Source organism: Flavobacterium sp. KS-LB2 (assembly GCF_036895565.1).
In the GTDB taxonomy this organism is placed as follows: Bacteria; Bacteroidota; Bacteroidia; order Flavobacteriales; family Flavobacteriaceae; genus Flavobacterium.
This window is the reverse complement of record NZ_CP145904.1, coordinates 230,686-346,028: the sequence shown is the minus strand read 5'-3', so window position 1 is coordinate 346,028 and position 115,343 is coordinate 230,686. Positions and strand designations below refer to the sequence as shown.

At 34.7% G+C, this 115,343-nt stretch carries 106 protein-coding genes and 2 tRNA genes (2 of these 108 only partly in view); 56 read left to right on the top strand and 52 right to left on the bottom strand.

Annotated features, from left to right (window positions below; genetic code table 11):
• The 4 genes in view from V5J73_RS01580 to V5J73_RS01565 are tightly spaced (at most 36 nt apart) and all read right to left on the bottom strand, a layout consistent with a single transcriptional unit that may run on beyond the window.
• On the bottom strand, window positions 1-341 hold the 5' portion of the coding sequence (locus tag V5J73_RS01580) for a DUF4301 family protein (RefSeq protein WP_338647145.1). Its footprint begins 1,783 nt before the window's first position; the window shows 341 of its 2,124 coding nt (coding positions 1-341); the start codon lies at window positions 339-341; its stop codon lies beyond the left edge, outside the window.
• Window positions 296-925 (bottom strand): nicotinamide riboside transporter PnuC, encoded by a 630-nt coding sequence (pnuC, locus tag V5J73_RS01575; RefSeq protein WP_338647143.1) that lies wholly within the window; start codon window positions 923-925, stop codon window positions 296-298. Before pnuC ends, V5J73_RS01580 begins: the two co-directional genes overlap by 46 nt.
• A 6-nt stretch (window positions 926-931) precedes the next feature.
• Entirely contained in the window at window positions 932-1,675 is a 744-nt protein-coding gene (locus V5J73_RS01570) for a geranylgeranylglyceryl/heptaprenylglyceryl phosphate synthase (RefSeq protein ID WP_338647142.1), read from the bottom strand.
• A 36-nt stretch (window positions 1,676-1,711) separates the two neighbouring features.
• A complete protein-coding gene (locus V5J73_RS01565) occupies window positions 1,712-2,353 on the bottom strand; it encodes a 4'-phosphopantetheinyl transferase family protein (RefSeq protein WP_338647140.1) in 642 nt (213 codons plus the stop codon).
• Between the two features lie 248 nt (window positions 2,354-2,601).
• On the opposite strand from V5J73_RS01565, the gene ahcY reads away from it, so the two are divergent.
• The 3 genes from ahcY to V5J73_RS01550 all read left to right on the top strand — a co-directional run bounded on the left by ahcY (window position 2,602) and on the right by V5J73_RS01550 (window position 5,484).
• The gene (gene ahcY, locus V5J73_RS01560; RefSeq protein WP_338647139.1) at window positions 2,602-3,918 is read left to right on the top strand and encodes an adenosylhomocysteinase; all 1,317 of its coding nucleotides are present in this window, start codon (window positions 2,602-2,604) and stop codon (window positions 3,916-3,918) included.
• A 290-nt stretch (window positions 3,919-4,208) separates the two neighbouring features.
• Window positions 4,209-4,856 carry a hypothetical protein gene (locus tag V5J73_RS01555; RefSeq protein WP_338647138.1) on the top strand — a complete coding sequence of 216 codons (648 nt, stop codon included), beginning with the start codon at window positions 4,209-4,211 and terminating at the stop codon, window positions 4,854-4,856.
• Window positions 4,857-4,875: 19 nt separating this feature from the next.
• A complete protein-coding gene (locus V5J73_RS01550; RefSeq protein WP_338647137.1) occupies window positions 4,876-5,484 on the top strand; it encodes a hypothetical protein in 609 nt (202 codons plus the stop codon).
• 150 nt (window positions 5,485-5,634) lie between these two features.
• On the opposite strand, the gene rpmA is transcribed toward V5J73_RS01550, so the two are convergent.
• Together rpmA and rplU are read right to left on the bottom strand one after the other, a co-directional pair.
• Window positions 5,635-5,901 (bottom strand): 50S ribosomal protein L27, encoded by a 267-nt coding sequence (gene rpmA / locus V5J73_RS01545; protein ID WP_086453627.1) that lies wholly within the window; start codon window positions 5,899-5,901, stop codon window positions 5,635-5,637.
• A gap of 22 nt (window positions 5,902-5,923) precedes the next feature.
• Complete coding sequence (rplU, locus tag V5J73_RS01540; protein WP_338647135.1) at window positions 5,924-6,346, bottom strand: 50S ribosomal protein L21; 423 nt, start codon at window positions 6,344-6,346, stop codon at window positions 5,924-5,926.
• A 234-nt stretch (window positions 6,347-6,580) separates the two neighbouring features.
• Between rplU and V5J73_RS01535 the strand changes: the two genes are divergently transcribed.
• Window positions 6,581-7,906 carry a M16 family metallopeptidase gene (locus V5J73_RS01535; protein ID WP_338647134.1) on the top strand — a complete coding sequence of 442 codons (1,326 nt, stop codon included), beginning with the start codon at window positions 6,581-6,583 and terminating at the stop codon, window positions 7,904-7,906.
• 13 nt (window positions 7,907-7,919) lie between these two features.
• On the top strand, window positions 7,920-9,968 hold the full coding sequence (locus tag V5J73_RS01530; RefSeq protein WP_338647133.1) for an insulinase family protein: 2,049 nt from the start codon (window positions 7,920-7,922) through the stop codon (window positions 9,966-9,968).
• Window positions 9,969-10,041: 73 nt separating this feature from the next.
• Here the strand turns inward: V5J73_RS01530 and V5J73_RS01525 are convergent, their stop codons facing one another.
• Complete coding sequence (locus V5J73_RS01525; RefSeq protein ID WP_338647132.1) at window positions 10,042-10,908, bottom strand: DMT family transporter; 867 nt, start codon at window positions 10,906-10,908, stop codon at window positions 10,042-10,044.
• A 106-nt stretch (window positions 10,909-11,014) separates the two neighbouring features.
• Between V5J73_RS01525 and V5J73_RS01520 the strand changes: the two genes are divergently transcribed.
• The gene (locus tag V5J73_RS01520; protein WP_338647130.1) at window positions 11,015-11,395 is read left to right on the top strand and encodes a heavy-metal-associated domain-containing protein; all 381 of its coding nucleotides are present in this window, start codon (window positions 11,015-11,017) and stop codon (window positions 11,393-11,395) included.
• Window positions 11,396-11,458: 63 nt separating this feature from the next.
• Here V5J73_RS01520 and gldD read toward each other — a convergent pair whose 3' ends face one another.
• The 4 genes from gldD to mutY are packed head-to-tail and all read right to left on the bottom strand — an operon-like array spanning window position 11,459 to window position 14,871.
• Window positions 11,459-12,022 (bottom strand): gliding motility lipoprotein GldD, encoded by a 564-nt coding sequence (gldD, locus tag V5J73_RS01515; protein ID WP_338647128.1) that lies wholly within the window; start codon window positions 12,020-12,022, stop codon window positions 11,459-11,461.
• A 6-nt stretch (window positions 12,023-12,028) separates the two neighbouring features.
• The gene (locus V5J73_RS01510; protein ID WP_338647126.1) at window positions 12,029-13,324 is read right to left on the bottom strand and encodes a gliding motility-associated protein GldE; all 1,296 of its coding nucleotides are present in this window, start codon (window positions 13,322-13,324) and stop codon (window positions 12,029-12,031) included.
• A 23-nt stretch (window positions 13,325-13,347) separates the two neighbouring features.
• On the bottom strand, window positions 13,348-13,788 hold the full coding sequence (locus tag V5J73_RS01505; protein WP_338648640.1) for a single-stranded DNA-binding protein: 441 nt from the start codon (window positions 13,786-13,788) through the stop codon (window positions 13,348-13,350).
• A gap of 45 nt (window positions 13,789-13,833) precedes the next feature.
• Window positions 13,834-14,871: an A/G-specific adenine glycosylase gene (mutY, locus tag V5J73_RS01500; protein WP_338647124.1), complete on the bottom strand. Its 1,038-nt coding sequence runs from the start codon at window positions 14,869-14,871 to the stop codon at window positions 13,834-13,836.
• Between the two features lie 133 nt (window positions 14,872-15,004).
• Between mutY and V5J73_RS01495 the strand changes: the two genes are divergently transcribed.
• Both V5J73_RS01495 and V5J73_RS01490 read left to right on the top strand, forming a co-directional pair.
• The gene (locus V5J73_RS01495; RefSeq protein WP_066080765.1) at window positions 15,005-15,295 is read left to right on the top strand and encodes an HU family DNA-binding protein; all 291 of its coding nucleotides are present in this window, start codon (window positions 15,005-15,007) and stop codon (window positions 15,293-15,295) included.
• 316 nt (window positions 15,296-15,611) lie between these two features.
• Complete coding sequence (locus V5J73_RS01490) at window positions 15,612-17,156, top strand: Rne/Rng family ribonuclease (protein ID WP_131914904.1); 1,545 nt, start codon at window positions 15,612-15,614, stop codon at window positions 17,154-17,156.
• A 150-nt stretch (window positions 17,157-17,306) separates the two neighbouring features.
• Here V5J73_RS01490 and V5J73_RS01485 read toward each other — a convergent pair whose 3' ends face one another.
• Window positions 17,307-17,750: a nucleoside deaminase gene (locus V5J73_RS01485; protein ID WP_338647121.1), complete on the bottom strand. Its 444-nt coding sequence runs from the start codon at window positions 17,748-17,750 to the stop codon at window positions 17,307-17,309.
• Between the two features lie 38 nt (window positions 17,751-17,788).
• Here V5J73_RS01485 and V5J73_RS01480 point away from each other — a divergent pair, with 38 nt between their 5' ends.
• Window positions 17,789-19,570, top strand: a complete 1,782-nt coding sequence (locus V5J73_RS01480) for a 1-deoxy-D-xylulose-5-phosphate synthase (RefSeq protein ID WP_338647120.1) — start codon at window positions 17,789-17,791, stop codon at window positions 19,568-19,570.
• Between the two features lie 38 nt (window positions 19,571-19,608).
• Entirely contained in the window at window positions 19,609-20,643 is a 1,035-nt protein-coding gene (locus V5J73_RS01475) for a DUF3078 domain-containing protein (protein WP_338647119.1), read from the top strand.
• A gap of 3 nt (window positions 20,644-20,646) precedes the next feature.
• Here V5J73_RS01475 and V5J73_RS01470 read toward each other — a convergent pair whose 3' ends face one another.
• The 5 genes from V5J73_RS01470 to V5J73_RS01450 form a co-directional block, all read right to left on the bottom strand.
• Window positions 20,647-21,993 (bottom strand): deoxyguanosinetriphosphate triphosphohydrolase, encoded by a 1,347-nt coding sequence (locus tag V5J73_RS01470; protein ID WP_338648639.1) that lies wholly within the window; start codon window positions 21,991-21,993, stop codon window positions 20,647-20,649.
• Window positions 21,994-22,097: 104 nt separating this feature from the next.
• On the bottom strand, window positions 22,098-22,574 hold the full coding sequence (locus tag V5J73_RS01465) for an RDD family protein (RefSeq protein ID WP_338647118.1): 477 nt from the start codon (window positions 22,572-22,574) through the stop codon (window positions 22,098-22,100).
• Between the two features lie 693 nt (window positions 22,575-23,267).
• Entirely contained in the window at window positions 23,268-25,697 is a 2,430-nt protein-coding gene (locus tag V5J73_RS01460) for a ribonucleoside-diphosphate reductase subunit alpha (RefSeq protein ID WP_338647117.1), read from the bottom strand.
• 199 nt (window positions 25,698-25,896) lie between these two features.
• Entirely contained in the window at window positions 25,897-26,874 is a 978-nt protein-coding gene (locus tag V5J73_RS01455; protein ID WP_338647116.1) for a ribonucleotide-diphosphate reductase subunit beta, read from the bottom strand.
• Window positions 26,875-27,137: 263 nt separating this feature from the next.
• Window positions 27,138-27,704 (bottom strand): DUF3109 family protein, encoded by a 567-nt coding sequence (locus V5J73_RS01450; protein WP_338647114.1) that lies wholly within the window; start codon window positions 27,702-27,704, stop codon window positions 27,138-27,140.
• A gap of 269 nt (window positions 27,705-27,973) precedes the next feature.
• Between V5J73_RS01450 and V5J73_RS01445 the strand changes: the two genes are divergently transcribed.
• From V5J73_RS01445 to V5J73_RS01430, 4 genes are all read left to right on the top strand, one after another.
• Complete coding sequence (locus tag V5J73_RS01445; protein ID WP_338647111.1) at window positions 27,974-28,552, top strand: MarC family protein; 579 nt, start codon at window positions 27,974-27,976, stop codon at window positions 28,550-28,552.
• Window positions 28,553-28,671: 119 nt separating this feature from the next.
• The gene (locus tag V5J73_RS01440; RefSeq protein ID WP_099714232.1) at window positions 28,672-28,875 is read left to right on the top strand and encodes a hypothetical protein; all 204 of its coding nucleotides are present in this window, start codon (window positions 28,672-28,674) and stop codon (window positions 28,873-28,875) included.
• A 2-nt stretch (window positions 28,876-28,877) separates the two neighbouring features.
• Window positions 28,878-29,483, top strand: a complete 606-nt coding sequence (locus V5J73_RS01435; protein ID WP_338647109.1) for an FAD-dependent oxidoreductase — start codon at window positions 28,878-28,880, stop codon at window positions 29,481-29,483.
• A 66-nt stretch (window positions 29,484-29,549) separates the two neighbouring features.
• Entirely contained in the window at window positions 29,550-30,299 is a 750-nt protein-coding gene (locus V5J73_RS01430) for a lysophospholipid acyltransferase family protein (RefSeq protein ID WP_338647107.1), read from the top strand.
• A 21-nt stretch (window positions 30,300-30,320) separates the two neighbouring features.
• Here V5J73_RS01430 and V5J73_RS01425 read toward each other — a convergent pair whose 3' ends face one another.
• The 3 genes from V5J73_RS01425 to V5J73_RS01415 are packed head-to-tail and all read right to left on the bottom strand — an operon-like array spanning window position 30,321 to window position 32,937.
• Window positions 30,321-31,895 carry a S41 family peptidase gene (locus V5J73_RS01425; protein WP_338647105.1) on the bottom strand — a complete coding sequence of 525 codons (1,575 nt, stop codon included), beginning with the start codon at window positions 31,893-31,895 and terminating at the stop codon, window positions 30,321-30,323.
• A gap of 14 nt (window positions 31,896-31,909) precedes the next feature.
• The gene (locus V5J73_RS01420) at window positions 31,910-32,341 is read right to left on the bottom strand and encodes a deoxycytidylate deaminase (RefSeq protein ID WP_338647103.1); all 432 of its coding nucleotides are present in this window, start codon (window positions 32,339-32,341) and stop codon (window positions 31,910-31,912) included.
• 2 nt (window positions 32,342-32,343) lie between these two features.
• Entirely contained in the window at window positions 32,344-32,937 is a 594-nt protein-coding gene (locus tag V5J73_RS01415) for a HupE/UreJ family protein (RefSeq protein ID WP_338647101.1), read from the bottom strand.
• 178 nt (window positions 32,938-33,115) lie between these two features.
• Here V5J73_RS01415 and V5J73_RS01410 point away from each other — a divergent pair, with 178 nt between their 5' ends.
• Entirely contained in the window at window positions 33,116-33,547 is a 432-nt protein-coding gene (locus V5J73_RS01410; protein ID WP_338647099.1) for a tellurite resistance TerB family protein, read from the top strand.
• Window positions 33,548-33,606: 59 nt separating this feature from the next.
• On the opposite strand, the gene fbp is transcribed toward V5J73_RS01410, so the two are convergent.
• Window positions 33,607-34,626 (bottom strand): class 1 fructose-bisphosphatase, encoded by a 1,020-nt coding sequence (fbp, locus tag V5J73_RS01405; RefSeq protein WP_338647098.1) that lies wholly within the window; start codon window positions 34,624-34,626, stop codon window positions 33,607-33,609.
• A 170-nt stretch (window positions 34,627-34,796) separates the two neighbouring features.
• Here fbp and V5J73_RS01400 point away from each other — a divergent pair, with 170 nt between their 5' ends.
• The 5 genes from V5J73_RS01400 (at window position 34,797) to V5J73_RS01380 (ending at window position 41,986) form a co-directional block, all read left to right on the top strand.
• On the top strand, window positions 34,797-35,303 hold the full coding sequence (locus V5J73_RS01400) for a GNAT family N-acetyltransferase (protein WP_338647097.1): 507 nt from the start codon (window positions 34,797-34,799) through the stop codon (window positions 35,301-35,303).
• Window positions 35,304-35,331: 28 nt separating this feature from the next.
• Window positions 35,332-36,588 carry an aspartate kinase gene (locus tag V5J73_RS01395; RefSeq protein ID WP_338647096.1) on the top strand — a complete coding sequence of 419 codons (1,257 nt, stop codon included), beginning with the start codon at window positions 35,332-35,334 and terminating at the stop codon, window positions 36,586-36,588.
• Window positions 36,589-36,772: 184 nt separating this feature from the next.
• The gene (locus tag V5J73_RS01390; RefSeq protein WP_338647094.1) at window positions 36,773-40,204 is read left to right on the top strand and encodes a hypothetical protein; all 3,432 of its coding nucleotides are present in this window, start codon (window positions 36,773-36,775) and stop codon (window positions 40,202-40,204) included.
• An 84-nt stretch (window positions 40,205-40,288) separates the two neighbouring features.
• Window positions 40,289-40,744 carry a hypothetical protein gene (locus V5J73_RS01385; protein ID WP_338647093.1) on the top strand — a complete coding sequence of 152 codons (456 nt, stop codon included), beginning with the start codon at window positions 40,289-40,291 and terminating at the stop codon, window positions 40,742-40,744.
• 174 nt (window positions 40,745-40,918) lie between these two features.
• Entirely contained in the window at window positions 40,919-41,986 is a 1,068-nt protein-coding gene (locus tag V5J73_RS01380; RefSeq protein ID WP_338647092.1) for a glycosyltransferase, read from the top strand.
• A gap of 70 nt (window positions 41,987-42,056) precedes the next feature.
• Here the strand turns inward: V5J73_RS01380 and V5J73_RS01375 are convergent, their stop codons facing one another.
• Both V5J73_RS01375 and V5J73_RS01370 read right to left on the bottom strand, forming a co-directional pair.
• Window positions 42,057-43,118 (bottom strand): sensor histidine kinase, encoded by a 1,062-nt coding sequence (locus tag V5J73_RS01375; RefSeq protein WP_338647090.1) that lies wholly within the window; start codon window positions 43,116-43,118, stop codon window positions 42,057-42,059.
• On the bottom strand, window positions 43,119-43,802 hold the full coding sequence (locus V5J73_RS01370; protein WP_338647089.1) for a response regulator transcription factor: 684 nt from the start codon (window positions 43,800-43,802) through the stop codon (window positions 43,119-43,121).
• 177 nt (window positions 43,803-43,979) lie between these two features.
• Between V5J73_RS01370 and V5J73_RS01365 the strand changes: the two genes are divergently transcribed.
• The 4 genes from V5J73_RS01365 (at window position 43,980) to V5J73_RS01350 (ending at window position 49,696) form a co-directional block, all read left to right on the top strand.
• Window positions 43,980-46,760: a TonB-dependent receptor gene (locus V5J73_RS01365; RefSeq protein ID WP_338647086.1), complete on the top strand. Its 2,781-nt coding sequence runs from the start codon at window positions 43,980-43,982 to the stop codon at window positions 46,758-46,760.
• 184 nt (window positions 46,761-46,944) lie between these two features.
• Complete coding sequence (locus V5J73_RS01360) at window positions 46,945-48,132, top strand: hypothetical protein (protein ID WP_338647083.1); 1,188 nt, start codon at window positions 46,945-46,947, stop codon at window positions 48,130-48,132.
• Between the two features lie 102 nt (window positions 48,133-48,234).
• On the top strand, window positions 48,235-48,570 hold the full coding sequence (locus tag V5J73_RS01355) for a T9SS type A sorting domain-containing protein (protein ID WP_338647081.1): 336 nt from the start codon (window positions 48,235-48,237) through the stop codon (window positions 48,568-48,570).
• A 145-nt stretch (window positions 48,571-48,715) separates the two neighbouring features.
• Window positions 48,716-49,696, top strand: coding sequence for a LuxE/PaaK family acyltransferase (locus V5J73_RS01350; RefSeq protein ID WP_338648638.1), 981 nt, complete (start codon window positions 48,716-48,718; stop codon window positions 49,694-49,696).
• On the opposite strand, the gene tyrS is transcribed toward V5J73_RS01350, so the two are convergent.
• Entirely contained in the window at window positions 49,693-50,985 is a 1,293-nt protein-coding gene (tyrS, locus tag V5J73_RS01345; protein ID WP_338647078.1) for a tyrosine--tRNA ligase, read from the bottom strand. The genes V5J73_RS01350 and tyrS overlap by 4 nt on opposite strands.
• Before the next feature lie 127 nt (window positions 50,986-51,112).
• Between tyrS and V5J73_RS01340 the strand changes: the two genes are divergently transcribed.
• On the top strand, window positions 51,113-52,114 hold the full coding sequence (locus V5J73_RS01340; RefSeq protein WP_338647075.1) for an NAD-dependent epimerase/dehydratase family protein: 1,002 nt from the start codon (window positions 51,113-51,115) through the stop codon (window positions 52,112-52,114).
• An 11-nt stretch (window positions 52,115-52,125) separates the two neighbouring features.
• Here the strand turns inward: V5J73_RS01340 and V5J73_RS01335 are convergent, their stop codons facing one another.
• Genes V5J73_RS01335 through V5J73_RS01325 form a run of 3 tightly spaced genes read right to left on the bottom strand, consistent with a single transcriptional unit; the run spans window position 52,126 to window position 54,640 of the window.
• Window positions 52,126-52,551, bottom strand: coding sequence for a DUF4296 domain-containing protein (locus V5J73_RS01335; protein WP_338647072.1), 426 nt, complete (start codon window positions 52,549-52,551; stop codon window positions 52,126-52,128).
• A 10-nt stretch (window positions 52,552-52,561) separates the two neighbouring features.
• Window positions 52,562-53,902 carry a dihydroorotase gene (locus tag V5J73_RS01330; protein WP_338647070.1) on the bottom strand — a complete coding sequence of 447 codons (1,341 nt, stop codon included), beginning with the start codon at window positions 53,900-53,902 and terminating at the stop codon, window positions 52,562-52,564.
• A gap of 12 nt (window positions 53,903-53,914) precedes the next feature.
• A complete protein-coding gene (locus tag V5J73_RS01325; RefSeq protein WP_338647069.1) occupies window positions 53,915-54,640 on the bottom strand; it encodes a polyprenol monophosphomannose synthase in 726 nt (241 codons plus the stop codon).
• Between the two features lie 104 nt (window positions 54,641-54,744).
• Between V5J73_RS01325 and V5J73_RS01320 the strand changes: the two genes are divergently transcribed.
• The 3 genes from V5J73_RS01320 to V5J73_RS01310 all read left to right on the top strand — a co-directional run bounded on the left by V5J73_RS01320 (window position 54,745) and on the right by V5J73_RS01310 (window position 56,816).
• On the top strand, window positions 54,745-55,416 hold the full coding sequence (locus tag V5J73_RS01320; protein ID WP_338647067.1) for a DUF4271 domain-containing protein: 672 nt from the start codon (window positions 54,745-54,747) through the stop codon (window positions 55,414-55,416).
• Window positions 55,417-55,428: 12 nt separating this feature from the next.
• Window positions 55,429-56,178, top strand: a complete 750-nt coding sequence (locus V5J73_RS01315; protein ID WP_338647065.1) for a uroporphyrinogen-III synthase — start codon at window positions 55,429-55,431, stop codon at window positions 56,176-56,178.
• Window positions 56,179-56,345: 167 nt separating this feature from the next.
• Window positions 56,346-56,816, top strand: a complete 471-nt coding sequence (locus V5J73_RS01310; protein WP_073352582.1) for an Lrp/AsnC ligand binding domain-containing protein — start codon at window positions 56,346-56,348, stop codon at window positions 56,814-56,816.
• Between the two features lie 111 nt (window positions 56,817-56,927).
• On the opposite strand, the gene V5J73_RS01305 is transcribed toward V5J73_RS01310, so the two are convergent.
• Both V5J73_RS01305 and V5J73_RS01300 read right to left on the bottom strand, forming a co-directional pair.
• The gene (locus V5J73_RS01305; protein ID WP_338647064.1) at window positions 56,928-57,617 is read right to left on the bottom strand and encodes a zinc metallopeptidase; all 690 of its coding nucleotides are present in this window, start codon (window positions 57,615-57,617) and stop codon (window positions 56,928-56,930) included.
• A 196-nt stretch (window positions 57,618-57,813) separates the two neighbouring features.
• Window positions 57,814-60,882: a leucine--tRNA ligase gene (locus V5J73_RS01300; RefSeq protein WP_338647062.1), complete on the bottom strand. Its 3,069-nt coding sequence runs from the start codon at window positions 60,880-60,882 to the stop codon at window positions 57,814-57,816.
• A gap of 217 nt (window positions 60,883-61,099) precedes the next feature.
• Between V5J73_RS01300 and V5J73_RS01295 the strand changes: the two genes are divergently transcribed.
• From V5J73_RS01295 to truB, 4 genes are all read left to right on the top strand, one after another.
• The gene (locus tag V5J73_RS01295; RefSeq protein ID WP_338647060.1) at window positions 61,100-61,975 is read left to right on the top strand and encodes a cell division protein FtsX; all 876 of its coding nucleotides are present in this window, start codon (window positions 61,100-61,102) and stop codon (window positions 61,973-61,975) included.
• Between the two features lie 71 nt (window positions 61,976-62,046).
• The gene (locus tag V5J73_RS01290; RefSeq protein ID WP_338647059.1) at window positions 62,047-62,289 is read left to right on the top strand and encodes a DUF3098 domain-containing protein; all 243 of its coding nucleotides are present in this window, start codon (window positions 62,047-62,049) and stop codon (window positions 62,287-62,289) included.
• Window positions 62,290-63,111, top strand: coding sequence for an undecaprenyl-diphosphate phosphatase (locus V5J73_RS01285; protein ID WP_338647057.1), 822 nt, complete (start codon window positions 62,290-62,292; stop codon window positions 63,109-63,111).
• A gap of 6 nt (window positions 63,112-63,117) precedes the next feature.
• Entirely contained in the window at window positions 63,118-63,819 is a 702-nt protein-coding gene (gene truB, locus V5J73_RS01280; RefSeq protein ID WP_338647056.1) for a tRNA pseudouridine(55) synthase TruB, read from the top strand.
• Between the two features lie 466 nt (window positions 63,820-64,285).
• On the opposite strand, the gene V5J73_RS01275 is transcribed toward truB, so the two are convergent.
• Window positions 64,286-64,891, bottom strand: a complete 606-nt coding sequence (locus tag V5J73_RS01275) for a thioredoxin family protein (protein ID WP_338647055.1) — start codon at window positions 64,889-64,891, stop codon at window positions 64,286-64,288.
• 105 nt (window positions 64,892-64,996) lie between these two features.
• On the opposite strand from V5J73_RS01275, the gene V5J73_RS01270 reads away from it, so the two are divergent.
• The 6 genes from V5J73_RS01270 (at window position 64,997) to V5J73_RS01245 (ending at window position 72,460) form a co-directional block, all read left to right on the top strand.
• A complete protein-coding gene (locus tag V5J73_RS01270) occupies window positions 64,997-65,776 on the top strand; it encodes a patatin-like phospholipase family protein (RefSeq protein WP_338647053.1) in 780 nt (259 codons plus the stop codon).
• Window positions 65,777-65,843: 67 nt separating this feature from the next.
• Entirely contained in the window at window positions 65,844-66,551 is a 708-nt protein-coding gene (gene pyrH, locus V5J73_RS01265; RefSeq protein WP_338647052.1) for a UMP kinase, read from the top strand.
• Window positions 66,552-66,627: 76 nt separating this feature from the next.
• Complete coding sequence (gene frr / locus V5J73_RS01260; RefSeq protein ID WP_338647051.1) at window positions 66,628-67,191, top strand: ribosome recycling factor; 564 nt, start codon at window positions 66,628-66,630, stop codon at window positions 67,189-67,191.
• 282 nt (window positions 67,192-67,473) lie between these two features.
• Window positions 67,474-69,081: a hypothetical protein gene (locus V5J73_RS01255; protein ID WP_338647049.1), complete on the top strand. Its 1,608-nt coding sequence runs from the start codon at window positions 67,474-67,476 to the stop codon at window positions 69,079-69,081.
• Between the two features lie 7 nt (window positions 69,082-69,088).
• Complete coding sequence (locus V5J73_RS01250) at window positions 69,089-69,733, top strand: hypothetical protein (RefSeq protein WP_338647047.1); 645 nt, start codon at window positions 69,089-69,091, stop codon at window positions 69,731-69,733.
• Between the two features lie 228 nt (window positions 69,734-69,961).
• Window positions 69,962-72,460: a DUF5686 family protein gene (locus tag V5J73_RS01245; RefSeq protein WP_338647045.1), complete on the top strand. Its 2,499-nt coding sequence runs from the start codon at window positions 69,962-69,964 to the stop codon at window positions 72,458-72,460.
• Here V5J73_RS01245 and V5J73_RS01240 read toward each other — a convergent pair.
• Complete coding sequence (locus V5J73_RS01240; RefSeq protein WP_338647043.1) at window positions 72,457-72,786, bottom strand: DMT family transporter; 330 nt, start codon at window positions 72,784-72,786, stop codon at window positions 72,457-72,459. The genes V5J73_RS01245 and V5J73_RS01240 overlap by 4 nt on opposite strands.
• Before the next feature lies 1 nt (window position 72,787).
• On the bottom strand, window positions 72,788-75,058 hold the full coding sequence (locus V5J73_RS01235) for a cation:proton antiporter (RefSeq protein WP_338647041.1): 2,271 nt from the start codon (window positions 75,056-75,058) through the stop codon (window positions 72,788-72,790).
• A gap of 197 nt (window positions 75,059-75,255) precedes the next feature.
• On the opposite strand from V5J73_RS01235, the gene V5J73_RS01230 reads away from it, so the two are divergent.
• Both V5J73_RS01230 and V5J73_RS01225 read left to right on the top strand, forming a co-directional pair.
• Complete coding sequence (locus V5J73_RS01230; RefSeq protein ID WP_338647040.1) at window positions 75,256-77,673, top strand: efflux RND transporter permease subunit; 2,418 nt, start codon at window positions 75,256-75,258, stop codon at window positions 77,671-77,673.
• 508 nt (window positions 77,674-78,181) lie between these two features.
• Window positions 78,182-80,806 carry an MGH1-like glycoside hydrolase domain-containing protein gene (locus V5J73_RS01225; protein WP_338647038.1) on the top strand — a complete coding sequence of 875 codons (2,625 nt, stop codon included), beginning with the start codon at window positions 78,182-78,184 and terminating at the stop codon, window positions 80,804-80,806.
• Between the two features lie 51 nt (window positions 80,807-80,857).
• On the opposite strand, the gene V5J73_RS01220 is transcribed toward V5J73_RS01225, so the two are convergent.
• Window positions 80,858-81,316: an RNA methyltransferase gene (locus tag V5J73_RS01220; protein ID WP_338647037.1), complete on the bottom strand. Its 459-nt coding sequence runs from the start codon at window positions 81,314-81,316 to the stop codon at window positions 80,858-80,860.
• 467 nt (window positions 81,317-81,783) lie between these two features.
• On the opposite strand from V5J73_RS01220, the gene asnS reads away from it, so the two are divergent.
• Window positions 81,784-83,220: an asparagine--tRNA ligase gene (gene asnS / locus V5J73_RS01215; RefSeq protein ID WP_113634125.1), complete on the top strand. Its 1,437-nt coding sequence runs from the start codon at window positions 81,784-81,786 to the stop codon at window positions 83,218-83,220.
• A gap of 83 nt (window positions 83,221-83,303) precedes the next feature.
• Window positions 83,304-84,770 carry an RNA polymerase factor sigma-54 gene (rpoN, locus tag V5J73_RS01210; protein WP_338647036.1) on the top strand — a complete coding sequence of 489 codons (1,467 nt, stop codon included), beginning with the start codon at window positions 83,304-83,306 and terminating at the stop codon, window positions 84,768-84,770.
• A gap of 81 nt (window positions 84,771-84,851) precedes the next feature.
• On the opposite strand, the gene V5J73_RS01205 is transcribed toward rpoN, so the two are convergent.
• The gene (locus tag V5J73_RS01205) at window positions 84,852-85,445 is read right to left on the bottom strand and encodes a thymidine kinase (RefSeq protein ID WP_091166173.1); all 594 of its coding nucleotides are present in this window, start codon (window positions 85,443-85,445) and stop codon (window positions 84,852-84,854) included.
• A gap of 244 nt (window positions 85,446-85,689) precedes the next feature.
• Between V5J73_RS01205 and V5J73_RS01200 the strand changes: the two genes are divergently transcribed.
• From V5J73_RS01200 to V5J73_RS01170, 7 genes are all read left to right on the top strand, one after another.
• The gene (locus V5J73_RS01200) at window positions 85,690-86,634 is read left to right on the top strand and encodes a hypothetical protein (RefSeq protein ID WP_338647034.1); all 945 of its coding nucleotides are present in this window, start codon (window positions 85,690-85,692) and stop codon (window positions 86,632-86,634) included.
• A 76-nt stretch (window positions 86,635-86,710) separates the two neighbouring features.
• Window positions 86,711-87,424: a 16S rRNA (cytidine(1402)-2'-O)-methyltransferase gene (gene rsmI, locus V5J73_RS01195; protein ID WP_338647031.1), complete on the top strand. Its 714-nt coding sequence runs from the start codon at window positions 86,711-86,713 to the stop codon at window positions 87,422-87,424.
• A gap of 2 nt (window positions 87,425-87,426) precedes the next feature.
• On the top strand, window positions 87,427-88,479 hold the full coding sequence (locus V5J73_RS01190; RefSeq protein WP_338647029.1) for a flavin monoamine oxidase family protein: 1,053 nt from the start codon (window positions 87,427-87,429) through the stop codon (window positions 88,477-88,479).
• A gap of 14 nt (window positions 88,480-88,493) precedes the next feature.
• Window positions 88,494-88,841: a HopJ type III effector protein gene (locus V5J73_RS01185; RefSeq protein WP_338647028.1), complete on the top strand. Its 348-nt coding sequence runs from the start codon at window positions 88,494-88,496 to the stop codon at window positions 88,839-88,841.
• Window positions 88,842-88,940: 99 nt separating this feature from the next.
• Entirely contained in the window at window positions 88,941-90,632 is a 1,692-nt protein-coding gene (recJ, locus tag V5J73_RS01180; RefSeq protein ID WP_338647025.1) for a single-stranded-DNA-specific exonuclease RecJ, read from the top strand.
• A gap of 10 nt (window positions 90,633-90,642) precedes the next feature.
• The gene (locus V5J73_RS01175) at window positions 90,643-91,911 is read left to right on the top strand and encodes an MFS transporter (protein ID WP_338647022.1); all 1,269 of its coding nucleotides are present in this window, start codon (window positions 90,643-90,645) and stop codon (window positions 91,909-91,911) included.
• Between the two features lie 148 nt (window positions 91,912-92,059).
• Window positions 92,060-92,416, top strand: a complete 357-nt coding sequence (locus tag V5J73_RS01170; RefSeq protein WP_338647020.1) for a hypothetical protein — start codon at window positions 92,060-92,062, stop codon at window positions 92,414-92,416.
• A gap of 3 nt (window positions 92,417-92,419) precedes the next feature.
• Here V5J73_RS01170 and V5J73_RS01165 read toward each other — a convergent pair whose 3' ends face one another.
• The 3 genes from V5J73_RS01165 to V5J73_RS01155 all read right to left on the bottom strand — a co-directional run bounded on the left by V5J73_RS01165 (window position 92,420) and on the right by V5J73_RS01155 (window position 94,585).
• Window positions 92,420-93,172 carry a UDP-2,3-diacylglucosamine diphosphatase gene (locus V5J73_RS01165; RefSeq protein ID WP_338647018.1) on the bottom strand — a complete coding sequence of 251 codons (753 nt, stop codon included), beginning with the start codon at window positions 93,170-93,172 and terminating at the stop codon, window positions 92,420-92,422.
• Window positions 93,173-93,176: 4 nt separating this feature from the next.
• Window positions 93,177-93,641, bottom strand: coding sequence for a 6-pyruvoyl trahydropterin synthase family protein (locus tag V5J73_RS01160; RefSeq protein ID WP_338647016.1), 465 nt, complete (start codon window positions 93,639-93,641; stop codon window positions 93,177-93,179).
• A 176-nt stretch (window positions 93,642-93,817) separates the two neighbouring features.
• Window positions 93,818-94,585: an enoyl-CoA hydratase/isomerase family protein gene (locus V5J73_RS01155; RefSeq protein WP_338647014.1), complete on the bottom strand. Its 768-nt coding sequence runs from the start codon at window positions 94,583-94,585 to the stop codon at window positions 93,818-93,820.
• Window positions 94,586-94,710: 125 nt separating this feature from the next.
• Between V5J73_RS01155 and V5J73_RS01150 the strand changes: the two genes are divergently transcribed.
• A tRNA-Ala gene (locus tag V5J73_RS01150) sits at window positions 94,711-94,784 on the top strand.
• Window positions 94,785-94,859: 75 nt separating this feature from the next.
• Here the strand turns inward: V5J73_RS01150 and mtgA are convergent.
• Both mtgA and V5J73_RS01140 read right to left on the bottom strand, forming a co-directional pair.
• Window positions 94,860-95,606: a monofunctional biosynthetic peptidoglycan transglycosylase gene (gene mtgA, locus V5J73_RS01145; protein WP_338647012.1), complete on the bottom strand. Its 747-nt coding sequence runs from the start codon at window positions 95,604-95,606 to the stop codon at window positions 94,860-94,862.
• Window positions 95,606-96,718 (bottom strand): NAD(P)/FAD-dependent oxidoreductase, encoded by a 1,113-nt coding sequence (locus V5J73_RS01140; RefSeq protein ID WP_338647010.1) that lies wholly within the window; start codon window positions 96,716-96,718, stop codon window positions 95,606-95,608. Before V5J73_RS01140 ends, mtgA begins: the two co-directional genes overlap by 1 nt.
• A 201-nt stretch (window positions 96,719-96,919) precedes the next feature.
• On the opposite strand from V5J73_RS01140, the gene V5J73_RS01135 reads away from it, so the two are divergent.
• On the top strand, window positions 96,920-98,821 hold the full coding sequence (locus V5J73_RS01135; protein ID WP_338647008.1) for a S9 family peptidase: 1,902 nt from the start codon (window positions 96,920-96,922) through the stop codon (window positions 98,819-98,821).
• 50 nt (window positions 98,822-98,871) lie between these two features.
• Here V5J73_RS01135 and accC read toward each other — a convergent pair whose 3' ends face one another.
• From accC to pdxA, 6 genes are all read right to left on the bottom strand, one after another.
• Window positions 98,872-100,218, bottom strand: coding sequence for an acetyl-CoA carboxylase biotin carboxylase subunit (gene accC / locus V5J73_RS01130; protein WP_338647007.1), 1,347 nt, complete (start codon window positions 100,216-100,218; stop codon window positions 98,872-98,874).
• A 93-nt stretch (window positions 100,219-100,311) separates the two neighbouring features.
• Window positions 100,312-100,791 (bottom strand): acetyl-CoA carboxylase biotin carboxyl carrier protein, encoded by a 480-nt coding sequence (gene accB / locus V5J73_RS01125; RefSeq protein WP_338647005.1) that lies wholly within the window; start codon window positions 100,789-100,791, stop codon window positions 100,312-100,314.
• A 23-nt stretch (window positions 100,792-100,814) separates the two neighbouring features.
• Entirely contained in the window at window positions 100,815-101,813 is a 999-nt protein-coding gene (locus V5J73_RS01120) for a beta-ketoacyl-ACP synthase III (protein ID WP_338647004.1), read from the bottom strand.
• Window positions 101,814-101,985: 172 nt separating this feature from the next.
• Window positions 101,986-102,180, bottom strand: a complete 195-nt coding sequence (gene rpmF, locus V5J73_RS01115) for a 50S ribosomal protein L32 (protein WP_007137315.1) — start codon at window positions 102,178-102,180, stop codon at window positions 101,986-101,988.
• Between the two features lie 9 nt (window positions 102,181-102,189).
• Window positions 102,190-102,732, bottom strand: a complete 543-nt coding sequence (locus V5J73_RS01110; protein WP_338647003.1) for a YceD family protein — start codon at window positions 102,730-102,732, stop codon at window positions 102,190-102,192.
• A gap of 96 nt (window positions 102,733-102,828) precedes the next feature.
• Complete coding sequence (pdxA, locus tag V5J73_RS01105) at window positions 102,829-103,878, bottom strand: 4-hydroxythreonine-4-phosphate dehydrogenase PdxA (RefSeq protein WP_338647002.1); 1,050 nt, start codon at window positions 103,876-103,878, stop codon at window positions 102,829-102,831.
• A gap of 58 nt (window positions 103,879-103,936) precedes the next feature.
• On the opposite strand from pdxA, the gene V5J73_RS01100 reads away from it, so the two are divergent.
• Complete coding sequence (locus V5J73_RS01100; protein ID WP_338647001.1) at window positions 103,937-104,524, top strand: riboflavin synthase; 588 nt, start codon at window positions 103,937-103,939, stop codon at window positions 104,522-104,524.
• 105 nt (window positions 104,525-104,629) lie between these two features.
• Window positions 104,630-104,839 (top strand): hypothetical protein, encoded by a 210-nt coding sequence (locus tag V5J73_RS01095; protein WP_338647000.1) that lies wholly within the window; start codon window positions 104,630-104,632, stop codon window positions 104,837-104,839.
• Window positions 104,840-104,944: 105 nt separating this feature from the next.
• Here V5J73_RS01095 and V5J73_RS01090 read toward each other — a convergent pair.
• Together V5J73_RS01090 and mce are read right to left on the bottom strand one after the other, a co-directional pair.
• A tRNA-Ile gene (locus tag V5J73_RS01090) sits at window positions 104,945-105,018 on the bottom strand.
• 142 nt (window positions 105,019-105,160) lie between these two features.
• Window positions 105,161-105,562, bottom strand: coding sequence for a methylmalonyl-CoA epimerase (gene mce / locus V5J73_RS01085; protein ID WP_338646999.1), 402 nt, complete (start codon window positions 105,560-105,562; stop codon window positions 105,161-105,163).
• Between the two features lie 209 nt (window positions 105,563-105,771).
• Between mce and V5J73_RS01080 the strand changes: the two genes are divergently transcribed.
• On the top strand, window positions 105,772-107,427 hold the full coding sequence (locus tag V5J73_RS01080) for an Ig-like domain-containing protein (protein WP_338646998.1): 1,656 nt from the start codon (window positions 105,772-105,774) through the stop codon (window positions 107,425-107,427).
• 7 nt (window positions 107,428-107,434) lie between these two features.
• Here V5J73_RS01080 and V5J73_RS01075 read toward each other — a convergent pair whose 3' ends face one another.
• On the bottom strand, window positions 107,435-108,199 hold the full coding sequence (locus V5J73_RS01075; protein WP_338646997.1) for a nitrilase family protein: 765 nt from the start codon (window positions 108,197-108,199) through the stop codon (window positions 107,435-107,437).
• A 71-nt stretch (window positions 108,200-108,270) separates the two neighbouring features.
• On the opposite strand from V5J73_RS01075, the gene V5J73_RS01070 reads away from it, so the two are divergent.
• On the top strand, window positions 108,271-108,834 hold the full coding sequence (locus V5J73_RS01070) for a hypothetical protein (protein WP_338646996.1): 564 nt from the start codon (window positions 108,271-108,273) through the stop codon (window positions 108,832-108,834).
• A gap of 80 nt (window positions 108,835-108,914) precedes the next feature.
• Here V5J73_RS01070 and V5J73_RS01065 read toward each other — a convergent pair whose 3' ends face one another.
• The 3 genes from V5J73_RS01065 to V5J73_RS01055 form a co-directional block, all read right to left on the bottom strand.
• Window positions 108,915-109,661: a succinate dehydrogenase/fumarate reductase iron-sulfur subunit gene (locus V5J73_RS01065; RefSeq protein WP_338646995.1), complete on the bottom strand. Its 747-nt coding sequence runs from the start codon at window positions 109,659-109,661 to the stop codon at window positions 108,915-108,917.
• A gap of 69 nt (window positions 109,662-109,730) precedes the next feature.
• Window positions 109,731-111,731, bottom strand: coding sequence for a fumarate reductase/succinate dehydrogenase flavoprotein subunit (locus V5J73_RS01060; protein WP_338646993.1), 2,001 nt, complete (start codon window positions 111,729-111,731; stop codon window positions 109,731-109,733).
• 13 nt (window positions 111,732-111,744) lie between these two features.
• Window positions 111,745-112,410, bottom strand: a complete 666-nt coding sequence (locus V5J73_RS01055) for a succinate dehydrogenase cytochrome b subunit (protein WP_338646991.1) — start codon at window positions 112,408-112,410, stop codon at window positions 111,745-111,747.
• A gap of 369 nt (window positions 112,411-112,779) precedes the next feature.
• Here V5J73_RS01055 and V5J73_RS01050 point away from each other — a divergent pair, with 369 nt between their 5' ends.
• The gene (locus V5J73_RS01050; protein ID WP_338646988.1) at window positions 112,780-114,141 is read left to right on the top strand and encodes a hydroxymethylglutaryl-CoA synthase family protein; all 1,362 of its coding nucleotides are present in this window, start codon (window positions 112,780-112,782) and stop codon (window positions 114,139-114,141) included.
• A gap of 78 nt (window positions 114,142-114,219) precedes the next feature.
• Here V5J73_RS01050 and V5J73_RS01045 read toward each other — a convergent pair whose 3' ends face one another.
• Window positions 114,220-115,343, bottom strand: partial view of a helix-turn-helix domain-containing protein gene (locus tag V5J73_RS01045; protein WP_338646986.1) — the 3' portion only. 358 nt of this gene lie beyond the right edge of the window; the window shows 1,124 of its 1,482 coding nt (coding positions 359-1,482); the start codon falls outside the window, past its right edge; its stop codon occupies window positions 114,220-114,222.

Sequence of the window (115,343 nt, the reverse complement as noted above, 5' to 3'; positions counted from 1 at the left end):
AATAATGGATCACAAAAATCATAATACACTTCCGAAAAAACTTTGGTCACCAATAGATTAGTATCACAAAAAAGATATTTATTAGCCCTTAAAGCGCTTTCATTTTCTAATTTAGTTTGACCATAAGCAATGGGTAGCATATCTTCAACATCGCATATTTGCTGATTTTTATCCCATTTTTCTTGAAGGTATTCGCGTGCGTATTCAGGAACCCATTCTGTTTTATAATATTCAGCGAGTTGTTTTGCTAATGTGGTTTTTCCAGTACTTTCTGGGCCAAATAGCGCTATTTTAATTATTTTTGTAGCTCCGTTTGAGAGCTGTCTGAGATTTTCTTCCATTCTAAATAGCCAAAAATGGCAACAATTGTAAATACTATGTATTGAAAACTTGTAAAGGTAAACCCTTTTGAAAAATATAATGGAATTGAAATTACATCTCCAATAATCCAAAATACCCAATTTTCTACTTTCCTTTTGGCCATGAGCCACATTCCTACGAAGAAAATTCCTGTAATAAATGTATCAACATATGCATACCAAGTGGTGAATTTTCCGAAATAATGATACACCGAAACCACAAAAGCGACGGTAAATATAAAAAGAATTATCGCAATTCGTTTTTCAGAGCTTGAAATTTTTGAAATTGGAAACTCTACCGTATCTTCTTTTTTTCGGGTCCAATGATACCAGCCATAAATACTCATCACAAAATAGTACCCATTGATCATCATATCGCCCCATAAAGTCCATTTCCAAAGCAAATAAACATAAATAGAAGTACTTATTAATCCCGTTGGAAAAACCAAAATATTATCTTTCTTAGCATACCAAACGCTTAACAAACCAAAAATGACAGCCACAATTTCTAAAACTATATCTAAAGTTGGGTAATCCTTATATTGCGAAAAAAAGTATTCTATCATTTGATTTTAGATTGTTGATTGACGATTGTTGATTTCAGAATTAAAAAAATTTGTGTCGTTTTCAAAAGCGGTTCCTATAATCACTAAATCGGCTCCGGCTTGATACGCATTTTGAATGCCTTGTAAATCTACAATTCCGCCTCCAACTAGTAACGGAATCTCAATATTTTGAGCTACTTTTTTAATCATTTCCATAGAAACAGCTTGTTTTGCTCCACTTCCCGCTTCTAGATAAATCAATTTATTCCCTAACATTTCGCCAGCTTGTGCCGTTGCTAATGCTAAATCCAGATTATTTCTATCTAAAGGTTTGGTTTTACTAACGCGTTCCACGGCAGTTTCATTGCCACTTTCAATTAAAATATAACCAGTAGAAATGATTTCGAGTTGCGTTTTCTTTAAAATAGGTGCTGCTTTTACTTGGTGTTCGATTAGAAAATCCGGATTGCGACCAGAGATTAAAGTCAAAAACAAAATAGCATCTGCTTTATCTGAAATTTGAGACGGATTGCCTGGGAAAAGAACAATAGGTAAGTTACCCCTTTTTTTAATTTTTAAAATCAATTCGTCAAGAATATTTGTTGTAACCAAACTTCCTCCAATAAAAATGTGTGTCGCTGGAGATTGATATATTTTTGAAATTAGTACTTCAATAGTGTTCAAATCAATTTTATCAGGATCAAGAAGAATGGCGAGTAATTTTGCATTCTCGCTTTTTGCTTTTAAAATGTCTTTATAAATATTTGTCATACGTTTTACCGCGAATTTGCGAATTTGCAGTTGGTTTTAATTTTCAAATGCATAAACTAAAGTGAAGCCTTCCATTTCTTCAAAATGAATATTGAAATCCTTAACTAAAGCATTAAAATGAAGTTCTGAAGTGACTTTATTATTTTGCAATTCAAAAGACTCAACTTTAATGTGGTCTTTGAAACTGATTCCTTTTTCGTTTCTAATTTTAAAAATAGCTTCTTTGGCACCCCAGATAACGGTAAGTTTCCGAATATAATCAGCATTCTCTGGTTCTAGAAATTGAAATTCGGAGTCACAAAATTTATCGGCAATTCGAGTGATTTTATCTCTTTGTAATTCGATATCGATTCCTACGGTTTCGTCACTGATGATTATGGCCGAAAAATTATGCGAATGCGTTATCGAAATGTGCTTCTCTCCATGAAGATGTGGTTTCCCGAATTCGTCATAATACAAATCTAAATCCGTGTGACCCGTTTCTTGTAATAACATGCGAACACTAAGAAAAGCGCGTTGGTGTATTTCTGATTTCATTCCGTTCAGGCGAATGCGGTTGCTGTCATTTAAAACCACCTGTTCTAGTAACTCTGCATAGGTTTCGGTTACTTTCCAAATTAGAATTTGGGTAATAGCTCCGATGCTTCGGGAAAATTGTATGGTTTTGAATAATGGCATAGTCGTATCCTGATTTTTAGCCCCGGTAGCAGCGGCATCCTTTTTTCACGCTTTTTTGCGTGTAAAAAGATATAGCGAATAACGGGAAATAGCTCCTAAAACCAAAACAAGTTCAGCTTCAAGAAATTATTTAGTTAATGTTCAAAAGATTAGCGAATTAAACAATTCATAAATCTTCTAGAAAATAGTTAAATTCTAAAGTTATTCCGTAAATTTGCAAAAATTTTTACAATACAAATATACTATAAATGAGTACATCGACTATGCCTTTTGTGGCTTTCAAAGTTAAAGACATTTCTCTAGCAGCTTGGGGAAGAAAAGAAATTGAACTAGCAGAAGCTGAAATGCCAGGTTTAATGGCGCTTCGTGCAGAATATAAAAACGAACAACCACTTGCTGGTGCTCGTATTGCAGGATGTTTGCACATGACAATCCAGACTGCGGTTTTGATTGAAACTTTAATTGCTCTTGGTGCTGAGGTGACTTGGAGTTCTTGTAACATTTTCTCTACTCAAGATCAGGCTGCTGCTGCTATCGCTGCTGCAGGAATTCAGGTTTATGCTTGGAAAGGTTTGAACGAGGAAGATTTTGACTGGTGTATTGAACAAACTTTATTCTTTGGCGAAGACAGAAAACCATTGAACATGATTCTTGATGACGGTGGAGATTTGACTAATATGGTTATTGATCGTTACCCAGAATTAGTAGCTGGAATCAAAGGATTGTCTGAAGAAACTACAACTGGAGTACACAGATTGTACGAAAGAGTAAAAGCGGGAACATTGCCAATGCCTGCAATCAACGTGAATGACTCGGTTACTAAATCGAAATTTGACAATAAATACGGTTGTAAAGAATCTGCAGTTGATGCAGTACGTCGTGCAACTGATGTTATGCTTGCTGCAAAAAGAGTAATCGTTTGTGGTTATGGTGACGTAGGTAAAGGTACAGCTGCTTCTTTTAGAGGTGCTGGTTCTATTGTTACGGTTACTGAAATTGATCCAATTTGTGCGCTTCAAGCTGCAATGGACGGTTTTGAAGTAAAAAAATTAGATACCGTTATCGCTACTGCTGATATTATAATTACAACAACAGGTAACAAAGACATCGTTTTAGGTTCTCATTTCGAGAAAATGAAAGACAAAACTATCGTTTGTAACATCGGACATTTTGATAACGAAATTGATATGGCTTGGTTGAACACCAACCACGGCGCATCTAAAGTAGAGATCAAACCACAAGTAGACAAATATACTATCGCTGGAAATGACATCATTGTTCTTGCTGAAGGTCGTTTGGTAAACCTTGGTTGTGCTACAGGTCACCCAAGTTTTGTAATGAGTAACTCATTTACAAACCAAACTTTAGCTCAAATCGAATTATGGAAAAACAGCGCGGCATACAACAATGACGTGTACATGTTACCAAAACACCTTGACGAGAAAGTAGCAATGTTGCACTTAGCTAAATTAGGTGTTGAATTAGAGACTTTACGTGTTGATCAAGCAGAATATATTGGTGTTGAAGTAGCTGGACCGTTCAAACCAGAATACTACAGATACTAGAAATTAGTAATTAGTCCTTAGTGACTAGCTAAATAAAAATAGATAAGCCCTTGCATTAATGCAAGGGTTTTTTGTTTTTGGGCATGACTCTTCAGTTTGCAGCGTCGTTCCTCCTCGCAACTACGGGTCGGGCTATTCGCTGTATCTTTTATTGCGCTGCGCTCCATAAAAGAATGCCGCTGCTATCCCTCATGCAAATAAGTAGAATAGTGTAAAAAAATGGGGTATTACAACTGCAGCAGTTATTTAATTTAATACTTTAGCTAAGACTTTAAATACAAAAGACAGTTATGAAGAAACTTTGGGTCCTTACAGTACTTATTTCTACAATTTGTTATTCCCAGAACATATATTACTTTGACAGTAAAACAGATTATGAATTTACAAATCATTTAGACACAACTAAAAACTGTATTAAGACCTACTACACTAATTCAAAAGACAACTCTTATTCTATCTACAGGATTATGTTAGATAGTACAACTTCAAATATTGAATTTATTGACTCAAATGGAGTTTATGTCAAGAAGAAAGTTAGCAATAGTATTTTCAATAATAAAAATATTTATATAGCAAGAAATGAGATTCGGAATTACACTTATCTATTTCTATACCAACTAAATAACTATCATTTTTCAGAAGTTAATGACACCATTATAAGTAATAAAGCGTACAAGCATATCACCTTTTTGAGTAATGATTTAAAAAGAGCAAAAAGGAAAAAATTAGGAACTTTACAATATATTTTTGATACTGATTTGGATCATCAACCACTATTGACATTTTCAACAGCTTTTGAGGTTTGGAGAGTGACAAGGAAAATGCCAAATGGGCTAGTTGTACAATCGCACTTAAGGGATATTCAAAATAAATTAGTGTTTAGCGAAAAATTAAGACAAATAAACTCCATAACTTTGTATTTGATTATACAAGAATAAATCATAAGAAAAAAACATTATGACTCTAATCAAGCCTTACTTAGTTATACTGTTGATAACTGTTTTCCAAAACTTACTAGCACAAGATAACGACCGCAGCGAATACCAAAAGCAACTGTATAAACTAGCAATACAAACGAGTGAGAGTGGGGATTATTTAGAAGCAATAAGAACCTTTAATACAAGTACCAATATTAATCCAAAAGCAGAAATTGCAATGCTTGCACTTAAAAAAGCAGATTCATTAAAACTTATCTTAAGAGAAAATAAAATCAATAAAGTAATAGGAAAATGGAAATGGATCCCCAAAGAAGGTAATTGGGCAATACGAGAAGATAATTTAGTTGGAAAAATGATTCATATTACTGCAGAAGAAATACATTTTTTTGAATTATATAAGAATTCCAGAGAATGGAAATTAGTACAAACCGAAAAGAACAGATTTTCAGAAAATCCAGAGTCATATTCCTTTACTGAATTTTTAAATTCCAATAATGAAATTTGGGATTATAAAATTGATTCAACTACCGGCGAATTAAAAGCATATTATGTAGGCGAAAAAATAGACGATAATTATACTGAATTAGTGTGCGGCAATAGAGAATTATTTTATTTCAAATTACAATAGTTAAAAACTTCATTTCAAGTAATGAAACTAACAAATCACAACATCTAATTCTATTACATCTTCCATGTTAAAATCATTAGAACTGATTCAAGATAAAAACAAAAAACCCATTTCTTTCGAAATGGGTTTTTAAATAATTGAGAAAATCAATTATGCTTCAACTTCAAATGGAAGGATAGAAACATACGATTTGTTATCTCTTTTCTTTTGGAAGAAAACAACTCCATCTACTCTTGCGTGTAGTGTGTGATCTTTACTAATGTAAACGTTTGCACCTGGATTATGTTTTGAACCTCTTTGTCTTACGATGATGTTCCCAGCAATAGCAGCTTGACCACCAAATATCTTAACGCCTAAACGTTTTGATTCTGATTCTCTACCATTCTTAGAACTACCGACACCTTTCTTGTGAGCCATGACGTATTAGTTTATTTTGTTATTATTCTTTTGTGTCTTCTTTTTTAGCTTTAGCTACCTTTTTCTTTGGAGCTTCAACTTCTTCTGTAGTTGCTTCAACTGCTGCTTTTTTAGGAGCTGCTTTCTTTGCACCAACACCAGTAATACCTTCAATTACAATTTGAGTAAGATATTGTCTGTGACCGTTTCTCTTTTTGTATCCTTTTCTTCTTTTCTTTTTGAAAACGATAACTTTATCTCCTTTTAAGTGTTGTAACACTTTAGCTTCTACTGAAGCACCTTCTATAGCTGGGGCGCCTATTGTGATTGTACCGTTATCATCTAACAAATAAACTTTGTCGAAAGAAACTTTCGAACCTTCTTCATTTGTCAAACGGTTAACGTAAACCTTTAGGTCTTTGCTTACTTTAAACTGTTGCCCTGCTATCTCTACGATTGCATACATACTGAATTGTTTTAATAATTTTTAAGGTTGCAAATATACAATTAAATATTTAACGTGCAATTAGTAAAACAAAAAAAATTAAACACATCTAACACCCTGATTTATCATACTTTTAATGCTGTTTGATAAAAAAAACAAAATGAACAATTGTTAAAGTTTGAATCCATTGTGTTTTTGATGTAACAATCCTTTTTTTTTTGTTACTTATATAAAATAAAAAATTATTAATCCAATATGAAAAAATCAATAATGGCCTTAAGTACAGCACTCATGCTTGGTGGAGTAGCTTCGGCTCAAAAAGTAGTTTTCGAAGAATATAATTTAGACAATGGCATGCATGTCATTCTGCATAACGATCCTTCTGCGCCAGTAGTGGTGACTTCTGTAATGTACCATGTAGGTTCCAAAGATGAAAAACCAGACCGCACTGGTTTTGCTCATTTCTTTGAACATTTATTATTTGAAGGAACTGAAAACATTAAACGAGGCGAATGGATGAAAATTGTAACCGGAAATGGAGGTACTAACAATGCCAACACTTCGGATGACAGAACCTATTACTATGAAGTATTCCCTTCTAATAATTTAGAATTAGCCCTTTGGATGGAATCCGAAAGATTAATGCATCCTGTAATCAATCAAATTGGGGTTGATACTCAAAATGAAGTTGTAAAGGAAGAGAAAAGAACCAGTTTTGACAATAGACCTTACGGAAACTTTTTAGCAGAAGTAAAAAAGAATATCTTCACAAAACACCCGTATCGCTGGTCAACAATTGGCTCCATGAGCCATTTAGACGCCGCAACCTTAGAGGAATTCCAAGCGTTCAATAAAAAATTCTACATACCAAACAATGCTGTTTTAGTAGTTGCAGGTGATTTCGAAAAAAATCAGGCCAAAGAATGGATTCAGAAATATTTTGGACCTATAAAAAAAGGAGCTGCTATTCAACGAGAGACATTTGTTGAAGAACCGATTACTCAAACCATAAAAGCAAAATTTGAAGATGCAAACATTCAAATTCCTGCAATCGTAGCCGCCTACAGAACACCATCTATGAAAACCAGAGACGCCAGAGTATTAGATATGATTTCTTCTATTCTAAGTGATGGCAAAAGCTCTAGATTATATAAAAAAATAGTAGACGATAAGAAAATGGCTTTACAAATTGGGGCTTTTAGTAACAGTCAAGAAGACTACGGAAGCTACATTATCTATGGCTTACCTCAAGCTCCAAACACAGCAGAAAGTATTCTTGCTGAAATTGACGAAGAAATTGTAAAAATTCAAACCGAATTGATTTCTGAAAAAGATTTCCAAAAACTACAAAACAAGTTTGACAATAATTTTGTGAATGCCAATTCAAATGTAGAAGGAATTGCTGAAAATTTAGCGACTTATTATATGCTTTACGGCGATATCAATCTAATCAACACCGAGATTGAGCTTTTACATTCTATCACTCGCGAAGAAATTAGAGACGTAGCAAAAAAATACTTGAATCCAAACCAAAGATTGCTTTTGGACTACATCCCTTCAACCGAACAGGCTAAAAACTAAGACATTCTCAATCATGAAAAAAACAAATATATTATTATTCATTTTGTTGGTAACAGGAATTATGCAGGCACAAGAGCGCACACAACCTAAACCTGGAGCTTCACCAGTAGTAAACATTAAAAAACCACAAACTTTTGTTCTCACAAATGGCTTGAAGGTTATGATTGTTGAAAATCACAAACTCCCAAAAGTTAGTTTCAGTCTTTCATTAGACAACGCCCCTTATGCGGAAGGCAATAAAAAAGGAGTTGACGAATTGACGAGCAGCATGATAGGAAACGGAAGCAAAAAATTAGCAAAAGATGCTTTCAATGAAGAAATTGATTTCCTAGGAGCCGATATTAATTTTAATTCTCAAGGAGCCTACGCTAGCACTCTTTCTAAATATTCTAAACGAATATTGGAATTGATGGCCGAAGGAGCTTTACACCCAAATTTCACTCAAGAAGAATTTGAGAAAGAAAAAGCAAAATTACTAGAAGGACTTAAATCTCAGGAAAAAAGTGTTCCCGCAATTGCAAACAGGGTAGTTGATGCACTTGCTTTTGGAAAAAACCACCCATCTGGAGAATACATGACCGAAGAAACGATTAAAAACGTAACTCTTGCAGACGTTCAAGCTAATTATACTAATTATTTTGTTCCTGAAAATGCGTATTTGGTGATTATTGGAGACATCAAATACAAAGAAGCAAAACCAATTATAGAGAAACTATTTGGGGCATGGCAAAAAAGAAGCACACCAAAATTGACCTATGCCGCGCCAGAAAATGTGCCGTTTACCCAAATCAATTTTGTTGACGTGCCTAATGCAGTACAGTCGGAGATTTCATTAGTGAATACACTAAATTTAAAAATGAGTGATCCTGATTTCTTCCCAGCCGTAATCGCAACTTCTATTCTTGGTGGCGACTTCAACAGTTACCTTAATATGAATTTAAGAGAACAACACGCATGGACTTATGGCGCTAGCTCTGTAATAGGAAGCGGAAAATATGTAACTAAGTTAAGATCAACTTCGGCGGTAAGAAATGTAGTTACTGATAGTGCTGTAGTGGAATTCATCAAAGAAATAAAAAAAATACGAACTGAGAAAGTAAGCGAAGAACTACTCCGCAATACAAAAGCTGGTTATATAGGACGATTTGTGATGCAGGTAGAAAAACCACAATCAATTGCACGATACGCCTTGAATATTGAGACTGAAGATCTTCCAAAAGATTTTTATGAGAACTACATCAAAACAATCAATGCAGTAACTGCCGATGATGTACTTCGTGCAGCCAACAAATATTTCCTTTTAGACAACAAACGAATCATTATTGCCGGAAAAGGATCAGAAGTGATTCCAGCTTTGGAAAAATTAAAAATTCCAATGTTTTATTTTGACAAATACGGGAACCCAATGGAAAAACCGGTTTTCAAAAAAGATGTTCCTGCAGGTGTAACAGCAAAAAGTGTTATTGATAATTACATCAAAGCTATTGGTGGAGAAAAAGCGGCTACTGCAGTAAAAACGATTGTGATGAACGGAACTACAACTATTCCTCAAGCACCATCGCCTTTAACCTTTACTTCAAAAATTGATGTTAAAGGCAAAATAATGGTCGAATTAGCAATGGGAACCATGAGCCTGATGAAACAAGTAGTAAATGAAAAAGGCGCTTATGTAATGCAACAAGGGCAACGCCAGAACATTGAAGGAACGACGCTTACCGAGATGAAAGCTAGCGCAACGACTTTTGAAGAATTATTGCTTTCTAAAAAAGAAGGGCTACTCTTGAACGGCATTGAGACAATAAATGGAAAAGACGCGTATGCTGTAAAAAATGGAAAAACAACCTTGTATTATGATGTGACCTCAGGACTAAAACTAGCCGAATCGAAAGTAATGGAACAAGGCGGACAAACCATTACACAAACTACCAATTATGGAGATTATAAAGAAGTAAAAGGAGTTAAAGTTCCGTTTAATATCATCCAAAATGTAGGTTTTGAATTGGATATAAAAATGTCTGATGTAAAAATCAACGAAGGTGTTACTGATGCTGATTTTCAGTAATCAAATCTTCTAAATAGTACAAAGGCTGTCTAGAAATAGGCAGCCTTTGTTGTTTTTTATGCTATTTCTAAATCTATTTTTTCGCTGACAAATACACTCCGATTAAAATAATAAAAGCACCAAAAAACTGCACTGGCGTAAGCATTTCATGGTCTAATAATCCCCAACAAAAAGCAACAACAGGAATCAAATAAGTAACAGAAGTAGCAAAAACGGGCGAAGACATTTGGATGAGTTTAAAGAACAGAATATTCGCAATTCCAGTTCCTACAACCCCAAGAATCATTATAAACAAAACCGATTCCTGTACTTTCACATCATGAACCACTTCAAAGAAACCGGATAAAAACAAGATTATGAATGCCGGAAAAAACAACACCATAAAATTACCGGTAGTAATACTCAACGGACTCAAATCATGTAAATATTTCTTGATTAAATTCACATTGACGGCATAACATATTGAAGCTATTAAAACCAAAATAGCATAATAATAGTTTTGTTCTGGATGATGAATTGCACCGTTCAAAATCAACAATGCACTTCCTATTAAACCAATTAGAATTCCAAAAATCTGATTTCTTTTGAATTGCAATCCAAAAACCAAAGCTCCTAAAATTAATGTATTCAAAGGAGTCAGAGAATTCAAAATAGAACTTACAGAGCTATCAATTTCGGTTTGGGCAATAGCAAATAAATAAGCAGGAATAAACGTTCCAAACATTGAGGTCAAGGCAATATACTTCCATTTAAACTTTGGAATCTTTGACAAACTTTTAAACCCTATCAGCACTAAAAAAATAGCTGCAAAAATAATTCGCAACGATCCTAATTGCAAAGCTGTCAAACCTATTAGTCCTTTTTTAATTAATATAAATGAACTCCCCCAAACTAAGGCAAGAACCATCAAGTACACCCATTTTAACTGCTTTGATTCCATAAAGATAATTTTGCCCCAAAATTGTAATTATTTTATGAATTAGTGCTTCTTTTTTTAATTAATTTTGCCATTCATAAATATGCTTTTAATCTTTTAAATTTTCAATATGATGAATTTCAAAAAATCAATCGTAACACTAGTGCTTGCAAGTGTTTTATTTGTAGGCTGCAAAGAAAAAGAATCGGAAACTGTTTCAAAAGAAACTACTGAAACAGCAGCTCCAAAAGTTAAAAAGGAAATTGCAGCTGCCAATCTTCAAACAGCGAGTTTCTCTGTAGAGGGAATGACTTGCGCTGTGGGTTGTGCCAAAACAATTCAAGAAGATTTGACCGGACTAGATGGCGTTCAAAAAGCAACGGTAGATTTTGACACAAAATTAGCCACCGTAACCTTTGACAAAACAGTTCAAACTCCAGCTAAATTGACCAAAGTTGTCGAAGCCGCTGCTGATGGAAAAACATACAAAGTTTCGAATATGAAGTCGTAATCCAGACTTTCAAATTCTACAAAAAAAGCATTCGTTACTGGCGAATGCTTTTTTTATGAAATATTATTTCCATTTCAGGGTTTCCATCAGTCGCTGCATGTCATTTTTGATGTAACTGGCTGCTGGCATAATAGAATCGTAATTGGGTTTTGCATAGAAATAAACTGAGCCTGTTACAAAATGTTTAGTACTATCAGTAACATAAAACTGTGAATTTGTTGCCGCATTTCCTTCTACCTGATAAAACATTCCATAGACTTTTTTATCGGAATTCAAATACGGTTGCTCTAGAATATCATCTGCTTTAATCACATGCTCATAGGTCAATTTTTGTGCATCACCCAACAGTTGATTGATGTTTTTCGCAACGGGTTTATAGGTGAGATAAATAGTCGCTTTCATTTTTGGATATGTAATCGTAAAGCCACAATCGGTCTCTTTTTTGATAATAGCATCCGCATTCATTTCGAAAGCAAAAGGGCATTCGTTCTCAAAATTTACATATTTGGCTTCCGGGTAATCCAATCGCAAATAGCTTGATGGTTTTGGTAAGACATCATCTTTACAACTAAAACTCAAGAATGAGACTGCAATTATTGCCGAAAAAGCGATTCTTTTTTTTACCATTTTTACTTATTCAATCGTTACTTTTATTTGCTTTACTCTTTTTTGATCTACCGATTCTATGGTAAAGAGATAATTTTCGAAGGTAATTTTTTGATTTTTTTTGGGGAAATTACCTAAAATTTCAAGAATAAAACCAGCTAGTGTCTCCGCTTCTCCTTTTTTGATTTCGAATAACTCTTCATCAACATCAATTATTCTGTAGAAATCCTTGAGATTTACTTTTCCTTCAAAAAGATAATTATTATCATCAATTTGTGAAAAATTAATATTTTCATCATCAAATTCATCACTAATATCGCCTACAATTTCTTCAATAACATCTTCCAAAGAAACTAACCCAGAAGTTCCTCCATATTCATCAACTACTATAGCCAAATGACTTTTCATACTTTGAAAATCTTTCAGCAAATTGTCCAGTTTTTTGTTTTCTGGAACAAAGAAAGGCTCTCGCAACAACGATTTCCAGTCAAATTCATTGGTATTAATATGTGGCAATAAATCTTTGACATACAAAACGCCTTCTATCTGGTCTATATTGTCCCGATAAACCGGAATTCTGGAATATCCTTTTTCTATGATTTTGGGACAAATTGCGGTAAAAGACTCGTCTATTTCTAAAGCAAAAATATCAATTCGCGGACTCATCACTTGTCTGGTATCGGTATTTCCAAAGCTTACAATTCCTTCTAAAATTTTTTGTTCTTCGGTAGAAGTCTCATCCGAAGAGGTTAATTCCAACGCTTGAGACAATTGATCGACAGAGAAATTTGTTTTTTGCTTTCCTAATTTGTTATGCAAATAAATTGTGGCAGCGCGCATGGGCAAACTTATTGGCGAAAGCAATGTGTCCAAAAAAGCAATTGGATAGACAATCAGTTTAGCAAACTTTATATTGTTTCTGCTGGCATACACTTTCGGCAAGACCTGACCGAATAATAAAATTAAAAAAGCAGCGATTAATACTTCTAGAATAAATTTTAAAAGTGGTACTGTTACTGCCGAAAAAATCGTTTTTCCAACTACCGAAAACAAAAGTATTATGGAGATATTGATGAAATTATTCGCAACCAGAAGCGTTGCAACCAATTTTTTGGGTTTTGCTAAAAGTTCCGAAATAATTTTCCCTTTAGAGTTATTTTCCTGTACTATTTCGTCGATGTCTTTTTGTGACAACGAAAACAAGGCTACTTCAGCTCCTGAAATTAATGCGGAACAAAACAGCAAAATGGCAATTCCTACAAAACCAAACACTACATTAGCATCAATAGCGTATGAGAAAAATAAACTGGGCTCTGGGTCCAAATTAGTTAAGATTAATTAAACAATCAAAATGGCAAGTCATTAATAGGCAAGACATTATTTTCTGGGTCAAAATTAGTATTTTTTGGAACATCAGGTACAGGAATTTGTTTGTTACTTTCACTATCTTTCTTTGTAGAAAGAAAAGTAAATTCAGTTACCTGAATTTCAGTGGTGTGTTTCGTACTTCCGTCTTCTGATTGCCATTGACGTGACTTAATGCGACCTTCCACGTAGATTTTATCTCCTTTAGAAAGGTATTTTTCACAAAGTTCAGCCGCTTTATTGCGTACTACCAAATTATGCCACTCCGTAGAAGTGATTTTTTCATTGGTGGTTTTATTGATATACACTTCGTTTGTTGCCAACTGAAATCTTCCGATACAATTGCCTCCGTCGAAATAATGCATTTTGATATCATCACCAAGAAATCCAATTAGCATAACCTTATTTAATGTTCCGTTCATTGTAGGATTTTGTATTTCTATCAAAGATACATTTTTTTAGAAACTCTATAAATCCTTTTCAATAAAATTATGAATCACAATTGGGAAAGGAAAAGTTCTCAAAGTTCCCCCATCAATTCCGTTTTCAATTGTTCCTTCAATTTTCACTTTCCAAAACTTGATATGCAAATGCTGGTGTGACAATTTATGAATGATGCTTTTTTCGTTGTATTCTAATATACTTATAATTTCATATTGGTCGCTAAAATCCTTTTGTATAAAAGCAGCAACAGTTTCAAAATCTTCTTCTTTTTCTGTTTCTATCAAAGGGAATTCATATAAGTTGTGCCAAATCCCTTTGTCCGTTCGTTTCTGGATAACTGTATTTCCCGTTTCATCTTCAAGAACCAAATAATTAAAGTATCGGTTCCTAACTTTAAGTTTTTTGGACTTTACCGGCAATTGGTCAACTTTATTTTTTTGTAAAGCAGCACAACTTTCGTTGAAAACACAAATACCGCAATTCGGACTTTTAGGAACGCATTGCAACGCGCCAAACTCCATAATGGCTTGATTGAACGTTGCAGGATTATCCTTTGGCATGAGTTCGAAAGCCAAAGCAGCGAATTCTTTTTTGGCAGAAGCCTGAGCAATATCCGTATCCATATCAAAATAACGAGACAAAACCCGGAACACGTTCCCATCAACCACCGGAACGGCTTCATTATAGGAGAAAGAAGCAATCGCCGCTGCAGTATATTCTCCTACTCCTTTTAATTTCAATAAGTCATTATATGTGTCCGGAAAAATTCCCGACAAATTAAAAGCGATATGCTGTGCAGTTTGATGCAAGTTTCGAGCTCTAGAATAATATCCTAATCCTTGCCAAAGTTTCAAAACTTGTTCTTCATTGGCTTTCGCCAAATCAAAAACAGTAGGAAAAGCGGTTGTAAAAGATAAAAAATAAGGCATTCCTTGTGCAACACGAGTTTGTTGTAACATGATTTCAGAGAGCCAAATAGGGTATGGATTGGTAGTATTTCGCCAAGGTAAATCACGTTTATTTTGTAAATACCATTGTATTAGCAAGTTAGAAAAAATCATGTTTTAATTATTTGTTAGCAAAAGTAAAAGTTTAGTTGATTAAAATTTAATGAATTAGCTTGAATAATTGTTTTTTAAATTCCTATATTTGCAAACTCAAAAAAATAGTACAACATTATAAATAGGAAAGAAAATGACGAAAGCAGATATCGTAGCGAAAATTTCAGAAAAATTAGGTCTTGAAAAAGGAGATGTTCAGGCAACTGTAGAGACTTTTATGAATGAAGTAAAAAATTCATTAGAAACTGGAGACAATGTATATTTAAGAGGTTTTGGAAGTTTTATAGTGAAGACTAGAGCGGAGAAAACAGGAAGAAATATTTCTAAGAATACGACAATAAAAATTCCTGCACACAACATTCCTGCATTCAAACCTGCAAAAGTTTTTGTAGAAGGAGTGAAAACAAATAACGAAGCAAAATAATAATATTAATTAATCATAAAATCTACAAGATATGCCAAGTGGTAAAAAAAGAAAGAGACATAAGGTAGCAACGCACAAACGTAAGAAAAGAGCGAGAGCTAACCGTCACAAAAAGAAAAAGTAGTTTTAAACTACTTTTTTCTTTTTAAACGTTCATTGAAATTGAGAATTAGTAATCAGTATCCAGTTTTTAGTATTCAGTTAACTGCGTACTTACCACTGCAAACTGCCAGCTAATTTTCCCCGGGTTCAATACCTGTTAAAATATTGTTTAATCCATTTGTTCGCCTTGGCGAATAGATAAAAAATTTACAGTGTGAATAAAGAATTAATCATTAGATCTAGTTCTGAAGCCGTAGATTTTGCCTTATTAAAAGATGGAAAACTAATTGAATTACACAAAGAAGAAGAAAAAAGCAACTTCCAGGTTGGTGATATTTTTATTGCCAAAATCAGGAAACCAGTTGCCGGATTGAACGCTGCTTTTGTAAATGTAGGCTTCGAAAAAGATGCTTTTTTACATTATCACGATTTAGGTCCTAACTTATCTTCCCAACTGAAATTCATAAAACTTGTAAGCGCAGGTAAATTAAAAGATTTCTCCCTAAAAACCTTTCAGTTTGAAAAAGAAATAGATAAAGATGGTACTATTACGGATGTATTAAGTGCCAATCAATCTGTTTTAGTACAAGTCGTCAAAGAACCTATATCTACAAAAGGACCAAGAATTAGCGCTGAGCTTTCTCTTGCCGGAAGATTTATAGTTTTGGTTCCGTTTTCTGACCGCGTTTCTATTTCACAAAAAATAGAAGACAAAAAAGAAAAAGAACGCTTGAAACGATTAGTGCAATCCATCAAACCAAAAGGATTTGGTGTTATTGTTCGCACAGTAGCCGAAGGCAAAAATACAGCCGAATTAGAAAAAGATTTGCAGAACCTGCTTAGCAGATGGACTGCAATGTGTAAAAAATTACCAACTGCTCATCATCCATCAAAAGTATTAGGAGAACTCAACAGAGCCTCTTCGATATTAAGAGATGTATTTAATGATACCTTCAGCGGTATTCAAATTGATGATGAAGAGTTGTACAACCAAACAAAGGATTATTTGCAAGAAATTGCACCATCCAAACAATCAATTGTTAAGTTTTATCAATCAAAAGACACACCTATTTTTGAGAAATACAACATAGAGAGACAAATCAAAACTTCTTTTGGAAAAACAGTATCCATGAGTAAAGGGGCGTATCTTATTATCGAACACACTGAAGCTTTGCACGTCATTGACGTAAACAGTGGAAACCGTTCTAATAAAGCCACCAACCAGGAGGATACCGCCATGGAAGTCAATATGATTGCAGCTGCCGAAATCGCAAGACAATTGCGTCTTCGTGACATGGGCGGAATCATAGTTGTCGATTTTATCGATATGTCAAATCCTGAAAATCGTAAAGTCTTGTTCGATTTCTTGAAAGAAGAAATGAGCGATGATAAAGCAAAACACAAGATCTTACCTCCGAGTAAATTTGGATTAGTTCAAATTACACGTCAAAGAGTAAGACCAGAAGTAAATATTAAAACTAGAGAAGAAGATCCAAACAATGAAAGTGGCGAAATTGAAGCGCCAATTCAAATCATTGATAAAATCGCTTTTGATCTGGAAAGAGTATTAAAAAACCACAAAGATGTTGTGCTTAATGTACACCCTTTTGTGGCCGCATACCTTACCAAAGGTTTTCCATCATTACGTTCAAAATGGTTTCTTGAACATAAAAAATGGGTGAAAATTATACCTCGTGATGCTTACACGTACCTAGAATATCATTTCTACGACAAAAAAGAAAATGCTGTCATAGAATAAATAAATAACTCCTCAAGAAATTGGGGAGTTTTTTTTTGCACTTTTTTAGAATTTTAAGGAGCTAATCCAGCTATCCTCTACAATCTTTTCTTTAAAAAAAAGAAAAGGATTTTCGCTACTATCTGGGCTAGTGTATTTAGGAGAAGAATATTATTTCCTCCGCTCCACAAAAAAACGCTTCATCAAATCACTAGCATCATTTGCCAAAACTCCAGAAACAACGGTAGTTTTAGGATGCAATTGCGTTCCCATTTTTACAAAACCGCGATTGTCATCGCTGGCACCATACACAATTTTCGAAATTTGACTCCAGTACAAAGCGCCTGCACACATCTGGCAAGGTTCCAGTGTGACATATAGTGTACAACCTATTAAATATTTCCCACCAAGAAAATTTGCAGCGGCAGTAATTGCCTGCATTTCGGCATGAGCCGTAACATCAATCAGCATTTCAGTCAGATTATGACCTCGCGCAATGACTTTATTATCAATGACAACAATAGCTCCAACAGGAATTTCGCCTTTTTCAAAAGCTATTTCAGCTTCCTGCAAAGCTTTTTTCATGAAATATTCGTCGGTAAATGGGTTTATCATAGCTACAAAAATAAGAATTCAATTCGTACATTTGCTTTATGTCAGATAATTTACTTTCAAACATCAATAACCCAACCGATTTACGACTGCTTGACGTAGCCCAACTTCCTCAAGTAGCCCAAGAATTACGCGATTTTATTATCGACATTGTGGCTGTAAAAGAAGGTCATCTCGGTGCAAGCCTGGGAGTTGTAGAATTGACAATTGCCTTGCATTATGTTTTTGACACCCCAAACGATTTATTGATTTGGGATGTAGGTCATCAAGCCTATGGACATAAAATACTCACCGGCCGAAGAGAAAATTTTCATACCAACAGGCAACTCGGCGGTATTTCCGGTTTCCCAAAAAGGAGTGAGAGTATTTACGATGCTTTTGGAGTAGGCCACTCCTCTACTTCTATTTCGGCAGCATTAGGAATGGCAATAGCTTCTAATTTGAAAGGCGATTTCCACAAACAACACATTGCGGTAATTGGAGACGCTTCAATTGCCTCAGGGATGGCTTTTGAAGGATTGAATCACGCCGGAGTTACCGATGCTAATTTACTGGTGATTCTCAATGATAACGCTATCGGGATTGATCCAAGCGTGGGTGCTTTAAAACAATACCTCACTGCCGTAAAAGAAGGAAAAAATCCGAGGCAAAATAACATGATTAAATCCCTGAATTTTGATTATTCGGGGCCTATTGACGGCCATGATATTTTTGCTGTTATCAAAGAATTGAAACGTTTACAAAAAACCAAAGGACCAAAATTCCTTCATATCATTACTACAAAAGGCAAAGGATTACTTCAAGCCGAAGAAAATCAGGTAAAATATCATGCTCCGGGAAAATTTGACGCTGCAACAGGGGAAATCCACATTAAATCCGAAGAAAATCTACCTCCAAAATATCAGGATGTTTTTGGCTTGACCGTATTGGATTTGGCTAAAAGTAATGAAAAAATCATAGGAATTACTCCTGCTATGCCATCGGGAAGTTCTTTAAAGTTCATGATGGACGCCTTCCCAAAACGCGCTTTTGACGTTGGAATTGCCGAACAACATGCGGTAACTTTGGCAGCTGGAATGGCAACTCAAGGAATGATTGTTTATTGCAATATTTACTCGACATTTTTACAAAGAGCATACGACCAAATAATTCACGATGTCGCTTTGCAAAACCTTCCGGTAATTTTTTGTCTGGACAGAGCTGGTTTAGTCGGAGAAGACGGAGCAACGCACCATGGTGTTTTCGATTTGGCTTATTTGCGTTGCATTCCTAACATGATTGTATACGCTCCAATGAATGAAATAGCATTGCAAAATATTTTATATACCGCACAATTAGGATTAAATCATCCAATAGCCATTCGTTATCCAAGAGGTCGAGGTGTCATTGCAGACTGGCAAACGCAACATCTTGGTAAGTACGAAAAAATAGCCATTGGAAAAAGCATTTGCATAAAAGAAGGTACAAAAGTTGCCGTTTTATCAAATGGAACTATTGGCAATAATGTTACTTTGGCAATAGCCAAAATGAATCATCCAGAAACTATTGCACATTACGATTTTTCATTCGTTAAACCATTAGACAAAAACGCATTACACACTATTTGCACTGAATTTACAACTATAATAACGATAGAAGATGGAACTGTAAAAGGTGGTTTTGGAAGTGCAATTCTCGAGTATGCTGCTGAGAATAAGCATACTCCAAAGATAACCGTTTTGGGTATTCCCGATGAGTTTATTGAACATGGAACTGTAGCTGAATTACAACAATACTGTAAAATTGACGTTAAAAGTCTTGAAATACTTTTTTCGAGCTATTAAAATAATTATTTTGCAACCTTAAACACAACTAGTCCAAAATGAAGCTATTAACCTACACTTTTCTCATACTTAGCCTTTCTATCTCTTTTAATTGTTTTGCTCAAGAAGTAAGAATTACACCGTTATCTGATACTCTTAGTCCAATAAAAACCCTATCAACTGCAAATAGGCCGTTGAAAGTAGCATTAAAAATACAAACTCTAACACATTATCTTCCATTATCGCATTGGACAAAAAAAAACAGTTTAGGATTCGACATCTCTGAAGTTGCTTTTGTCAACTGGAGTGCAGGAGGAACTAGTTCGATTTCAGGATTGTTTAAAGGGAAATTCCATAGAGTTTATGCGAGGAGTAATTACAACTGGTCAAACGAACTAATTGTTAAATATGGTTTAAACAAACAAGACGGAATTGATATACGAAAAACAGAGGACGCCTTACAATTAAACTCCACATTTGGCTATAGAAAAGACACTCTTTCTAATTGGTATCACTCAGCAAAATTTAATTTCAACACGCAATTCACGAATGGTTATGCCTATCCAAATACAGAAAAAGCAATCTCAAAACCTTTTGCGCCAGCCTATATTTTTATGGGAGTAGGTGCTGAGAATATTGATAAAGATAAGAAAAGAACATTTTATATTTCCCCATTTACATTTAAAACTACTTTGGTTTTAGACCAAAGATTAGCGAATCAAGGTGCTTTTGGTGTTGCAAAAGCAACCTATGACTTGGATGGAAATCTACTCACCGAAGGGGAACAATCAAAAATGGAACTTGGATTTTTAATAACTAATAAATACAAAAAAGAAATCTTCAAAAATATTAATCTAGAAAATCGCCTAAGCTTATATTCTGACTATGTAAATCGTTTTGGAAACATCGATATAGATTGTGATTTTCTAGTAGAACTTGTAGTAAATCAATATGTAAAAGCAAACATTGGAGCACATGTTATCTATGACGACGATATCAAATCAAAAAGAGAGATCGCAGGAATACAAGTAACCGAGGGCCCAAAAACACAAGTTCGACAAGCTATTGGTGTAGGAATTGAATATGTTTTTTAAGAATTAATTCTTCTTTCTACCATTAATAGTTTCAAATAATTCAAGTGCATTCCCATCGGTCAAAAGCGACACATAATGACAAATATGGAGCAGTCTTCCATATAGATTCTCTTTTTCCAAATGATGCTTTTCTGGCAACATTTTCATAATTAAGGAATCGTAATTAGACGCATTTCCGTTGAATTTATTATTAAAAGCTGTTATGAATTTATCCAACAACGTTTGTATAATTTGATACCCAACAATTTCTTTCTCAATAACTTCACGGCTTTGGTAAATGTTTTTAACACTGATTTTGATAATGTCATCCATCTGTGCTTTGTACTTACTTTTATCCATTATAGCATACGGGAATTTCCCAGCCAAAATTAATGCTTCATTTTCGATAAAAACCTTTACCGCATCATTGATTAAACTCCCAATTGCTAAAGCACGCAAATAACTGATGCGATCTTCTTTGGTTTCTAAGGTCTTATATTTCGAAGTGTCAATGCTGTCTTTTACCAATTTTATCAAATATTCCAACGCAAAATCCTCCGAAACCAATCCTAAATTGATTCCGTCTTCAAAATCAATAATGGTGTAACAAATATCATCCGCAGCTTCGACTAAGTATGCCAAAGGATGTCTTTCGAAACCTATATTATCTCCGGATTTATTTGGAATCAAACCCATATCAAGAGCCACTTCTTGAAAAAAAGCTTTTTCAGTTTGAAAGAAACCGTATTTTTTGTCAGCAATGTCCTTTGTTGGTTTTTTCGGCAAACTTTCTTTTGGATATTTCATAAAAGCACCAAGAGTCGCATACGAAATTCGAAGTCCGCCTTCAATTCCGGGACGACTAGCTGTCAATACCGAAAAACCATTTGCATTTCCTTCAAAATCAATTAAATCCTGCCATTCTTTTGCCGTAAGCTGGTCTTTGTATTGCTGTCCTTTTCCAATGGAAAAATATTCGCCAATCGCTTTTTCACCGGAATGTCCAAAAGGCGGATTCCCAATATCATGCGCCAAAGATGCTGCAGCTACGATAGCTCCAAAATCATTCATGTGATAGCCGTGAACTTCTTTCAGATGCGGGTATTTTTCGATGATTTTTTTACCAACCAATCGTCCTAAAGAACGTCCAACAACCGAAACTTCTAAACTGTGTGTCAGTCGAGTATGCACAAAATCAGTTTTTGATAACGGAATAACTTGGGTTTTATCCTGCAAACTTCTAAAAGCGGCTGAGAAAATGATACGGTCGTAATCGACTTCAAAACCCAAGCGGGTATCATCTTGTTCTACACGCAATCTTTTGCCTTTGTCGCCTTGTCGTTTTAGTGATAAAAGTTGTTCCCAGTTCATCATATTATTGTTGGTATTTAGAAGGAGCGAATATAAAGAAAAGGATGTGTTTAAAAACAAAAAAGCAGCCTAAAATGACTGCAATTTTTATCTTTTCTACTTCTTTATTCTTCAGAAAATAATTTCTTTTTTGCAACAAACTCATGCTTTTTAACCACATACGTAACGGATAATGTATCATGCCATCCTCGCTCAGCAGTTAAAAAAGAAAAAGGCTCCAAAGGAATTAATCTCGATACAGTTCGGATAATAATGCTTTTCATGTTGGGCTTTGAACCATTATGCTTGACAACTATTGTTTTCGTAAAATATTTTCCAAAAGTTCTGGAGAAATACAGTTCTGATAATCCGTAGTAAAAAAATAAGATTACAAGTCCAAAGAAAAAATTTTCAATCAAAGTCAATGATTTCAACCAATTCGATGCAGCATAACTTCGCGTCAAATCTCCAATAATATCGATGGTTGTTCCAATTGTAATTTGTATTATATAAACAATCCCTAAATCAATACTAAAATTCAGAAAACGTTGACTTTTGGAAGCTAATAAATCTTCTGTGACGGCAAATTCTTTACTTTCCATTTTTAATATTTTTAGTTATTACAAAAGGACACAAACCATATTAAACAACTCAAATATAGTGAATTACAACCTAATTTCAACTATTAACTCTCGATGTTCTAGCCCTTACTGCTTAACTAAGCATTTATTTTAATTAGAGTTCAGTGAAATTCGTTTGAAGTACCGAGAGCGGGGAATAGCTACCAAAAAAAAACAGCTATCAATTGACAGCTGCTTTTCAAATTTAAATGCTTTTCTTAATTCGAATTTTAAAACAACTTCCGTCAGTTTTACAAATTCTTCTTCCATTTCTGGTCGTGATACATTTTCTAAAAATGTAGTAAAAATCATTGTTTGATGGATTTTCCATTTTATTTGTTTTGTTAACAACTCTTTAATCTCTTATGACATAAGAGTTGTAGATTAATAATATCAACATTGATATTATCTTAAAAAATAATTTTGGAAAGAAGATTCGAATTATATACTTTTGAGGTATATAAAAAGTAGGCGAGGTAACCTTTTCCTTCTTAAACAACTTAAAATTTTAGGGGTCGGATCCAAAATTATTTAAGTTCTCCAAAATAGGGATGTCATAGATGTCCCTTTTTTTATGCGCATTACTTTTTTCTTTACCTCAGCAAAATAAATTAAAGGTTAATATGTTCTTATAAAAGGCTTCAATTAAGAAGCCTTTATTATTTTCCTGAGTCATTAAGACCCACACATTTCGCATTCGTCTGGACCAGCATTTTTAGCCAGTTCAATCATTGCTCTGTATTCTTCAGCAGTCATTTCAACAGGTTCATTTAAAACGGCAATTGACTCTAATCGCTCCAAAACGGGTTGCTCTTTAATTTCAATTGGTTCTGCTTTTTTATCATTATTCAATGTAAATTTAATCGCATCCACCGCAGCTTTTGTTCTCAAATAATACATTCCTGTTTTCAATCCGGATTGCCAAGCGTAGAAATGCATCGATGTCAATTTAGAATAATTGGCATTTTGCATGAATAAATTCAATGATTGTGATTGATCGACAAAATACCCACGCTGACGTGACATATCAATAATATCTTTCATAGACATTTCCCATACAGTTTTGTACAATTCTTTCAAGTCCTGCGGAATATCAAGTGCTTGAACAGAACCGTTATTTCGCATCAATTCTTGTTTCAATGTTTCGTTCCACAAACCGCGTTCTACTAAATCGTGTAACAAGTGTTTGTTTACCACAATAAACTCACCCGAAAGTACTCTTCTGGTGTAAATATTAGAAGTATATGGTTCGAATGCTTCATTGTTACCCAATATTTGAGAAGTCGAAGCGGTTGGCATCGGCGCTACTAATAAGGAGTTTCTCACCCCGTGTTCCATCACTTCTTTTCGCAAAGAAGCCCAATCCCAACGACCTGATAATTCCTCATCTTTCAATCCCCACAAATTGTACTGAAATTCTCCTTGTGACATTGGCGAACCTTCAAAAGTAGAATACGGCCCTTCTTCTTTGGCCATTTCCATCGATGCGGTTACTGCTGCAAAGTACAGGGTCTCAAAAATTTCCTGATTCAGTTTCTTCGCTTCGTCACTCGTAAATGGCATACGAAGCATAATGAAAGCATCCGCTAGTCCTTGTACTCCAAGACCAACTGGTCTGTGACGCATATTGGAGTTTTCGGCCTCTTTTACTGGATAATAATTTCTATCAATTACTTTATTCAAGTTTCTAGTTACACGTTTGGTAACGCTGAATAACAAGTCATGATTGAATTTTTTGTTTTCCACAAACATTGGCAACGAAAGTGAAGCCAAGTTACAAACTGCAATTTCATCTGTAGATGTGTATTCCATAATCTCCGTACACAAATTCGAAGAACGAATCGTACCTAGATTTTTTTGGTTTGATTTTCTATTGGCTGCATCTTTGTACAACATGTAAGGCGTTCCAGTTTCGATTTGCGATTCTAGAATTTTCTCCCACAATTCATGTGCTTTGATAGTTTTTCTACCTTTTCCAGCTTTTTCGTAATCCGTGTACATTTTTTCGAAATCGTCTCCATAAACGTCATACAATCCAGGACATTCATTAGGACACATTAAGGTCCAATAACTGTCTTCTTGTACTCTTTTCATAAACAAATCCGAAGTCCACATCGCAAAAAACAAATCTCTTGCACGCATTTCTTCTTTTCCGGTATTCTTTTTCAAGTCAAGGAATTCAAAGATATCCGCATGCCAAGTTTCGATATAAATGGCAAAACTTCCTTTACGTTTTCCTCCTCCTTGATCTACATAACGTGCTGTATCATTGAAAACACGCAACATAGGAACAATTCCGTTAGACGTTCCGTTAGTACCACGAATATAAGAACCAGTTGCTCTTACATTGTGAATAGAAAGTCCTATTCCACCTGCTGATTGTGAGATTTTAGCCGTTTGTTTCAACGTGTCATAAATCCCATCAATACTATCGTCTTGCATGGCCAAAAGGAAACAAGAAGACATTTGAGGTTTTGGAGTTCCAGCATTAAACAATGTTGGTGTTGCATGCGTAAAGAATTTTTTCGACATTAAGTCGTAGGTTTCTATTACCGATTTCAAATCGTCTAAGTGAATCCCAACAGACACACGCATCAACATATGTTGCGGACGTTCCACGATTTTACCATTTATTTTTAGCAAATACGATCTTTCTAAGGTTTTAAAACCAAAATAATCGTAATTGAAATCTCTATTGTATATAATGTGGGAATCTAAAAACTCCGCATTATCCATAATTACTTTATGCACTTCATCAGAAACTAACGGTGCATATTGACCGTTTCTTGGATTCACATAATTGAACATATCATTCATCGTTTCTGAGAATGATTTTTTTGTGTTTGAATGTAAATTAGAGATTGCAATACGGGCTGCTAATTGGGCATAATCAGGATGTGCAATAGTCATTGACGCGGCAGTTTCGGCAGCAAGATTATCTAGTTCAGATGTCGAAACACCATCATAAAGTCCTTCAATTACGCGCATTGCCACTTTCACAGCATCAACCAAATCATTCAAACCATAGCATAGTTTTTTAATTCTATCCGTGATTTTGTCGAACATTACCGGCTCTTTGTGCCCATCTCTTTTAACTACATACATACGCTTAATTGTTTTAAAAAACAGAAAATCCCTTTCCCGTTTTTGAGTATTTGTTTCATTTTTTTGGGAAGCTAATCCCGCTGTCATTCCAATCTTTCTAGTCCTGAACTTGTTTCAGGATCCTGAAACAAGTTCAGGACTAGAAAGGATATTCCCTTCCATCGGGGCTAAAAACACCCGATGATGCGATAACTACTTTCTAAAAATCAGCGTCAAAACTAATTTTCTGAGCATCCTCATCCGTATTCATAACACCTGCTTTTTGATATTCGGCCACTTTCTTTTCAAAGAAGTTTGTTTTCCCTTGAAGCGAAATCATATCCATAAAATCAAAAGGATTTGAAGTATTGTATTCTCTATCGCAACCTAATTCAACTAATAAACGGTCCGCAACAAATTCTAAATATTGCGTCATTAACGCTGCATTCATTCCTATTAAACTCACCGGAAGCGATTCAGTGATAAACTCTCTTTCAATATTTAAGGCATCAACGATAATGCTTCTAATTCTTTCTTTAGGAACTTTATTTACTAAATGGTGGTTGTGCAAGTGTACTGCAAAATCACAGTGCACTCCTTCGTCGCGAGAAATCAATTCGTTAGAAAACGTTAATCCTGGCATTAATCCACGTTTTTTCAACCAGTAAATAGAACAAAATGCTCCCGAAAAGAAGATTCCTTCCACAGCTGCAAAAGCAATCAAACGCTCCGCAAACGAATCAGACTCAATCCATTTCAAAGCCCAATCCGCTTTTTTCTTAATCGCAGGAAAAACTTCTAAAGCATTAAATAATTCATCTTTCTCTGCTTCATCTTTCACATAGGTATCAATCAATAATGAATACGTTTCACTGTGAATATTTTCCATCATGATTTGGAAACCATAGAAGAATTTTGCTTCAGCATATTGCACTTCGTTCACAAAATTCTCTGCTAAATTCTCATTTACAATTCCGTCCGAGGCAGCAAAAAAAGCAAGAATATGCTTGATGAAATACCTTTCATCCTCATTCAACTTATTATTCCAGTCGTTTAAATCTTGCGACAAATCAATTTCTTCAGCAGTCCAAAAACTAGCTTCCATTGATTTATAAAACTCCCAAATATCATTGTGTTTGATTGGGAAAATCACGAAACGATTTTTATTTTCTTGTAAAATTGGTTCAAGTTGTGCCATTATAGTAGTTTGTTTTTTTGAGATTTTAACGAAATTTTATGCTTTCTGTAGATTACAAAGATTGTGAAATATTGCCGGAATTAAAAGCCAAACTTATTCACAATCTCGCCTAGTTTTTAACAAAGGTAAAATTTTGAAACGTTTTTTATAACAATATTAATTTGCTGAAAATCAGAATTTTAAAACCATAAAAAAATCACGAAGTGCCGTAAAATATAGGATTTTAAAAACCGTAACCAAGAAAATTTGAATTTATTTTAGAATTATTTTTTGAGCTCTTGTGCAACTATTTCTAGCTCTGCATACCAGTCCTCACCAAACTTTCTAACTAACGCTTCTTTGACAAATTTATACACGGGAACTTCCAACTCCTGACCGAGAGAACAGGCCGGATCGCAAATGTCCCATTTGTCATAATTAACAGCAGCAAACTCCGTGAAGTCTTTCACACGAATGGGATACAAATGACAGGAAACAGGTTTTTTCCAGTCAATCATCCCTTGATTATATGCCTGTTCGATTCCACACAAAGCAGTCTTACCATCAAACATTACGTAAGCACAATCTTTATTATCAATTAATGGCGTTTCAAGATCACCATCGGTTCCTTTTGTCCAAGTACCTTGCGCTTCAATAGCCGCAATGCCTTGTTTGCGCAAAAAGGGTTTTACTTTAGGATAAATTTCTTCTAAAATCTTAGTTTCCTCAAAGCTCAATGGAGCTCCCGCATCGCCATCAACACAACAAGCCCCTTTACAAGCTGATAAATTGCAAACAAAATCTTTTTCGAGTATGTCTTCTGAGACGATGGTTTTTCCTAATTGAAACATTATTTTGGGGTACTGAGATTATGAAATGCAAAGGTAGTTAAAGTAAATTGTAATTTTTTAGATAAAAACCAACTTTAACTTTTTGAAAAATCAACGAAACAACTGACTCTTAGAGCAATCTAACAAACTAACCTTAAACAACATAGAATTAAAACAAACAAAAAATCAATTGAAAACCAGTAGATAAAAAAATGAATCAGAATTGTTGTAATAAAATTTAATTTTAATCAAAAATCTATCGAAAAGTTTAACTTTGCAAACAAAAAACTATGTTTGAAATCGATTTTAGAGAAATAATTACGGTTGGAATGGTGCTTTTTGCCGTAATTGATATCGTGGGAACCATTCCTATTATTGTTGATTTAAGATCAAAACATGGACATATAGAATCCGAAAAAGCTTCAATAGTAGCTGGTGTAATCATGATTGTCTTCCTTTTTGTGGGAGAGGAATTATTGAATTTAATAGGTATTGATGTAAACTCATTTGCCGTTGCCGGTTCATTTGTATTATTCTTTCTGGCATTAGAAATGATTTTAGGGATTCGGATTTATCGCGATGAGGAAGCGAGTTCCGCATCTATTGTCCCTTTGGCGTTCCCTTTGATAGCTGGAGCCGGAACAATGACCACTTTACTCTCGTTACGCTCCCAATTTTCTACTATAAATATTGTTATCGCAATAATTTTGAATATTATTCTAGTGTATATCGTTTTAAAATCATCCTCTAAAATCGAAAAGATACTAGGAGAAAATGGGCTTGGCGTCATTCGAAAGACTTTTGGCGTTGTACTTCTTGCGATTGCTGTTAAATTATTCGCTGCGAATGTTAAAGGTTTGTTCGTCTAAAATAAATTTTCATAAATTTACCCCCTAAGATAATTTTAAAAGACAATCTGATTTTTAAACTGAAATATGTTTCTACTGTAAAAATCTGTTTCTTTAATATCAAAAAACAAAAACGTATTATGAAAATTTTCACTAACATCTTGGTGTTTTTAGCAATCGCGCTAATCATATTTAATGTTACTTTGTTGGATTTTAGAAATCCATTTCAAGGAGATAGCGTAGTTGCTTTTATCGGAATCGCCGCTTCTTTTTGTGCCGTATTGATTCTTCTAATTTTTAAAATGGCAAAAAAGATTGAAGAGAAATCAAATGACCAACTGTAATAATGTTTGATGTTCTTATAATAGGTGGTGGGGTGTCTGGCATTTCCTGCGCACTCGTTTTGGGTTCTGCAAAAAACAAATCTTTCGTCAGAGACAAACGAATTGGTATTATCACCCATCAAAAAACATCATCCCTACAAGAAGCATTGTTTAATAATGCCTACGGAATCGCTCCAGGCAAATTAGGTTCTGAATTATTAGCAGAAAGCACGGAACATCTTTCAAAAGCGTATCCTCATATTATTCAACTTCCCGAGGAAAAAGTACTGAAAATTGAAGGACAATTTCCTGAATTTATAGTCATCACAAACAAGAATTCTTACCAAACAAAAACAATTGTCATAGGCATAGGTTCTGCAAATACTTTTGCAATAGATGGATTGATGCATTATGTAAAACCGCATCAAAAATCACTTCCCGAAAAACAACGCATTCAACTTAAGAATTCCGATCATAAAGTGACTGAAGGAATTTACGTCATAGGAACTTTAGCAGGCTGGAGAAGCCAACTCGCCATTGCTGCAGGAAGTGGCGCGGCAGTCGCAACAGACCTTCTTACTTTATGGAATAACGGCGTGCAAACCCATTCACACGACAGTATCAGATAAATAGATTTTCATTAAGAAGAATCTCTAGAAAAATAGTAGTAGGTTTACATTTTCAATACACTTTTTATGTTATCACTATTATTGGGCTTGACAAGGCTCATCATTTTTATAGTATTCGTTTCCTTTTTCTCGATTCTTTTCTATTTGACGAGTTTCTTTTGTAAGGAAGAAATCAATTCCAAAAGAGCACTTCAACTGCGCGATTTTTTAATTCGGGTATCCAATTATATTTTAGGCATCAGAACCATCATTTACGGTGAGAAACCTACCACGCAAGGATTAATAGTAGCCAACCATCGTTCCTATTTTGACCCAATTGTCATTGTAAATCAAATACATGCTTTTCCTGTAGGCAAGAAAGAAGTTGCGTCATGGCCTATGATTGGTTATATCTGTAAAATATCCGGTGTTTTATTTGTAGATAGAAAGTGCCAAAAGAGCAGACAAGAAACTGCCGAAAATATTAGAGAAGTTCTAGCCAAAGGATATTCAATCATTAACTTTCCAGAAGGTACGACAGATGTTTTGCCTACAACTGTGGCTTTTAATTACGGCTCCTTTGTCATGGCAACGAAGATTAAAGCAGCGGTCATTCCTATTGCTATTGATTATAAAGAGAAAACAGATGCTTTTGTGGGAGACGACACTTTCATCCCTCATTTTTTAAAATGTTTTGGAAAATGGACTACTGACATTAAAATGACTTTTTTTCCTCCGATATATTCTGAAGACGCGGCTTATTTACTACATACATCTCAAACCATAATTGATGAAGAACTCATTCGTTACAGAAAAGATTGGGATAATGAAACTTAATTGTAAATAAAACGAGTATTTTTATTTCTTTTTGGAAACGGCATTAATCATAGCATCTTCTTTCAAAATAATTTGATAATAATAACTTTCTCCAAACAACTGTCGGGCAAATTCTGCTGTCAAATATCTTTTTACTAGCAACTTACTTTTTCCAAAATTCAAATCCAATCCGTTGGTAAAAATAAATTTTTGAAACAAATTAAAATACAAATCCGTTTGATTCATTTTAGTTTTGAATTCTTCGAAATTAAGTCCTTTAAAAGCACTTCTGTTTTTATCTAATTGCTCAAAAACAAAATTACCCACGATTCCGGATTGCAATAAATAAGCGGTACTTTCATTACCATGTTCCACTTCAAGCGGTACAAAAACATCAGGAACGATTCCGCCACCGCCGTAAACAATTTTACCTTTTTTAGTTTTGAATTTTAAAGTATCCAAAACTTTAATACTGTCTTTTTCATACAACTCACCATTTCCAAAACGAGCTTCTGATTCTTTAAAATACGCTTCATTCCCCTTAGAATATGGCTTTTGAATAGAACGACCCGTTGGGGTATAATATCTGGCAATAGTCAACCGAACAGCTGAACCATCGGCAAAATCCATTTCTCGCTGTACCAATCCTTTTCCAAAAGAACGACGGCCCACAATAGTTCCACGATCATTATCTTGAATAGCTCCCGCTAGAATTTCACTAGCCGAAGCACTATTTTCATTGATTAAAACAAATACGTTTCCGTTTTCAAAACTACCTTTCTTGGTAGCAAATGTCTTGTCTATTTTGCCATTTTTATTTTTGGTAAAAACAATTAGTTGCTTATCCATCAATAATTCATCGGCAATTGCGATTGCTTCTTCCATGTAACCGCCACCATTATCACGAACATCAATTACGAGTGATTGCGCCCCTCGTTGTTTGAGTTTGGTTAAACCCGCCATGAATTCTCTATACGTAGTTTCGGCAAATCTATTTATTTTTATATAGCCTACTTTATTCGTTAAAAGCAAAGCAACATCAATGCTTTTTAGTGGAATAACATCTCTTTTTATTTTTACTTTTAGCCTTTTCCCCTCTGATTTTCTATAGATTGTAAGCTCAATATCAGAACCCACAGTTCCTTTTAATTTAGAAAACAAACTGTCAGTTGGCAATTTTCTTCCAAATAATTTTGTTTTATCGGCATACAAAATTCGATCTCCAGCTTTGATTCCTGCTTTTGCCGAAGGGCCATTTTCTACAGGTTTTATAACTGCAACTGAATCGTTGTACATGTAAAAATTCACACCTATTCCCACAAAATTTCCTTTCATACTTTCTACCACTTCAAGCTGATCGCTTGGCGGAATATATACAGAATGCGGATCAAGTTGTGCTAAAATACTGTCTACAGTAAGGTTTACTATCGAATCTGTGTTGACATCATCAACGTATTCATTGTCAATAAAATCAATCAGTTTATTGAGCTTGCTCCTGGAATTATTTCTGTCTGAAAGATCAGCTACCTTAGGAAAATTTAACATTCCGCCCAATACAACACCCAGAGCGAGTGTAGTAAAAATAATAATGGGCAAATATTTTACATTATATTTCATACGAAGACAACTATTTATTCTTCTAAAACTGGGATATGTTCTACCTCTACTCCTGCTTTCATTAGGAACTGAATTCCTGAATCATCACGGTATCCATTATGATACACCACTCGTTTTATTCCAGATTGATGAATCAATTTGCTACACTCTTTACAAGGAGAAAGCGTAATATACAAAGTGGCTCCTTCGCAGGATTGCGTAGATCGTGCCACTTTCAGAATCGCATTTGCCTCAGCGTGTAAAACATCCCAACGTGTCAATCCTTCTTCATCTTCGCAACAGTTTTCAAAACCTGTTGGAGTTCCATTGTATCCATCAGAGATGATCATTCTATCACGCACAATAATCGCACCAACTTGTTTGCGTTTACAGTAGGACAAAAGACTCCATTCTTTAGCAATTCTAAGATACGCTTTATCGTATTTATTCAATTTCTTTTCGTTCATTTTTATCTAATCCAGATTTCACTTTCAATAATCAATGGGATTACTACTCCTATTATAAACGCCGACATTACTAAGGTCCAATCTCGTTTTGAAAATCTAAAAACGGTTTGTACAATATACGACAAAATCAAAACTACAAAAACCACTACAATCTGAGCCGCTTCTATTCCTAATGCAAATTCTGACAATGGTATTATTTTAGAAACAGCATCGCCTCCAAGAATTGATTTAAAATAATTTGAAAAACCCAATCCATGAATTATTCCAAAGAAAAGCGTGATGAAAAACACCAAATTTATACTTTCTTTCTTGCTTGATTTTCCGGCTGTAAAAAGATTAAACAAGGCTGTTATTAATATCGTTATAGGAATTAATAATTCGACAACATTCACTTTTATGGCAATAATTCCAAAAACAGAAAGTAACAAAGCCATAGTGTGTCCAATGGTAAAAAGCGTCACCAAAAGTACAATTCGCTTCCAATCCTTAAAGGAGAAAGGAATTGCTAATGCTATTAAAAACAAAACATGGTCATACGCATGAATATCTAAAACGTGTTTTAATCCTATTTGAAAGTAAATCCAAAATTCTGACATAGGTAATTTATTAGGTTGATATAGGGGCTGTAAACTTACGATTAATTTTGAAAATGATTCATTTGATTATTTAAATAAATGCAATTCAAAAGAGATCAAATCCAAATAAAAAATATAAAAAATTAAAATCATTAATTTAAAAATAGATTTATCTTTGTAAGATAAAAAACCAATAATTATGTCATTTTCAGATTTATTTGATAGCGAATTCAAACAAAGAAATAAAGGTCATTTTTCAGCTATTGTTCGTGTAGCACTTGCTGACGATAAGTTTGCTCCAGAGGAGAAACTATTTTTAGACAAACTGGCTGTTCGATTAGAGATTTCTCCAGCAGAATATGAAGAAATTTTAGAAAACCCATTAAAATATCCTATTAATGCTCCTTATTTACATGAACAAAGATTAGAGCGTTTATTTGATTTAGCAAGAATGGTTCATGTTGATCATCAGTTAGGTGACACACAAGAATTATTACTACGAAAAATTGGAGTAGCACTAGGCTTTAACACTGAAAATGTAGATTACATTATACATAAAGCACTAAAATTAGTAGATAGAAAAGTAGATTTAGATACTTTCGTTTTCGAAATGCAAAACATGAATAAGTAATTGCAAAAGTATAAGAAAAGCTTCCGCCTCGGCGGAAGCTTTTTTATTAAAGCACTATTCTAGTATTTACTTAATTTTGCTTTATGCATAAATTCTTCCGCTTTTTCAACCATGTTATAGCTTCCGCAAAAGAACGGCACCCTTTCATGTAATTCTGTCGGTACAATCTCCATGATTCTATTAAATCCATCTGAAGCTTTACCTCCAGCTTGCTCAGCAATAAAAGCTAACGGATTGCATTCATATAATAATCGTAATTTTCCTTTTGGTGCTTTGGAACTCGTAGGATATAAATAAATCCCGCCTTTAATCATATTTCTATGAATATCCGAAACCAAGCTTCCTATATATCTTGAAGTATACGGTCTGTCTCCTTCTTCTAACTGGCAATATTTTATATAATCTTTTACTCCTTGCGGAAAATGAACATAATTCCCTTCATTAATAGAATAAATATGACCATCAGTTGGGAATTGCATTTTTGGATGCGATAAATAAAATGTTCCAATAGCTGGATTCAATGTAAATCCGTTAACTCCATGTCCCGTGGTATAAACTAGCATTGTCGAGGTTCCGTAAATCACATATCCCGCGGCAACCTGATTAATTCCTGGCTGTAAAAAATCTTCAATAGTAACTGGAGTTCCTATAGGAGTAACTCTTCTATACACTGAAAATATAGTTCCAACAGAAACATTCACATCAATATTTGAGGAACCATCAAGCGGATCCATCAAGACCACATATTTATTATTATGACTATTGTCACTTCCTTCTACAGTGATAAAATCATCATTTTCTTCAGAGGCGATTCCACATACAATTTCACGATTGATTAACGTTTGAATAAAAACCTCATTCGCATAAACGTCTAGTTTTTGCTGGTCTTCACCTTGTATGTTTTGTTCTCCTGCAGCCCCAACAATATCAACTAATCCAGCTTTGTTAACTTTATAATTGACTACTTTGGCGGCCAATCGGATGGAGTTGATGATTCGAGATAATTCGCCTGACGAATATTGAAAGGCATTTTGATTTTCAATGATAAATTCTCCTAGTGTTTTGTTGCGTTCTTCCATTACGAAATCGATGTAGTTATTTTGAAGTCACAAATATCGTTTTTTTTGTGAAAACAATTTGAATACTATTTATTTAGTTTGACAGTATTGTATATTTGCTGAATAAAACACAAAATAAATACCTAAAAATGCGTTTTTATTGCGTTTTTGAATCATTAAAATAAAAAATTATGAATATTAGAAAAGGAAAACCTGAAGACATGCAAGCTGTTTTAGGCCTTATTCAAGAATTAGCAGACTTTGAAAAGGAGCCAGATGCTGTTCTTGTAACTGTTGACGATTTAATTCGGGATGGTTTTGGCTCTGTCCCTCTATTTCATGTTTTTGTAGCTGAAATTGATGCTGAGTTAAATGATACTAATCAAGCAAAACAAATCGTTGGTATTGCCTTGTATTACTATCGTTATTCGACTTGGAAAGGAAAAATAATCCATCTGGAAGATTTAGTGGTGAAAGATACGATGAGAGGCACAGGATTAGGCTATGCTCTGTATTCTGAAATTATAAAACAAGGCAAAAAAGACAATGTCCGAAGAATTGACTGGCATGTGTTGGACTGGAACACTCCGGCTATCGAATTTTACAAAAAGTCAGGTGCAAAAGTGCTAACCGATTGGCATGTAGTACAAATGGACGAGATAGGAATCGACCAGTTTCTAGAAAATAAATTGAAATAAAGTAAAAAAACAATTTTTGTTTAAGACTATGAGAGTATTCAAATTTGGAGGAGCTTCTGTAAAAGATGCCGCAGGGATTAAAAACGTATATGACGTTTTACAAAAAGTAGGTTACGAAGATGTATTGCTGGTTGTTTCTGCAATGGGAAAAACTACGAATGCACTGGAAATTGTCATAAAAAACTATTTCGATAAATCAGCTGAGTTAAATTCATCTGTCCAAGAAGTAAAAAAATACCACAATCAAATTTTGATGGATTTATTCGAAGAGGAAAAAAATGAAGTTTTTGCCGCTGTGAATAGCCAGTTTGCTGATTTAGAATATTTTTTAGCCCACAACAAATCACCTAATTATAATTTTGTTTACGACCAGATTGTAAGTTATGGCGAATTAATTTCGACAACTATTCTTAGTCATTTCATGAATTTCATGGGAATAAAAACGCAATGGCTGGATGTTCGTAATTTCATAAAAACAGACGCCAATTATAGAGATGCGGAAGTAGATTGGGAATTGACACAGAAAAACATTACCAAGAACGTAAAACGAAAAATCTTAAATATTACACAAGGGTTCTTAGGTTCTGATGAGAATAATTTCACCACTACTTTAGGCCGTGAAGGTTCAGATTATACTGCTGCGATTTTTGCCTATTGCTTAAATGCCGAAAGTGTAACCATCTGGAAAGATGTTCCCGGAGTAATGAATGCCGATCCAAGATATTTTGAAAACGCAAGTTTATTAAACCAGATTTCGTATCGCGAAGCCATTGAATTAGCTTTTTACGGCGCAACAGTTATTCACCCAAAAACGCTACAACCATTACAAAAAAAGGAAATTCCTTTGTATGTAAAATCATTTATAAACCCATTATTAAAAGGAACAAGTGTTTCTAAAGGTGTCGATTTAGAACCGTATTTACCTTGTTTTATTGTCAAAAGAAACCAACTTTTAATTTCGCTTTCCTCCATAGATTTCTCTTTCATCATGGAAGAAAACATCAGCGAAATTTTTGCATTGTTTCACCAATTCAAAATAAAAGTAAACTTAATTCAGAATTCGGCCATTAGTTTCTCTGTATGTGTAGAAGATAAATTTGATAATTTCAAAGCTTTGAATGCCATTTTATCTAAAAAATTCAAAGTGGAGTTTGACGAAAATGTAACCTTATATACCATCCGACATTTCAATGACAAGGCAGCGCAAACTGTCGAAGAAAACAAAGTCGTTTTATTGAAACAAGTGAGTCGTGAAACCATGCAAGTGATCACAAAAGAAGTTTAAAAACTATTTCAACAATATTAAAATGGGAATCGAAATTTAATTTTGATTCCCATTTTTTTTGACGCTGTAAAACACACAAACAACTATACAAAATAAGAATTCGATCATTTCATTTTCTGATTGAGACATTCTCAAAATATCAAATTATAAATACTACTTTTGATACTTTCGAGTTATAATATTTATGTTGAAAAAATTACTTTTTTGGATTGTAATCAGCTGTATTTCTGGGCTTCATGCTCAGGAAATTAATTCGCTGTACAAAATCAAAAAAATCCTTCCATCCCGCGACACAATTTATATTGAAAAAGAAAGCCTAAACTCTAGTTTTTTCAAGTTGCTTGACGCCAATGGAAAACCAATCGACAGTACTTTATATCAAATAAATTTCAAAAAAGGAACTCTCCTTTTAAAGGAAAATACTGCTTTTGATTTGGATTCACTTACTATTCAATATTTAAAATTCCCCGAAATTTTAACCCAAGAGTACCGTATCTATGATCCTAGCAAAGTGGTCAGCAATGAAGCTGGCCAAGGCAATTTATATGCAATAGAAACAAAAAACCTAAAGAAAAACGTGCCTTTTGATGGCTTAAATACTTCAGGAAGCATTACCCGCGGAATTACCATAGGAAACAATCAAAATGCAGTTTTAAATTCTAATTTAGATTTACAAATCACCGGTAAAATTTCCGAAAAAGTAAGTTTGAGAGCTTCCATTCAAGACAGTAATATTCCATTGCAGGACGGTGGCTATTCTCAAAAACTAGATCAGTTTGACAATATTTTTATGGAATTATTCAGTGAAGATTGGAACATTCGGGCAGGGGATATTTTTCTGGAGAACAAGAAAACGCAATTCCTTAATTTTAATAAAAAAGTACAGGGATTAGCCACTAATTTCAACTTTGGAACCGAAGAAAACAAAACGAATCTCTTTGCATCGGCTGCACTAGTTCGGGGTCAATATGCCAAAAGTAATTTTGTGGGGCAAGAAGGCAATCAAGGTCCGTACAAATTAAAAGGTCAAAATGGAGAATTGTATGTTCTAGTTGTCTCGGGTTCAGAGCGTGTTTATGTAAATGGGATTTTATTAAAAAGAGGCGAAAACAATGATTATACGATAGATTATAATGCAGGCGAAATTGTATTCACACCCCTTTTTACCATCACTTCAGAAATGCGAATTGCTATAGAATATCAATATTCCGATAGGAATTATACCCGTTTTGTGACGTATGCCGGAGCCACTCATAAAAATAAAAAATGGAGTTTTGGAGGCTATTTATATTCGGAAAACGACCTGAAAAACCAACCATTGCAACAAAATTTATCACAAGAACAAGCTCTCATATTAACTAATGCCGGAGACAATCAAAATTTAATGACGGCACCATCGGCCTATTCCGACACCTACTCTGAGAACAAAGTACTGTATCGAAAAACAATGTTTAATGCTGTAGAAATTTTCGAATATTCAAATGATCCACAACAAGAATTATTCAATGTCCGATTTACTTTGGTTGGTGCCAATACTGGAAATTATATCGTGACAAATTCAGCAACACTTACCCGAATTTATGAGTATGTCCAACCGATAAATGGCATTCCTCAAGGAAACTACGAGCCTATAATTCAGCTCATCGCGCCAACAAAAATTCAAGTCGCCACCTTTTTAGGAAAATACAAGCCCGATGAGAAAACAGCAATCGATTTTGAAATTGGCCTTAGTAACAACGATCAAAATTTATTTTCATCCCTTGATGATGCCAATAATCAAGGCTTAGCAGGAAAAATCAATGCCAAGCAACGGCTTTTTTCAAAAAAATGGCAGGTAGATGCTTTTGCAAATTATCAGTTTATTCAGAAAGATTTTAGATCGGTGGAGCGACTGTATAACATCGAATTTGACAGAGATTGGAATTTAGGAATCGCTGGAGTGGGAAATCAAAGTCTATTCGTTTCTGGCTTGCAATTGGACTTAAATCCAGAACCAAAATCTACTTCTAAAGGACTGCTGTTGTATCAGTTTGAAAAACTAGATTTCTCTGAAAATTTTTCAGGCAACAGACATATTTTAAATGGTTTATTTCGAATAAAAAAATGGACCTTTCAAAACCAAGGCAGTTTCTTAAAAAGTGACGGTACTGTTTTATCTTCTAAATTTTTAAGAAACCAATCTCAAATGCGTTTTCATTTTGATAAAAATTGGGTTGGTTCCAGCTTGCGATTAGAAGACAATCAAGAAAAAAATAAAGCAACCAATCAGTTCTCGGCTTTAAGCCAAAAATTTACCGAGTATGGTTTTTTTACCGGTCGTGGCGATAGCACTAAAGTTTTTGTAGAATTGGGGTATTTAAGAAGAACCAATGACAGCTTACAAAACGGCTTGATTCAGCGGGTGAATTCGTCCCAAACGTTTCAACTGAAATCAAAGCTAATACAAACTAACAAAAGTGATTTGGCAGTTTATGCTAATTATAGAATCTTAGATTATGTAGATAAAACAAGAAAAAAGGAATCTACACTAAATTCCAGAATAGTGTACACGGATCGTTTTTTCAATCAATTGATACAAAGCACAACGGTTTACGAGACGAATTCAGGAAGCATTCCACAGCAAGAATTTACGTATTTAGAAGTTTCTGCAGGTCAAGGAGTTTACACTTGGAATGATTATAACGGTAATGGAATTCAAGAGTTACAAGAATTTGAAGTCGCACCGTTTATTGATCAAGCAAAATTTATCAGAGTGTTTTTACCCAATCGAATTTATATCAAAACACATCAAAATAAGTTCTCACAATCCGTGACCTTAAACCCAAATCAATGGCAAAATGAAAAAGGATTAAAAAAATTACTTTCCTATTTTTATAATCAAACCGCCTTTATAATAGACAGAAAAACGAGAAGTGACGGAGACAATTTTGAATTAAATCCGTTTAGCGGTTATAGTGAAAATGTTCTGGGACTGAATTCAAGTTTAAGAAACAGCTTGTTTTACAATCGAGGGAAACAAAAACATTCGGTGACCTATTCTTATCTTCAAAATAAAACAAAAAACTTATTATCCGTTGGCTCACAGGAAGCTACAAACAGTTCGCATCAGTTGCAATACAATCATTTGTACCAGAAAAGTTGGTTGTTTGGTTTTTTTGCCAAAACGATTCACACTGCTATTCAATCTGAGAATTTTCCCGAAAAAAATTATGCAATAAATGGGTATCAATTGGCCCCAAAAATCAGTTATTTATTCTCTAAAAATACTAGCTGGGATATCTTTTATGAACTACAGCGCAAAGAAAACCAAATTGGAGTTTTCGAAACGTTGTTGCAAAATCGTTTTGGAACAGCCTTTTCCTACGCCAGCGACAAAAAAATAACGCTAAATGGAGAAGTTTCTTTTTACCAAAATAAATTTGAAGGAAATGAATTTTCATCGGTTGGATTTCAAATGTTAGAAGGATTGCAAACTGGACAAAACTTGACTTGGAGATTGCTTTTACAAAAAAATATTACACAATTTTTAGATATTAATTTCAATTATCAAGGGAGAAAAAGCGAAACTAGCCAAGCCATTCATACTGGAAATGTTCAATTGAGAGCTTATTTTTAATCTTGAAACAATTTCATTGATTGCGTTTATAAATATGATTATTTTTTATTATTTTTATTATATCAAATTTAAAATCAAACCATTATGAAAAAATTAATGTTGTTATGTTTTGTAATTATTTTGTCTGTAAACCTGCAAGCACAAGAAACCACAGCTGAAAAGAAAGCGGCAAAAGATAAAACTGAAAAATTGGCCAAAACCAAAAAAGAAAAAGCGGAAACTGCAAAAAACAAGGTGGCAACCGCAAAAGATAAAGCAGCTATAACTAAAGATAAAGTTGAAACTGCAAAGGAAAAAGCGGCTACTTCTAAAAAAACAGCTAAAAATAAAGTCCAAACGGCTAAAAACAAAGCAACTACAGCTAAAGAAAAAGCTACTAGTGCCAAACCAATAAAAAAAATCAAGGAAACAAACGAGAAAGCACCTAAAGTAGCCGACAAAATTACAGGAGAATACAATGGTAAAAAAGTATATACCGGTCCTCGAGGGGGGAAATATTACATAAACTCAAACGGAAATAAAACGTATTTACAAGATTAATTTTTGCACAAAATAAAAGGTAAAGGCTGTCTATAAAAGATAGCCTTTATTTTAATGCATAAAACCGCGCACTAATGGGAAGCATCATTTAATAATTTAGTAATATTTTACAAATACAAAAAAGGTCTTTACTTATGTATCTTTCGCCTATAAAAACATTTGATACAATTAGAAATGGACAAAAAAAACGCTCCTAAAACTATTTTGATTGCTCCTTTAAACTGGGGTCTAGGTCATGCCACCCGTTGTATTCCAATCATTAGAGCTTTACAAGAGAACAACTATATCCCGATTATTGCTTCTGATGGTATTGCTCTTGAATTATTGCGAAAAGAGTTTCCCAATATTCAAACACTAGAACTCCCATCCTACCAAATTGAATATGCTAAGAATGGTGCCAATTTTAAATGGAAATTAATACAGAATGGTCCAAAAATGATTAAAGCTATTCTGGAAGAAAAAAAAATAATTCAGAACTGGATTGAAAAATATGGTATCGATGGTATTATTTCAGATAATAGACTAGGTGTTTTTAGCAAGAAAATACCATCTGTGTTTATAACCCATCAACTAAATGTGATGACAGGAAATACCACTTGGATAACGAGTAAAATACATCAATATATTATAAAAAAATATACAGAATGTTGGGTTCCTGATCTTGCTGGAACTCCAAATCTAACAGGTAAACTCGGTCATATTGACAATCCAAATCTCAAGACAAAATACATTGGTCCTTTGAGCAGGCTCCAAAAGAAATTATTGCCAAAAAAATATGATTTACTGGTAATTCTATCTGGCCCAGAACCGCAACGAGGCATGTTAGAAAAGCATTTAAAAAAAGAAATCGTTAGGTATAATGGCAATGTGATTTTTATTGAAGGAAATATTGAAAAGGAGCAAAAAACAACAACAGTTGGTACTGTCCTCTATTACAACTTCATGAATTCAACGGAACTGGAACTAGCTTTTAATGAAAGTGAAATGGTCCTTTGTCGTTCGGGTTACACTACAATAATGGATTTAGCACAGCTGAGAAAAAAAGCTTTTTTTATTCCAACTCCGGGACAATATGAACAAGAATATTTAGCCAAAAAATTAAAGAAAGAAGGTTTGGTTCCTTATGCAACGCAAGATGATTTCAAGATGGAAAATATTTTAGAAGTTGAGGAATATAAAGGATTGCCTCGATTAGATTCTAAAATTGAATGGCCAAATTTATTTCAAGTTTTTGAAAAGTAATCAAACTTCGTTATACCGAAAAAAACTGATTCTTGAGAATCGATTTTTAGAATAGTAGTACTCTTTGATTTTATGTGGTCTTCTTACTTGTTTTTGTTTTTTCAAGCGTAAAAGAAAATTCGGAACCCACGCCATACGTGCTATCCACATAAATTTTCTCATCATGGGCTTCAATAATATGTTTTACAATTGACAAACCCAAACCTGAGCCACCTTCAGTTCTCGCTCCGCTTTTATCAACTCTGTAAAAACGCTCAAAAAGTCTTGAAATATTTTTTTTCTCTATTCCTTCTCCATTATCAGTGATTCGAACAATGACTTTTTCATCTGTCAAATCTTCAATACTGACTTCGGTAGAACCTTTTACTTTTCCGTATTTAATTGAATTAACAATAAGATTCATTACTACTTGTTGGATTTTTTCCTGATCTCCAACCACCATAACCGGCTTGTTATATTTCATGTCAAACATCAACAAAATATCTTTCTTAGACGCTTTCATTTCGAGCAAATCAAAAACATTTTGAACCAACTTTACAATGTCGAATTCGGCGATTTCTAAATTCAGTTCTCCTATTTCAAGTTTAGAAATCATGTCTAAATCCTGTACAATATAAATCAGTCTTTCGACTCCTTTTTCGGCTCTTTCTAAGTATTTTTTTCGAATAGTTTTATCACTCATGGCTCCATCAAGTAAGGTTGACAAATAACCTTGAACCATAAAAAGGGGGGTTTTGAGTTCATGAGAAACATTCCCAAGAAACTCTCGTCTATATTCTTCCCTAACTTTTAAAGTTTCAATTTCTAACTTTTTATCGGTAGCAAACTTTTTCACTTCACGTGTTAACGTTGCCATATCAGTTGTTATGGGCTGGTTCATGAAGGTACTGGATTCTAGTAAAGCAACATCGTCGTATATTTTCTTTACTTTTTTATAGATAAAGCGCTCTACGCGATATTGTATGACTAGGAATGAAAATGCAGCAATCGAAATTGCAAAAATTAAACAAAAACGATACGAAAGAGTAAAAAATAAATGCGTGAGAAAACCAACTAATCCTGTAGAAAAAAGAGTGATGTAAAGCGCTGACTTTACGGCGAAACGATATGTTTTTTTAAAATTTATTGTCATTTATACTTCAAACTTATAGCCCACTCCTTTTATTGTTTTAAACAATTCTTCTCCAATTTTTTCCCGTAATTTTCTGATGTGAACATCAATAGTTCTTCCACCAACCACGACTTCATTGCCCCATACTTTGTCCAAGATCTCATCTCTTTTGAATACTTTTCCTGGTTTTGAAGCGAGTAGATAGAACAATTCAAACTCCTTTCTAGGTAATGCAATTTCGACATTATCTTTAACTATTTTGTATTCTTCGCGATTTATTTCGATTCCGCCTACGTTAAGTGTTTCGCTGTTCTGCTCCTTTTCTTTTAATCGGCGTAATAATGCTTTTACCTTACTGACCAGTAATTTGGGTTTAATTGGTTTTGTGATATAATCATCCGCACCAGCATCAAAGCCTGCTACTTGAGAATAATCTTCACTTCTGGCTGTCAAAAAAGTAATGATTATATTACTGAGTTCAGGAATCTTTCTAATGTTTTCGCAAGCTTCCATTCCATCCATTTCCGGCATCATTACATCCATTATAATTAGGTCTGGCATTTCTTTTTTAGCCTTAGCTATAGCCTCTCTCCCATTTGCAGCTGTAACGATTTGATACCCCTCTTGAGAAAGGTTGTATCCTACAATTTCTAGGATATCTGGCTCATCATCTACTAATAGAATCTTTGTGTTTTTTTTCTTCATAAAGCGCCAAAAATTGTTTTTTAAATGTAAATGTAATAATAAATGAGGTATTCAAATGGTGTTAACCGTAATTTAATATTGGGGTGATTTTGAGACCCAAAACAAAACATAACCATAACAAGACAATAACTTACGTTTTACATTTCAGGCGTTACTTTGCAAAAAAATTAAAACCAAATGAAATTCAAGTTACTATTTTTCACGTTATTAATAACAGCTATTTCTTTCTCACAGAGCAAAGGAACGATTTCTGGAATGTTAACAGACAAAGATGCTAATAATCAATCCTTACCATTTGCTAACGTTCTTATTAAAGGAACTAACATAGGAACTAATACTGATATTGATGGTAAATATACCATAACAATACTACCCGGAAACTATACTTTGCAATTTAGTTTTGTTGGATATGAATCTGTAGAAGTTCCTGTAACTGTAGTGGCAAATGAAACCGTAACCGTAAACAAAGCGTTAGGTTCTGGAAGCTACAAACTAGAGGATGTTGTTATAAAAAATACGGCTAGCCGCGAAAAGGAAACCGCACTTTTATTAGACCAAAAACAAGCAGTCGTAATTAAACAAAGTATTGGTGCTCAAGAAATGGCCCGTAAAGGAGTTAGCGATGTTGAGGAAGGTTTGACTAAAATTACTGGAATCACTAAAGTGGACGGTAGAGGATTATTCATAAGAGGATTAGAAGACCGTTACAATAATTTATTGATAAACGATTTACAATCTCCATCAAATAGCCCTTTCAAAAAAATCATTCCATTGGATTTATTTCCAACAGATGTTGTGGGAGTATTGAATATTTACAAAACTTTCAATCCTAATATTTCTGGAGATTTTGCTGGAGCAACTGTTAATATTGAAACACCTCAACCAAAAAACATCACTAAATTGAATATTGGTTTTGGATATACGACTAACAATAATTTACAAGATTTCTTACTATCTGATGATGCCAATTCTACTAAGGGAAGCTTAGGAATGATAGGCAATGACAGAGCACTTCCTAGTATTTTTGGATCGGTACCAAGCGGACAAAAACTTTCTCCTGCTGAATACGAAAATGGATTTGGCAAAAAATCATGGGATGTAAACAACACAAAAAGCCCCTTGAATTCTAGTATTGGTTTTTTACATGCACAAAAATTCAATCTTAAAAATGAAAGAAACATTAGTTACATCATGTCTTTCAATTTTGATAATAAATATTCTTACAGAGAAGGTGTTGATAGAACTTTCAACCTTGGACAAGGGAACTACGACAATAATTTATACAATACGCAATACAGTTACCAAACTACTTTTTCTGGTTTAGCCGGTTTAAAATATAAGTCAAACCGTTTTAATTTAAACTTCAACACCTTCTTGATTAAAGCTACTGAAAGCAAAATTCAAGATCAATTGGGATACACAAATAGTTTAGCAAATCAAACTAATAACCTAATCCGATTGAACCAATACGAAGAATCTAACTATTGGAACTCTCAATTATACGGAGATTATAAATTGAGCGAAGACGGAAAACACAGTTTAAAAGCTGGTGGATCTTATGTAAAAACTTCTTTTCAACAACCTGATAGAAAATTCATCACAGGTATAAAAGTAAATGACAGCGAAATAAACATGTCTTATGGTGGTAATAACTTGAACCGTCAATTCCTTGATGTAAAAGGAAACTTCTACTACTCGTCCCTTTTAGAATATAATTTGAAATTTGGAGACAACGAAGATCCTAATAAGTTATCTATTGGATACAATAGCTCATTGAATGACATGCAATCTTCTTACCGTTTCTTCTCTGGAAGAAGAAATTTAGAGAAAAACTACACTGCTGATTTAAGCACGATTAGCCAAAACATCAACGAGGACATCAATAACGGAATTGTTTATGTTCAGGAAGAGTCTAACGGAGATTATAAAGTAAAACTAAATCAGTTTGTTAATGCTGGATATTTCAACTTGTTCCTAAATTTTGGAGAAAAATGGGATTTGAATGCAGGAATTAGAGGAGAAAGTTCTACTCGTACTATAAAATATAGAGAACAAGGAGATCCTTTTGGAAGTGCTTATCGCAAAAAGACAGATGACAAACTTGACATCTTACCGTCTATAAATGCAAAACGCATTTTGAACGAAAATAGCAATTTGAGATTATCATTGGCAAAAACAATAACACGTCCAGTAGCGATGGAGTTATTACCAATAAACTACATCAATGCTGATGGAACTTCAGAAAGCGGAAACCCAGATTTAAAAGATAGCGAAAACTATAATGTAGATTTCAAATATGAATTGTTTCCTAACAACAAAGAATTATTTGCAGTAGGAGTATTTGGAAAAATGATTAACGATCCTATTGAAAGGGTATTCAAACCAACTGCTAATAGTGGTGGTCAAATCACAACTTTCAAAAACTCAGAGCAAGCCGTTATTTATGGTGCTGAAATAGAAATGCTTTTCCAATTGAGCAGAATAAACGAATCACTTTCTAATTTCTCTCTAGGTTTCAATACGTCATTAATGAGTACTGATGTGAAAATTGATCTTAAAAAACAAGGGAATGAACTAGAGAACAGTACGAATCGTAAATTGCAAGGTGCTTCTAGCTGGTTAATCAATTCTGATTTAAAATATGATTTCATCCTCAATAAAGATTGGAAAAACTCCATGACATTAGTTTACAACGTGTACGGAGATCGTATTTTCGCTGTAGGTTCTTCAGGAATTGATCACATCTACGAGAAATCTTTTAGCAAATTAGATTTTGTTTGGACAAACTCTATTTCAAAAAGTATCGAACTTAAATTTAGTGTAGACAATATCTTAAATCCAAGTTATAAAAAAGAACTAGGTAGCAAAAGCACTTTAAACATTACTGAAGACTCACTGATTTTAAGAGAATTCAAAAAAGGTGTCGGGTTCTCCTTTAACATAGGATATACGTTTTAAAAACAACAATAAAAAAGAGCTATTACAGCTCTTTTTTTTGTTCACATAAGTAACGTAAACTTTACATCAAATTCATTGTTATATAATACTTTAATAACAATTACATAACTAAATTTCAGAAGCTCGAGAGTACTTTTGAAATAAATAATTAACAAAAAAACTTATAATTTTAAAATCATTAAAAATGAAAAAATTAGTATTCAGTCTTGCATTATTGAGCTTGGTATTTACAAGTTGTACTTCAAGTGATGACGATGTAGTAACAACTCCACCAACAGCAACGGGTGAAATCACAGGAGATATCACAGCTGCAAAAACGTATACAAAAGGGGTTTATACTATCAAAGGTACAGTTAGAGTAAAAAGTGATGCTACATTAACTTTTGAAGCTGGTTCAGTTATTACCGCTGATGTAGCTGACGGTGCAGATGCTTTGTTAGTAGAAAAAGGCGGAAAATTAAATATTGCAGGAACTGCAGCAGAACCAGTTGTTTTTACTGAAAAATCTAAAACTGCAGGTTCTTGGGGCGGAATAATCATGTTTGGTGATGCTCCTATCGTTTCTGGAAAAACAGCTGACGGAACTCCTATTACAACCGCTACTTCTGAAGACGGAACAAATATTGTTTATGGTGGTACTAATGCTGCTCACAATGGTGGTTCATTAAAATACGTACGTGTAGAGTATGCAGGTAAAAAAATCTTGGATGGTAACTCTGAAATGAATGGTTTCTCTTTTTACTCAGTAGGTTCTGGAACAGTGTTAGAAAACCTTGTTGCTTACAAAGGAGCTGATGACGGTTTTGAATTTTACGGAGGTACGGTAAGTGCTAAAAACCTTATTTCATACGGAAACACAGACGATTCATTTGATTGGCAAGATGGATGGCAAGGTCAAGCAAATACGAACTGGTATGCCTATCAAACTGGAGCTGGAAATTTTGGAATGGAAATCGAATCAAAAAGTGTAAACAATGCTTTCTTCCCAAAAGTGTCTAACATTACTTTAAGAAGAGCCGCTGGAACTGTAACTGAAGCGGGTAACCCACTAGAAATAGATGCTATCCAATTCAAAAAAGAAGGTAACGGAGAATACAGCAATGTAGTAATTTCAGGTTACACATCGGCTAATGCTACTTCGGTTAGAATACAAGATGCAGCTACAAATACAAATCAAGTTGCGACTGGTAAAATAAAAATGCTAAATGTAAAAGTGGCTGACAACACTGTTTTATGGGGTGCTGGTGCAACTACTTTCACGGTGACTTTTCTTCCTGCAAATTTCACATCAAGCACAACAGCATCTGGAGCAGTATTGACTCCTGGAGCATGGGCTATCGTAGATGGTGTTAACTTATTAGGAAATTTATAAAATACACCTTTTATTTATATCAAACATCCTGATTTTTCAGGATGTTTTTTTTGGTATGCTTTTTGAATTATTTTTTGTATATTTACTATTCAAACTAATCCGATGGCAAAAAACTACTTTTATAGTATCACTTTATTGGTTTTTTTATTCTCTATGAGCGTTAATGCTCAAGAAATTAAACAGCCAAAAACGCAAGAAACCGCCGTAATAGAAGGTTTAAGCTTGTACCCGAACCCTGTGAGTAATGGAAAAGTTTACATTACTTCAAAAAATGACTTAGATAAAGAAATAATTATCTTTGATGTTTTAGGAAAAAAAGTGCTTCAAACAACACTTAGTTCTAGAGAGCTTAACGTCTCTAATCTAACTTCAGGTGTCTATATTATAAAGATTAATGAAAAAGAGGCATCTGCAACGAGGAAATTAATTATTAGATAAATCCTCAACATTCATACAAAAGCTCCAATTCTATTGGGGCTTTTTTTATGCAGAATTTTAATGCCCCAGATTCCAAAAACCAACTATTGCTGTTTTGTTAATGAGCTTCCCTTAAAAAATTTGATTACTTTTGCAAAAAAAATTCTTGATTACATCCTCTGATATATTTGCCATTTCCAGTCAAAAACAGTTTGAGAAAATTGCATTGAAAGTGTTTCGTTTTCAATACGAAAACAACTTGGTCTATCAGGAATTTTGCGATTTTTTAAAAACAGATCCTCACAAAGTAAAGTCTTTACAACAGATTCCCTTTTTACCGATTCAGTTTTTTAAGAGCCATGAAGTGGTTTCTAATACTAATCCCATTCAGGAAACATTCACCAGTAGTGGTACAACCGGAATGATTACCAGCAAACATCTGGTTACTGATGTTACCTTGTATGAAGAAAGTTACCGCAAAGGATTTTCAGAATTTTATGGCAATATCGAAGATTATGTTGTTTTGGCCTTGCTTCCATCCTATCTGGAAAGAGAAGGTTCTTCCTTAATTTATATGGTCAAGGATCTAATTGCATTATCTAATCATCCTGAAAGTGGTTTTTATCTCCACAATCATGACGAATTGATTACTAAACTAATAGCGTTAGACCAAGCCGGTCAAAATGTCATTCTGATTGGTGTTACTTTTGCTTTATTGGATTTAATTGAAAAACATGAGTTTCAACTGCAGCATACCATTATCATGGAAACAGGTGGCATGAAAGGCAAACGCAAAGAAATGATTCGCGAAGAATTGCACGAACAATTGTGCAAAGGATTTGGTGTTTCAGCCATTCATTCTGAATACGGAATGACCGAATTGCTTTCGCAAGCCTATTCTTTAGGAAACGGCGTATTTGAATGCCCTTCTTGGATACAAATTCTCGTTCGTGACACCGAAGATGCCTTGGCCTATATTCAAGACGGAAAAACAGGCGGAATTAATGTGATCGATTTAGCCAACATCAATTCCTGTTCGTTTATTGCTACGCAGGATTTGGGCAAAAAAAATCCCAACAACTCTTTCGAGGTATTGGGACGTTTTGATAACTCTGATATTCGAGGTTGTAATTTGATGGTTCTTTAAACCACTCTCACCACAAAATAGTTTTTCTTTCCGCTTTGTAACAATACAAACTGATTGTTGATTAAATCTTTGCTCGAAAGCACAAAATCTTCGGCAACTTTTTCTCTATTTATTGAAATAGAATTAGCCGTCAAAGCGCGTCTTGCTTCGCCATTTGATTTTAGAAATCCAGTTTTTTCGTTTAGAACGTCAACAATATTGATTCCCGCTTCGATTTCATTTCTTGAGATTTCCGATTGAGGAACACCATCAAAAACATCTAAAAAAGTCGCTTCGTCCAATTGCTTCAAATCGTCTGAAGTCGAATTCCCAAACAAAATATTCGATGCTTTTATCGCATTTTCTAAATCTTCTGTTGAATGTACCATCACCGTAATTTCTTCGGCCAAACGTTTTTGTAACAAACGTAAATGTGGTGCTTCTTTATGTTTTTCAGTTAAAACTTCGATTTCTTCTTTGGATAAAAAAGTAAAAATCTTAATGTATTTTTCAGCATCAACATCAGATGTATTCAACCAGTATTGGTAAAATTTATACGGAGAAGTTCTAGCCGAATCCAACCAAATATTCCCACCTTCAGATTTTCCAAATTTAGTCCCATCCGCTTTTGTAATCAACGGACAAGTCAATGCGTATGCTTTTCCACTGGCAATTCTACGTACCAATTCAGTTCCTGTGGTGATATTCCCCCATTGGTCGCTTCCGCCCATTTGCAGCGTACAATTCTTTTCTCTGTACAAATGCAAAAAGTCATATCCTTGAACCAATTGATAGGTAAACTCCGTGAAAGACATTCCTTCCGCAGCTTCTGAGGACAAACGTTTCTTCACAGAATCTTTTGCCATCATATAATTAACCGTAATATGTTTACCTACATCACGAATGAAATCCAGAAAAGAAAAGTTCTTCATCCAGTCGTAATTATTCACTAATTCTGCCGCGTTAGCCGCATCGGAAGTAAAATCCAGAAAACGGGATAATTGTCCTTTTATAGCTTCTTGATTGTGACGCAATGTTGGTTCGTCCAATAAATTTCTTTCATTCGATTTTCCGGATGGATCACCAATCATTCCTGTTGCACCACCCACTAACGCTAATGGCTTGTGTCCGGATAGTTGAAAATGTTTCAATAACATCACACCAACTAAATGTCCTATATGCAATGAATCGGCAGTTGGGTCAATTCCCACATACGCCACACGCATTTGTTCCATCAAATGTTCTTCTGTGCCGGGCATAACATCGTGGAGCATTCCTCTCCAAGTTACTTCTTCAATAAAATTCTTCATCTTTTTAATCAATTTACTTTCGTCAGTTCAGCCTTTAAGGCTTCGTGTGCACAAAGATAAAATTTATTGTGGATTCGGTTATTTGTTTAATAGGTTATTCGAAAAAAATTATTCGTATTTTCGTAGCATGATTTTAGTCACAGGAGGAACCGGTTTAGTAGGCGCACATTTATTGCTTCATTTAATTGAATCCCGAAGTATCGGGACAGAAAAAGTGCGTGCCATTTATCGAAGTGTCGCTTCAATAGAGAAAACCAAGTCGCTGTTCTCTCTGTACAAAAAGGAATCGTTGTTCCAGCAAATCGAATGGATTCCCGCAGATATTACCGAAGTTCCTTCCTTAGAAATCGCCTTTCAAAATATTGATACCGTGTATCATTGTGCCGCTTTGATTTCTTTTGACCCTAAAGATGAAGATATATTGAGAAAAACAAATATTGAAGGCACTGCGAATATTGTGAATTTTTGTATCGCTTATCAAATAAAGAAACTGTGTTTTATAAGTTCCATTGCCACTTTAGGCGATTTACTGCCTCATGAAAAATTCATTACCGAAGAAACCGAATGGAATCCGGAAAAGTACCATAATGATTATGCCATTTCTAAATATGGCGCCGAAATGGAAATTTGGCGCGGACAACAAGAAGGTTTAGAGGTAATAATTGTAAATCCCGGTGTAATTCTTGGACCAGGTTTTAGAGAGCAAGGAAGCGGACAACTTTTTACGAAAGTAAAAAACGGATTGAAATTTTATACGCTGGGTTCCACCGGATTTGTTGCCGTTGCTGATGTTGTTCGAATGGCGCATCAATTGATGAAAAGCGAAATCAAAAACGAACGCTTTACTTTGATTGCAGAAAATAGTGTTTTCCGTGACATTCTGAACGCGATGGCCGATGCACTGGGTGTTCAACGACCTGAAATTCACGCAAAACCCTTTTTTATGGAAATGCTCTGGAGATTGGATTGGTTTGTTTCGACTGTTTTTCAACAAAAGAGAAAATTATCGCAAGCCACTGCAAGAGCTTCCTACTCGGTAAATAATTATTCAAATCAGAAGATTAAAGATACCTTGAAAACTGATTTTATCGATGTTCACCAATACATTAAGGAAATTTCAAAACTTTAAATAGTAATTTTCTATTTCAATTTTGTGGTATCCCCAACAATTGTAGTTGTTGGTTTCTTTTTTTGAAGTATCGGTTTCTTTTTCTTTTTCTCCAATTTGATTAACGAATCGACCTTCTTTTGATTTGTTTCCAATCGGTTGCTGATTTGCTCAAACATGCTCTTGTATTCATTATAATCAGCTGCATAATAGACATTACTTTTGGCAAATTGAACGCTGTCAATTTTATATTTTTTGAAAATATAATCTCTTGAATTTATTTTAAAAGTGTCTAAGGAAGTCGGATTTTGATTTCTTATAGCTTCCAGAATAGATAAATCATACATAATATTTACCATAACGTCTTTTTCTATAAGTTGTTCTGGCTTATTTACTACTTCGTCTCTACAGCTTACAAACAGTGTTATGATCGTTAAAAATGTGATGATTTTTTTCATTGATGAAATTTTATCTTTCGAATAATAAACGTTTTCCTGCACGAATGTCTTTTACTTTAAAAGCAGTATAAACCAATTGTCCATTGACAAAAGTATGAGTAATTCTAGATTTAAAAGTAAAGCCTTCAAAAGGAGACCAACCACATTTAGCCAAAATATTTTCTTTTTTTACACTCCAAGGCAATCCAGAATTCACAATTACCAAATCGGCATAATAGCCTTCTTTGATAAAACCACGCTTTTCAATTTTGAAAATTTTAGCTGGATTGTGACACATTTTCTCGACAATTTTCTCAATACTTATTTTTCCTTGATGATACGCTTCAAACATTGCTACAACTGCATGTTGCACTAATGGTCCGCCAGAAGGAGCGTTCAAATAGGATTGTTTTTTTTCTTCTAGTGTATGTGGTGCGTGATCCGTGGCAATAACATCAATTCTATCATCTAACAAAGCTTCCCAAAGCACTTTTCTGTCATTGGCCGTTTTCACAGCTGGATTCCATTTAATCAAATTGCCTTTAGTGGCATAATCATCATTGGTAAACCAAAGGTGATGCACACAAACTTCGGCCGTGATTTTCTTCTCTTCCAATGGAATTTTATTAGTAAACAAATCCATTTCTTTGGCAGTCGAAAGATGAAAAATATGCAAGCGAGCACCTGTTTTTTTAGCCAGCGCAACGGCTTTAGAAGACGAAATATAACATGCTTCCTCGCTTCGGATAAGGTGATGCACCGTAACAGGAACATCTTCTCCAAACTCTGCTTTGTATTTTTCTAAATTATTCTTGATAGTGGCTTCATCTTCGCAGTGTACCGCAATAAGCATGGGGGTACTGGAAAATATTTTCTCTAAAGTAGCTTCATTATCCACCAACATATTCCCTGTTGAGGAACCTAAAAATATTTTTATTCCGGCAACATTCTTTGGATTTGTTTTTAAAACTTCTTCCAAGTTATCATTAGTTGCTCCCATCATAAACGAATAATTTGCGTATGATTTCTGGGCAGCCAACTCGTATTTTTGCTCTAATATTTCTTGGGTAACTGCATTAGGAACTGTGTTGGGCTGTTCAATATAAGAAGTAATTCCGCCTGCTACTGCCGCTTTAGATTCAGATTCTATGTCACCTTTGTGCGTGAGTCCTGGTTCTCTAAAATGAACTTGGTCGTCAATAGCTCCTGGAATCAAATAATTCCCTTCGGCATCAATAATTTTACATTGGGAGGATTTGGCACTAATACTTTCTGAAATCTCAACAATTAAGTCATTTTCAATTAATACATCGCCCTCAAAAATCACTCCTTCATTTACTATTTTGGCATTCTTAATTAAAACCCTGTTCATCCTGTCTTTTTCTTATAATGTGTTGACTAATCTTTTTAATCTAAGTGCAATAACTCCAAAAACGGCTTCAATAATTATTGAGTTACTCATTTTGGACTGCCCTTTTGTTCTATCTGTAAAAATGATGGGAACCTCTGTAATTTGAAATTTTTTACAATAGGTTCTGTATTTCATTTCAATTTGAAAAGCATAACCCACAAATCTTATTTTATCTAAATTAATCTCTTCCAGCACTTTCCTCTTGTAACAAACAAAACCTGCTGTAGCATCGTGAATTTTCATTCCAGTAATCATTCGCACATAAACCGAGGCGAAATAAGACATCAATACGCGGCTCAATGGCCAGTTTACTACATTTACTCCGGTGACGTAACGAGAACCAATTGCTAAATCAGCATCGCCAAAATGACAAGCATTATATAACTTCTCTAAATCACTTGGATTGTGCGAAAAATCAGCGTCCATTTCAAAAATAAAATCATATTTATGCGCTAGTGCCCATCTAAATCCGTGAACATAAGCCGTTCCCAAACCCGATTTTTTTTCTCTTTTTTCCAAAAATAATCTCCCTCCAAATTCCGATTGAAGTAAAACAACCTTATCAGCAGTATGATCCGGTGAATTATCATCAATAATAAGTACATGAAAAGATTTATGTTGCGAAAACACCGATCGAATAATGCTTTCTATATTTTCAATTTCGTTATAGGTAGGAATTATAACAATACAATCATTCATATTTTTGACTAATTTCACCGCAAAAGTAAACTTTTTATGCCATTTCATCCTTAATAAAATTATAATAAAAAGAATGATATAAAAATTAGTAATTTTGCAACGTTATGATCGAAACTATACTTCATCCAAGAATAACTGACAGCAAAGACTGGGCAACCGTACTTTTTGTGCTGTCATTTGCTATTATTGCGGTCACAAAATCTGTTTTCGAAAATAGATTTGGTGATTTTGCTAATTTGATTTTTTCCAATAAATACAACAAAGTTTACAGAGACAGCAGCCACCTAAAAAGCGGCTTTACGATTTCCCTATTTTTTGTTCAAGTCATTTCACTTGCTTTCTTTATACAAATTTCGTTAAGCTATTTTGGTCACGCTACAAAGACTGACTGGATTCTTTATATCCAAATATTTACGTTTTTAGTATTCTTTATTTTGTCTAAATATTTGATTGAAAAAATTATAGCAACATCCTTCAATATCGAAGAATTCATGGAGCAGTTTAACCTTCAAAAGGTGACTTACAGAACCTATATTGGACTTATCATACTGCCATTGAATATTATTTTGTTTTATTACGACTCCTTTTCAAGAAATATTCCACTGCTAATTATAGCTATGATATTGATAATAAATATTTTAACTTATTTGATTTCAATAAAAAACTATCAAAATATAATATTCGGTAAGTTGTTTTATTTTATTTTATATCTTTGCGCTCTTGAAATAGCACCCTATTATTTTATGTATTATTGGTTTACAAAAGGGAGTGCTTAGAAACCGTTAAATATGAAAGTGAAAACAATTTTGGTGTCACAACCCGAGCCTAAAGTGGAAAATTCCCCTTACTTTGAACTTCAACAAAAGCATAAAGTAAAAATTGATTTCAGACCTTTTATTCATGTAGAAGGAGTTAGTGCCAAAGAGATCCGATTGCAAAAAATCGATCTTAATCATTACACCGCAATTATTTTAACGAGTAAAAATGCCGTAGATCATTTTTTTAGAGTGGCTGATGAAATGCGTTACAAAGTCCCAGAAGGATTAAAATATTTCTGCCAATCAGAAGCTATTGCTTTTTACCTGCAGAAATACGTTGTGTACAGAAAACGTAAAATCTACGTTGGACCAAAAGATTTTGCTGATTTATCGCCGCTGATTAAAAAATATAAAGACGAAAAATTCTTATTACCTGCTTCAGACCAATTGAATGCCGATGCGCCAATAACGTTAAATGCGTTAAAAGTAGATTGGACTCCAGCTGTTTTTTACAGAACCGTAATGAGTGATTTATCTGATTTAGCTGATGTTTATTATGATGTTTTGGCTTTCTTTAGCCCAACTGGAATAAAATCATTGTTTAAAAACTTTCCAGACTTCGAACAAAACAACACTCGAATCGCCGTTTTTGGAAGTACTACTCAAAAAGAAGCGTTGGATCACGGTTTAAGAGTCGATATTCTTGCACCAACACCAGCAACGCCTTCAATGACAATGGCTCTAGAAAAATACATTATTGAAGCCAATAAAGGAAAATAAAAAACCACTTTTCAAAATAATATCAAAAAGCCATTCGCAATCCGAATGGCTTTTTTTATGGCAAAAATTATAAAAACAACTTCATGTGCTTTTTACTAATCGTTTTTTACTTAAATTTGATTTCCAATTCAAACTAAATTCCATATTTTAGTTTAAAACAACAACTCATGAAAATCAATTCCCTAATCGTAGAAATTGACGGTATCGATAAAGAAATTTTACGCGACCTGATGGAAGATGCCCGAAAACCAATTCTTCAAATCGCCAATAAAATAGGAATTTCAGGAGCGGCAATTCACCAACGTTTGCGAAAACTGGAGCAATCCGGCGTTATTTCGGGATCAAAATTCACGGTAAACAATAAAATTCTGGGTTATAACACAATGGCTTTTGTTGGGATTTATCTGGACAAAGCTGCCCGAAATCCTGAAGCGGTGAGAGATTTAAAGAAAATCCCTGAAGTATTGGAATGCCATTATACCACAGGAAACTGGTCGATTTTGATAAAAATTATTTGTCGGGATAACGAACATTTAATGCAATTACTTAATACAAAAATCCAAGCGATAGAAGGTGTTTCCAGAACAGAAACCTTCATTTCCTTAGACCAACAAATCGACAGACAAATTCAACTTTAGAATGTTAGATAATTGGAATTTTAGACCATACGATTCTTAGAGTTATATGAACACGAAAAAGCCGTTTGTAATACAAACGGCTTTTACTATACTTCTCTAAGATCTAAAAATTTAATCTCTTCTGCTTCCGCCCATATAGATAGAAACATAATATAATAGTGTTGCGATAGATCCCAAAGCAGCTACGACATAGGTTCTGGCAGCCCATTTCAGCGAATCTTTAGCTCCTGCGTGTTCTTGAGGTGTAAGCATTCTTTTGTTTTCTAACCAAGCCAATGCACGATTACTCGCATCATATTCTACCGGCAAAGTAACAATCGAAAACAAAGTGGTTGCCGCAAAAATGATAATCCCTATCAATAATAATTGAGGAAAAGTTTTCAACATCAAGATTCCTCCAAGCAAAATCCATTGCATGTAAGTTGATGCCACATTTACCACTGGCACTAATTTAGAACGCATCGTTAACCACTCGTATCCTACGGCATGTTGCACCGCGTGACCACATTCATGTGCCGCAACAGCAGCCGCAGCCGCATTGCGTTGGTTGTAAACCGCCTCACTTAGATTCACGGTTTTATCTGCTGGATTGTAATGATCCGTCAAACGTCCCGGTGTAGAGATCACTCTCACATCGCGAATTCCGTTATCGGCAAGCATTTTTTCGGCGATTTCAGCGCCAGACATTCCGTTTTGTAGTTGTAATTTAGAATAATGTTCAAATTTGCTTTTTAGTCTTGAACTAACTAACCAACTGAAAAGCATAATCGCTCCGGCAAGAATCAAATAACCCATTCCCATATTTTTGTTTTTTTAATTGTATTGTTAAAGTTATAAAAGAATCATCAAAATCTGAACCAATTTTTTACAATGTCAATTTGGCATTCCTAAAATGGAAAGAAAAAAATCCAAATCCCAAAATAATTTTGGAATTTGGATTTTAATATATTTTGTAGAGACGCACTGCAGTGCGTCTCTACAATATGACGTTTTGTATTTACCCCACTAAATTAATAATTTTTCCCGGAACAATTATCACCTTGTTTGGCGTTCTGCCTTCTAATTGTTTGATGGTTCTTTCATCTTTCATTACGATTTCCTCGATTTGTTCTTTGGTTAAATCCAAAGGTAAAACCATCGTGAAACGCATTTTTCCGTTGAAAGAAACTGGATATTCCTTTTCGCTCTCTACTAAATACTTAGCTTCAAAAACAGGGAAATCAACTGTCGCAATAGAACCTGTATTTCCTAACAATGACCATAATTCTTCAGCGATGTGTGGCGCATACGGCGAAATTACAATCGCTAAAGGTTCCAAAATTTCACGTGAATGACAGTTTTGAGTGGACAATTCATTTACACAAATCATAAACTGAGAAACCGATGTATTGAAAGAGAAACCTTCAATATCTTCCGCTACTTTTTTGATCGTTTTGTGCAATGATTTTAAGTTGTCTTTGGTTGGTTCGTCATTGGTCACAATCAAACCATTGTCATCAAAATACAAACGACACAGTTTTTTCAAAAATCCAAAAACTCCAGAAATTCCTGCCGTGTTCCAAGGTTTTGCTTGTTCCAATGGTCCTAAGAACATTTCATACAAACGCAACGTATCGGCTCCATATTCGTTACAAATATCATCCGGCGTTACGACATTGTATTTGGATTTCGACATTTTTTCGATTTCACGACCAACGATGAATTTATCATTTTCATCAGTGATAAAATCAGCGATTTTATATTCTTCTCTCCATGCTTTGAACTTTTCAATATCCAATTCATCAGATGAATTCACAAATGAAACATCAGTGTGCAACTTTAATTGTGAACATCTAAATTCATATCCCTCTTCAAGTCCTTCCTCCAAATACATGAATTTAAAATTTGGATATTTATTTTTTAGATAATTATCAATAATCAGACTATAAACCATTCCTTCCTCATCTTCAGTCAATTTAATCTCCTCAAATACTTTTTTGGAAAGACCTAAAAAAACAGGACGAGGTGATTCACGTGCAATTTTATTTTTATTCGAACCAAAATCCTCTTTTGCAGTAGGTCGGTACCATATGTCGATCCAAACTCCATAAACAAACGCACTCATTCCCAAAATCATTCCCTGATTGATCAGTTTTTTGAACGGTTCTTCGGTAGGTGCAAAACCTTTGTCTTTTAAAAATTTGTTCCAAAAACGAGAATACAATAAATGCCCGGTTGCATGTTCGCTTCCGCCAATGTATAAATCAACACTTTCCCAATACGCCAATGCGTCTTTGCTTGCAAATTCATTCTCATTATGTGCATCCATATAACGCATCCAATACCAAGAACTTCCCGCCCAACCTGGCATCGTGTTCAATTCCAAAGGAAATATTGTCACATTATCTACTAACTGAGTACTAACAACTGAACACTGAATACTGTCCCAAGCCCAAACCGTAGCGTTTCCTAAAGGCGGCAAACCGTCTTCGGTTGGCAAATATTTCTCTACTTCCGGCAAGATGATAGGCAAATGTTTCGCATCAATCATTTGCGGTAAGCCATTCACATAATATACAGGAAACGGCTCTCCCCAATAACGTTGGCGAGAGAAAACGGCGTCACGCAAACGGTAATTCGTTTTTCCTTTTCCTTGGTTTAATTTTTCTAATTCTTCAATTACTTTTTGAGTTCCTTTTTTGTAATCTAATCCATTTAGAAAATCAGAATCTACTAATTGAAAACCTTCTTTGGCTCCAAAAGCAGCTTCAGATATATCTTTATCAAAAATGTTCTTGATTTCCTGCATTCCGTTTTGACCTTTGAAGAAATTCGCAAAAGCATAATCTCTTTCGTCACCACAAGGAACCGCCATAACCGCGCCTGTTCCGTAACCCGCCAAAACATAATCCCCAATCCAAACCGGAATTGGTTCTTTGGTAAACGGATGTTCTGCATAGGCACCGGTGAATACTCCAGAGATAGTTTTTACATCGGCCATACGTTCTCTTTCGGAACGTTTTGACGTTTTTTCTATATAGGCATTCACTTCTGCTTTTTGTTCTGCAGTGGTGATTTGAGAAACCAATTCGTGTTCTGGTGCCAATGTCATAAACGTAACTCCAAAAATAGTATCAGGTCTTGTAGTGAAAACCGCAATTTTAAAATTAGAATTCTGAACATTGAATTCTACAGTCGCCCCAACTGATTTTCCAATCCAGTTTCTCTGACTTTCCTTGATGCTTTCGCTCCAATCAATATCATTTAAACCTTGCAACAAACGTTCCGCATAAGCCGAAATTCTCATACTCCATTGCGTCATTTTCTTGCGCACCACCGTAAAACCGCCACGTTCCGAAACACCATTTACGATTTCGTCATTTGCTAAAACGGTTCCTAATCCCGGACACCAGTTCACCTCAGTCTCGGCTAAATAGGTCAATCTGTATTGCAACAAAATTTTCTCCTGCTGTTCTTTTGCGAAAGCATTCCATTCATTTGCTGAAAAACCTTCGATATTTTCATCACAAACGGCGTTTACATTTGCATTTCCTTCTGTTGAAAAAATGGAAACCAAAGTCGAAATATCTTCTGCTTTATCACTGTTTTTATTGTACCAAGAATTGAATAATTGGATGAAAATCCATTGCGTATGCTTGTAATAATCCGGATTTGAAGTACGCACTTCTCTGCTCCAATCGAAAGAGAATCCAATTTTGTCCAATTGCTTTCTGTAACCGGCAATTTTATTTCCTTCTTTATCTGTTCCTCCGTCAATATTTACCGAAGTCGTATCTTCGGGACGTTGCCCCGTTTGTATCGCATATTGCTCTGCTGGCAATCCAAAACTGTCGTAGCCCATTGGGTGCAACACATTAAAACCTTGATGTCTTTTGTATCTTGAATACACGTCAGAGGCAATATATCCTAGCGGATGTCCCACGTGCAATCCCGCTCCAGATGGATAAGGAAACATATCAAGGACGTAATACTTCGGTTTTGTTGAGTTGTTTTCGGCCTTAAAAGTTTGGTTTTCTAACCAATATTTTTGCCATTTGGCCTCTATTTCGTTCGGATTGTATTTCATTCTCTTTTATTGTCTTTTATAGAGTCATGCTGTCGCCTACTCAAGTCATAATTTAGGATTCAGAGCAACAGAATTACTTAGTTGCATCATTTTTTCTGAAAATGATTATTTTCAGGTGCCAAATTTACGTTTATTGTACGAAAGTTAAAACTTTGAGCGTTATTAACTTTAAATAAAGAAATTCTTTATTATTTTTACCCAATAATTTCAGTAAACTATGAGTTCTTCCTTTGATAATTTTCAAAAACGCCGTTTAATTTCCTCTTATTTTTCAGTAGTCCTAAGTGTATTCTTAGTTTTATTTCTATTGGGAATATTGGGACTTTTTATTATAAATTCTAAAAAATTAGCCAACGATTTCAAAGAAAATATTGCCATGACGGTTTTTTTCAAGAATGAAGCCAATGACAGTATTGTGAAAGCTTTTGGCACTCAATTGAAAGCAAGCCCTTTTGTAAAATCATATAATTACGTAACCAAAGAAGCTGCTGCAAAACAACATACTGATATCATTGGTGAAGATTTTATGGAATTTCTGGGCGAAAACCCATTACAAAATTCATATGATATTCACTTAAAGGGCGATTATGTGATTAAAGACAGCATTACAAAAATTGAAACTAGCTTGCGCAAAAACGCTATGGTTTCGGATATTGTGTATGACAAGCAATTAGTGAATCTTGTGAATGACAACATTAAAAAAGTAAGTATGTGGATTCTTATAATCAGCGGATTCCTAGCTGTAATTGCCGTATTATTGATTAACAGTTCGTTGCGTTTATCGATTCATTCCAACCGATTTATCATTAAAACCATGCAAATGGTAGGAGCGACCAAAGCTTTTATCAGAAAACCATTTGTTCTAAGAAGTATTAAACTAGGAATGCTGGGAGCAGGACTTGCTATTATAGCCTTAATTGGTGTGTTGATTTATGTTGAAACTAATTTTCCAAATCTCGGCATATTAGACGACAAAGCGTTAATTGCATTGGTATTAGTAGCAGTTTTAGGAGTTGGAATACTAATTACATGGTTAAGCACTTATTTTGCCACACAACGTTTCTTGAACTTAAGAACAGACGATTTATACTAATATTTATTAGTTGATTAATATAAACTCATTATCATTCAGCATTTTTAGATGCTGAACTAAATTCAGCATAAATGAAAAATAACGAACAGAAAACAGAATTTCTTTTTGATAAAATAAATTATAAAATCTTATTAATTGGAATTGGAGTTATTGCCTTGGGATTTATTCTAATGGCTGGCGGAGGAAGTGATGATCCAAATGTTTTCAATGAAGATATTTTTAATTTCAGAAGAATTCGATTGGCACCAACTACTGTTTTAATTGGGTTTGGAATAACCGTCTATGCCATTCTTAAGAACCCCAAAAAAGCATAAATGAATACATTACAAGCATTTTTAATTGCTGTTATTGAAGGATTAACAGAGTATCTTCCCGTTTCTTCTACAGCACATATGGTTTTTCTAAGTTCTTATTTTGGAATTCAAGAAGATGATTTTGTAAAATTATTTCAGGTTTCGATTCAATTTGGGGCCATTCTGGCTGTAGTAGCTTTGTACTGGAAAAAATTCTTTGATTTCTCTTCAAAAAGTGTTGCCATCAACTTTTATATCAAATTGATTTGTGCCGTAATTCCTGCTTTGGTTTTAGGAAAATTATTCGATGACAAGATTGAAGCGGTTCTTGGAGACCCTATTCCTATTGCGATTGTATTAATTATAGGTGGGGTAATTTTACTCTTTATCGACAGTCGTTTTCAAAGTCCAACCGTAATCAAAGAAGAAGACATCACCGTAAAGAAAGCCGTAAGCATTGGTTTTTGGCAATGTTTAGCGATGATGCCAGGAACAAGTCGTTCTGCTGCTTCAATCATTGGAGGAATGCAACAAGGATTAACGCGTCATGCGGCAGCGGAATTCTCTTTCTTTTTGGCGGTGCCAACAATGATGGCGGTTACCTGTTATTCTGTATTCTTGAAAACCTATGAGTCTTCACAAATGAAAGGCTACGAATTGATTTTAAAATCCAACGAAAACATCCAATTGTTCTTGATTGGAAATGTAGTTGCTTTTATTATTGCTATTATAGCGATTAAATTTTTCATTGAAATCATCAAAAAATACGGTTTTAAACCTTGGGGTTGGTACCGAATAATAGTGGGTATTTTTTTATTGATCTACTTTTCATACTTAAAATAATTCCCATTGAAAACAGCCGAAGATTTCCTAAACGGACAAATTTTACTCATTGACAAACCTTTGAATTGGACTTCTTTTCAGGCGGTGAATAAATTGAAATGGGCTTTAATTACCAAAGCTCATCTGCCAAAAAAATTTAAGATTGGTCACGCAGGAACTTTAGATCCTTTGGCAACTGGATTACTTTTAATTTGTACAGGAAAATTCACGAAAAGAATTACGGAACTTCAAGGTCAAGCCAAAGAATATACCGGAACTTTTCATATTGGAGCAACAACACCTTCCTATGACTTGGAAACTGAAATAGACGAGACTTTCCCAACAGAACATATTGATGCAGTATTAATCCACGAAACTGTAAAGCAATTTTTGGGCGAAATCGATCAAAAACCACCTATTTATTCCGCCATAAAGAAAGATGGTGTTCGCTTATACGAACATGCACGAGCAGGTGAAACCATTGAAATAGCAAGCAGAAAAACTACAATTCACGAGTTTGAAATTACCCGAATTGCACTTCCAGAAATTGATTTCAGAGTGGTGTGTAGCAAAGGAACCTACATTCGTTCTTTAGCTTATGATTTTGGGAAAGCGATGCATTCTGGATCACATTTGACCGTTTTACGTAGAACAAAAATTGGCGATTATGATGTTACTAACGCCATGGATGTTACTTTATTTGAAGAAAGTCTTAGCACACCATTATAATCAAAAATAAAAACACATTACAAATTCAAAATGAATCTGCAATGTGTCTTTTTTTCTAGTGTTAAAGTAGTTTTAATTCATACACATTTTGCCTGTTGGTAGAAGACATTAATAATTAGCAATGCCTTTTCCCCCGAACAGCAATTGCGATAAATAATCATAAAACTTTTCAAATCGATTTTTCATAATGATGTTTTTTAAGTTGTTAAACAATATTTAAACACCAATAAAAAAAGTAAATTAACAATAGACCTGGTTGGCAGTCACCAATTTACAATTTTTTTTTCGATATGCAAAAAAATTAACAAAAAAATAAAACACTTATTTGAACCCAACAAAACTAGAACTTCAGGTACCTTTTTTGTTAAAAATCCACCTCAAACAATGATTTTTTTTACCTTTTTAAAATCATTAATGAGACAATTATGTGTTTTTTAAAGTTTAGCAAGGCATCACAATACAAATTTTATTGTTCCAACTCTTGCATTAGGGCAACTAACTCATTTTGTGTACTAATTCCTTTGTCATGCAAATACCACAATTGTAAGTTGGTTTTTGCAGTTTCATCTATAACGCCAAATTCTTTTTTATAATCTGCAATCAAATCGGTAGCACCTTTGGGTCTTGGCCCCCATTTCCCAAGTACACTACTTGTTTCTTTATCGACAATAATTACTACTGGAATTGATTTCTTTTTATGGGTTAAAAACAACTTCATCAACTCCTCATTTTCATCACGCAGCACAATTTTCAATTCTATGTTATCGGAATCGATTGCCATTTTATTGATAATTGGCAGGAGTTGGGCAGCATCACCACACCAACCTTCGGAAATTACTAACCAAATGTATTCGCTTTTTAAATTCTTTAATTTCAGACTATTTTCCTCCGTAATTTTCATCGTTTTATCCAAACGATTCATTCGGGTTTCATTCAACTCACTGTAATGTTTTAAATCATCCGATTGTTCATTACCGGTCGATTTCCCTTCAAGCAATAAATCTGAAACTAACTTTCTGTACTCTGGATAAGAGTGGCTATTAAATAACGCTTTAGCTACTGGAATTTTCATAATGAATTATTTATTTTCACAAAGTTACCATAAAATTGGAGCATAAATATGATATAAGTCACTTTCAATTCCACAAAAAGAGTAATTTTATCACAAATAAAAAAGATGGATTTAAAAACAAAATCAATAGGATTGGTACTTTCAGGTGGCGGTTCTAAAGGTATAGCCCATGCTGGTGTGATTAAATTTTTAGAAGAACAAAACATACATCCATCTCAAATGGCAGGAACAAGCGCAGGCTCAATTGTTGGTACAATGTATGCTTGGGGGAAAACTCCCGAAGAAATCTTAGAATTTTTCAAATCGATATATCTTTTTCACTGGAAGCATTTAACCTTCAAAAAAGCCGGATTGATTGATTCCGAATCTTTCAAATCTTATTTTCACACTATCTTCAAAGACGCTACATTAGGTGATTTAAAAATCCCAATACAAATTACGGCTACTGATATGGTTAGGGGGAAATTAAAAATATTTGGCCCGGAAACAAAGATCATCGATGCGATTTTAGCATCATCGGCATTTCCTGGAATTTTATCCCCGTATGAAATTAAAGGAAAAATATACAGTGATGGCGGAATCTTGAATCATTTTCCTACTGATATTTTACAAGGACAATGTGATACTTTAATAGGTGTTTATGTGAGTCCGATTCAAAAAATTGAAGCTGCAGATTTAACCTCTATCAAAGCAGTAACCACGAGAGCCTTTGACATTCTTTCGGCAAATTCAAACCTGCATAAATTTAATATTTGTGATTGGGTTATAGAACCCAAGGATTTATGTCTCTATAGTACCTTTGAAACCAACAAAGTAAAGATGGATGCCGTGTTCAACATTGGCTATCAAGCCGCAAAAAAAGCGTACGAAAAACTTAATTTATAAAATTTCAGCAACATTATTTTAAAAAAAAAGAAAATTCTATATTTGCACCAATCAACTCAACACACACATGAAATACAAAAGAATTCTTCTAAAATTAAGTGGTGAAGCTTTAATGGGCGACCTGCAATACGGAATTGACCCAAAAAGATTAGCTGAATATGCTGACGAAATCAAGCAAATTCATGATAAAGGAGTAGAAATAGCCATTGTAATAGGTGGTGGAAATATTTTTAGAGGAGTTGCTGGAGCTAGTGCAGGAATGGACAGAGTGCAAGGCGATTATATGGGAATGCTAGCAACCGTTATCAATGGTATGGCGTTACAAGGCGCACTGGAAGAAAAAGGTATGAAAACCCGTTTGCAAACGGCGTTGAAAATGGAATCTATTGCAGAACCTTACATCAAAAGAAGAGCCGATCGTCATCTTGAAAAAGGGAGAATCGTAATTTTTGGAGCAGGTACTGGAAATCCATATTTCACTACAGACACTGCTGCAGTATTGCGTGGTATAGAAATCAATGCCGATGTAATCCTAAAAGGAACTCGCGTAGATGGTGTGTATGACTGTGACCCAGAAAAAAATGCATCAGCAGTGAAATTTGATTTTATATCTTTTGAAGATGTTCTTAAAAAGGGATTAAATGTAATGGACACCACAGCATTTACATTAAGCCAAGAAAATAAATTACCAATCGTAGTTTTCGACATGAATAAAGTAGGAAACTTATTGAAAATCTGCGATGGCGAAAATATAGGAACCGTAGTAAATATATAGTTAGCAGCTTTCAGTGTTCAGTTAGCGATAAGAACTGATCACTAAAAACTGATCACTGACCACAAAATAAAAAATTATGACTGAAGAAATTGAATTTATATTAGATAGTACTAAAGAATCTATGACAGGTTCTATTGCGCATTTAGAAAAAGAATTTTTGAATATTCGTGCCGGAAAAGCATCTCCGGCAATGTTAGGAAGTGTTTTTGTTGATTATTACGGATCTGCGACACCGCTTTCTCAAGTATCAAAAATTAGTGTTCCTGATGCCAGAACAATCACATTGCAACCTTTTGAAAAAAATATGCTGCAAGTAATTGAAAAAGCAATTATGGTTGCCAACATTGGTTTTAATCCAATGAATAACGGTGATGTAATTATCATTAGCGTTCCCGCGCTAACTGAGGAAAGAAGACGTGATCTTGCCAAACAAGCCAAAGTAGAAGCCGAAGACGCTAAAGTAGGTATTCGAAATGCCAGAAAAGATGCTAATACTGAGATTAAAAAATTAGAAAAAGAAGGAACATCCGAAGACATTTGTAAAAGTGCCGAAGAAGAAGTTCAAAACCTAACGAATACTTTCATCAGGAAAATAGATGAACTTCTAGTGGTGAAAGATGCTGAAATCATGAAGGTGTAAATTTCAAACGCTATCACACAGAATGAATATTTTATTAAAGCCGAAGTTATCAAAAGATAATCTTCGGCTTTTTGTTTAATGTAGCTTTAAAACAGGAAATCTAATTCTTATGTTTTTGGAGTTTAATGACATGAGAGAAGTAATTTTTTGAAATAATTATTTTGTAAGAAAAAAAATAAAAAAAAATTAAAAATTTGAAAGTAATAGTGTACATTTAATAACACCAAAAAAACCTAAACTTTATGAAAAAAATTAAAACACTATTGTCTTCTTGTTTTCTTCTTGTTTATTCAATGTGATTCAACAGAAAACATAATTGAAGCTAACGAAAAACCCTATGTTACTTCTGAGAAAGTAAGTATAGAAAATGTACTTTCGGTACTTAAGAACCCTGTAATACTTAACCGAACGGAAACTTTCAAAACCAACACTCCAGAAGGCATCACCCAGAAAAGCGGTGAAAAACCAAATGTATATTTCACTAAAATAATAAAAGGTAATGAATATACCACTTATCTCTTGTTACTAAACAGTTACTCTACTAAAAATCCTTATTTCATGTATTATGTGATTACACAAAACGCAACTACTGAAAAAGTAGGATACTTAAAATACATTCCTGATACACCCATACCTTCCCTTGACATTAACACCTTTTCAGGGAAAATCCAAATGCTAGACCTCGAAAAAAAGATTAGAACAGAAAGCAGATTCCTGAACGGTCAACCTCAAAAACAAACTACTTCTACTACAGCAAGAACTACTGACGATTGTACCTCATCATCATCAATAATAACACATTATTGTGGAGGCACCGGCAATCATAGTCCAGGTCAAAAATGCGACGATGGCAATTATTATGCATTTTATGAAGTCCTAATAGTTACTACTTGCCCCTATGTAAGCGGATACGACAATAGCGCACCAGTACCTAATGAATTCATAAATATTTCAGGGAGTGGCCCAGGTGGTGGTGGACCTAATGCAATTTCGGATTTTGTTATTTCCTTTGAAGGGATTTTAAATTTAAAGCAAAAAATATGGTGGGACGATTATAATAACGACACTCAAAAACAAGAAGTCATTACTTATTTAGACCAAAACCCTACTAATGAAGGAATAATCTTTTCTTTAGAAATGATTAATCAAATGAGAATAAATCCAAATCTATTCCGTTCTATCAAACCTTTTTTGATTGAAAAAAACATTGATGATGTCTTACTTGATCCTTGTAGTAAAGGTGTATTTCAACAAATTAAAAATACAACTATATGTGATTTTGCATATATATTTGCCAAGCTTGGAGCTGATGATTCTATTTACAATACGACTATGAAGACAGAACATAATAGTATTATGGTTAATGGACAACTACAAGAAATAGAAGATCCCGCTAACACCATTAGAACAGCACTTGGAATCAAATATAATTATACGGTTTATGTAAATCCTGATTATCAAGGTAAAACGAAATTATTTATTGCCGCTATGTTATTACACGAAATGGCACATACATACTTTTTTAGTTTGGTTGATGATTACAATATGGGAGCAACCAATTCTTTTAACGAACTTCCTATTTTGTTTAACGCAGCAGTAGTAAATCAATTTCCAATAGGACCTAATTTGCATCATGAAGAAATAGCTAATAGTTATGTAAATGCTATAGCTGCCGCATTACAAGAATTCCAACCGGGATTGCCTCAGCAGGTTTATGACGATTTAGCTTGGGGGGGATTATATGGAACTCCGATTTTTGACACTTTATTACCCGTTGGAAACCCTAATAGAGAAAGAATAATAAATAGATATGCTTGTGAACAAACTGGCAACCCTCAGGGTCAAGGCACAGTAAATCAGCAAAACCCAATGGGCCAACCTTGTAATTAATAATGTTATGAAAAAAGTATTGATTATTAGTATAGTTTTTTTAGCTTTATCTTGCTCTGTTAAAAAAAACGACAAAATTCTCTCTGAAACAATAAATCCAAGTGTAAAGGAAAGTGATATCACAAAAATAGAAAGTGATATTACTAATGATTTTTTAGAGATAGAACTCAAAAAAGACCGTTACAAACCATACAAAAATTATCCAATTTGTATTATCAAAGAAGGAATTAGCAGATTGTCTTCATTAATAATCTATGAATATTGTTATACAGATAGAAATTTACCCATAAAAAATTCTACAAATAAAGATTGGATTCTCAACGAAGTACAAATAAAAAATATAAAGGATACTTTAGCTAACACTATGGCACATAATTGGAAGGTTTCGGATTTTACTGCGATTAATGTTTCAATTATAGAATCGAGTGAATTAAGAAAAAGCATTAAAGAAAACAATTATACCAAGTTTTCAGAAACCTTAATTCTTAATTTGTCAACGCCATTAATAATTAATGATAAAAATGCATTTATAACTTTTAATGCTAATCTTGGGTGGAAAACAATGGACAGATTTACCGCTTTAATGAAAAAAAATAAAGAAGGAAAATGGGAAATAGATTCATATTATTATGACCCTAATTCTACTTGGTAAATCATTTTGGATTCTTTATTTTTTACAAATTGAATCAGAAGTTACATTTAACAAGTGAAGGCACGCCTAAGCAAGAAACTCCTATCGCTCGGATATATAAAAAATCTTATGAAGGTGTAATTCCCTTTCAAATCCTATAAAAATCCGTTCGCTTAGGGGAACGGATTTTTTTATTGTTATTTTTGCGATACCAAAATGAGATTGTACCCGTTTTTTATTTAACCTATTATGAAGCAATTGTGTTTGTTCTTCTTTTTTTTAATGCTTTCGCTACAAGCGCAATTTCAGGTAAATGGAATTGTGAAAGAATCTACAACCAACAAACCGTTGCCGTTTGCCACGATTACCACAAATAATGGCCTAAACACCATCTCAGATGTCGATGGAAAGTTTAGTATTGTTGTTCCAATTCCCTTTACAGCTTTTGATATTTCGTATATTGGTTTCACCAAAGCCAGGATTGTCCTCGAAAAAAACAAAAATTATTATGTGGTTGTTCTTTCCCAAAAAACGGATAATTTGAATGAAGTGAGAATTTCAAATGAAAACCCGGCTTTGGCAATTATCAGGAAGACAATCAAAAATAAGAATAACAATAATCCACAGAAAAAACTTCGCAGTTTTGAATTTAAATCCTACAATAAACTCATTGTAACCGCTAATCCTGATTCTATTGATGGAAGAATCGATTCCGTTTTTGTCCAAAAATCCATTGGAAAACAATTCTCAAAAATTGACTCTTCCGATTATAAATTTAAAGAAGTCATACGCCAACAGCATCTTTTTCAAACCGAAAAAGTGTCACAATATCAATTTGCCAATAGTACATTAAAAGAAACGATATTAGGTACCAAAATGGCTGGTTTCAAGCAACCTGTTTATGAAATCATTGCTTTCAATTTACAGTCCTTCTCTATTTACGATTCCAGCTACGAGCTTTTTGAAACCAAATACAACAGTCCTATTGCCAATGATGCGCTAAACGATTACAACTACAAACTCTTGGACTCACTTATCATTGACGGCAGAAATACCTATATGATTTACTTTAAAAACAAGAAAAAAAGAAAAGCATCAGGGCTGGAAGGCGTGCTTTATATTGACCAAAATAATTTTGCTGTTGCCAAAGCCGTAATGAGCATAAAAGGCGTTCTTGACATTAGCGGAATTCATGATTTTAAGTACATTACTAATGAAAAATTATGGTTCCCAACAGGCAAAACCTTTAAAATTGTAAAAGGCAAGAATGATGACGATATAAAAATCCTTGGAGGAACCATTCAATTTGATGGCGATGTAGAACAAGATTTTAAAGAAAGAAAAAAAGTTGCTTCAGATTTTACTTATTTGCTTTCGCACACGAATAATTTTGAAATTCAATATAACATTCCGATACAAATTAAAAAATCGGCGATTTATATCGAAATTAAAGACGATGCGATTAACAAACCAGAACGTTTTTGGAACACTTACAGAAAAGACAGCTTAGACAGTCGAAGCCAAAAAACGTATTTGGCATTGGACAGTATTTCTTCCAAAAAACGAATTGAAAGCCGCATCCGTTTTGGACGAAAAATCATCAATGGATATTTACCCATTGGGAAATTCGATTTAGACTTACGAAAATTATTCAGTTATAATAATTATGAAGGATTCAGATTGGGAATTGGCGGAGTCACCAATGAACAATTTTCAAAAAAATTCAGAATCGAAGGCTACACCGCTTATGGAACTAAGGATCGGAATTTCAAATACAATTTGGGAATGGCGACTCGGGTTGGCAAATTTTCCAATTCCTGGATTGGCGTTTCCTATACCGATGATGTTCGAGAAATTGCAAGCACCGTGTTTACAATTGATAAAAAAGCATTCAAAATCTATGATCCAAGACCGATAAACATCAGTACATTTTACAATTATGTGAGTTGGAAAACATTTATAGAAACCAAAATTATTCCAAAAACAGAAAGTTTCTGGGAACTTTCCCGTGCCGCAATAGAACCAAAATTCAATTATATATTCAACCTCAACGAGAAATTATATACGAATTATGTGATGACAACCGCAATGGTTTCTCTGCGCTGGAATCCATTCAGCGATTACATGCAAACGCCTACGGGACGAATTGAAGTAGAAAAACGTTTTCCAAAATTTACTTTTCAATACACCCAATCCTTGCCTAAAGTGATGCAAAATGATTTTGAATTCAGCAAATTAGACTTCAAAACAGAGTATGAAAAGAAATATTTAAACGGGCAAAAAACAAGTCTGCTTTTCGAAGCCGGTTATGCACTTGGCGATGTACCGCTGACACATTTGTACAATACGTCTCCCAATAATATTACCAAAGAAACTATTATGCAGAGAATCACTTTTGCAGGGAAAAATAGTTTTGAAACCATGTTTTTCAATGAATTTTTCTCCAGTGAATACGCCTATTTTCAATTCAAACATGGCTTTAGCCGCGTAACATTATTCAAAAAAGTAAAACCTTCCTTAGTTCTTGTTTCCAGAATGGCTTGGGGAAATTTACGCAAACCGGAACAACATGTCGGATTGGATTACAAAACCTTGGACAAAGGTTATTTCGAATCTGGAATAGAGCTAAACCAAATTTATAATGGCTTGGGATTAGGCGGATTTTACCGATACGGTCCAAACCAGCTGAGTAAATTTCAAGATAATATTGCCGTAAAAATAAGTTTCGTCCTTAATCTGGGACTTTAATGACTTGAAACGAATTTCAAACCAATAATCGAACTGATTAAAGTGGTAATGAAAAATATTCGCCAGAAATCGGCCGGTTCTTTAAACACAAAAATTCCAACAAGAACTGTTCCTACTGCCCCAATTCCTGTCCAAACCGCATAAGCCGTTCCAATAGGCAATGTTTGTGTGGCTTTGTAAAGCAACACCATACTTATTACCAAGCATATTAAGAATCCTCCCAACCATAATGTTGCCGTCATTCCTGTGCTTTCTTTGGCCTTGCCTAAACAAGTTGCAAATCCTACTTCAAAAAGACCGCCAATAATCAACAAAATCCAATTCATATTACTGTTTTAAAATTAGTACTGAAGGAACGTCACTGAGCCAAATACTTCTGGAATCAACTAATTGTTTCCAACTTTCAAGACTAATTAACATTAAATCCTGTTGGTCCAAAAATTCCTTTTTAATTGTTTTATCGGTCATCAAACCAATGTTATTGGGATATTTTTGTTCCAAAGAATCGATAGCGCTTTTGATTACAAAATTAGTATTGACATGCTCATTGACATCCAAAACAACAATCTTAGCATTGTTGTTGTAAATTAATTTTTGGATATAATCAATCACAAACACATCTTCTGGACTAAAAATTGGAATAAAAACATGATTGACTTGCTGTAAATCTTTATCAATCAAAATCCCTATTGGCATCTTGGTTTTAGCAATAATTTGTCTCGTTCTTTCGTCAAAAGGAGAATTTTCAAACAGTCCCTCTTTCCCAGTGAACTTATCAATTAAGCGATCAGGATTGATTATTCTAGTTGTAAAACCAATTACTTTTCCAAGGATTGTCCCTTCAAATATTGATTTTCCAAGACCTACTAACAACAAATCATAATCACCTTGATTCGCAACATCAGCAATTTCTGTTTCAATATCTAAGGTTGCTTTAAAAATAGTATTAATATCCTGATTTAGAAGCTGGGATTCTTCGACAATGGGATAAAAACTATTTTTCTCCTTATCCTCCATATTGAAAGTATGCATCTCATCACTTAACGATAAATGCATCACGGTGATACTAGCTGATTTTTTTTGTTTTTTAATCAGGCTATTCGCCAATCGCAACAAGGATTTTCCTTTTTCATTGTTTCCAAATGAAATTAAAATGCGGTATTTGTTTTGACTTGTTTGTTCAACAATCTCGACTCCATCCTTAGTTTTAAAAATATAATTGATTAAATCCAAAGCTGGTCCCGTCATAAAAGTGGTAACCAAAGCCATAATTACCATCATGGTAAACACTTCGGGAGTCAAAACTTTAAGTTCTAAACCGATGTTCAAGACAATCAATTCCATTAAACCTCTGGTGTTCATCAAGGCTCCAATTGTCAAACTGTCTCGCCAAGTCTGACCTACAAATTTTGCTGCCAATGCGCTTCCTAAAAACTTACCCACTACAGCTACCAAAATAATAAAACCGGTGACTTTCCATAAATACGGATCATTGATAAGACCAATTTCGGTTTTCAAACCTGTGAATACAAAAAACAAAGGAAGTAAAAGTATCAAGGCAACATCCTCTACTTTTTCTATGAATATCGTTCTAAATTTGGGAACATCTGGCATAATAGCTCCTGCCATAAACGCTCCAAAGAGTGCGTGAATACCAATAACCTCAGTAGCATAAGACGATATGATTAGTACGAGAAAAAAGATAGCTACAACTGGTTTTACAATGCTGTCCTTAGAACCATATAAATCTCCAATTCTTTTCAGAAAAGGTTTTACAATAAAAATCATGGCAAGCACATAAAGTACCGCCAGCATAATAATGTATAAAGAGCTGACGAAAGTCCCCGCTTTTACAATAGCAATTACCACCGCTAAGATACACCAAGCCGTAATATCATCGGCAGCAGCGCAGGTAATGACGATTGCTCCTAATTTTGTTTTATGAATCCCACGTTCCTGAACAATTCTGGCCAAAACGGGAAAAGCAGTGATACTCAAGGCAATTCCCATAAACAAACTGAAGGCAAGGAATTTGACCCCTTCGGGAGCAAATCGATTGTAAACAAAATAAGCTAGACCAATTCCGAGTGCAAAAGGAATGACAATACTGGCATGACTAATTACCACCGCTTCATTGGCTTTATTTTTCAAGACTTTCAGATCGAGTTCCATTCCTATGACAAACATAAAAAGGATTAATCCTATCTGACTCAAAAATTTTAAATTCCCTAAAGATTCTACAGGAAATAATGCTCCTGAAAATTCAGGAAAATACAAACCCAATAAGGACGGTCCAAGAACAATTCCAGCAATAATCTCACCTATTACAGAGGGCTGGCCAATTTTCTTGAAAACCCAACCAAAAACACGAGCAACAAGTATTATAGTTATAATTTGCGCCAAAAGAATCGCTAAAGGATCCTGAAAATTATGTTGCATCGAAGCTATAAAATCTCCCCAGGAACCATTCCCACTTTCAGGTGTTACAATAACCTCTCTTGCTTCTAATTTTTTGCCTTGACTTAAAATCCAATACATTAAAGCTGTGAAACCACCGGTAATACCTAAATAAAACAATGTGTTTTTATAATTCTTCATACCCATTTTTATGTAATCGCACTACATTCTAAAAAACAAAAATGCAGAATTCAAATGTATAATTTATATCGCACAAAATTATTTATTTGTAAAATAAAAAACGTCTAAAATCCGTCTCTTAAAATAGTAAAAAGTTTCTGTTAAAACCAATGATTTATAGCGGTTTTAACTACCTTTGCAGCCGTTAAATAGGAATTATGATCAAGTGGTTTAGTTTGGGATTTTGGGAGTTAATAGCTCGAATTGTCCTTAGAAATAGAATTTTAATGTTATCCATTATTGTCGCGATAACAGCGCTCTTAGCCTTACAGTGGAAAAATATTCAATTTTCATTTACCGAAGCTAATTTATTACCAGATGACAATAGTGTCAATCTAGAATACAACGGCTTTCTGGACAAATTTGGGGAAGAAGGAAACTTAATTGTTGTTGGGATAAAAGATGACGCTTTTTTCACACCGAAAGCATTTGCTGCCTGGAACAAATTAATGACTGAAATAAAAGCACAAAAGGAAGTAGATTTAGTAGTTTCAATCAATGATTTAAAGCAGCTCAAGAAAAACGACTCCTTACAAACATTTGAACTTGTACCTTTTGTAGATTCAAATAAGACTAACAATCAGGAATATTTAAGTGGTATTAAGAAAGACTTGTTTCAAAACATGCCTTTTTATGAAGGCTTGCTTTTCAATAAAAAAAGCGGAAGCATCCGTTCCGCCATTTATCTTGATAAACAAATTGTTAATACTGCAAAACGTAAGGATTACATTGTAAAAGACTTTATCCCAAAGATAAATGCTTTCGAAAAAGAAACTGGAATCGACTTGCGCGTTTCTGGAATGCCATACATCCGCACGCTAAACGCCATGAGTATTGTTAGTGAAATTAGTTTGTTTATTGGTGCATCCTTGTTATTAACTTCATTAATATTTTTCTTCTTTTTTCGTTCGTTTAGAGCCACATTAATTGCCATTTTAATTGTGATTATTGGTGTGATGTGGACTTTTGGATTATTAGGATTATTCAATTATCAAATTACCGTACTGACTGCATTAGTCCCTACGTTAGTCATTGTCATAGGAATTCCAAATTGTATTTTCCTGACTAATAAATACCAACAAGAATACAGTGCACACGGCAATAAAGCAAAAGCACTGCAACGTGTAATTACAAAAGTAGGAACAGCTACTTTGATGACTAATTTAACCACTGCGGCAGGATTTGCTACTTTTATCATTACCAGCAGCCAACTGCTGAAAGAGTTTGGAATTATATCTTCTTTAAGCATTGTTTCGTTGTTCTTTTTATGTTTAACTGTAATCCCAATTTATTATAGTTACCAACCCGTACCGCAGCAAAAGCACTTGGAACATTTAAACCGCAACTACACCCGCGTGTTTATCAATTGGATTGAAAAGACAGTAAAATACAACAGACGTTATGTTTATATTGCTGCTTTTCTTTTATTTATTATTAGCCTTTTTGGAGCATTAAAGATAAAAACATCCGGAAGTTTGATCGAAGATATGCCTAAAAACACAGGATTTTATAAAGATATTTTATTTTTCGAAAAAGAATTCGATGGAATTATGCCTCTTGAAATTACGGTTGATACCAAAAGAAAAAAAGGAGTTATGAAGTTATCTACTTTAAATAAAATGGACGAACTTCAAGAAACCATCGAAGAAATTCCAGAACTTTCTAAACCCATTTCAATTCTAAATTTAGTTAAATATTCTAAACAAGCATACTACAACGGGAATCCTGAATATTATGATTTGCCTAGCTCACAAGAACAAAGTTTCATTTTGAGTTATGCCAAGAATGCGACCAAAAACACCAAGGATAACTTGATGAAAAGTTATGTAGACAGCACTGGACAAGTGGCTAGAATTACTACTTTCATGAGGGATATTGGCACCGGGAATATGGCTAAAATCGAAGATAAGCTTTTGGCGAAAGCCAATACTGTCTTCCCAAAAGACCGTTACAATGTTGTGATGACAGGTAAAGCATTAGTTTTTGAAAAAGGAACACAGTATTTATTAGACAATTTAGTAAGCTCGTTATTATTTGCCGTGCTACTGATTTCGCTACTAATGGTTTTCATGTTCCGATCGTTCAAAATGGTTGTGGTTTCTTTGATTCCAAATTTGTTACCTCTAGTAATTACTGCTGGGTTAATGGGGTATTTTGGTATTCCATTAAAACCTTCTACTATTTTAGTGTTCAGTATCGCTTTCGGACTATCAGTAGATGACACTATTCACTTTTTGGCGCAATACAGACAAGAATTGAAACACAACAACTGGAAGATTAAAAAATCGGTTTTTGCTACCATCAAAGAATCGGGAATCAGCATGTTCTATACTTCAGTGGTATTATTTGTTGGTTTCTCCGTGTTTATGTTGTCTGATTTTGGTGGGACAGTTGCTTTAGGAGGATTAATTGCCATCACACTTGCTTTTGGTATGTTGTCTAACCTAATGCTATTGCCTTGTTTAGTCCTTACTTTAAACAAATCATTGACCAACAAACAAGAATTCATAGAACCAAAAATAGATATTTTGAACAACCCAAATGAACAAGAGGATTATTTTGATCAAACAAAATAGATATCATACCAATCAAAATCCCGTTTTTTAAGCGGGATTTTTTTTATTCCTATGAGATTCTCCTATTCGATTCCCATAATTAAATAATATAGTGTTCAACGAGTACCGTTTTTTGGAACCCAAAATCGACTATTGAGAAAAACAAATAGTATCATTAAGGGCTATTTATCCCTCTGATGGTGAAGACACTACAATTTTTCTGTTTTTTACAAAAAACAAAAACGTTTTCTCCTTACTCTTACTGGATATATAGACCATCAAATTGTGATATTTTTATTTTAAATTCAACAGAAATTGACAAATTAAGACCTCAAAATTTACGAGATATTTAAAGAAAACCGACAATGGCAGGCAATTAAACAATAGTAAACCATTGATTTCGTACTACTAAAATAAATCTTATTTTTACCAGAATAGAGATATAGAAAATAAAAAAACTCTTGTGCTATTTGTATAAAAACAATAGTTCTGTTTTTCAAATTCACAAATAATACTAAGACTGCAAAATATGACGCACCAAATTTCTGAGGAACAAAAACTAGCCGTTTCTGATAATTACAGAAATTGGAAAAAATGGGGGCCGTACTTAGCCGAAAGACAATGGGGAACTGTTCGTGAAGATTATAGTCAAAACGGAGATGCATGGGAATTCATAAACCACGACAGAGCTCGTAGTAATGCCTACAGATGGGGAGAAGAGGGAATTGGAGGGTTTTGTGATTCTCGTGAAATTCTATGCTTGGCTCCTGCTTTTTGGAACGGAAAAGATCCTATTCTCAAAGAACGTTTATTTGGTTTAACCAATAATCAAGGCAATCATGGAGAAGATGTAAAAGAGCTGTACTTTCATCAAGTTTCAACACCATCACATTCCTATAACAAATACCTTTATAAATATCCTCAAAACGAATTCCCGTACGAGGAATTAATTGTAAAAAATCAACGCAGTCGAGAGGAAACAGAATTTGAATTATTAGATACGGGTAGCTTTACTGATAATGCCTATTTTGATTGTTTTATCGAATATGCAAAAGCGGATGTTGATGATATCTTGATGCAAGTTACGGTCATCAATAGAGGAACGACAACCGCTACAATTCATGTGCTTCCGCATATATGGTTTCGTAATTTCTGGAAACACAACGATAGACATCCCCGACCAAATATGGAGTCTGTAGCAGCTAACACAATCCATTCTAAGAGTAGCCGAAACGGATCCTATTACTTTTATCACCATGAAGGAGAGCAACTCTTTTGTGAAAACGAAACCAATAACGAGCGCATATATAATGCTCCTAATGAGTATGATTTTGTAAAAGATGGAATCAATAACCACGTCATTAGCGATGAACCTACTGTAAACCCAGAAAAATTTGGAACTAAAGCTGCCATTTGGCATCAGTTTGATTTAAAACCTGGGGAAGAAAAAAGCGTAAAAATACGGTTGAGTAATGTTCCGCTAGAAAACCCTTTTACTGATTTTGATACCGTTATTGAAGCTAGAAAAAAAGAGTGCGAAACATTTTATAGTGAAATTATCAGTAAAGATATCCCAAAAGAGCAGCAAAAAATTGTAAAAAGTGCCTTTTCAGGATTGTTGTGGACCAAACAATTTTATTATTATGATGTATTCAAATGGCTTTTTGGAGGACCAGGAGAGACATCACCTAATCGCTCAGACAAACGAAATACCAGCTGGCAACATTTAACAAACCGTCATGTAATTTCTATGCCTGATAAATGGGAATATCCATGGTATGCCGCCTGGGATCTTGCTTTTCACATGGCATCATTTGTTGAAATTGACCCTTATTTTGCTAAGCAACAGCTACTATTGGTTTTACAAGAAAGCTACATGCATCCTAATGGTCAAATTCCAGCGTATGAATGGAATTTTAGCGATGTAAATCCGCCAGTTCACTCTTGGGCTGTGTGGACCGTTTATGAAAAAGACTTAAAACGCACTGGTAAAACCGACACTGAATTTTTAGAAACTGCTTTCCAGAAACTCCTCGTGAATTTTACGTGGTGGGTGAATCAAAAAGATACCAGTGGAACAGATTTGTTTGAAGGTGGCTTTTTAGGATTAGACAACATTGGTGTTTTTGATCGCAACCACATGCCAGAAGGAATCAAAAAAATGCAACAAGCAGATGCTACGAGTTGGATGGCCATGTTCTCCTTAAACATGTTGCGCATGTCACTTGAATTAGCCAAAACCAATAAAATTTACGAAGAAATATCGGCTAAGTTTTTTAGGCATTTCTTGAATATTGCATGGGCAATGCACCATATAGGAAAAAAAGATCTCTCCTTGTGGGACGACCAAGACAATTTTTATTACGATGTTGTTGAAATGTCTGATGGTAGCACTGAACGCCTTAAAGTTCGTTCCCTAGTAGGCGTAATTCCTATGTTTGCTGTAGAAATTATGCACAAAGAGCTATTCGAACAATTGAAAGATTTTCAAAAAAGAGCAAACGAAATTATTAGAACTCGTCCGGATCTCGCCTCATTAATATCCAACTTAGAAACGGCTAATAAAGATGGTAATTTTCTATTTTCGATTATGCGCGGGTTTAGACTTGAGCATCTTTTAATACGCTTATTGGACGAAAAGGAATTCCTATCCGATTATGGGATTCGTTCCCTTTCTAAATACCATAAAGACCACCCTTTTGTTTTTGGAAGCGAAGGACATCATAAAATTCAGTACGAACCTGGAGAAAGCAGGTCTGGAATGTTTGGCGGAAACTCTAATTGGCGTGGACCTATCTGGATGCCACTGAATTATATGATTATACAATCGTTGCGCAAATACTACACGTTTTACGGTTCTACTTATTTGTATGAATTCCCAACAGGTTCTGGACATAAGCTAAACTTAAATCAAATTGCAAACGAGTTAACAAAAAGGCTTATCAAACTTTTTGAGCGAGACGAAAATGGCAAATACCAATACCACTCTGACGATAAAAACCACTTGTTCTCAACGGAGCAGGAATTCAAAAACCAACATTTATTCTATGAATTTTTTGATGGCGATACTGGTAGAGGATTAGGCGCTTCGCATCAAACGGGATGGACTGCACTTATTGCTAATTTAATCCTAGAAATGGAGAATAATCAATAAATTACTATAATCAATTACTAAAATTCCTGCTTTTCAGAGCGGAAATTTTTTTTATGATCTGGGTTTGTTTAAGCCTCTATCATATAGCACAATACTTCCTGCAACGGATACATTTAAGCTTTTTTCGGATTTGAATTTTACTAAATAATGACATTTTTCAATGGCTTTTTTGGAAAGTCCATTATCCTCAGCGCCCAATAAATAAACGCAACGTCTTGGATGTTCGAAGGTCTCCAAATCAGTGGCATTTTCATCCAGTTCAACACCTACTAAGCGAGCGCCTTTGGGTAAGTTGTTATAGAAATCCTCAAATGACTCATAATGAAAATAAGGAATTGATTTGACTGCATTGTGCGTATCGCAAGCTTGTTTTGCATAGCGATTCCCAATCGTAAAAATATAACTTGCACCTAAGTTTTGCGCGGTGCGCCACAATACTCCTAAATTCTCAGGCGTTTTGCCGTTTTGAATCCCAATACCAAAATATTCTGTAACAAAATTGTCGTTCATGATGCAAAAATACAAAGTGTTGAGTAGTTTGCCAAGTTTTAAATTATTCGAAAAAGCAGGCTACTTTCTAACTACGAAATCTAGAAATGAATGTGAATTTATTTTTGGCCGTAAATTTTCCAACTTTAAGGATGTTATTTTGTGATTATTGAAGATTTTTTTGACCGCTCCGCAAAGTTTCCAACTTTGAGGAAGTGATTTTCAGTTTTTAACTGACTAGTTGCACAAAATGACAAAATACACACAAAATTTTCTTTTAACCTCTACTCCCTAGCCCCGATAGAAATGGAAATCCTTATTGTTTTTGCTTTCAAAAAACAAAAAGATTGCAATGGATAGCGGGAAATAGCTCCAAAAACAAAAACAGCTTTGGAATGCTTCGTTTCCCACCGTGACAATTACAAACAAATCATTTATATTTGCAGTTCGGTTATAAGACAATTTTTAATATCAACTATATACATAAAATGAGACATACAAAAGTTAAAGACTTACTAAACAGTACCACGACGCTTCATGAAGTAAATGCAAAAGGATGGGTGAGAACTTTTAGAAACAATCAATTTATTGCCTTAAACGATGGTTCGACTATTGATAATATTCAATGTGTAGTCGATTTTGAGAACACACCTGACGAAACCTTGAAGCGAATTACGACTGGAGCAGCAATATCCGTAACAGGAACGTTGGTAGAAAGTAAAGGTGCCGGACAGAAATTTGAAATTCAGGTGGCTAAACTGGAAATCCTTGGAGACTCTGATGCTGAGAAATTCCCGATACAACCTAAAAATAAACCGAGCTTAGATTTCTTACGTGAAAATGCGCATTTAAGAGTTCGTACTAATATGTTTGGAGCGATAATGAGAGTACGCTCGGTATTGTCGTATGCCGTTCACAGTTATTTTCAAGAGAAAGGTTTTGTGTATGTGAATACGCCAATCATCACAGGTTCGGACGCGGAAGGTGCTGGTGAAATGTTCAAAGTTACCGCTTTGCCATTTGACGGAACGCCAAGAACAGAAGACGGAAAAGTAAATTATAAGGAAGATTTCTTCGGGAAAGAAACGAACCTAACGGTTTCGGGACAATTAGAAGGAGAGACTTTTGCAATGGCTTTGGGCCAGATTTATACTTTTGGACCAACCTTTAGAGCTGAAAATTCGAATACTTCTCGTCACCTTGCGGAATTTTGGATGATTGAGCCAGAAGTGGCGTTCAATGATTTGAATGACAACATGGATTTGGCTGAAGATTTTATTCAGTACGTGATAAAATATACAATGGACAAATGTCCGGAGGATTTGAAATTCTTGGAAACACGCTTGTTAGACGAAGAGAAATCTAAACCAGTTGCTGAAAGAAGCGAAATGGCTTTGCTTGACAAATTAAACTTTGTTTTGGAAAATAATTTCAAACGAGTTTCATACACGGAAGCAATTGATATTTTAAGAGAATGTACTCCAAATAAAAAGAAAAAATTCAACTATATCATCAACGAATGGGGTGCTGATTTACAATCAGAGCACGAGCGTTATTTGGTGGAGAAACACTTTAAATGTCCGGTAATCTTGTTTGATTACCCGGCAAATATCAAAGCATTTTACATGCGTTTGAACGAAGACGGAAAAACAGTTCGCGCCATGGATATCTTGTTCCCTGGAATTGGAGAAATTGTGGGAGGTTCACAAAGAGAGGAACGTTTTGATGTTTTGGTTGAAAAAATGAAAGCCTTAGGAATTGATGAAGAAGAATTATGGTGGTATCTTGACACCCGAAGATTTGGTTCAGCAGTTCACTCTGGTTTTGGACTTGGATTCGAAAGATTGGTATTATTTGTAACAGGAATGACAAACATTCGTGACGTAATTCCTTTCCCAAGAACGCCAATGAATGCGGAATTTTAAAAATTTGTTTCAGTTTTAAAGTTTAATGTTGTTGAAAGTTCAGCAACATTAAACTTTAAACCTTAAACTTTTAAACAATAAAAATGCTAAAGCAATTCTTAAATTTAAAGTTATCACAGAAATTATCTCCTCAACAAATTCAGTTGATGAAGTTAATTCAATTGCCTACGCAAGCTTTCGAACAACGTTTATTAGAAGAAATGAACGAAAATCCAGCTTTGGAAGCCGGAAAAGAAGAAGATGAGTATGAAAAGGACGAGTTCGAAAACGAAGATTATGACGATTATGATGATTCGGAATCAGACAGGATTGAAGCCGAAGACATCAACATTGACGAATATTTAAGCAACGACGAAACACCGGATTATAAAACACAGGCTAACAATTATAGCGATGACGACGATGATCGCGAAACGCCTTTTGCAGCACCAGTGAGTTTCCACCAAGATCTAATCAATCAGTTGAACACCTTTATTTTGAATGATGAGGAGCGTGAAATTGCAGAATTTTTGGTAGGAAGTATTGATGACATGGGTTATATCCGCAGAAGCGTTCCTGATATGGTAGACGATATGGCGTTTACCCAAGGCATTTACACCGATGAAAAGATGGTGGAGAAAATGTTGCAGGTGATTCATGAACTGGAACCATCAGGTGTAGGCGCACGTGATTTACAAGAATGTTTATTGTTGCAATTGAAACACAAAACACCAACGGAATACGTTGAACTAGCTACTGATATTATTGAAAATCAGTTTGATGCGTTTACCAAAAAACACTACGATAAGTTAATTCAGAAATACAATGTTTCGAATGAACAACTGAAAAAAGCCATTCACGAAATAGAAAAACTGAATCCAAAACCAGGCGGATCTTTTACCGGAAACAATAAAGTGACGGAAAATGTAGTTCCTGATTTTGCCATCAGAATTGTAGATGGTGAACTGGAACTGACCCTAAACGGACGCAATGCTCCTTCCCTGCACGTTTCTAAGGATTATCAGGAAATGATGCAAACATATAAAGATTCTCGTGACAAATCAGCGCAGCAAAAAGATGCTGTGCAGTTTATCAAACAAAAACTGGATTCGGCCAAATGGTTTATTGATGCAATTCGCCAGCGTCAAGAAACACTTTTTGTCACCATGAATGCGATTATGCATTATCAGGAAGAATTTTTCTTAGATGGTGATGAAACCAAATTGAAACCAATGATCCTGAAAGATATTGCTGATATGGTAGGTCTTGATATTTCAACGATTTCACGTGTGGCCAACAGCAAATATGTGGAAACGCCTTATGGCACAAAACTGATAAAAGAATTTTTCTCGGAAGCGATGAAAAATGACCAAGGTGAAGATGTTTCTACACTTGAAATCAAAAAAATTCTTCAGAATACCATTGAGGAAGAAGACAAGAAAAAACCACTTCCAGACGATCAATTAGCCGAAATTCTTAAAGAAAAAGGCTATCCAATTGCGAGAAGGACCATCGCAAAATATAGAGAACAACTCGATATTCCGGTAGCGAGAATGAGGAAGAAGATGTAAGATTGCTGATTTAAAAATACTAAAAAGGGGAAATTTGTTTGAAACAAATTTCCCCTTTTTTTTATGAAAATATAATTCTCTTTATTTTTTCTCCTGATCTTTCCGCATCGCATGATAATACGCGGCACGACTCAACGGTTCATATTCTTCTGTTTCACCAAGCATGACTAATTTATCATTATCCGTTTTACGGAAACTGTAATTAGCGAGATTTCCCGTGCGGGTACAAACGGCGTGCACTTTGGTCACATATTCGGCTGTCGCCATTAATGCAGGCATTGGACCAAAAGGGTTTCCCTTAAAATCCATATCTAATCCGGCAACAATTACCCGAATTCCTTGATTCGCCAAATCATTACAAATTTTCACAATTTCATCATCAAAAAATTGTGCTTCGTCAATGCCTACCACATCACAACCTTGCGCCAAAATCGCAATATTTGCAGCAGCAGGAACAGGAGTGGAACGGATTTCATTAGCGTCATGTGACACCACCATTTCATCGTCATAGCGGGTGTCAATTGCCGGTTTGAAAATTTCTACTTTTTGCTTGGCAAACTGCGCTCTTTTCAAACGACGAATCAATTCTTCGGTTTTACCCGAAAACATGGAGCCACAAATGACTTCGATCCAACCAAATTGTTCTTTATGATTTACTGTATTTTCGAGAAACATTTTGTATTTTTCTGACTTAAAAAATGAATAGTTTTTATTACTTTGTAATGGATAAAACCGACTTAAAAATGTTATACTTTTACGTCGTTTCAAAAGTATAACATTTTTATTAAATCGGAGATTCGCTAGCTCTTATTTAAAAAATAAAATCACGCGAGCAAAGGTTCCTTCTTCCTTATGCTAAATAAAAAACAGGAAGATATTTAGAAAAAGACCCGCCTAACACACTATAATTTAAAACGTTATGAAAAAAAAATTGGAAGCCGATTTAATCAGCATTGCACACAGAGTATTACAATTAAAAAATAAATCTGATATCAATCAATTATATCTGGAAACACAGAAATTATACGAAAAACTTTCTGTCTTACGATTTGTAGATGAACACTTTAGTGACGTAAAACCGACAATTGGTGCAACGGATATAGAGCAAAAAATAGCATCGATTTTTGACAACATAAAATCGGTTCAACCAGAAACGGTAGCGGTTATAGAAGAAATTGTTGCTGAAGAAATCATTGAAGCCCCTCTAGAAGCAACTACTACAACTGAATCTGAAACAAATAGTGTAGAATTAGAAACTGTTGAAGCGTCTTTAGAAGAAATCATTTCCAACGAAGAGGAAACAATACAAGAAGAAGAGTCAATCGTTGCCGAGGAAATAGTTGTTGAGGAAAATGAAGCAGTAGCATTCACTCCAGCTTTTGAATTATCTCAAGAAGAGGAAGTAGAATCGGAACTAGAAGTACCAAAGAAAATAGAACCCGTACAAATATCTTTTGAAGATTTATTAGGTGGAAATTACCATGACACTCAATTTGTAAAAGTGCAACAAATTGAAAACATCCCTACTACTGTTGTAATTGAAACTCCAAAGGAAATTATTTCCGAAGAGGAGAAACCGTTGCTTGTAGAGGAAGTTGCTGAGCAAAAAAGTGTTTCACTGAACGAAAAATTAGCCAAAGGAATCAATATCGATTTAAATGATCGCATTGCTTTTATAAAACACCTTTTTGGAAACAGCAGCGAAGATTACAACCGTGTATTGAGTCAATTGATTACGTTCAACACATTCTATGAAACTCGCGATTTTATTCAGGAAATGGTAAAACCAGACTATAACAACTGGGAAGGAAAACAAGATTATGAAGAACGTTTTATGGATATTATTGAGAAAAAATTCTTGTAAATCTCCTTTAATTTTTCTGAATATACATTTAAACAAATACCAATTTTAAATACTATTTGAAGGTAATTATATAGCTATGTCAAAATTATACATCGTTCCTACGCCTATCGGCAATCTTGAAGACATGACTTTTCGAGCGATTCGGATTCTTAAGGAAGTCGATTTGATTCTCGCTGAAGACACGCGTACGAGCGGAAAACTATTAAAGCATTTCGAAATAGGCACACACATGTATAGCCATCACATGCATAACGAGCACAAAACCATCGAGAATTTAATCTCGAGATTAAAAGCCGGAGAAAACATCGCCTTAATATCAGATGCAGGAACGCCTGCTATTTCAGATCCCGGTTTTTTATTGACCAGAGCCTGCGTTGAAAATGGAGTTGACGTAGAATGTTTGCCTGGTGCAACGGCATTTGTTCCCGCATTAGTGAACAGTGGTTTACCCAATGACAAATTTGTTTTCGAAGGCTTTTTGCCTGACAAAAAAGGAAAACAAACTCGTTATTTGGCTTTAGCCGAAGAAACACGTACCATGATTTTATATGTTTCGCCTCATAAACTAGTGAAGACTTTAGCTGAATTCATTACTTATTTTGGCGAAGACCGTCAAATATCGGTATCTAGAGAATTATCTAAACTTCACGAAGAAAATGTTCGAGGAACGGTACGAGAAGTTTTGGCTCATTTTGAAAAAATAGCTCCTAGAGGAGAAATTGTTGTAGTTGTGGGTGGAAAACCAATAACAAAAGAACCTAAAAAATCTAAATTCTCAGCCGAAGAATAATTATGAAAAAGGAAAAAGTTATTGTAATCGGTGCGGGACTTTGTGGACTCTACACCGCTTTTTTACTTCAAAAAAAAGGAATTGAAGTCCTACTATTAGAAGCCAATACCCGAATTGGAGGTCGCATAAAAACCATTATTGGCACTACTGGCGTTACCATGGAAATGGGTGCTACTTGGTTTGGAAACCAACATCCAAATCTTTTGGACGCACTCCATAAGTTAGAAATTTCTTATTTTAAACAACATACACAAGGCATTTCATTATTTGAAACCATGTCATTTGTTCCTCCACAAAAATTTGAAATATCCGATTCCGAAGAACCTTCTTTTAGAATCGAAGGTGGAACTGCTGTACTAATTGACAAATTAAGTATTGAAATCGGCATTCAAAATATTAAAACAAATACTAAAATCACGGCTATAAAAGAGGAGAATAATCAATTAATCCTAGTGGACTCAAATGGGAATAGCTATTCAGCTGATAAGGTGATTAGCACTATTCCACCTAATTTATTAGTAAACTCAGTAGCTTTCGAGCCTAAATTACCTGAAAATTTCACACAATTAGCCAAGAAAACGCATACTTGGATGGGCGAATCCATTAAATTTGCGGTGGAATATAAAACTCCTTTTTGGAAGGAGAATAACTATTCCGGCACCTTATTTAGTCAAGCTAGTATTATTCAAGAAATGTACGACCACAGTACAGGTGATAATTCCGGTTTTGCGTTGAAAGGATTTCTAAACGGAGGAACTGCAGTTCTTTCTCAGGAACAACGAAAAGAAAAAGTTATGGCACAACTTGCTACTTTTTTTGGGTCAGAAGCTACCGATTATGTTGCCTATTATGAAACCCTTTGGAGAGAAGAACCACTAACGTTTCAACCCTATGAACAACTCGTATTGGCACATCAAAACAACGGAAATTCCATATTTAAAACCCCAATGCTTAACGGAAAATTATATGTTTCCGGAGCAGAAACAGCCACTCAAAATCCAGGGTATATGGATGGTGCTATTTTTGCCGCAAAAACAATTGCATATCAATTCTAACAATTAAAATCAATATGACTATAGCCACTTTCTTAGAAAAATTAAATACAACTCCTGAAGCCATAACATTTGCAGAAACCATTGCCGTAATTGAAGCCAACTATGATTTTACGCCTACTGCTTTCGAAAATGGAACGCAACACAATGCAGCGGGAGAGAACTCCGGTTCCTGCAAGTTATTTTCTTTCTCCGAAATCCAGAACTTATCAGAAGAAGCTACATTATCTTGTTTTGGAGCGTATTATTACGATGATGTTTTGAAAAATCCAAATGGAACTGATCACCAAAACATTCGTAATTTCATAAAAACGGGCTGGGAAGGAATAGGATTTTATGGAAGTGCTTTAGTATTGAAAAAATAGAGTTAAAACGTTAATTCGTAAATTAAATCGACAGACATAATTAGCGAATTAGCGGTAGTTACTCTTTTAAATTCCTAAATTTTATAATCCCAAATCACCATGCGTTGGACACTCAAACCAAAACCTTGCGAAGAAACTGTACAACATTTGGCAAAATCGTTGAATGTAGAAGATTTTGTAGCCACTTTATTAGTACAACGTGGCATTGAAACATTTGAGGATGCCAGGCGATTTTTCCGTCCAAGTTTAGATAATTTGCACGATCCCTATTTGATGAAAGATATGGAAAAAGCAGTCGAACGCATCGAAAAAGCAGTTGAAAACAAGGAAAACATTCTTGTTTTTGGCGATTATGATGTTGATGGAACTACTGCAGTTTCTCTTGTTTCTTCGTATTTGAAAACCTATTATTCTAATGTGGCTACTTACATTCCGGATCGTTATGATGAAGGGTATGGCGTATCTTTCAAAGGAATTGACTTTGCTGATGATAATGGATTTTCGCTAATTATTGCGTTAGATTGTGGTATAAAATCAATCGAACATGTGGCCTACGCCAAAGCAAAAAAAATCGATTTCATCATTTGTGATCACCACAGACCGGGGGAGCTTTTGCCTGATGCCGTTGCTATCTTAGACCCAAAACGAGACGATTGTACCTATCCGTATGATGAATTATGCGGTTGCGGAATAGGTTTCAAATTGATTCAGGCTTTAGGACAAAACAGAAACCAGACCATCGATGATTTGATTCCGTATTTAGATTTAGTATCCACTGCCATTGCTGCTGATATCGTTCCGATGACAGGAGAAAATCGGGTGCTGGCTTACTTTGGACTGCAAGTCATCAACAGTGATCCAAGACCGGGAATCAAAGCCATCATTCACCAAATAAAAAAACAAACCTTAGATATTACTGATGTTGTTTTTATCATTGCACCCAGAATAAACGCTGCCGGACGAATCAAACACGGGAATCATGCGGTGGAATTATTAACCGAATTTAATTTTGAGCAAGCGCAACAATTTGCGTCTGAAATCGAAGCCTATAATTCGGAACGAAAGGATTTAGACAAATTAATTACCAAAGAAGCGCTACAACAAATTGAGGAAAACAATGAAAAAGGACGTTTCACCTCAGTTGTGTTTCAAGAAGATTGGCACAAAGGAGTGATTGGAATTGTCGCTTCCCGATTGATAGAAACCTATTATCGCCCGACGCTTGTTTTTACCAAAAGTGGCGATAAATATGCGGCTTCAGCCCGTTCCGTAAAAGGATTTGATGTCTATAATGCACTAGAAGCATGTACCGAACATTTGGAGCAATTTGGTGGTCACATGTATGCTGCGGGCATGACTTTGAAGGAAGAAAACTATCAAATCTTCAAAGATGCTTTTGAAAAAGAAGTTGAAAGAACCATTCATCCCGATATGTTAACACCCGAAATTGCCATTGATGCCGAAATTGATTTTGCGGATATTACCCCAAAATTAATCCGAATTCTGAAACAATTTGAACCGTACGGACCACAAAACATGACGCCTATTTTCCTCACCAAAAACATCAAAGATACCGGTTATGGAAAACCAATGGGACAAGAAGACGAACACTTAAAACTTTTTATCAAACAAAATAACTCGGAAGGCATCGCTGCAATTGGTTTTAATTTAGGTAACAAAATCGAACTGACTACCCATCAAAAACCTTTTCAAGCTGTGTATTGCATCGATGAAAACGAATGGAAAGGCAAATTCAGTTTGCAATTGCGATTGCGAGATATTAAAGAATGATTCTATTGTTATGAAAAAAAATGACCCATACGCTGCCCTGCGTTATAAAGAATTTAATATTTTTTTGCTATTACGTTTTGCCATGGTTTTTGGCTGGTCGATGCAGTTTATTGTCATTGAATGGGAAGTATATAGTTTGACTAAAAACCCGCTATCATTAGGAATCATTGGATTAATGGAAGTTATTCCGGCAATTTCGATGGCTTTGTTTGCCGGACACATTGTCGATCAAAAGGAGAAAAAAGGATTGCTTTTCAAATGTATTTTAGGGTTTTCAATCATTAGTTTGGGCTTGTTTTTATTTACATGGCCACCCTTTATAAAAGACTTTTCTACCCAAACTATTTTATATTCCATTTACTTTTTCGTGTTTTTAGGAGGATTGGTCCGCGCTTTTCTTGGCCCGACCATATTTTCGCTTTTGGCATTGATTGTTCCTAAAAAAACATACCCAAATGCTGCAACTTGGAGCAGTTCCGTTTGGCAAATAAGTTCCGTTTTAGGGCCTGCAGTAGCTGGTTTTTCTATCAATTGGATTGGTGTTCATTGGTCAATGTCCATCGTTTTAGGGTGTTCACTTTTTGCGTTGATTGCTTTAACCCAAATTGCAACGAAACCTATTTTGAATCCAAAGATTGGCGAACCCATTATGGACAGTTTAAAAGAAGGTGTGAAATTTGTTTTCAATAATAAGACGATTTTAGGCGCTTTATCACTGGATATGATTGCCGTTCTTTTTGGGGGAGCTGTTGCGTTGTTGCCCATTTTTGCACAGGATATTTTGAAAGTAGGCCCGCAGGGATTTGGTATTTTAAGAGCTGCTCCAGCTGTTGGCGCTTTTTTAATGCTGATTATTTCCGCTTATATTCCGTTTACTAAAAATGCGGGTATAAAACTGTTGTCGGCAATTTTTGCGTTTGGAATTTGTATTATCGTTTTTGGACTTTCTTCCATTTTTTGGTTGTCTGTAGCCGCTTTATTTTTAAGTGGTGTTTTCGACGGCATTTCGGTGGTGATACGCCAAACTATTTTGCAATTGAAAACTCCTGATCACATGCGAGGCCGTGTTGCAGCCGTGAATTCTATATTTGTGGGTTCTTCCAATGAATTGGGAGCTTTTGAAAGCGGTTTAACTGCAAAACTGATGGGAACTGTTAATGCAGTGGTCTTTGGCGGAAGCATGACACTGATTACCGTGTTTCTTACCGGTGCCGTATCGCCTACTTTTAGAAAACTGGACTTACAAAAAGATGTTGAGGAACACGAAAAGAGCGAATAATAACTAGATTTTTTTAGAAAAAAACACTTCTTGTAACTAGTCAGTAAAATAATATCAAGATTACATTCCGCCTTTTTATACGTTTTTTATGTTTTATTATTTAGAACAAATATAAATAATACTTATATTTGTTTCAAACTGATGACACATGCAAGAAATAAAACAAATATATCATAACCATTTAGGTACCGCTTTTTACTGGAGAAAAGACAATGCTATTGTGCTGGACAAAGTTCAATTGGTTTTTAGAGAAATGGGATTTTATTTTACCCCGCAGGAACTGCAACAATTTAAGCGCTGTATTGAAGAAAGCTATATCCAAAATAAATGCTGCGACGATTGTGAACTGAAAAACAAATGTCACAAATTTTTACTAAAAACGCCTTGTTCCCAAATTGATTTGGCCGTTTCCATAGAAGAATTAGATGCAGTAAAAGACTTGGTCGAAGGGACTTTGTTTAAAATAAATCTGGATGAATATTTGTATGGAGAGGGAATGAATTAAAGCTTAATACTTTTTAATCTCAAAATTCTCACCATCAAAAACGCCATAGGTAAAATACGTAATCCAGTCACCCAGATTTACATATTCGGCATTATCTCCTACGGCTACTTTCATAGGCAAATGGCGGTGACCAAAAATAAGGTAATTGTAGTGTTTGGTTTCCAGTTTTCTTTTAGAATAGAGAATTAACCATTCATTGTCTTCTCCAAGAAAAGTCACATCTTCATCACCAGAAATCAGTTTGTTTTTTACGGAAAGGTATTGCGCCAATTTCACGCCAATATCCGGATGAATCCATCTAAAAAGCCATTTGAAAAAAGGATTTGTAAATATTTTTTTCATGCGTTTGTATCCTAAATCGCCAGGACCTTTTCCGTCACCGTGGCCAATAAGAAATGTTTTGTCTCCAAAAGTATATTCTTGATTGTCATGAAACACGGGAATATTCAGTTCTTTCTGGAAATAATCTTCCATCCATAAATCATGATTACCCACGAAGAAGTATATAGGAATACCGCTGTCTCGGATTTCGGCGAGTTTGCCTAAAACACGAATAAATCCTTTTGGGACTACGGTTTTGTATTCGAACCAAAAATCAAATAAATCACCTAACAGAAAAATAGCTTCTGCATCGTCTTTTACTTCGTCGAGCCAAGCCACAAATTTCTGTTCTCTAGGAAAACTCAACTCAGGTGTTGGTGCGCCAAAATGCTGATCGGAGGCGAAATATATTTTTTTGTTATTGGGTAATTGCATGAAGTTACAGTATGGATTTTATATTATCACTTGCAAACCACTCTGCAAAAGAAGATTCAGTTTCTTGTAATTTTAAGGAGAAAAGAGTGATTCCTTCTGGTAATCGATTACTGATTCTTTGAGAAAAATCAACTACCATGTTTTCACTTGTTGGTTGATAATCTACCAAAATAACGTGATGTCCGCGGCTCATCAATTCGTTTGCTAATTCGATATGCGGTGTTGTTCCATTAAAAACAGTGGCATGGTCAAATTGATCTACAATTTCTTCTTTTACGATTTTCTTTAAGTCCGTAAAGTCAATCACCATTCCAAATTTTACATTGGAACGATCCGTAATTGGAGTTCCAATTACTGTTACTGACAATTTATAACTATGTCCGTGAACATTTTTACATTTCCCATCATAGCCATATAAGGCGTGTCCGGTTTCGAAACTAAATTGTTTTGTAATTCTGATATTGCTCATCGGAGTTTAATTTTGATGCAAATTTAGCAAATTGATATGAGAAATGAGATGTAAATCTTGGTATATGGATTCCACTGAGGTCTAGCCCTGATGGAAACGGCATCCTTTTTATGAAGTGATTTTTCTTCACCTTATAAAAAGATATAGTGAACAGCAGGAAATAGCTCCTGAAAAAATTACTTTTTGAATTGAGACAATGCTTTTCTGGTAAAATCAGACAGGACCAATTTACCCGAAATAGCGGCGCGTTCTAACAACAATGTGTCCCAATGTTGCGTTCCTTCCCACAACACTTTTTTCATTTCCAGTAAAGCTTGAGGATTATAACTGGATAATTTAGCGCTGAAATCGGCTATTGCGGCATCCAATTCTTCGATGGTTTCAAAAGTATGAGCGTACAATCCTTTGGCTTCCGCCCAATCAGCAGTTTTCCATTCGTGAGCTGCGAGCGTCATTTCGGCCATTGCCGTCTTTCCGATTTTCTTGGAAACTATAGGTTCTATTACAAAGGGACCAATTCCGATTGCCAATTCTGATAGTTTTATTGATGCATTTTTTGTAGCTAAAACATAATCACAGGCAGCCGCAATTCCTACGCCACCACCAACAGTTTTTCCGTGAACACGCCCCACGATAAGCTTAGAACACGTTCGCATGGCGTTTATTAAATGTGCAAATCCGGAGAAAAAATGGGCTCCTTGTGCTTCATTAGCAACTGCCAAAAGCTCATCAAACGATGCGCCTGCACAAAAAGCACCCGAGCCTTCGCTTTGAATAATAATTACTGTAACGTCTGGATTCATACTTAAAATAGCGAATTCATTCGTTAAACGGTCTAACAATTCTCTTGGAAAAGAATTGCTCGAAGGATGACCAAATGAAACGGTTGCGATTTTATTTTCGATAGTTGTGAAGAGCGAACCTGTTGGGTTATCTGATACCATAGCGGGGATTTTGATGTAAAGTTAAAAAAAGTAAAGCAGGATTAGACTTTTTTTCAAATAGAATGGATTTGTATTTTGAAATTTGCTTTTTGGAAAATTTATATCTTATATTTGCGAACACGTTTGGGGGATTAGCTCATTTGGCTAGAGTGCTTGCCTGGCAGGCAAGAGGTGACCGGTTCGAATCCGGTATTCTCCACAAAAAAAACCGTAAAATCTTTTCATTAAGAGTTTACGGTTTTTTATTTTTCAAGTTTCTTTTCAGAACCTTTCTCTATTTTGAATAGTCTATTTTGCCAACAGTTCGCATAACTCGAACAATTTTATCTTTTCGTCGGTTAATATAGGAGGAAGAACTAGTTGCCGAATATTTTCTTGGATTGGGTAAAATTGCTGCAATTCCTGCTGCTTGCTTAGGTGTAAGACTAGAAGCATCTTTTCGGTACCAATGTTCTGCGGCTGCTTGCGCTCCATAAACACCATTTCCCATTTCGATACTATTTAAGTATACTTCCATAATACGTTCTTTTCCCCAAATAATTTCTATTAAAACCGTAAAATACGCTTCTAGACCTTTCCTTAAATAGCTTCGGCCTTGCCAAAGGAAAACATTCTTGGCTGTTTGTTGTGATATCGTACTTCCACCTTTTATTCGTCGCCCTCTTTCATTGCTTTTATACGCTTTCTGCATGGCAACAAAATCAAAACCATTGTGTTTCAAGAACGTTCCATCTTCACTGGCAATTACCGCTTTTTGAAGATTTATCGAGATATTTTCAATTGGTTCCCAGTCGTGGCTGAAAAAAACTTCTTTTCCAGCTGTTTTATTTTCAATGGCGCGAATTACCATTAAAGGCGTAAACGGAACTGGAACAAATTTAAAAAGTACCACAAAAAACAAAGAAAGTCCAAAGAACCATAGCAATGCTTTGAATAAAAAACGAGTTATTTTGCTCATAAAAGAGGTCGGTTCTTTTTTAACGGGTAGTCTTGATTTTCTTGGTGTTATTTTCGTTGCCATTATACTAAATCTGCTAATTCTGTTCCAATTAAACTTCCTATTGCTACTCCCATTCCGCCTAATCGTACACCACAATAGACATTATCAGATAATTGTGAAACAATGGGACTTTTGCTGTTACCAATACCCATGATGCCGCTCCAACGATGTGCAATTTGGAAATCCTGATGAGGCAAAATTACTTCTTTTAATAATTGTTCCAATTTTTTTTGGACGATTTCTGTTTGTCCAAATTCAGTTGTGTTCTCCGTCTCAAAATCCAGGTTTCTTCCACCACCCAATAATATTCTTTCGCCAATATTCCTGAAATAATAATACCCTCTATCCAAGTGAAAAGTTCCTTTTATATCTAAGTTTTTAATAGGCTCCGTGATTAAAACTTGCGCTCTGGCCGGCTTAACAGCTCCAGTTGTCAATGTATTTGCAAAGCCATTCGTAGCAAACAATATTTTTTTAGTACTAAAACTGAAATCCCCAAGTGCCACTTCCACTCCATTTCCCTTATCGAAATAAGAAGTAACGGTTTGTTGGTTTAGAATTAAAATATTTTTAGAAACTGCTTCTTTCAACAACGCCTGCATCATATTTCCGGTATCAATCTGTGCTTCAAAAGGATTGAAAACTAAATATTCCTGTATGTCATTAAACCCAAAACGGTCTACTTCTTTGGCAAAAACATCCGCTTTAAATAGTGGTCTTAAAATTTCATTGATGAAGGGTAATTTCCCAACACACTCACTGTAGCAACTTTCGTCGTGTTTTAAAAACAACTCATAACCACCATAGGGTTTGAAATCTATGGTATCATCACCGAGTCTTTTTCGCAGCAATTGCAAACCTTTCCAACGTTTTTGGATTAGATGAATCACTTCTTCCTCTGAATGGTATTTTAAATCATCTATAATTTCTGAAAGACTCCCAAAACATGCAAAACCAGCATTTTTAGTACTCGCTCCTTGTGGCAACATCCCTTTTTCTAGCACTAGAATTTTGCTTTCTGGGAATCTTTCGCGTAAGCGTAATGCAGCATGCAAGCCCACAATACCACTTCCTACGATAGTATAATCTACATCAGTAAACCAGTTTTTTAACTCCCAATAGCTCAAATCCATGTCTTAATATTTTTTATAAAAATAATATTTTTTTGGAGCTAATCCTGCTATCCGTTGTAATCTTTCATTTTTTAAAGAAAAAAATAAAAGGATTCCCTCCTGACGCCTCGGGATTATCGAGGTTAAAAAGCAAGTGTTAAAAACGAAAAAACATCAATTTAAATTGGCTAATTTTAGCATTCGAAAAAATCAATAATTACAATGAAAAAAATACTGTTTATACCCTTATTAATGATGAGTTTAACTGCTATGGCACAAAATGTAATGACTCCAGAACTGCTTTGGAAATTAGGAAGAGTAACTCCTTTAGGTATTTCCAAAGATGGAAAGAATGTAGTTTACAAAGTAACGACTCCTTCCGTTCAAGAAAATAAATCGAGTACAAAATTCTACACTTTACCCGTAAATGGTGGGAATCCAACCGAAGTAAAAGAAACCAAAGATTTATTAAAAGATAAAAATACTTCTCCAGACGGGAAATATGTCGTTTACAGTGAAGAAGTAAAAATCGAAAAAGTTCACGGAAAAGATTTTTATCCGGAACTGAAAAAATCAGACGTTCAAATCTATGACGGCTTGAATTACCGCCATTGGGATACTTGGAACGAAGGCAAATACAACCATGTTTTTTACAAAGAAAACAAAGAAGGCGCAGTGGGAACTGACATTCTGAAAGGCGAAAATTTTGACAGTCCACAAAAACCATTTGGCGGAGACGAAGATTACATTTGGTCGCCAGATAGCAAAAGCATTCTTTACATAAGCAAGAAAAAAGCAGGAACAGATTATGCTATTTCCACCAACACCAATATTTTCGAATACAATCTGGAAACTGGAAAAACCATCAATAGAACCGAGGAAAATCTAGGATATGATACGGCTCCACAATTTTCTCCAACCGGAAATTTGACTTGGTTGCAAATGAAACGTGACGGTTACGAAGCCGATAAAAACGACCTTATGGTGAGTTTCAAAGGAATGAAAATGAACTTAACGGCGAATTGGGATGGAACCGTAGATCATTTCATTTGGAGTCCTAACGGAAAAAAAATCTATTTTGTGGCGCCGATAGACGGAACCAAACAATTGTTTGAAGTTAATTTTCCAGGTCTGACCAAGATAGCAATCACCGTTCGCCAAATCACTACTGGAGAATTTGATGTCAATGATTTAGTTGGTTTCTCAGGCGATAACATCATCGTAACGAAAACCGACATGAATCATGCGGCGGAAATTTTTTCTTATAATTTAAACAAAAATACTTGGAAACAACTTTCCAAAGTCAATTCGGCAACCTATAATTCTTTGGCGCTAAGCAAAACCGAAAGGCGATATGTAACGACGACGGATGGCAAAAAAATGTTAGTTTGGGTCGTTCTCCCACCTAATTTTGATGCCACAAAAAAATACCCAACGCTTTTATATTGTCAAGGTGGACCACAATCTGCATTGACACAGTTTTATTCCTACCGATGGAATTTGCAGTTGATGGCTGCCAACGGCTATATTGTTGTGGCTCCAAACCGTCGCGGAATGCCGGGCCACGGTGTGGGATGGAATGAGCAAATCAGCAAAGACTGGGGCGGGCAAGTAATTGACGATTACTTATCTGCGATTGATAATGTGGCGAAGGAAAAATATGTTGATGCCAGCCGTTTAGGATGTGTTGGCGCGAGTTACGGCGGATATTCCGTTTTTTATTTAGCGGGAATTCACAACAACCGATTCAAAACGTTCATTGCCCATGATGGCGTTTTTAATACCCAAAGCATGTTTGGAACTACTGAAGAAGTTTTCTTTAGCAACTGGGATTTTGGTGGTGCTTACTGGGAGAAAAACAATGCTGTGGCTCAAAAAACATACACGACTTTTAATCCAATGACTTTGGTGGAAAAATGGAATACACCTATTTTAATTATTCAGGGCGGAAAAGATTTTCGTGTACCAATTGGACAAGGTCAAGAAGCGTTTCAAGCGGCACAACTCCGAGGAATAAAAAGCAGATTTTTGTATTTTCCTGAAGAAAACCACTGGGTATTGAAACCACAAAATGCTCAGGTTTGGCAAGGTGAATTTTTTAAATGGCTAAAAGAAACACTATAGATTAAAAAAAAACCTTGCAGTGATGCAAGGTTTTTTACTTAAATATTTTTTTATTCTGGATCATTCATTTTGAAAGTATCCATAAATGCTGTGGTGTACTCTCCTGCAATATAGCGAGGATCATCCATTAGCTGTCTATGAAACGGAATAGTCGTTTTTATTCCTTCAATTACAAATTCGTCTAATGCTCTTCTCATTTTACTAATTGCTTCTTCTCTCGATTGAGCTGTAGTGATTAATTTTGCAATCATTGAATCGTAATTTGGTGGAATTGTATATCCTGAATATACGTGAGTGTCTAAACGAACTCCGTGTCCACCTGGCATGTGTAATGTTGTAATTTTTCCTGGAGACGGACGGAAATCATTGTAAGGATCTTCCGCATTTATTCTGCATTCGATTGCATGTAATTGTGGCAAGTAGTTTTTACCAGAAATAGGTATTCCAGCTGCAACCATAATTTGCTCACGAATTAAATCATAATCAATAACCTGCTCCGTAATTGGGTGCTCTACTTGAATACGTGTATTCATTTCCATAAAGTAAAAATTACGGTGTTTATCTACCAAAAATTCTACTGTTCCAGCACCTTCATATTTAATATATTCAGCAGCTTTTACAGCGGCTTCACCCATTTTTTGACGCAAGTCATCTGTCATAAATGGAGATGGAGTCTCTTCGGTTAATTTTTGATGACGTCTTTGAACAGAGCAATCTCTTTCAGAAAGGTGACATGCTTTTCCGTAAGAATCTCCTACTACTTGAATTTCGATGTGACGAGGCTCTTCGATTAATTTCTCAAGATACATTCCGTCATTTCCAAAGGCTGCAGCAGATTCCTGACGCGCTCCTTCCCAAGCTTTCAATAATTCATCCTCTTTCCAAACCGCTCTCATTCCTTTTCCACCACCACCAGCAGTTGCCTTAAGCATCACTGGAAAACCAAAATCTCTTGATAACTGTAGGGCTTGTTCGTAAGATTCTAAAATCCCTACTGAACCTGGAACACAAGGAACGCCTGCTTCAATCATAGTTGATTTTGCAGAAGCTTTGTCTCCCATTCTATCAATCATCTCTGGAGAAGCTCCAATGAATTTGATTCCATGTTCTTGACAAATTTTAGAAAATTTAGAATTTTCAGAAAGGAATCCGTATCCTGGATGTATTGCATCTGCATTTGTTATTTCGGCAGCGGCAATAATATTTGACATTTTTAAATAGGACAAGTTGCTTGGAGGTGGTCCTATACAAACCGCTTCGTCAGCAAACTTTACATGTAGGCTTTCAGCATCTGCAGTAGAATAAACGGCTACTGTTTTTATACCCATTTCCTTGCAAGTTCTAATTACGCGCAACGCAATTTCCCCTCTATTGGCAATCAATATTTTTTTAAACATCTATTTTGAGTTATGGTTTATGAGTTATGAGTTTTTAAAATTATGACTGATCAAAAACCAATTCACAATTTATAATTCATAATTTATAATTAATTAAGATGGATCTACTAAGAATAAAGGTTGGTCAAACTCAACTGGTGACATATCGTCAACCAATATTTTTACAATTTTACCAGAAACTTCAGATTCAATTTCGTTAAATAATTTCATGGCTTCAATTACACAAAGTACGTCACCTTTGGCAATTGTTTTACCTACTTCAACAAACATTGGTTTATCTGGAGAAGGTTTTCTATAAAAAGTTCCAATGATTGGAGATTTTATAGTGATGTAATGTGCATCCTCTGCAACTGGAGCCACTGGTACTGCTACAACAGGAGTGATTTGTTGAGGCGCTACTGCTTGAGGAAGTGCCGCTTGAGCTGGCATTTGCTGAACATAAGTAGTTTCAGTTACATTCCCTTCTAAAGTTGTTCTAATGGTAATTTTCACATCATCCATCTCTAATTTAACTTCTGCAACTCCTGAATTTGCTACAAACTTGATTAGATTTTGAATTTCTTTTAAATCCATAATTATTTGTTTTTAGTTTAAATTTATTTTTTATCGTACGCCCATTTTAGGTAGATAGATCCCCAAGTGAATCCACCTCCAAAAGCAGCTAAAATTATCGTATCTCCTTTTTTGAATAAATGTTCAAAATCGCTGAGGACTAATGGTAAAGTCGCAGAAGTTGTGTTTCCGTATTTTTCAATATTCATCAGCACTTTAGAATCTTCTAAATTCATTCTATTTGCAGTTGCATCAATAATACGTTTATTGGCTTGATGAGGGACTAACCAATCTACATCTTCATTTGTCAAATTATTTCTTTTCAGAATTAATTCACTTGAATCAGCCATATTAGTTACAGCATATTTAAATACTGTTTTTCCATCTTGAATGATATTGTGTTTATTGTCTCTTACCGTCTCATAAGAGGTAGGAAGTAGTGAACCACCGGCATCAATCTTTAAAAAATCTCTTCCGATTCCATCACTGCGTAAATATTCGTCTTGCAATCCTAATCCTTCGTAGTTTGGCTCGAACAAAACTGCTCCTGCGCCATCACCAAAAATGATACAAGTAGATCTATCCGTATAATCTACTATAGAAGACATTTTATCAGCACCAATTAAGAGTACTTTCTTATATCTTCCAGACTGTATATATGCTGCTGCAGTTGACATACCAAACAAGAAACTAGAACACGCTGCTTGCAAATCGTAAGCAAAAGCATTTAATGCTCCTATTTCGGTTGCTACATACACACCTGTTGAAGCAACTGGCATATCTGGTGTTGCAGTTGCCATGATCAACAAGTCTATTTCTAGAGGGTCGATATTGGCTTTAGCCAGTAAATCTTGGGCAGCTTTTATTGCTAAAAAAGAAGTCCCTTTATTCTCCTCTTTGAGGATTCTTCTTTCTTTTATTCCGGTGCGAGAGGTTATCCACTCGTCATTGGTTTCAACCATGGTCTCAAGGGCTTTGTTTGTTAACACAAAGTCTGGAACATAGGCTCCAACAGCGGTAATTGCGGCTGTAATTGTATTCATTGTATGCGATTATTTTTTGTCAAATGTTGCCATTTGAAAAATTTTTAAAAGACTTGAAAATTACAAAAAAAATTCCATTTTCATTGATTTGGAACTCCTTATTTATTTAAAATTATAAACAACAAAAAAACTCTCACGATGTGAGAGTTCGAATATCATTTACAAAAATGTATTAAGCAACAGCTACAGATTTATCTATAACAACTTGTCCTCTGTAATACATTTTACCTTCGTGCCAGTAAGCTCTATGGTATAAATGCGCTTCTCCTGTAATAGGACAAGTAGCAATCTGAGCTACAGTAGCTTTGTAATGTGTTCTTCTTTTATCTCTTCTTGTTTTGGAGATTTTTCTCTTAGGATGCGCCATTTTACTATATTATTTATCCGTTAATAGTTGCTTTAATTTGTCCCAACGCGGGTCAATATTTTCTTCTTGTTTATTCTCTTTTTTTTCTTCTTTTACAATCAGTTCATTCAATTTAGTCAAAGCTTCCGTTTTTAAACTTCCATCTTTAACTCCTGGATGAACACGTCTTAGAGGCACTGACAACACTATCATTTCATAGATATACTGTGCAATATCCACTTCAAACTCTCCATGTGGCAAAATCAACAATTCTTCATTGTCATTATTATATTCCTCGCCAAAACGAACAATTAACTTCATTTTACCTTTCACCGGCAAGTCAAAATCTTCGCTTGTCAAATCACAAGGCACATTTACAACTCCCTTATGCTTAAAACTGAACTCCAACAGCGTACTTTTTTTCTCTAAAACTACATTTACTTTGATATTTGAATCTTGATATTCATTATAATCAAAGATTTCAAAGAACGAATTATTTATTTGATACTCAAAATGATGTTTTCCTAGCTTTAATCCTATAAAAGGTATTAAAAATTCTTTTGTCTTCTTCATTTCAACAACAATTTGACCCTATTCCTAGTCGTCGGAACGGGAGTGCAAAGATATAAAATTATTGCAAATCTAATAATGTTATTCACTTTTTTTTGTTCACAACTGTTTTTCTTTTGTTTTCAATGGCCTCATACTAATTTCGACGTATTGACTTCTCGAATGATAAATATCAATCGCTAAGTAAACAGCCTCTTTAAATGAATTAAAATCAGCCACTCCTTTTCCCGCTATATCATAAGCAGTACCGTGATCTGGCGATGTTCTTATTTTATTCAAACCCGCTGTATAATTCACCCCATTACCAAAAGACAAAGTCTTAAAAGGAATCAATCCCTGATCGTGATAGGCCGCAATAATAGCGTCGTATTTCTCATATTGATTGCTTCCAAAAAAACCATCGGCAGCAAACGGACCAAAAACCAATGTTCCTTTGTCAAATATTTTTTTCAATGCTGGTTTTATAATCAAATCATCTTCAGTACCAATAACACCTCCGTCACCACAATGTGGATTCAAACCCAAAACTGCTATTTTAGGCTTATTAATACTAAAATCTTGTATCAATGACTGTTTAACCGTTTCGATTTTTCTTTTAATTAATTCTTCGGTAAGATGAGAAGCAACTTCATTCAACGGAATATGATCCGTCAAGAGCCCGACTCTTAAATTATCCTGTACCATCAACATAAGCGCATTCCCCTCAAGCTCTTGATCTAAATAATCTGTATGTCCTGGAAATTTAAAATCTTCCGACTGGATATTATACTTATTTATAGGCGCTGTGACCAATACATCTACTAGACCGTCTTTTAAAGCTTTGGTAGCCGCCACAAATGATTTTATAGCATATTCGCCTGCCTTGGGATCATTTACACCAAGATTTAAATCGATTCCTTCTCTCCAAACATTTAAAACATTAATCTTACCTGGTACAATTTGATCCAGTTTGTCAATTCCATGCAATAAAGAAGCAGATTGAAAGCTTTTCTTTACAAAAGACAACAACTTAACATTAGCAAAAATCACTGGAGTACACAACTCTAACATACGTGAATCCTCGAATGTTTTTAAAACAACTTCGCTTCCAATACCGTTTAAATCTCCTATAGAAATCCCAACGATTATATTTTCTGCTTTTTTCATCATGACCTAACGTTATTTATTGCTAATTTTGAAGTGCAAATTTAGTAAAATAAAACAAGAAATGTTTACAGGAATTATAGAAACCCTTGGTGTCATCCAAGAAATAAAAAAAGAGAACAGCAATGTTCACATAACGATGAATGCATCGATTACTAGTGAGCTACAAATTGACCAAAGTGTTGCTCATAACGGTATTTGCCTGACAGTTGTTTCAATCAACGATACTTTTTATACGGTGACCGCTATTGATGAAACGATACGAAAAACAAATTTAGCCGATTGGAAAGTTGGAGACAGCGTTAACTTAGAAAGAGCAATGAAGCTAGGCGATAGACTTGACGGACATATTGTACAAGGACATGTAGACCAAACAGGAACTTGCATCACTGCAGAACAAACCGATGGAAGCTGGCTCTACACCTTTGAATACGATGAGAAACTAAACAATATCACTATTGAAAAAGGTTCAATTACAGTAAATGGAGTAAGTTTAACAGTAGTGAATTCTAAGAAAAATCAATTTAGTGTAGCCATTATTCCTTACACACACGAACACACTAATTTTAATTCTTTTAAAGTTGGCACAAGGATCAACCTTGAATTTGATGTGATTGGCAAATATGTTTCCCGACTTTACTCAAATAAATAAACACTTTAAGCATAAAAAACAAAAACCCCATTTTAAATTGGGGTTTTTGTTTTTAAGGTATTACTATAAATGATATAAATTCCAAATAGCAAAGCAAGTATCATTATGAACACACTATTTTCATCAATTGACAATCCAGGTGGTGGTGGTGGTTTTTTAGCCGTAGGCGCAGGAGGACCAGAACCTCCAGGACCAGCAAAAACATTCATTATCCCAAATAGGAAAATAATTAAAAAATATAACGTATTTGACTTAATCTTCATCGGTCTCAAAAATAGTAAATTTACTGAAATAAAAAAATCTATTAAACTATAAATAGGAAACCCCTATTACCGCTAAACAAAGATACGTGTTTTAGCCTAATTTGGTTTTTAGCAAAAAAAGAAAACCCTTTAAAACAAATGTTTTAAAGGGTTTTTGTGGTCCCACCTGGGCTCGAACCAGGGACCACCTGATTATGAGTCAGGTGCTCTAACCAGCTGAGCTATAGGACCGGTTAAGAGTGTGCAATATTACCACTATTTTTCATTTGCTCCAAATATTTTTGACTTAGATTTTAATATACTTTAATTATTCCGTTTTTTCAAACAGAAACCAACTGAATATTAGAATAGTACCCTTTTATCTCGAGTTAAATTATTTTATTTCCTGACACAATTCAATCAAAACACCATTAGTGCTTTTGGGATGTAAAAACGCAACTAACTTATTATCAGCTCCATTTTTAGGAATTTCATTTAAGACCACAAATCCCTCATTCTTTAGACGTGCAATTTCTGAAACAATATCCTCAACATCAAAAGCAATATGATGAATCCCTTCTCCCTTCTTTTCGATAAACTTAGCAATCGGACTTTCTGGATTTGTTGCGGCAAGAAGCTCAATTTTATTAGGTCCATTCATAAAAAAAGAAGTTGTAACCCCTTCGGTTTCTACATCTTCAAATTTATATGCTGGAGCGCCAAAGAGTTTTTCGAAAACTAAATTTGACACTTCTAAGTCTTTAACTGCAATTCCTATATGTTCTATCTTTCTCATTATTTATACTATCAATTCTACATTTGTTTTACACTTAGCTTATCAGTCAGCCGTAACTACCTTATTTCAGGTAAAATTAAACATTATAAACAAAAAAGTGACACTTTCTAAAAAAGTAAGCTCAAATAATTCGATCATAATAATTCTATAAAAAATTTCGATTGCATGAATTATAATTGTTATTTTGTAGATTCTAATTCTGATTTGATATGTTGAAAAACAATTTAAGATATGCCTTCCTATTGTTGCTTTTTATTGTTGTTGGCTGCGCCAAACGAGGCTCAATAACCGGTGGTTTAAAAGACACGATAGCTCCCGTTTTAAAAGTAAGTTTCCCGGAAAATTTTAGCAAAAACTTCAAAGGAAACGAGATTAAATTAGTCTTTGACGAAAATATCAAACTCAAAAACCTCAGCAAGCAATTGATCATTTCACCGCCAATGAAATACGAACCATCAATTTTACCAACTACTCCAAGCAAAACAATTACCATAAAGATCAAAGATACCTTACAAGCAAACACCACTTACAGCTTTAATTTTGGTCAAAGTATCGCTGACAATAATGAAGGAAACCCATATAATCAATTCAAATATGTATTTTCCACCGGCGATTACATTGATTCCTTAAGCCTTGGTGGAATTGTAAAAAGTGCTTACGATAAAGAAGTTGAATCATTCGTTTCGGTTATGCTGTATGACGTGAATGACACCTTTAACGATTCAATTGTCTATAATGAGAATCCAAGATATGTGACTAACACGCTAGATAGCCTAAAGTCTTTTCGTTTCGAGAATTTGAAAGCAGGAAAATACCTTCTTGTAGCAATGAAAGATTACAATAGCAACAACAAATACAATCCAAAAACCGATAAAATTGGATTCAGTAAAGAATTCATTACTATTCCAAACGATACCATCTACGAGTTAGAATTATTCAAGGAAACACTCCCTTTTAAAACTTTCAAACCAACTCAAGCTTCTGGAAACCGATTATTCTTAGGATACGAAGGCATCGTAAATTCTGCAACTACCCGACCAAAATTAATATTAAAAAACAACAACGAAGTCCTGTCTAATATCATTACAAAATTTCCTAAAAAGGATTCTCTTCAAATATGGTATAAACCCATCAAGGCAGATTCGCTAACTTTGGCTGTAGCCAAAGACAAATACGACGCCAATTTTACCTTTAAAATAAAAGATCAAAAAAAGGATACCTTAAGCATCTCTGCCTTACAAACTGGCAACTTAAAATTCCGTGAGCGTTTTACATTAGAAAGCTCAACCCCATTAATTAGTATTGAGAATTCTAAAATAAATCTGATCAACAATGAAAAAAAGGCAGTGCCTTTTACCACTGAATACGACGAATTTAATCAGAAATTGTTTTTTGACTTTAAAAAGGAACCCTCAGAAAATTACACTTTTGAAATTTTGCCAGGAGCATTAACTGACTTCTTCGAAAAATCGAATGACAGCTTGATCTACAAATTAAACACGGGAAGCACATCAGATTACGGAAATCTTACCGTGGCATTAGAAAACGTAAAACAATTTCCGGTTATTATTGAATTAACCAATTTGAAAGGTGATATTTTAGCTACTGAATACACCGATAAAAATACCCAAATAGAATTTAATTTAATTGAACCCTCAGTTTATACTTTACGGGCTATTTATGACATCAATAAAAACAAGGAATGGGATCCCGGAAATTATTTAGAAAAACGACAAGCTGAAGAAGTAATTTACTTTTCTAAAGAAATTGAAATTAGAGCCAATTGGGATTGGAACCAAATTTTTGATTTGAGCATCCCGTACACTCCCGAACCTAAAAAGAAAACTGAAAAGAAGAAAAACTAGCACTTTATTATTTTATTTCAAAAGAATCTCTATCGTTCAAGAAACCTAGTTTTTGTCTAGTTTCCAGCATTTTTTCTTTGTCTAATACAACTAAAAAAGAACCTTCAGATTCTTCCGGCTCTACCACATAATTCCCAAGAAAATCGACTGCTTGTGAATGGCCTATGTATTCGTAACTATTCGAATCAGTTCCAATTCTATTGACACCAATTGCATAACTCATATTTTCTATAGCACGAGCTTTCAACAAAGCATCCCAAGCATTGGTTCTGATTTTTGGCCAACTTGCCACATAAATCAACAAGTCATAATTTTCTGAATTTCTTGAAAAAGCAGGAAATCGTAAATCATAACAAATCAGAGGACAAATTTTCCAACCCAAATATTCGATTACTATTTTTTGGTCACCACTGGTGTACACTTTATCTTCGCCTGCCAAAGTAAATAAATGCCTTTTATCATAAAACTGTATTTCTCCAGAAGGAAATACAAATACCAATCGATTGTAAAAATTTCCATTTTCCGCTATAACTAAACTTCCTGTAATGGCAAAATTTCTGGCTTTAGCCAATACTTTAAGCCAAGTTATTGTTTCGCCTTGCATTGATTCAGCGACATTCTCAGGGCACATTGTAAAACCACTTGTAAACATTTCCGGCAAAACAATCAAATCAACTTCAGTTCTAATTTCATTAATTCTAGCTTGGAAATAATTGCGATTTGACTTTGGGTTTTCCCAAATTAAAGGAGCTTGGATCAGGATGACTTGCATTATTTTATTTTTTATAAAAATAAGAAATATCATAATACCATAAGTTGATTATATTAGCAAAAAACAATTTTATGAAAAATATACTTCTTGTATGCACTATGCTATTCTCTATATTGATTTATGGACAAGAAAAATCAGGGGCGAAACAATTTTGGGAAAAATTACAAAAGCAATGCGGCAAATCCTTTGAAGGCGAAGTAAAGGAAGGAGCTGCAAATGACACGTTTCGAGATAAAAAGCTAGTGATGCATATTCGAAATTGTGATGAGAATACGATTCGGATTCCGTTTTTTGTAGGAGATGATAAATCAAGAACTTGGGTATTAACCTATAAAAACGACCGAATTCAATTGAAACACGATCATCGCCACGAAGATGGATCCGAAGATAAGGTGACTCAATACGGCGGAACAACCTCTAATTCCGGTTCATCTACGCTTCAATATTTTCCGGCAGATCAACAAACTTGCGAGTTGATTCCAAATGCTTCCGCAAATGTTTGGTGGATTACTATAGACGAAACTTCTTTTACCTACAACCTAAGACGCATTGGTTCTGACCGACTGTTTACCGTGAAATTTGACTTGACGAAAACAGTAGCAACACCTTCCGCACCATGGGGCTGGAAAGATTAGTTTAAAACTGATTATTTTGCACAAAAAAAACGCATTCAATTTTGACATTGAATGCGTTTTTTAAATATATACTTTGAATATTATCCTTTCAAACTTGCTGATAAATATTCTCTGTTCATGCGAGCAATGTTTTCCAAAGAAATTCCTTTTGGACACTCTACCTCACAAGCTCCAGTATTTGTACAGTTACCAAAACCTTCAGCGTCCATTTGTGCTACCATGTTCAATACACGATCTGCTGCTTCTACTTTACCTTGTGGCAACAAAGCATATTGAGATACTTTTGCCGATACAAATAACATAGCAGAAGAGTTTTTACAAGACGCTACACAAGCACCACAACCAATACAAGTAGCTGCGTCAAACGCTCTATCGGCATCATGTTTAGGAATAGGAATTGCGTTAGCATCAGTTGGTTTTCCTGAAGTGTTTATAGATACAAATCCTCCAGCATGCTGAATTCTATCAAAAGCGCTTCTGTCTACAACTAAATCCTTGATCACTGGAAACGCTTTAGCTCTAAATGGCTCAATATAAATTGTATCACCATCTTTGAACATTCTCATGTGTAATTGACAAGTAGGAACTCCTCTATCTGGTCCATGAGCCTCTCCGTTGATATATAATGAACATGAACCGCAAATTCCTTCGCGACAATCATGATCAAAAGATACTGGCAAATCTCCTTTATTTATTAAACCTTCGTTTAGAACGTCTAACATTTCAAGAAAAGACATATCCTCTTCAATTCCATCTAGAGGATATTCAACGATTTTACCTTCTGCTTTGGCGTTGGCTTGACGCCATATTTTTAATGTAAGTTTCATATTTTCTTTCGTTTGAAAGCCTCAATGTCAAAAGTCGTTTTAATAAGACTTTCGATACTTGACTAATTCCTATTTATAACTACGAGTTACTAATTTAACATTGTCATATACCAATGGTTCCTTATGAAGGACAGCCTCGCTTGGTTTACCCATGTATTCCCATGCCGCAACATAAGCAAAATTCTCATCATCACGTTGCGCCTCACCATCCTCAGATTGGTACTCCTCACGGAAATGTCCTCCACAAGATTCATTACGGTGTAAAGCATCTTTAGCAAACAACTCACCTAATTCTAAGAAATCAGCAACACGTCCTGCTTTGTCCAATTCTTGATTGAAACTGTATGCATCACCAGGAACTTTTACATCTTTGTAAAACTCTTCTCTTAACGCGGCAATTTCTTCGATTGCTTCCGTTAATCCTTTAGCATTACGAGCCATTCCTACTTTGTTCCACATGATTTTTCCTAATTTCTTGTGGAAATAATCTACAGAATGTGTTCCTTTATTATTTATAAATTGCTCGATTCGTGCTTTTACATTTTTCTCAGCTTCCACGAATTCTGGTAAATCAGTAGAAATTTTTCCAGTTTTAATGTCTGGTGCTAAATAATCACCTATTGTGTATGGCAATACAAAGTAACCATCTGCTAGACCTTGCATTAATGCAGAAGCCCCTAGTCTATTTGCTCCGTGATCAGAAAAATTAGATTCTCCAATAGAGAAACATCCAGGAATAGTAGTTTGTAAGTTATAATCAACCCAAGTTCCACCCATTGTATAGTGTACCGCAGGATAAATCATCATTGGGGTAGTGTACGGATCTTCATCAACGATTTTCTCATACATTTGGAATAAATTTCCGTATTTGTTAGCAACAGTGGCAGCACCTAATTTAGTTACTAATGCAGTGTCATTTGCATCTAAACCTTTTACATAAGCTTGCTCTTTTCCGTAACGCTCAATAGCTGCAGCAAAGTCTAAGTAAACTGCTTCACCAGTTTTGTTAACTCCAAACCCAGCATCACATCTTTCTTTAGCAGCACGAGAAGCAATATCCCTAGGCACTAAATTACCAAAAGCTGGATATCTTCTTTCTAAATAATAATCTCTTTCAGCTTCAGACAAATCCGTTGGTTTCTTTTTCCCTTCACGAATCGCCTTTGCATCTTCTAATTTTGCAGGAACCCAAATACGTCCGTCATTACGCAACGACTCTGACATCAATGTCAATTTAGACTGGTGGTCTCCTGAAACAGGAATACAAGTAGGGTGAATTTGTGTGTAACAAGGATTGGCGAAAAACGCTCCTTTTTTATGTATTTTCCAAGCAGCAGTTGCGTTACTTCCCATGGCGTAAGTCGATAGGAAAAATACATTTCCGTAACCTCCAGAAGCAATAACAACCGCGTGAGCAGAATGTCTTTCTATTTCACCTGTAACTAAATCACGTGCAATAATTCCTCTTGCTTTACCATCTACAACTACTAAATCTTGCATTTCGTGACGCGTGTAGGATTTTATCTTTCCACGACCTATCTGGCGGTTCATTGCGGAATAAGCACCTAGTAATAATTGCTGTCCTGTTTGCCCTTTAGCATAAAATGTTCTCGCAACTAGAGTTCCTCCAAAAGAACGGTTGTCCAGAAGTCCACCGTATTCGCGTGCCAATGGAACACCTTGCATAACACATTGGTCAATAATATTTACTGACACTTCAGCTAATCTGTGAACATTAGCTTCTCTAGAACGGTAATCACCCCCTTTTACTGTATCGTAAAACAAACGGAAGGTAGAATCCCCATCTCCTTGATAGTTTTTTGCAGCATTAATCCCTCCTTGTGCAGCAATAGAGTGCGCACGACGAGGAGAATCTTGAAAGCAAAAAGTTTTTACGTTATATCCTAATTCAGCTAATGTTGCAGCAGCAGAGCTTCCTGCAAGTCCAGTTCCAACAACAATAATATCAATATTACGTTTGTTAGCTGGGTTTACTAAATTAATATGATCTTTATAATTTGTCCATTTGTCCGCTATTGGACCATTTGGAATTTTTGAATCTAATGCCATTTATAATTTAATATTAATGATTAAAATGATGAAATAATGCAATGAAAATGAAACCGAAAGGAACTACAATTGCAAAAGCATATCCTAATTTATGTAACGATCTTGAATATTTATTGTTGAACCCTACTGACTGAAACGATGAATTGAAACCGTGCCACAAGTGAAGAGACAATAAAATAAATGAAGCACAATAAATACCCGTACGAACTGGGCTTACAAATTTATGAGTAAGTTCACCAAAATAACGCGTTTCGTCAAGCGGATTAACCTCTACATACTTATATACCATTTCAGGAACCCAGAAATCGTAAAAATGCAATACCATAAACGCAAGAACTACTAAACCACTAATAATCATATTTCTTGATGCCCAAGATGAATTAGCTGCTCCGTTGTTTTTAACGTAGTTAATTGGTCTTGCACTTTTGTTTTTAAAATCCAAAACGATACCCATTACAAAGTGAAAAACAACACCTACAATAAGAATCGGCTGGATTACAAACTGTACCAATGGATTATTCCCCATAAAATGAGAAATAGCATTAAAAGTATCAGGACTAAAAACCGAGGTACTGTTTATAAAAAAATGTTGTGCTAAAAATAAAATTAAGAAAAGTCCAGAAAGCGCCATAGCGACTTTTTTTGCAATCGATGACTTTAATAATGAAGATTTTGCCATAAGAATTTGAATGAATTAATTTAAAAATCATACAAAAATAAAGCAATTAGACAGTAACTACAACCTTTTCGCTGTTATTTATAATGATTTTAAAGTGTTTTATACAAAAAAACAAGAAATCGCTAAATATCAAACATAAATTGAAAAACAGTCTGAAAAATACTTAAACAAAAAAGAAAAAAATCTTAAATAATACACCACGAAATTGACTAAAAATCAATCTGTAAATTGCTCAAAATTACCAATTCAATAATTTTTATTATTCTTTATTTCTAATTTAACAAAAACGTCCCATTACATCATTTTATGTCTCTAAAATAATTGTATCCAGACAATGCCTTTTTAACTTTACAAGTTAAAAATTGAAGAATGAAAACAGGAATTGACGCCATCTCCTTTGATGTAGCAAAAATACATTTGCCTATAAATACATTGGCGAAAGCCAGAAATATCGAACCCGAAAAACTAGAAAAAGGACTGGGTTTAATGAAAATGACATTGCCGGACACGCATCAAGACACCGTTGTTTTTGGCGCCAATGCTTTGACAAAATTAATTTCAGGCAACAACATCAACCTCAACGAAATCGCCCGAATTTATGTAGGAACTGAAAGCGCCATTGACAGCTCAAAACCTATCAGCTCCTTTTTAGTAGCTTTGATGGAACAAAAATTTGGGGAAAACATCTTGTCCGAATGCGATGTGGTTGATTTTACTTTTGCCTGTATTGGCGGAGTTGATGCCATACAAAACTGTATTGATTTTGTAACATTGAATCCAACAAAAAAAGCAATTGTGGTCACCACTGATTTTGCAAAATACGACTTAAACTCTACCGGAGAATATACGCAAGGCGCAGGCGCTTTGGCCATGTTAATAACTTCAAACCCAAGGATTATAACTTTCGAAAACAATTGGGCCACTAGCACAAAAGGAGTTTTTGACTTTTTTAAACCGTACCGAACGCTTTCGAAAACAGCAATTACAGGAAATGCAGCTAACGAACCATGGTTTGAAAATTTAGAATGTGAAGTTGAAATCCACAAAGACCAACCGGTTTTTGACGGTCAATATTCGAATCAATGCTATATGGACCGAACGAGAGAGGCTTATTTTTCATTCAAAAAATTAAAAAATACTACCGAAACTGTTTACGATTCCTGGAAAAGTATTGTTATGCACTTGCCTTATGCTTTTCAGGGACGCCGAATGTTATCTGAAATATATGCTTTGGACGCTTCCAAAACAATTATTTCCGGTGATGAAGACGCATCAGAATATCAAAATAAACTGAAAGAAATCAGTAAATCAGAAGCCTACAAGGAATTTGTAAACGAAAAATTAATGCCCGCAGAAATTGCTTCTTCATTAATTGGAAATCTATACACAGGTTCTATTTTCATGGGATTACTATCAACTTTGGCTCATTTTTACGATACTGAAAAAGAAATAAGCGGCAGTAAATTTGGCTTTCTGGCGTACGGAAGCGGCTCAAAATCAAAAGTTTTTGAAGGAACGATTCAACAAGACTGGAAATTAGCCATAGCTGAAGTCAAACTTTTTGAAACAATAGAAAAAAGTTTCGAAATTGACTTTGAAACTTATAATAAACTACACAAAAAGGAACAAAAAACCAGTATTCGAACTCCAAAAAACGAATGGGTTTTAGACCGAATTGAAAATGAAATTCCAAATTTAATTGGCGCTCGTTATTACAAATGGGTAGATTAATTTAAAATTCTACAAAAAAAGCACCGACAATTCACAGTTGAATTTTCGGTGCTTTTTCATTTAATAGACAGCTATGCGCTAACTGAATTTTGTCATGTATTGCTGTACAATAAAATCAGTGTTTTCGTTGCGCATTTTTTGTTCCAATTGAATTGGAGGCGAAGCACGTTCCAAACAATTTTTAACGGCACAAGTTTCACAGGTAACCCCGACAATCTGTTTTTTAATCGAATCACTTTCAATAAACTTGAATTTTTTCTTCATTCCCGGTGTAATTAATATTCCTACCGAAATACTGCGAATACAATCTATTTTAAACGGATCCGGCGTTGCCGATGAAAAAACAAGATATTCATTTTTGCTGTTTTCATAACTGGAGATTTGCGCATCAAAAAAATGACTTTTCTTTTGCTTCAATGATTGCTCTATCGTACGAATAGAAACCCATCTTCGGCAGTAATGCTCATTCATTTCATTCGCATGCGGTTCCTGCTGGTTCGTGATATGCAATTCCTTTTTTATCTGATACGTATCCGTTCCTATTTGATGCGACAATCTCAGAAAGAAAAGGTTTTTCAACTGAAAGTCTTTTGGCAAAATATTAGTCAACCTTTGATAGAACGATTCAGGCGAAACATTGAACCCGCTCATCAAAGCAATCATTTCCTGAGGTTTTGGATCTGTTTTAGACAAAAATAAATTCAGTTCGTCAATCAGTTTCTGCCTTGGAATAAGTAACGCTCCGGCAAAATAAGAAGCATAAAAGTTGTTCAAAACCTGATCGAAGTTATCAAACTTAATCCAGCTGAACGTGTACAATCTTTCGGTGATTTCAAGGTAATTATACGCAATTTCTTTGGCCAGAATAAACGATTTTTGAGGTTCGTCAATGTCTAATGAAAGCAACAATGTCTTGCTTTTTGGCACAAAAATCGATCTCAAATCACCCAATTGTTCTTGCTCCGAAAAAACGAGTTCTTTTATCGTATAACCATATTCTTCTATTAGTATCGCCGTAAGTTCTTCAATCGAAATTTTGGCTTCAATATTCACGTGAAACGCTTTCGAAAACTGTAATACTTTCTGTTCTAAATCTTCAAAATAGTTTGTATGTGCTTCTTGATACGATCGCAACGAAGCCAAAAAGAAACTCTCTCTTGTCAAATTATAATGTTGTGCAATCTCAATAATCGTACTGATAA

What these genes read in the sequence shown, in the direction of transcription:
- V5J73_RS01190 (WP_338647029.1), top strand. Translation starts at nt 87,427, where the DNA reads ATGAAAAAGGAAAAAGTTATTGTAATCGGTGCGGGACTTTGTGGACTC.
- V5J73_RS01070 (WP_338646996.1), top strand. Translation starts at nt 108,271, where the DNA reads ATGAAAAATATACTTCTTGTATGCACTATGCTATTCTCTATATTGATT.
- V5J73_RS01175 (WP_338647022.1), top strand. Translation starts at nt 90,643, where the DNA reads ATGAAAAAAAATGACCCATACGCTGCCCTGCGTTATAAAGAATTTAAT.
- V5J73_RS01555 (WP_338647138.1), top strand. Translation starts at nt 4,209, where the DNA reads ATGAAGAAACTTTGGGTCCTTACAGTACTTATTTCTACAATTTGTTAT.
- V5J73_RS01495 (WP_066080765.1), top strand. Translation starts at nt 15,005, where the DNA reads ATGACGAAAGCAGATATCGTAGCGAAAATTTCAGAAAAATTAGGTCTT.
- V5J73_RS01435 (WP_338647109.1), top strand. Translation starts at nt 28,878, where the DNA reads ATGTTTGATGTTCTTATAATAGGTGGTGGGGTGTCTGGCATTTCCTGC.
- V5J73_RS01200 (WP_338647034.1), top strand. Translation starts at nt 85,690, where the DNA reads ATGAAAAAAAAATTGGAAGCCGATTTAATCAGCATTGCACACAGAGTA.
- pdxA (WP_338647002.1), bottom strand. Translation starts at nt 103,878, where the DNA reads ATGATGAAAAAAGCAGAAAATATAATCGTTGGGATTTCTATAGGAGAT.
- V5J73_RS01290 (WP_338647059.1), top strand. Translation starts at nt 62,047, where the DNA reads ATGAAAAATAACGAACAGAAAACAGAATTTCTTTTTGATAAAATAAAT.
- V5J73_RS01395 (WP_338647096.1), top strand. Translation starts at nt 35,332, where the DNA reads ATGAGAGTATTCAAATTTGGAGGAGCTTCTGTAAAAGATGCCGCAGGG.
- V5J73_RS01285 (WP_338647057.1), top strand. Translation starts at nt 62,290, where the DNA reads ATGAATACATTACAAGCATTTTTAATTGCTGTTATTGAAGGATTAACA.
- V5J73_RS01485 (WP_338647121.1), bottom strand. Translation starts at nt 17,750, where the DNA reads ATGATAAACCCATTTACCGACGAATATTTCATGAAAAAAGCTTTGCAG.
- V5J73_RS01135 (WP_338647008.1), top strand. Translation starts at nt 96,920, where the DNA reads ATGAAAAAAATACTGTTTATACCCTTATTAATGATGAGTTTAACTGCT.
- rpmA (WP_086453627.1), bottom strand. Translation starts at nt 5,901, where the DNA reads ATGGCTCACAAGAAAGGTGTCGGTAGTTCTAAGAATGGTAGAGAATCA.
- V5J73_RS01570 (WP_338647142.1), bottom strand. Translation starts at nt 1,675, where the DNA reads ATGACAAATATTTATAAAGACATTTTAAAAGCAAAAAGCGAGAATGCA.
- V5J73_RS01275 (WP_338647055.1), bottom strand. Translation starts at nt 64,891, where the DNA reads ATGAAAATTCCAGTAGCTAAAGCGTTATTTAATAGCCACTCTTATCCA.
- V5J73_RS01470 (WP_338648639.1), bottom strand. Translation starts at nt 21,993, where the DNA reads ATGAACTGGGAACAACTTTTATCACTAAAACGACAAGGCGACAAAGGC.
- V5J73_RS01465 (WP_338647118.1), bottom strand. Translation starts at nt 22,574, where the DNA reads ATGGAAAGTAAAGAATTTGCCGTCACAGAAGATTTATTAGCTTCCAAA.
- pnuC (WP_338647143.1), bottom strand. Translation starts at nt 925, where the DNA reads ATGATAGAATACTTTTTTTCGCAATATAAGGATTACCCAACTTTAGAT.
- V5J73_RS01475 (WP_338647119.1), top strand. Translation starts at nt 19,609, where the DNA reads ATGAAGCTATTAACCTACACTTTTCTCATACTTAGCCTTTCTATCTCT.
- V5J73_RS01245 (WP_338647045.1), top strand. Translation starts at nt 69,962, where the DNA reads ATGAAGCAATTGTGTTTGTTCTTCTTTTTTTTAATGCTTTCGCTACAA.
- mutY (WP_338647124.1), bottom strand. Translation starts at nt 14,871, where the DNA reads ATGATTTTTTCTAACTTGCTAATACAATGGTATTTACAAAATAAACGT.
- recJ (WP_338647025.1), top strand. Translation starts at nt 88,941, where the DNA reads ATGCGTTGGACACTCAAACCAAAACCTTGCGAAGAAACTGTACAACAT.
- mtgA (WP_338647012.1), bottom strand. Translation starts at nt 95,606, where the DNA reads ATGGCAACGAAAATAACACCAAGAAAATCAAGACTACCCGTTAAAAAA.
- rpoN (WP_338647036.1), top strand. Translation starts at nt 83,304, where the DNA reads ATGCTAAAGCAATTCTTAAATTTAAAGTTATCACAGAAATTATCTCCT.
- rplU (WP_338647135.1), bottom strand. Translation starts at nt 6,346, where the DNA reads ATGTATGCAATCGTAGAGATAGCAGGGCAACAGTTTAAAGTAAGCAAA.
- V5J73_RS01320 (WP_338647067.1), top strand. Translation starts at nt 54,745, where the DNA reads ATGATCGAAACTATACTTCATCCAAGAATAACTGACAGCAAAGACTGG.
- V5J73_RS01120 (WP_338647004.1), bottom strand. Translation starts at nt 101,813, where the DNA reads ATGAATACAATTACAGCCGCAATTACCGCTGTTGGAGCCTATGTTCCA.
- frr (WP_338647051.1), top strand. Translation starts at nt 66,628, where the DNA reads ATGACTGAAGAAATTGAATTTATATTAGATAGTACTAAAGAATCTATG.
- tyrS (WP_338647078.1), bottom strand. Translation starts at nt 50,985, where the DNA reads ATGAAGAATTTTATTGAAGAAGTAACTTGGAGAGGAATGCTCCACGAT.
- V5J73_RS01310 (WP_073352582.1), top strand. Translation starts at nt 56,346, where the DNA reads ATGAAAATCAATTCCCTAATCGTAGAAATTGACGGTATCGATAAAGAA.
- V5J73_RS01325 (WP_338647069.1), bottom strand. Translation starts at nt 54,640, where the DNA reads ATGAATGATTGTATTGTTATAATTCCTACCTATAACGAAATTGAAAAT.
- V5J73_RS01425 (WP_338647105.1), bottom strand. Translation starts at nt 31,895, where the DNA reads ATGAAATATAATGTAAAATATTTGCCCATTATTATTTTTACTACACTC.
- V5J73_RS01095 (WP_338647000.1), top strand. Translation starts at nt 104,630, where the DNA reads ATGAACACACTATTTTCATCAATTGACAATCCAGGTGGTGGTGGTGGT.
- V5J73_RS01360 (WP_338647083.1), top strand. Translation starts at nt 46,945, where the DNA reads ATGAAAAAATTAGTATTCAGTCTTGCATTATTGAGCTTGGTATTTACA.
- V5J73_RS01420 (WP_338647103.1), bottom strand. Translation starts at nt 32,341, where the DNA reads ATGAACGAAAAGAAATTGAATAAATACGATAAAGCGTATCTTAGAATT.
- V5J73_RS01450 (WP_338647114.1), bottom strand. Translation starts at nt 27,704, where the DNA reads ATGTTTCAATTAGGAAAAACCATCGTCTCAGAAGACATACTCGAAAAA.
- V5J73_RS01155 (WP_338647014.1), bottom strand. Translation starts at nt 94,585, where the DNA reads ATGGTATCAGATAACCCAACAGGTTCGCTCTTCACAACTATCGAAAAT.
- V5J73_RS01530 (WP_338647133.1), top strand. Translation starts at nt 7,920, where the DNA reads ATGAAAAAAACAAATATATTATTATTCATTTTGTTGGTAACAGGAATT.
- pyrH (WP_338647052.1), top strand. Translation starts at nt 65,844, where the DNA reads ATGAAATACAAAAGAATTCTTCTAAAATTAAGTGGTGAAGCTTTAATG.
- V5J73_RS01055 (WP_338646991.1), bottom strand. Translation starts at nt 112,410, where the DNA reads ATGGCAAAATCTTCATTATTAAAGTCATCGATTGCAAAAAAAGTCGCT.
- gldD (WP_338647128.1), bottom strand. Translation starts at nt 12,022, where the DNA reads ATGGTAAAAAAAAGAATCGCTTTTTCGGCAATAATTGCAGTCTCATTC.
- V5J73_RS01250 (WP_338647047.1), top strand. Translation starts at nt 69,089, where the DNA reads ATGAAAAAAGTATTGATTATTAGTATAGTTTTTTTAGCTTTATCTTGC.
- V5J73_RS01520 (WP_338647130.1), top strand. Translation starts at nt 11,015, where the DNA reads ATGATGAATTTCAAAAAATCAATCGTAACACTAGTGCTTGCAAGTGTT.
- V5J73_RS01230 (WP_338647040.1), top strand. Translation starts at nt 75,256, where the DNA reads ATGATCAAGTGGTTTAGTTTGGGATTTTGGGAGTTAATAGCTCGAATT.
- V5J73_RS01335 (WP_338647072.1), bottom strand. Translation starts at nt 52,551, where the DNA reads ATGAAAAAAATCATCACATTTTTAACGATCATAACACTGTTTGTAAGC.
- fbp (WP_338647098.1), bottom strand. Translation starts at nt 34,626, where the DNA reads ATGGAAGAACGCAACAAAACACTAGGAGAATTTATCATTGAAAATCAA.
- V5J73_RS01110 (WP_338647003.1), bottom strand. Translation starts at nt 102,732, where the DNA reads ATGAAGAAGACAAAAGAATTTTTAATACCTTTTATAGGATTAAAGCTA.
- V5J73_RS01480 (WP_338647120.1), top strand. Translation starts at nt 17,789, where the DNA reads ATGTCAGATAATTTACTTTCAAACATCAATAACCCAACCGATTTACGA.
- V5J73_RS01550 (WP_338647137.1), top strand. Translation starts at nt 4,876, where the DNA reads ATGACTCTAATCAAGCCTTACTTAGTTATACTGTTGATAACTGTTTTC.
- accC (WP_338647007.1), bottom strand. Translation starts at nt 100,218, where the DNA reads ATGTTTAAAAAAATATTGATTGCCAATAGAGGGGAAATTGCGTTGCGC.
- V5J73_RS01060 (WP_338646993.1), bottom strand. Translation starts at nt 111,731, where the DNA reads ATGGCATTAGATTCAAAAATTCCAAATGGTCCAATAGCGGACAAATGG.
- V5J73_RS01410 (WP_338647099.1), top strand. Translation starts at nt 33,116, where the DNA reads ATGTCATTTTCAGATTTATTTGATAGCGAATTCAAACAAAGAAATAAA.
- V5J73_RS01305 (WP_338647064.1), bottom strand. Translation starts at nt 57,617, where the DNA reads ATGGGAATGGGTTATTTGATTCTTGCCGGAGCGATTATGCTTTTCAGT.
- V5J73_RS01535 (WP_338647134.1), top strand. Translation starts at nt 6,581, where the DNA reads ATGAAAAAATCAATAATGGCCTTAAGTACAGCACTCATGCTTGGTGGA.
- V5J73_RS01295 (WP_338647060.1), top strand. Translation starts at nt 61,100, where the DNA reads ATGAGTTCTTCCTTTGATAATTTTCAAAAACGCCGTTTAATTTCCTCT.
- V5J73_RS01565 (WP_338647140.1), bottom strand. Translation starts at nt 2,353, where the DNA reads ATGCCATTATTCAAAACCATACAATTTTCCCGAAGCATCGGAGCTATT.
- asnS (WP_113634125.1), top strand. Translation starts at nt 81,784, where the DNA reads ATGAGACATACAAAAGTTAAAGACTTACTAAACAGTACCACGACGCTT.
- V5J73_RS01185 (WP_338647028.1), top strand. Translation starts at nt 88,494, where the DNA reads ATGACTATAGCCACTTTCTTAGAAAAATTAAATACAACTCCTGAAGCC.
- V5J73_RS01380 (WP_338647092.1), top strand. Translation starts at nt 40,919, where the DNA reads ATGGACAAAAAAAACGCTCCTAAAACTATTTTGATTGCTCCTTTAAAC.
- V5J73_RS01365 (WP_338647086.1), top strand. Translation starts at nt 43,980, where the DNA reads ATGAAATTCAAGTTACTATTTTTCACGTTATTAATAACAGCTATTTCT.
- V5J73_RS01355 (WP_338647081.1), top strand. Translation starts at nt 48,235, where the DNA reads ATGGCAAAAAACTACTTTTATAGTATCACTTTATTGGTTTTTTTATTC.
- V5J73_RS01445 (WP_338647111.1), top strand. Translation starts at nt 27,974, where the DNA reads ATGTTTGAAATCGATTTTAGAGAAATAATTACGGTTGGAATGGTGCTT.
- V5J73_RS01415 (WP_338647101.1), bottom strand. Translation starts at nt 32,937, where the DNA reads ATGTCAGAATTTTGGATTTACTTTCAAATAGGATTAAAACACGTTTTA.
- V5J73_RS01065 (WP_338646995.1), bottom strand. Translation starts at nt 109,661, where the DNA reads ATGAAACTTACATTAAAAATATGGCGTCAAGCCAACGCCAAAGCAGAA.
- V5J73_RS01080 (WP_338646998.1), top strand. Translation starts at nt 105,772, where the DNA reads ATGTTGAAAAACAATTTAAGATATGCCTTCCTATTGTTGCTTTTTATT.
- V5J73_RS01100 (WP_338647001.1), top strand. Translation starts at nt 103,937, where the DNA reads ATGTTTACAGGAATTATAGAAACCCTTGGTGTCATCCAAGAAATAAAA.
- V5J73_RS01525 (WP_338647132.1), bottom strand. Translation starts at nt 10,908, where the DNA reads ATGGAATCAAAGCAGTTAAAATGGGTGTACTTGATGGTTCTTGCCTTA.
- V5J73_RS01225 (WP_338647038.1), top strand. Translation starts at nt 78,182, where the DNA reads ATGACGCACCAAATTTCTGAGGAACAAAAACTAGCCGTTTCTGATAAT.
- V5J73_RS01170 (WP_338647020.1), top strand. Translation starts at nt 92,060, where the DNA reads ATGCAAGAAATAAAACAAATATATCATAACCATTTAGGTACCGCTTTT.
- V5J73_RS01400 (WP_338647097.1), top strand. Translation starts at nt 34,797, where the DNA reads ATGAATATTAGAAAAGGAAAACCTGAAGACATGCAAGCTGTTTTAGGC.
- V5J73_RS01390 (WP_338647094.1), top strand. Translation starts at nt 36,773, where the DNA reads ATGTTGAAAAAATTACTTTTTTGGATTGTAATCAGCTGTATTTCTGGG.
- V5J73_RS01340 (WP_338647075.1), top strand. Translation starts at nt 51,113, where the DNA reads ATGATTTTAGTCACAGGAGGAACCGGTTTAGTAGGCGCACATTTATTG.
- V5J73_RS01330 (WP_338647070.1), bottom strand. Translation starts at nt 53,902, where the DNA reads ATGAACAGGGTTTTAATTAAGAATGCCAAAATAGTAAATGAAGGAGTG.
- V5J73_RS01235 (WP_338647041.1), bottom strand. Translation starts at nt 75,058, where the DNA reads ATGAAGAATTATAAAAACACATTGTTTTATTTAGGTATTACCGGTGGT.
- V5J73_RS01315 (WP_338647065.1), top strand. Translation starts at nt 55,429, where the DNA reads ATGAAAGTGAAAACAATTTTGGTGTCACAACCCGAGCCTAAAGTGGAA.
- V5J73_RS01375 (WP_338647090.1), bottom strand. Translation starts at nt 43,118, where the DNA reads ATGACAATAAATTTTAAAAAAACATATCGTTTCGCCGTAAAGTCAGCG.
- V5J73_RS01220 (WP_338647037.1), bottom strand. Translation starts at nt 81,316, where the DNA reads ATGAACGACAATTTTGTTACAGAATATTTTGGTATTGGGATTCAAAAC.
- ahcY (WP_338647139.1), top strand. Translation starts at nt 2,602, where the DNA reads ATGAGTACATCGACTATGCCTTTTGTGGCTTTCAAAGTTAAAGACATT.
- V5J73_RS01050 (WP_338646988.1), top strand. Translation starts at nt 112,780, where the DNA reads ATGAAAACAGGAATTGACGCCATCTCCTTTGATGTAGCAAAAATACAT.
- V5J73_RS01075 (WP_338646997.1), bottom strand. Translation starts at nt 108,199, where the DNA reads ATGCAAGTCATCCTGATCCAAGCTCCTTTAATTTGGGAAAACCCAAAG.
- V5J73_RS01160 (WP_338647016.1), bottom strand. Translation starts at nt 93,641, where the DNA reads ATGAGCAATATCAGAATTACAAAACAATTTAGTTTCGAAACCGGACAC.
- V5J73_RS01505 (WP_338648640.1), bottom strand. Translation starts at nt 13,788, where the DNA reads ATGAACGGAACATTAAATAAGGTTATGCTAATTGGATTTCTTGGTGAT.
- accB (WP_338647005.1), bottom strand. Translation starts at nt 100,791, where the DNA reads ATGGATTTAAAAGAAATTCAAAATCTAATCAAGTTTGTAGCAAATTCA.
- V5J73_RS01165 (WP_338647018.1), bottom strand. Translation starts at nt 93,172, where the DNA reads ATGCAATTACCCAATAACAAAAAAATATATTTCGCCTCCGATCAGCAT.
- mce (WP_338646999.1), bottom strand. Translation starts at nt 105,562, where the DNA reads ATGAGAAAGATAGAACATATAGGAATTGCAGTTAAAGACTTAGAAGTG.
- V5J73_RS01430 (WP_338647107.1), top strand. Translation starts at nt 29,550, where the DNA reads ATGTTATCACTATTATTGGGCTTGACAAGGCTCATCATTTTTATAGTA.
- rpmF (WP_007137315.1), bottom strand. Translation starts at nt 102,180, where the DNA reads ATGGCGCATCCTAAGAGAAAAATCTCCAAAACAAGAAGAGATAAAAGA.
- V5J73_RS01270 (WP_338647053.1), top strand. Translation starts at nt 64,997, where the DNA reads ATGGATTTAAAAACAAAATCAATAGGATTGGTACTTTCAGGTGGCGGT.
- V5J73_RS01440 (WP_099714232.1), top strand. Translation starts at nt 28,672, where the DNA reads ATGAAAATTTTCACTAACATCTTGGTGTTTTTAGCAATCGCGCTAATC.
- V5J73_RS01370 (WP_338647089.1), bottom strand. Translation starts at nt 43,802, where the DNA reads ATGAAGAAAAAAAACACAAAGATTCTATTAGTAGATGATGAGCCAGAT.
- V5J73_RS01205 (WP_091166173.1), bottom strand. Translation starts at nt 85,445, where the DNA reads ATGTTTCTCGAAAATACAGTAAATCATAAAGAACAATTTGGTTGGATC.
- V5J73_RS01455 (WP_338647116.1), bottom strand. Translation starts at nt 26,874, where the DNA reads ATGGCACAACTTGAACCAATTTTACAAGAAAATAAAAATCGTTTCGTG.
- V5J73_RS01300 (WP_338647062.1), bottom strand. Translation starts at nt 60,882, where the DNA reads ATGAAATACAATCCGAACGAAATAGAGGCCAAATGGCAAAAATATTGG.
- V5J73_RS01140 (WP_338647010.1), bottom strand. Translation starts at nt 96,718, where the DNA reads ATGGATTTGAGCTATTGGGAGTTAAAAAACTGGTTTACTGATGTAGAT.
- V5J73_RS01460 (WP_338647117.1), bottom strand. Translation starts at nt 25,697, where the DNA reads ATGTATGTAGTTAAAAGAGATGGGCACAAAGAGCCGGTAATGTTCGAC.
- V5J73_RS01240 (WP_338647043.1), bottom strand. Translation starts at nt 72,786, where the DNA reads ATGAATTGGATTTTGTTGATTATTGGCGGTCTTTTTGAAGTAGGATTT.
- rsmI (WP_338647031.1), top strand. Translation starts at nt 86,711, where the DNA reads ATGTCAAAATTATACATCGTTCCTACGCCTATCGGCAATCTTGAAGAC.
- V5J73_RS01385 (WP_338647093.1), top strand. Translation starts at nt 40,289, where the DNA reads ATGAAAAAATTAATGTTGTTATGTTTTGTAATTATTTTGTCTGTAAAC.